This window comes from Streptomyces sp. NPDC002619, from assembly GCF_042889305.1.
Taxonomy (GTDB): Bacteria; Actinomycetota; Actinomycetes; order Streptomycetales; family Streptomycetaceae; genus Streptomyces.
Genome location: NZ_JBIAQV010000002.1, coordinates 1 through 113,538, shown reverse-complemented (window position 1 = coordinate 113,538; position 113,538 = coordinate 1). Strand labels below are relative to the sequence as shown.

The following is a 113,538-nucleotide window of genomic DNA, read 5'->3' as shown; positions in this document are numbered from 1 at the left end:
CGCCGACCTGCTGGCCGCCTGCATCGCGGCGGGGGCCGGTCCGGTGCTCGCCGCCCAGGCCGTCGGCGAGGCCCTCGGGGGCCCCGTGGGAGAGGCGCTGGCGCGGGGTGCCGCGGAGGTACGGCTCGGCGGCGAACCGGGTGACGCCTGGCGGCGGTTGGCCTCGATGCCGGGTGCCGGGGCCCTGGCGCGGCTCCTGCAACGCGCCGACGAGTCCGGGCTCCCCGCGGCCGGCCCGGTCGCCCGGCTCGCCGCGGACGCCCGTGCGCAGTGGGCGCGCGCCGCGACGGCACGGGCCCGCCGGGCGGCCGTCATGGTCACCGCGCCGGTCGGGCTGTGCTTCCTGCCCGCCTTCATCGCGGTCGGTGTTCTGCCCGTCGTGATCGGGCTGGCCGGCGGGGTCGTGGGAGGGGGTGGCCGATGAGCGGCGCGAAGAGGTGACGGATGTGATCGACAGGGTTGAGAACAGCTGAGAACAAACGGAGTTGGGATGTTCGAGAAGAAGATCCGGAAGGTGCGGGCGAGGTTGGGGGCACTGCGGTGCCGGGACGCGGGGATGGTGACGTCCGAGTACGCGATGGGGATCGTCGCCGCGGTGGGGTTCGCATTGCTCCTCTACGAGGTCGTGACGAGCGGGCAGGTCCGGGCGGAACTGCAGGCCATCGTGAAGCGAGCCCTCAGTGCGCGGATGTGAGCGGGGCGAGAGGCGCGATGCGGGGTTCGTGACGGCGGAGGCAGCCGTGGTGCTGCCCGTCCTGGTGGCGTTCACGATGGCACTGGTCTGGGGGCTGTTCGTGGTCGCGGCGCAGATCCAGTGCGTGGATGCGGCCAGGGCGGGCGCGCGGGCGGCCGCGCGGCAGGATCCTGCCGACGCGGTCGTGACGGTCACCCGGGAGGCGGCACCCGAGGGCGCCGACGTCACGGTCGCCCGGAAGGGGGACCAGGTACGGGTGACAGTTGTGGCGAAGCCGCCGCTGCTGAGCGGTCTTCCTCTGGAGGTGCGGGAGGAGGCCGTGGCGGCGGCGGAGGAGGCGGTGGGGACCGGGGAGGCGGGGCCGTGAGCCGGCGCTTTGTGAGCTGTTTCTCCGACCGGGGTTCCGCCACCGTATGGAGTATCGGCGCGATCGGGATCCTGTGCGTGGTGTTCGGCGTCGTGCTCGCCCTCGGGCAGGCCGTCGTGGTCCGGCACCGTGCGGCGGGCGGTGCGGATCTCGCGGCGCTCGCCGCGGCGGACCACTGGGCCGAGGGTGCGGAGGCGGCGTGCGCCCGCGCCGAGCGGGTGGCCTCGGCACAGGGGACGCGGTTGGCTCGGTGCGCCGTCGTGGGCGAGATCTCGGACGTGACGGCGACGGCGGGCAGCGGCCCCTTCGCGGCGGAGGTCAGGGCACGTGCGGGCCCGGCAGGACCGGTACCGCAGGACCCGCCACCAGACCCGTCAGGGGACCGGCTGGAGGCGCCCGAGCCGACCGGCGGTCCCCCAGCCCCATAGCCGGCCACCAGGCCCGCAGCCGGCCGATGCCGAGGTTCGCGGAAGCTGGCCGGGCCACGGGGCGGAAATCGGCCGGCCCATGGGCACCCGAGCCGGTTATCCCGCGGGAACCGCCTCGTCCGGCTTCTTCCCCGGCTTCTCCCCGGGCTTCTCCTCCGGCGCCCCCCGCAGCAGCGTCGTGAGGAGCCGGACCGCGCCCCTCTTGTGCAGTGGGTCGTTGCCGTTGCCGCACTTGGGGGACTGGACGCAGGACGGGCAGCCGGCCTCGCACTCGCAGGAGGCGATGGCCTCGCGGGTGGCGGTGAGCCAGTCGCGGGCGGTGTGGAAGGCGCGCTCCGCGAATCCCGCCCCGCCGGGGTGGCCGTCGTAGACGAAGACCGTGGGCAGGAGCGTGTCGGGGTGCAGCGGGACCGAGACGCCGCCGATGTCCCAGCGGTCGCAGGTGGCGAACAGGGGCAGCATGCCGATCGAGGCGTGCTCGGCGGCGTGCAGGGAGCCGCCGAGGATCTCCGGGTTGATCCGGGCCTCGTCCAGCTGGTCCTCGGTGACCGTCCACCACACGGCGCGTGTGCGCAGCGTACGAGGAGGGAGGTCGAGCTTCGACTCGCCCAGTACTTCACCGGTGATGAGCCGCCGACGCAGGAAGGAGACCACCTGGTTCGTGACCTCGACCGAGCCGTAGCACAGGCGCCCCGCGCCCCAGGGGACCTCGACGTCCGTCTCCAGGACGGAGATCGACGTCGTGTCGCGGGCGACCGTCGAATAGGGCGGGTCGGCCTGTTCGACCAGGGCGACCGAGTCCTCCAGGTCCAGGGAGCGCACCAGGTACGTACGGCCCTGGTGCAGGTGCACCGCTCCCTCGTGCACCGTCGAGTGCGCGGCGCTCGCGTCGACCGTGCCGAGCAGCCGCCCGGTGCCGGTCTCCACGACCTGCACCGGCCGTCCGCCCGCGCCGCGGATGTCGGTCAGGTCGGCGGCCCGCTCCCGGCGCGTCCAGTGCCAGGCCTTCGTCCGCCGGCGCAGCAGCTTCGCGGCCTCGAGCTGCGGCAGCAGTTCCGCGCAGGCGGGGCCGAAGAGGTCCAGGTCCTCGTCGGTCAGCGGGAGTTCCGCGGCGGCCGCGCACAGGTGCGGGGCGAGGACGTAGGGGTTGTCGGGGTCGAGGACCGTGGACTCGACGGGCTGGTCGAACAGGGCCTCGGGGTGGTGGACGAGGAAGGTGTCCAGCGGGTCGTCGCGGGCGACCAGCACCGCGAGGGCGCCCTGGCCCGAGCGGCCCGCCCTGCCCGCCTGCTGCCACAGGGACGCGCGCGTGCCCGGGTATCCGGCGATCACGACGGCGTCCAGGCCCGACACGTCCACGCCGAGCTCCAGGGCGGTCGTGGCGGCCAGGCCGAGGAGTTCGCCGGAGTGCAGGGCGCGTTCCAGGGCGCGGCGCTCCTCGGGGAGGTAGCCGCCGCGGTAGGCGGCGACACGCCCGGCCAGTGAGCGGTCGACCTCGGCGAGGCGCTCCTGGGCGATGACCGAGATCAGCTCGGCGCCGCGCCGGGAGCGTACGAAGGCGACCGAGCGCACGCCCTGCACGGCGAGGTCGGTCAGCAGGTCGGCCGTCTCGGCGGTGGCGGTACGCCGGACGGGGGCGCCCTTCTCGCCGTGCAGCTCGGTGAGCGGGGGCTCCCAGAGAGCGAACACCAGTTCCCCGCGTGGGGAGGCGTCGTCGGCGACCTCGACCACCGGCAGGCCGGTCAGCCGCCGGGCGGCCACGGCGGGCTCGGCGGCGGTCGCGGAGGCCAGCAGGAACACCGGCGACGCGCCGTAGCGCGCGCACAGCCGGCGCAGTCGGCGCAGCACCTGGGCCACGTGGGAGCCGAAGACACCCCGGTAGGTGTGGCACTCGTCGATCACGACGTACTTGAGCGACTTCAGGAAGGAGGACCAGCGGGGGTGGGACGGCAATATGCCCCGGTGCAGCATGTCGGGGTTGGTGAGGACGTAGTTGGCGTACTGGCGGATCCACTCCCGTTCCTCGAACGGAGTGTCGCCGTCGTACACGGCCGGGCGTACGGCATTGCCCAGAGGTTGTGAAAGTTCCTTCACCGAGCGGCACTGGTCCGCCGCGAGGGCCTTCGTGGGCGCCAGATACAGGGCGGTGGCGCCGCGGCCGTTCGGGGCCTCGGAGCCGTCCAGGAGCGCGGAGAGGACCGGGACGAGGTAAGCCAGGGACTTGCCGGACGCCGTGCCGGTGGCCACGATCACCGAGTCGCCGTCCAGGGCGTGCTCGGCGGCCCGTGCCTGGTGGGCCCACGGGTCGGTGATGCCCGCGGCCTGGACGGCGGCGATCACCTCCGCGCGAATCCGGTCAGGCCAGACGGCATGGCGGCCCTCGCGCGGGGGCAAGTGCTCCGTATGAGTGATGCGCGAAGCCCGGCTCGGGACCGAGACGAGCCGGTCCAGGACCACGCCCGGAGAGAAGCCGGGCGCGTCGTTCGCCGGATGCCGATCGGATCGGTGATTCTTGGCCATCGGCATCGAGTGTGTCACCGGAGTGACGGACAATGGGGCCAAGGCGTCGTGCACGCCTGCCGGTAAGTGATTGAATGCCATCGCGGCTGGCGTTGCGTCCCGGGGGCCGCAAGCCGAGGTGTCCCGAGGGGCGACCGCTCGATAGCAAGGTGCTGGAGGATCCGTGGACCTGTCCCTGTCGACCCGTACCGTCGGCGATCGTACGGTCGTCGAGGTCGGTGGCGAAATCGACGTATATACCGCGCCCAAGCTGCGCGAGCAGCTGGTCGAGCTGGTGAACGACGGGAATTTCCACCTCGTCGTCGACATGGAGGGCGTGGACTTCCTCGACTCCACCGGGCTCGGCGTGCTGGTCGGCGGCCTGAAGCGTGTGCGTGCCCATGAGGGCTCGCTGCGCCTGGTGTGCAACCAGGAGCGCATTCTGAAGATCTTCCGCATCACCGGTCTCACCAAGGTGTTCCCGATTCACACCTCGGTCGAGGAAGCGGTGGCGGCCACCGACTGACCCCGGGCCTGCCGACCGACCCCGGGCCGCCGATCGGTCCGAGTCGTGAGGCAGGCCCTGCTCCGGGCCAGGTCGCCCGGGGCGCATGAAGTTCATCCAGGGGGGTCAGGGCTTTCGGCGGCCCGGCCCCCCGAGCGCACGCCCGTTGTTCAGAGGGGGATGCATGGCCACCGTTGAACTCCGCTTCAGCGCGCTGCCCGAGCACGTCAGGACCGCCCGACTCGTGGCGGCAGCGGTTGCGCGCAGGGCCGGAGTGGACGAGGCCGTACTCGACGAGGTCCGGCTCGCCGTGGGCGAGGCCTGCTCCCGTGCCGTCGGACTGCACCAGAGCTCCGGCATCACCTCGCCGGTGAAGGTGGCGCTGATCGAGGAGGAGAAGCAGTTCTCCATCGAGGTCGGCGACGAGGCGCCGCGCTCGGCCCCGGGTGACCGGGCTCCGGGGAGCGCCACGGAGGAGACGGACGCGGAGGCCGAGGAGGACGAGATGGGCCTCGCGGTCATCAGCGGCCTCGTCGACGACGTGGAGGTCACCGCCGGGGAGCACGGCGGTCTGATCCGTATGACCTGGCCGACGACCCCGCCGGCCACCGTGCTTGCCTGACGCCGCACGGCGACGCGTTTATCCGTACCGAAGGGCCCCACCCGGTGGGGCCCTTCGGCATGTGCGGCTGCTGAGGCCCCCGCGTACAGTGATTCAGAGGATTTCGTGAATTGATTCACGATCAATCACGCGATAATGGATCAAGCGTCAATGCTTTTGGGGCATTACCTCTTTCGGGTTCCGTGACCGGCCGTCGATCATTTGCTGAGGAGCATGTGAAGGGCAACTTCATTTCCCGCGCTCTGTTTTGATCAGGTTCCGGTACCTACAATCCGTCCACATCTTGAGCTCAGCCCAAGCGTCAAGGAGGACGAATGGCGGGGCTTTCTACCCCTCATCAGTTGGGCCACCCCACAACCTTCGCGGCAGCGGTCCTGACGGACGACAACCGGATCCTGGTGGCGGTGATCGCGGTCGTCGCACTGGCGGCACTCGTGGTCGCCGGGATCCTGGTGCGCCAGGTGCTCGCCGCCGACGAAGGCACCGACAGCATGAAGAAGATCGCGGCGGCGGTCCAGGAAGGCGCAAACGCCTATCTGGCCCGGCAGCTGCGCACGCTCGGCGTATTCGCCGTGGTCGTGTTCTTCCTGCTCCTGCTACTGCCCGCGGACGACTGGAATCAGCGCGCCGGACGATCGGTCTTCTTCCTGATCGGTGCGGCGTTCTCGGCAGCCACCGGCTATATCGGCATGTGGCTCGCCGTGCGCAGCAATGTGCGCGTCGCCGCGGCGGCCCGGGAAGCCACCCCGGCCGAAGGCGAGCCGGAAAAGGATCTCACCGCCGTCTCGCACAAAGCCATGAAGATCGCATTCCGCACGGGCGGCGTCGTCGGCATGTTCACAGTGGGGCTAGGCCTGCTGGGCGCCTCCTGTGTGGTGCTCGTGTACGCGGCCGACGCGCCGAAGGTGCTCGAAGGCTTCGGCCTCGGAGCCGCCCTGATCGCGATGTTCATGCGAGTCGGCGGCGGCATCTTCACCAAGGCCGCCGACGTCGGCGCCGACCTGGTCGGCAAGGTCGAGCAGGGCATTCCGGAGGACGATCCGCGCAATGCCGCGACCATCGCCGACAATGTGGGCGACAACGTCGGCGACTGTGCCGGCATGGCGGCCGACCTGTTCGAGTCGTACGCCGTGACCCTGGTCGCCGCGCTGATTCTCGGCAAGGTGGCCTTCGGCGACTCCGGGCTCGCCTTCCCGTTGCTCGTGCCGGCGATCGGTGTGATCACCGCGATGATCGGCATCTTCGCGGTCGCCCCGCGCCGCAGCGACCGCAGCGGCATGACCGCGATCAACCGCGGCTTCTTCATCTCCGCGGTGATCTCGCTAGCGCTCGTCGCGATCGCGGTCTACGTCTATCTGCCCGGGAAGTACGCGGACCTCGACGGCATCACCGACGCGGCGATCCGGAGCAAGGACGGCGATCCGCGGATCCTCGCCCTGGTCGCCGTGGCCATCGGCATCCTGCTCGCCGCCGTGATCCAGCAGCTGACCGGCTACTTCACCGAGACCAACCGCCGTCCGGTACGGGACATCGGCAAGTCCTCGCTCACGGGTCCCGCCACCGTCGTCCTCGCCGGCGTCTCGTTGGGTCTCGAATCGGCCGTCTACACCGCGCTGCTGATCGGCCTCGGCGTCTACGGCGCGTTCCTGCTCGGCGGTACGTCGATCATGCTCGCGCTGTTCGCGGTGGCGCTGGCCGGAACCGGTCTGCTCACCACCGTCGGTGTGATCGTCGCCATGGACACCTTCGGTCCGGTCTCCGACAACGCGCAGGGCATCGCCGAGATGTCCGGCGACGTGCAAGGCGCGGGCGCGCAGGTACTCACCAACCTGGACGCGGTCGGCAACACGACCAAGGCCATCACCAAGGGCATCGCCATCGCCACGGCAGTGCTGGCGGCGTCGGCGCTCTTCGGGTCGTACCGCGACGCGATCACCACCAATGTGCAGGACGTGGGCGCGAAGCTGACCGGTCCGGGCGCGCCGCTGAGTCTGTCCATGGACATCTCGCAGCCCAACAACCTCGTCGGCCTGATCGCGGGCGCGGCGGTCGTCTTCCTCTTCTCCGGACTCGCCATCAGCGCCGTGTCGCGGTCGGCGGGTTCCGTGGTGTACGAGGTGCGGCGGCAGTTCCGCGAGCACCCCGGGATCATGGACTACAGCGAGCAGCCGGAGTACGGCAAGGTCGTCGACATCTGCACCAAGGACGCCCTGCGCGAGCTGGCCACGCCGGGACTGCTCGCCGTGATGGCGCCGATCTTCATCGGGTTCACGCTCGGTGTGGGCGCGCTCGGCTCCTACCTCGCCGGTGCGATCGGCGCGGGCACGCTGATGGCGGTGTTCCTCGCCAACTCCGGCGGCGCCTGGGACAACGCCAAGAAGCTCGTCGAGGACGGCCACCACGGCGGCAAGGGCAGCGAGGCCCACGCCGCCACGGTGATCGGTGACACGGTCGGCGACCCGTTCAAGGACACCGCCGGTCCCGCGATCAACCCGCTGCTGAAGGTGATGAACCTGGTGTCGCTGCTCATCGCGCCCGCGGTCATCAAGTTCAGCTACGGCGAGGACAAGAGCCTCGGCGTACGGATCCTGATCGCGGTCATCGCGCTCGTCGTCATCGTCGGCGCGGTGTACGTGTCCAAGCGGCGCGGTATCGCCATGGGGGACGAGGAGGCCAACGCCGATCGGTCCTCCAAGTCGGCTGATCCCGCGGTGGTTTCGTAGCGGTCCCACCAAGGAGCCGCACAACGTGCGGGCGGGAGGCGCGTGTTGACGTGCCGCCCGCCCGTTCGTGTGTGTGAGTGCCCTCATCGTGAGCCTTCTCTCGCCCGGCACAAAAATCACCAAAAGGTCTCATTACCGTCATTCAGTGAGCGGATGGTGTCCGTCCGGCGTGTAGGGTCCGGGGGCCGAGAGCATGGAAGGGACCGATCCGGTGAACAAGAAGCTCGCGGCCGCACTGTCCAGTGGTGCGGTACTGGCGCTGGCGCTGACGGGATGCAGCAGCGGAAGCGGCAACAACGACAAGCTGGACGCCTGGGCCAAGCAGGTCTGCGACGCGGTGCAGCCGCAGGCCAAGAAGATCGCGGACGCCAACACCGCGATCCAGAAGCAGACCTCGGACAACAGCGCGCCCTCGGACGTGCGGAAGACCGACGCGCAGGCCTTCCAGGACATGTCCGACGCCTACAAGGCGATCGGTACCGCCGTGAACTCGGCTGGCGCGCCGAACGTCGACAACGGCGCGAAGAAGCAGCAGGACGCCGTCAAGGAGCTCAACGGCATCTCGGCGCAGTACGCGGCCCTCAAGAAGCAGGTCGACGGGCTCGACACCAAGGACCAGGCCAAGTTCGCCGACGGCCTCAAGGACATCGCCACCCAGCTCGACAAGCTGAGCAGGACCGGCAACGACGCGCTGAAGACCCTCGAGGAGGGCGACGTCGGCGCGTCGATGGCCAAGCAGCAGAGCTGCAAGTCGGCGTCCTCTTCGGCGTCGGCCTCGTCGACGGCGGGCTGAACCCGGGCCGCTCGCGTGCGCGCGTTGTCGGTGCCGGCGGACACAATGGAGGACGTGAGTAACGCCATGCTGTCCTCCCTGCCGTCCACGGACCGCCCCGATGTCGCCGCCCGGCTGCGCGACGCGCTGCTCGGCGCCTCCTTCACCGCCGACGGGCTGCTCGAACTGCTCGGCGCTCCGGCGTACGCGGCGCTGGCCCGCAGCGAGACGGTCCCCGCGCTGCGGGCGACCCGCGGAGACACGCCGCTGGAGACGCTCGTCCGGCTGTTCCTGCTCCAGCAGCCCGTGCCGCACGCGCGCGTGGGGGACGTGCTGCCGGTCGAGGAGTGCCTGGAAGCCGGCTGGCTGGTGCGGACCGGCGGGGACGAGGTTGCGGCGACTGTCGACGTCCGGCCCTACGGCGGGCCCGGCGGCGAGGACTGGTTCATCGTGTCCGACCTCGGCTGCGCGGTCGGCGGCGCCGGTGGGATCGGCAGCCGGGACGAAGGGGTCGTCCTCGGCGTCGGCGGCGCCTCCACCACCCTCGCGGGCATCACCGTCCGCACGCCCGTGTCCTCGGCGCTCGACCTCGGCACCGGCTCCGGCATCCAGGCGCTGCACGCCGCCCAGCACGCCACGTGCGTGACGGCGACCGACGTCAACCCGCGCGCGCTGCACATCACCGCGCTGACGCTCGCCCTCTCCGGCGCCCCGGCGGCCGAGCTGCTTCAGGGGTCGCTGTTCGAGCCGGTCAAGGACGGGGAGACGTACGACCTGATCGTGTCGAACCCTCCGTTCGTGATCTCGCCGGGCGCCCGGCTGACGTACCGCGACGGCGGGATGGGCGGGGACGATCTGTGCCGCTCGCTCGTTCAGGAGTCGGGGGAGCGGTTGAACGAGGGCGGGTTCGCGCACTTCCTCGCCAACTGGCAGCACGTGGAAGGGGAGGACTGGCAGGACAGGATCAGATCGTGGGTGCCGCGCGGGTGCGATGCCTGGGTCGTGCAGCGCGAGGTTCAGGACGTCACGCAGTACGCCGAGCTGTGGCTCAGGGACGCCGGTGACCACCGCGGGGACCAGGCCGAGTACCAGGCGCGGTACGACGCGTGGCTCGACGAGTTCGAGGCGCGCAAGGTCAAGGCGGTGGGCTTCGGCTGGATCACCCTGCGCAGGACCGGGGCCGCCGTGCCCTCGATCACCGTGGAGGAGTGGCCGCACCCGATCGAGCAGCCGCTCGGCGACACGGTCCTGGCCCACTTCGCCCGTCTCGACTACCTCCGGGAGCACGACGACGCGGCCCTGCTCGACAGCCACTTCAGACTGGTCGCCGAGGTCGTCCAGGAGCAGGTGGGGCTGCCTGGCGCCGAGGACCCGGAGCACGTCGTGCTGCGCCAGAACCGAGGGATGCGCCGCGCCACCCGGGTCGACACGGTCGGCGCCGGCTTCGCGGGCGTGTGCGACGGCACGCTGAGCGCGGGCCGCATCCTCGACGCCATCGCCCAGCTCATGGGCGAGGACCCGGTGGTGCTCCGCGACCGCACACCGGCCCAGATCCGGCTGCTGGTGGAACAGGGGTTCCTCGAACCGGCACGGTGAGCCGGGACCGTCGGCCTCGGCACGCCCTCGGGCGACGGTTGAGCCGTCACCGGAGGCGCCCGGAGCCGTTCGCATCGCTCCCCGGAAGCCCCGGACCTTAAAACGGCCGGAAAAAAAATCTGTGTGCGACTTCGCACCGGGTTGCGCGAGGAGGTGTGCGTGGGGTTCCCGGCCCCGCGTTCACCCCGGGTTCTCCCGGCCGCCGTCCGCGCGTGCCAGCCTCCCCGCGCTGGGTAGTCGCGGACGGCGGAAATGAGGCACGGGGAGCCATGGAGAGCGGACCGGCGATCTTCGCGGGAGTGGTGTTCGCCCTGTTCGGAGCGGCACTGCTGGTGTGGACCGGCGTCCGCGTCCGACGCGGCGAACCCGTCGCCCAGGGTGTGAACCAGGTCGCATCGGCGACTCTCGCAGGCCTCGCCGCGGTGATCGCGCTCGGCCTCGGGTCGTACTGCTTCACCCGCATCTGACGACGGCAGACGTGATGATCTGCGCGTAATCGGAGCGCCACCCTCCGGACATGGGCGAACGGACTGCCTGGCAGTCCGGGCGGCAGGAATGCCGGTAGTCGGGTTACCGTTCGAGTGGCCGTTGCGGGCTTTTCCCGTTTGACACGGGAGCGGGATGTACCGTCACACTCCGCAGCGTCACCACCACCCGACCCCGGGACCAAGGCCTGGGGAGGCCAAGCGTCGACCCGAGAGAAGAGCGAAGTTGTCCCCGACCAGCGAGACCGCAGAGGGCGGCCGCCGACTCGTCATCGTCGAGTCGCCTGCCAAGGCGAAGACGATCAAGGGCTACCTCGGCCCCGGCTACGTAGTCGAAGCGAGCGTCGGGCACATCCGCGACCTTCCCAACGGCGCCGCGGAGGTGCCGGAGAAGTACACCGGCGAAGTCCGCCGCCTCGGTGTGGACGTCGAACACGACTTCCAGCCGATCTATGTGGTGAACGCCGACAAGCGGGCCCAGGTCAAGAAGCTCAAGGATCTGCTGCGCGACTCCGACGAGCTCTTCCTCGCCACCGATGAGGACCGCGAGGGCGAGGCCATCGCCTGGCACCTCCTCGAGGTGCTCAAGCCCAAGGTCCCGGTCAAGCGGATGGTGTTCCACGAGATCACCAAGGACGCGATCCGCGCGGCCGTAGCCAACCCGCGCGACCTGAACCAGCGCATGGTCGACGCCCAGGAGACCCGCCGCATCCTCGACCGTCTCTACGGCTACGAGGTCTCGCCGGTCCTGTGGAAGAAGGTCATGCCGCGTCTGTCGGCCGGCCGTGTCCAGTCGGTCGCCACCCGGCTCGTCGTGGAGCGGGAGCGCGAGCGCATCGCGTTTCGTTCTGCTGCGTACTGGGACCTGACGGGCACCTTCGGCACCGGCCGCGCCGGGGACTCGTCGGACCCGTCGACGCTGGTCGCCCGCCTCCAGACCGTCGACGGCAAGCGCGTCGCGCAGGGCCGCGACTTCGACTCCCTCGGACAACTCAGGAGCGCGAACACCCTTCACCTCGACGAGGCGAACGCCCGCGCCCTGGCCACCGCCCTGGAGAACACCAGCTTCTCGGTCCGTTCCGTCGAGTCGAAGCCGTACCGCCGCTCGCCGTACGCCCCGTTCCGTACGACGACGCTGCAGCAGGAGGCGAGCCGCAAGCTCGGCTTCGGCGCGAAGGCCACGATGCAGGTCGCGCAGAAGCTGTACGAGAACGGCTACATCACCTATATGCGTACGGACTCCACGACGCTGAGCGACACGGCGATCAGCGCTGCCCGCGCCCAGGTCACGCAGCTGTACGGCGCCGACTACCTGCCCTCGGCCCCGCGTACGTACGCCGGCAAGGTCAAGAACGCGCAGGAGGCGCACGAGGCGATCCGCCCGTCGGGCGACCGCTTCCGCACGCCCGCCGAGACCGGCCTGACCGGTGACCAGTTCAAGCTGTACGAGCTGATCTGGAAGCGGACCGTCGCCTCCCAGATGAAGGACGCGACCGGCAACAGCGTGACCGTGAAGATCGGTGGCACCGCCGCCGACGGCCGGGACGTCGAGTTCAGCGCGTCCGGCAAGACGATCACCTTCCACGGCTTCCTCAAGGCCTACGTCGAGGGCGCCGACGACCCGAACGCCGAGCTGGACGACCGCGAGCGCCGGCTGCCGCAGGTCGCCGAGGGTGACGCCCTGTCCGCCGAGGAGATGACGGTCGACGGGCATGCCACCAAGCCTCCGGCCCGCTACACCGAGGCCTCGCTGGTCAAGGAGCTGGAAGAGCGCGAGATCGGCCGCCCGTCGACGTACGCGTCGATCATCGGCACGATCCTCGACCGCGGCTACGTGTTCAAGAAGGGCACGGCCCTGGTGCCGTCCTTCCTGTCCTTCGCCGTGGTCAACCTCCTGGAGAAGCACTTCGGCCGGCTCGTCGACTACGACTTCACCGCCAAGATGGAGGACGACCTCGACCGCATCGCCCGCGGCGAGGCCCAGGCCGTGCCGTGGCTGAAGCGGTTCTACTTCGGCGAGGGCGACGCGGCCGGCGCGGCCGAGGCCGGCAACGGCGACGGCGACCACCTCGGCGGCCTCAAGGAGCTGGTGACCGACCTGGGCGCGATCGACGCCCGTGAGGTGTCGTCGTTCCCCGTGGGCAACGACATCGTGCTGCGCGTCGGCCGCTACGGCCCCTACATCGAGCGCGGCGAGAAGGACACCGAGCAGCACCAGCGCGCGGACATCCCCGACGACCTTGCGCCGGACGAGCTGTCCGTCGACCTGGCCGAGGAACTCCTCGCCGAGCCGAGCGGCGAGCGCCCGCTGGGCAACGACCCGGAGACGGGCCGTCCCGTCGTCGCCAAGAAGGGCCGCTACGGCCCGTACGTCACGGAGATCCTCCCCGAGGGCACCCCGAAGACGGGCAAGAACGCCGTCAAGCCGCGGACCGCCTCGCTGTTCAAGTCGATGACGCTGGACACGGTGACGCTCGAGGACGCCCTGCGGCTGATGTCGCTGCCTCGCGTCGTCGGCACGGACGCCGACGGCGTCGAGATCACCGCGCAGAACGGGCGCTACGGGCCGTACCTGAAGAAGGGCACGGACTCGCGCTCGCTGCAGTCCGAGGACCAGCTCTTCACGATCACGCTGGAGGAGGCGCAGGCGATCTACGCCCAGCCCAAGCAGCGTGGCCGCGCCGCCGCCAAGCCGCCGCTGAAGGAGCTGGGCGAGGACCCGGTCAGCGCGAAGCCCGTGGTTGTCAAGGACGGCCGCTTCGGGCCGTACGTCACCGACGGCGAGACCAACGCGACCCTGCGCTCCGGCGACAGCGTCGAGACGATCACCCCGGAGCGTGGCTTCGAGCTGCTCGCCGAGAAGCGCGCGAAGGCGCCCGCCAAGAAGACGGCGAAGAAGGCACCCGCGAAGAAGGCGGCCCCGGCCAAGAAGACCGCCGCCAAGAAGACGGCGGCGAAGAAGACGACCACGGCCGCGAAGAAGACGACGGCCAAGAAGACCACCGCGAAGAAGGCGACGGCGTCCAAGTCGGCTTCCGACGAGTAGCGAGCGAGCCTTCGCTACGAGTGGCGAGTGTTCGCAAAACGAACGCCCCGGCATCACTTTGGTGTCGGGGCGTTCGTACGTCACGACGGCTGCCGCGGGCTGTCGGTGGCTGCCGATAGGCTGAACGCATGACGCGAGCCGAGCAGCCAACGGCCCCCACCACGGATCCGGACGACGCCCTGGTGGCGGACTCCCGCGAGCGCGCCGTGCGCGCCCTGCTGCGCCATCCGCAGCTCAAGCGGTTGTGGAGCGCCCAGCTCGTGACCGGCATCGGGGACGCCCTCGCACTCCTGGTGCTGGTCGTCCTCGCCCTCCAGGCCGCGATCGCCGAGGGCTCCTTCGGCGGCGGCTACCGGGGCGTGGCGTTCGCGGTGGCGACGGTCTTCGGGGCGCGCATACTCGCGATGCTGCTCTTCGGCGCCGTGCTCCTCGGCCCGCTCACCTCGCTGACCTCCCAGGACGGCCCGCTGGACCGCCGCTGGACCATGGCCGTCGCCGACGGGCTGCGTGCCGCGCTGCTGATCGTGGCGCCCCTGTGGATCGACTGGACCTCGCAGAACGCGCTGGCCGTCCTCCTGGTCACCGCCTTCGTCACCGGGGTCGCCGAGCGCTTCTGGAGCGTGTGCCGGGAGAGCGCGGCCCCCGCGCTGCTGCCCGGCCCGCCCCCGGAGGGCGCGACGGTACGGCCGCTGCCGGACCACATGGACGCCCTGCGCCGGCTGTCGCTGCGTACGAGCTTCGTGGCGATCCCCCTCGCGGCCGCCGCCCTCGTTGTCGCCGCGCTGCTCAACAACCTGCTCGGCACCGGGATCGCATGGTTCGCCCAGCACCAGGCCGCCCTCGGTTCGTACGTGGCGGCCGGTCTGTTCGCCGCGTCCCTGTCCGTGCTGACCGCGCTGGAACTGCCCGACACCCGCACCCCGCGCGCGCGGTCCCCGCTCGAGGGCCTGCGCCGCCCGAGGACCGGCACCGGCCCGGACAAGGGGCGTACGGGGGCCGTTCCGCTGCTCGTGCCGGCCTGCGCCGCGGTCGCCGGCGCGATCGCCGCCGCCGTCGCCGTGTCCGTGCTGCAGGCCACCGACGTGGGTGGCGGCCCGGTGACGTACGGCCTGCTGGTGCTCGTTCTGACCGGCGGAGTCGTCGTCGGCATCCGTACGGCCCCTGCGGTGCTGCCCTCGCTCTCGCGTCGTCGGCTCCTCGCGCTGGCGATCGCCTTCACCGGGGTCGCGCTGCTCGCCGGAGGACTCGTCCCGGACGTCACGACCGTGCTGCTGATCCTCGCGCTGGCCGGGATCGGCGCGGGCGTGGCCGCGAACACCGGGCACACGCTGCTCGACCAGGAGTCCGAGGACTACCGCCGGGCGCGGACGACCGAGCATCTGCACGCGGTCGTGCGGGTCTTCGTGGCGCTCGGCGCGCTGATCGCGCCCGTCGTGGCCGCGCTGATCGGCCCGCACCGTCTCGAGAACGGCAAGTTCGTCTTCGCCCACGGCGGCGCCGCCTTCACGCTGATGCTGGTTGGCGCGCTGCTTCTGCCGGTGGCCGCGCTGGTGCTGGCCAAGGTCGACGACCGCTCCGGCGTGCCGCTGCGGCACGATCTGCGGGACGCGCTCCTCGGCGGTGACGACCCGGCGCAGGCGCCCGCGGCGAACGGTTTCTTCATCGCCCTGGAGGGCGGTGACGGCGCCGGCAAGTCCACCCAGGCCGAGGCTCTCGCCGAGTGGATCCGGGCCAAGGGCCACGAGGTGGTCCTCACACGCGAGCCGGGGGCCACTCCCGTGGGCAAGCGGCTGCGCTCGATCCTGCTGGACGTGTCGTCGGCGGGGCTGTCCCACCGCGCCGAGGCGCTGCTGTACGCCGCCGACCGCGCCGAGCACGTCGACACCGTCGTACGGCCCGCGCTGGAGCGGGGCGCGGTCGTGATCTCCGACCGTTACATCGACTCGTCCGTGGCCTACCAGGGGGCGGGCCGCGACCTGTCTCCGACCGAGATCGCCCGGATCAACCGCTGGGCGACCAACGGTCTCGTCCCGCATCTGACCGTCCTCCTGGACGTCGTCCCGGAGACCGCCCGCGAGCGGTTCACCGAGGCCCCGGATCGGCTGGAGTTGGAGCCCGCCGAGTTCCACGCACGCGTGCGGGCCGGTTTCCTCACGCTCGCCGCGTCCGACCCCGGCCGCTACCTGGTCGTGGACGCGGGCCAGGAGCCCGAGGCCGTCACGACCGTCATCCGGCACCGGCTCGACACCGTACTGCCGTTGTCCGAGGCCGAGGTGAAGGCCCAGGAGGATGCGCGCAAGGCGGCCGAGGAGGAGGCCCGCCGCAAGGCCGAGGAAGAGGCCGCCCGCAAGGCCGAGGAGGAGCGCCTGGAGCGCGAGCGCCAGGAGCAGCTCGCCAAGCTGCGCGCCGAGGAGGAGGAGCGCAAACGGCGCGAGCTGGAGGAGGCGCAGCGGCGCGAGGCCGAGCGGCAGGCGGAGGAGGCCCGGCAGCGGGCCGAGGAAGCACGCAGGCGTGCGGAGGAGGAGCGGGCCCGTCTCCTTGTGGAGGAAGAGGCCCGCGCCGCCGAGGAGGCGCAGCGCAGAGCCGAGGAGGACCGGCGGCGCAAGCAGGCCGAGGAGGAGGCCAGGCTGCGCGCCGAGGCCGAGGCGCGGCGCCTGGAGAAGCAGCGGAAGGCCGAGGAGGCGCTGCTGCGGGCCGAGGAGGCACGTCAGCAGGCAGCGCGTGCGGCGACCGCGGCCGACTCGGCGGCCCAGCGGCCGACGGCGCCTGCCGCGACGCCGGACGTGGAGACGACCGTGCCTACGCCGGTGGTGACGCCGGGGGGTTTCAGGTCCGGCGATGAGACGGCTGTGCTGCGGCCGGTGAGCGAGGAGCGGGACGGCGGTGGCCGTGGCGCCGCTTCGGAGTCCGCGTCCGATGCCACGGCGGAGCTGCCCCAGCCGCCGGCCCCGCAGGGCACCGCCGATGAGACGGCGGTGCTGCCGCCGGTGCCTTCCGGTGCCGGGGACGAGACCGCCGTGCTGCCTCCGGTCGCTGCGGGTGCGGCCGACGAGACGGCCGTACTGCCTCCCGTACGGGGTGACGATCCGGCGGACCGGATGCCGCAGGGCTTCTTCCGGGACGAGCGGGCGGCGGGCCCCGACGGCACCGAAGACCGCACACGCGAGCTGCCGCAGATCGGGGCCGACGGTACGGCCCGACGCCGGCCGCGCCCCGACTGGGCCGAGGAGACCCCGCTGGACGACCTGCCGACGCTGGCGGACGAACTGCTGGGCTCGTACGACGACGAGGACCCGGGCCGCCGGGGGCGTCGGGGCTGAAGCCGGCGTTCCGTCCGTGGCGTCGCACCGGTGACCCCCGTTGTCAGTGGGCACCCGCACAATGGGTTGCGGAACGTGACGTGTGACGGAAGGGCGGCGTGACCCATGACCGTGTGGGACGACCTCGTCGGACAGGAGCGGGTGAGCGAGCAGCTCGCCGCGGCTGCCCGTGACGCCGATGCCCTCGTCACCGCGGCAGCGGCCGACGCACCGCCGCCGGAGGCGTCGAAGATGACGCACGCGTGGCTGTTCACGGGCCCGCCCGGCGCCGGCCGGAACCAGACGGCGCGCGCTTTCGCCGCGGCCCTGCAGTGCGTGAGCCCCGACCGCGCCCTCGGCGGAGCCCCCGGCTGCGGCTTCTGCGACGGCTGCCACACGGCACTGATCGGCACCCACGCGGACGTCAACTCGATCGCCGCGGTCGGCGCCGTGATCCAGGTCGGTGACATGCGGGACACGGTGCGCAAGTCGTTCACGGCACCGGCGAACGGCCGCTGGCAGATCATCCTCGTCGAGGACGCCGAGCGGCTGAACGAGAGGTCCGCGAACGCCGTCCTCAAGGCCGTCGAGGAGCCCGCGCCCCGCACGGTCTGGCTCCTGTGCGCCCCCTCGCTGGAGGACGTGCTGCCCACCATCCGCTCCCGCTGCCGCCACCTCAGCCTGAGCACGCCGTCGGTCGCCGCCGTCACCGACATGCTCGTCCGTCGCGAGGGCATCGAACCGGACGTCGCGGCCGCCGTGGCCCGGGCCACCCAGGGCCACGTCGACCGGGCCCGTCGGCTGGCCACCGACCCGGCCGCCCGCGAGCGCCGCGCCTCCGTGCTGAAGCTGCCGCTGAGCCTCGACGACATCGGCGGCTGCCTCAGGGCCGCCCAGCAACTGGTCGACGCGGCCGCAGGGGACGCCAAACAACTCGGCGAGGAGATGGACGACAAGGAGACCGAGGAGCTGAAGGCGGCACTCGGCGCGGTCCAGGGCGGACGGCTGCCGCGCGGCACGGCGGGCGTGATGAACGACCTGGAGGCGATGCAGAAGCGGCGCAGAACGCGCACGCAGCGCGACAGCCTCGACGTGGCCCTCGGCGACCTCACCGGCTTCTACCGTGACGTCCTCGCCCTCCAGCTCGGCTCGCGCGTGGCGATCGCCAACGTCGACGCGGAGGACGCGCTGGAGCGGCTGGCACGCGGCACGTCCCCGGAGTCCACCCTGCGCCGCATAGAGGCGATCGCCGCCTGCCGCGAGGCCCTCGACCGCAACGTGGCGCCGCTGCTCGCGGTGGAGGCGATGACGATGGCACTGCGGGCGGGGTGACCGGCCGGGCGTGCGGACTCGCGGACCACGGGGTCAACGCTGGTTGACCAGGTCATCCATGCGAGCCATGGAACGCAACCAACGCATTCAGGTCATCGCGCAACGATACGCTCGATTGATGCACATCAGGCGAACCCCCCGCCGGCCCCGGACCACGGCCACCGCCCTCGCGGCCGCCGCCCTGCTCGTGTCGGCCTGCTCCTCCGGGCACTCGTCGACGACGGGCACCGGCACGGTCGAGGCGGCGCTGGCCGCGCTGCCTCGCTCGACCCCGTCCGCGCTCGCGCCGTACTACGACCAGAAGCTCACCTGGCGCGACTGCGGCGTCTCCGGCTTCCAGTGCGCCACGATGAAGGCTCCGCTGGACTACGCCGAGCCCGGCTCCGGCGACATCCGGCTCGCCGTCGCCCGCGTGAAGGCGACGGGCAAGGGCAAGCCGCTCGGTTCGCTCCTCGTGAACCCGGGCGGGCCGGGCGGTTCGGCGATCGCTTATGTCCAGCTGTACGCGGGCCTCGGCTACCCGGCGGAGGTCCGTGCCCGCTACGACATGGTCGCAATGGACCCGCGCGGTGTGGCCCGCAGCGAGCCGGTCGAGTGCCTCAACGGGCGGCAGATGGACGCATTCACGCAGACGGACGTCACCCCCGACGACCAGAAGGAGACGGACGCGCTCGTCGGGCAGTTCCGGAAGTTCGCGGAGGGCTGCGGCGCCCACTCGCCACGGCTGTTGCGCCATGTCTCCACCGTCGAGGCGGCCCGGGACATGGACATCCTGCGGGCGGTCCTGGGCGACAAGCAGCTGAACTACGTGGGGGCGTCGTACGGGTCGTTCCTCGGCGCGACGTACGCCGGCCTGTTCCCGGACCGCTCCGGCCGCCTCGTGCTGGACGGCGCGATGGACCCGTCCCTGCACGCCCGCGAGCTGAACCTGGAGCAGACGGCGGGCTTCGAGACGGCGTTCCAGGCCTTCGCGAAGGACTGTGTACGGCAGACCGACTGCCCCCTCGGCGGGAAAGGCACCACGCCGGCTCAGGTCGGCGACCACCTCAAGGCCTTCTTCACCAAGCTCGACGCGCACCCCGTCCCCGCCGGCGACGCCGACGGCCGCAAGCTCGGCGAGGCCCTCGCCACCACTGGGGTGATCGCCGCGATGTACGACCAGGCGGAGTGGCCGCAGCTGCGCGATGCCCTGAACTCGGCGATGAAGGAGAACGACGGTGCCGGCCTGCTCGCCCTCTCCGACAGCTACTACGAGCGCGGCGGCGACGGCCAGTACACCAACCTGATGTCCGCCAACGCCGCCGTGAACTGCCTGGACCTGCCGCCCGCCTTCAACACCCCGGACCAGGTCGAGAAGTCCCTGCCCGCGTTCGAGAAGGCGTCCCCGGTGTTCGGCAAGGGCCTCGTGTGGGCCTCCCTGAACTGCGCGTACTGGCCGGTGCGGCCCACGGGCGAACCGCACCGCATCGAGGCGAAGGGAGCGGCCCCGATCATCGTCGTCGGCACCACCCGCGACCCGGCGACGCCCTACCGCTGGGCCCAGTCCCTGTCCCGCCAGCTCTCCTCGGCCCGGCTCCTGACGTACGTCGGCGACGGCCACACGGCGTACGGTCGCGGCAGCACCTGCATCGACTCGACGATCGACACCTACCTCCTGAAAGGCACCCCACCGCCCGCCGGAAAACGCTGCTCCTAGCCCCCCGTCAGTCCTCCGGGGGTGTGGTCGGAGCACCCCCCGAAACTGTGTAGACTTACCGACGTTGCTGATCGCACCATAGTGCGGACAGCGCGCCGCCTTAGCTCAGATGGCCAGAGCAACGCACTCGTAATGCGTAGGTCTCGGGTTCGAATCCCGAAGGCGGCTCACCCTGAAACCCCAGGTTGGATTTGACTCCGACCTGGGGTTTTGTCGTTCAGGGGATGCGGCGGCGACGCCGGGAGCGGGCCCGTTCAGCCGGTCGAGTGACCAGCCAGGTTGAACGCCAAGCTCAGGCTTGGCCGTGCGCCTGCTGGGCGTGCTTGGGCAGAAGGCCCACCAGCAGCAGCGTCAGGAGGTTCAGGCCCGCGGTGATGCCGAAGACCAGTTCTGCGGCGGCTAGGTAGGAATGGACGGACGGGTGCCCGACCCGGGCGAAGAACACCGTGCCGAGGGCGGCGACGCCGATGGCGCCGGCGAACTGTTGGACGGCGTCGAGCAGGCCGGCGCCGGTGCCGACTTCTTCGGTGGTGGCATCGCCGATGATGAAATCGACCAGCGGGACGAACACCAGCCCGGAGCCGAAGCCGGTGAACAGCAGCGCGGGCGCCAGCTTCCAGACGGTGATGCCGGCGCCCCAGTGGGCGATGGACCACCACAGGGCCAACAGGCCGATGACGGCGATGGACAGCCCCAGGTGCAGGCTGGCGCGTCCCAACTTCTCGGCGAGCACGGCGCCTGCGAGCAGGACGGCGACGGCGGTGCCGAGGGCCCAGGGGATCAGTGCGAGGCCTGTGTGCAGCGGCGTCCAGTGCATGCCCTGCTGCAGCAGCAGGTTGACGACGAGGACGAACGCGCTGAGTGATGCGTAGAACCCGGCCACGATCACCAGGCCGACGACGAAGCTGCGCTTGCGGAACAGCGACGCTGTGACGACCGGGTGCTTGCTGTGCCGTTGGGAGAGGACGAACAGTGCGAGCAGGACGACTGCGGCGGCCACCATGACGTAGGTCCAGGCGGGCCAGCCGAGGTCGCGTCCCTGGATGAGCGGGATGATGAGCAGGGCCGAGGCCGCGGTGAGCAGGCCGACGCCGGTGAGGTCGAGGCGGGCGGCCGGGTCCTCCCCGCCGCGGCGGGGCAGGACACGCCGGCCGAGCACGGCGGCGATGATGCCGAACGGCACGTTGATCAGGAAGATGGAGCGCCACTGGCTGCCGAACAGGTCCAGGTGGAGCAGCCAGCCGGCCAGGATGGGCCCGGCCACCGTGGTCAGGCCCATCAGCGGGCCGACCGGGGTCAGTGCCTTGCGCAGGTGCTGGGGCGGGAACACGAAGCGCTGACGATGCGGCGCGTAGCCAGTGCGCTGGAGACGGGACCGTCGTCGCTCTACGCCCACGTGGTCAACAAAGAGGACCTGGACGAGTTGCTCATCGGCCGTCTGTGCGCCAAGATCAACCTGCCCGAGCCGGACCCCGCTGTCTGGCGGCAGCAGATCATCAGCGTCTGTACCCAGCTGCGCGACCAGTATCTGCGTTACCCGGGTATCTCCCACGCGGCCTTCGCCGCCGCTCCGTCCAATCTGGACACGCTGCGCGTCAGCGAGGGAATGCTCGCCATCCTGCTCGCCGGGGGCATCGCCCCGCAGGCTGCCGCCTGGGCGATCGACTCACTGTCGCTCTACGTCAACGCCTACAGTCTCGAGGTCTCCCTGGCGAACAGACGGCTCAGCCGCAGTGATGACAACTGGGTCGTCAGCCGCGACGAACTACTGCGCCGATTCGCCGCACTGCCCGATACCTTCCCCCACACCAAGCGCTACGCCGCCGAGCTCACCGCCGGAACCGTCCACGACCGCTTCGACTTCACCATCGGCCTGATGATTGACGGGCTTCCGGGTTCACGGCGAGATCCGTGAACAGGCCGGACTCCGCGCTTGCCGCACCGGCCGCCAAGCCGCCCCCTGAAGCCCCCAGGGCCGACTGAACGACAGCACCGAGAGTTCCGGTGGACGAGTGCTCAGCCTCGGTCTTCCGTGTGTCCGGTCACCGCTCGTTGTGCGAGCGGTGGGAAAATACTGCCCAAAACTGGAGTAAAAGGGCGGCAAAGTGAATCCGCGTCTGGGCGATCGGCGGATCTGAGGCAACATCTTGGTGAACGGTGGGCACCGCGTGCTCGGGGCGCGGGCGCCGCCGTCGGCCGGATGGGGTGAGGGACGTGGTGGAGCCGAGGATCGCCGTCGCCGTGGTGACCATGGGGAACCGGCCCGCCGAGGTCGACGCCCTGCTGGAGTCCGTGGCCAAGCAGGATCTCGCCCCCGACCGGATCGTGATCGTCGGCAACGGGTGCCGGCTGCCCGAGTTCGCGCGGCGGCTCTCCCTGCCCGGTGCGGTCACGACCGTCGACGTCGACGAGAACCTCGGCTGCCCCGGCGGCCGTAACGTCGCCCTCGCCCGGCTGCGGGAGTACGGCGACGTCGATGTCGTCGTCGAGCTGGACGACGACGGGCTGCTCGTCGACCCCGATGTGCTGCGGCGCGTACGGGACCTGTACGCCGCCGACCCGGGCCTCGGCATCGTCGGTTTCCGTATCGCCGACGAGAACGGCGAGACCCAGCAGCGGCACATCCCCCGCATCGGCAACTCCGATCCGCTGCGCGGCGGTTACGTCACCGCCTTTCTCGGCGGCGGACACGCCCTGAGCATGGCCATGCTCGCGCAGACCGGGGACTGGCCCGCCGAGTTCTTCTTCGCGCACGAGGAGACGGATCTGGCGTGGCGGGCCGCGGACGCCGGGTGGAAGATCCGCTACGCGCCCGAACTGCTGCTCCAGCACCCCAAGACCTCGCCCGCCCGGCACGCCATCTACTACCGGGTGACCGCCCGCAACCGCGTCTGGCTGGTCCGCCGCCGGCTGCCGCTCGCGCTGATCCCGGCCCACCTCGGAGTGTGGACGCTCCTTACCCTCGTACGCACCCGGTCGCTGGGCGGCCTGCGTGCCTGGTTCGGCGGGTTCGTGGAAGGCATGCGCCAGTCCGCCGGTGAGCGGCGGCCCATGCGCTGGCGCACGGTGTGGCGGCTGACCCGGCTCGGGCGCCCGCCGGTCATCTGAGGCACGGGTCGGCCCGAGGCCCCGGACGGAAGGGACGAGGATCCCGGTCGTTCACCTCCGCCGAACGGGATCCTCTCCTGTCCCCGGATCCGGCCTGCGGCGTCACTCCCCCGAGTTGCGCGGCGTGCGCGCGCGCCGTGGGGCCGGATCCGATGTATGGATCACATCAGGGCCCGCCAACGGATCGCTAACATGTGGTCAACGTGATCCCCGAGGTCGCGGACCAGTTGGCGTGAAGTCGACGGGAGGGGACCCGAGCAGGCCGGAACTGCAGCGGATTGCGGCCCCTGTCGGTAGTCGGCTGATGGCGGGAATCCGTTGTGGACAGGGCGGAAATCCGCCACAGGACGGCGGGCGCCCGCCCGCCGTGGAGCGTGGTCGCGGGCGGCGGCGCGGGAAGGCAGTGGGTTGTGTGATGCGGTGGTGCGGTCTGCGGTTCGGGCTGCTCGGACCGCCCGTTCTGTACGACCGGCCGCCGTACGGGATTTCGTACGACACCTCCAGTGATCCCAGCTTGGACCACGCCTCCCGCGACCCCAGTTCGTACGACGCCTCCCTCGACCCCAGTCCGCTCGCGTTCCGGACGATCGGGAGTCCCAAGGTGCGGGCGCTGTTCGCCGCCCTGCTTCTCGAGGCCGGCCGGGTCGTCCCGGTCGAGTCGCTCAAGGACGCGCTGTGGGGCGGGGGGCCGCCGGCGTCCGCGCAGGCCTCGCTGCACAACCACGTCACGCGGCTGCGCCGGCTCCTCGACGACCCGGAGCGGCTCAGGGCCGTGGCCCCCGGGTATCTGCTGCGGGTCGACGACGGCGAGCTCGACGTGCACGTGTTCGATTCCCAGGTCGCCGAGGCGCGCGCCGCGCACGCCCGCGGCGACTGGGCCGGCGTTCTGCGTGCCTGTGCGGCGGCGCACGCGCTGTGGCGCGGCACCCCGCTGAGCGGGCTCCCCGCCGACTTCGGCGGATACGCCTTCGTGCAGCGCCTGGAGGAGGCGCGGCTGCTTCTGTTCGAGTGGCGGTACGACGCCGAGCTGGCCCTCGGCGGGACACGGCTCGCCGGTCTCGTACCGGAGCTGGCGGCCCTGGTCGCCGCGTATCCGCTGCGCGAGGCGTACCACCGCCAGCTGATGCTCGCCCTCCACCGCACCGGCCGCCAGGCCGAGGCCCTGGCCGTCCACCGCGACCTGCGCTCCCGCCTGATCGACGAACTCGGCATCGAGCCGGGCCCCGCGGTGAGCGAGGCCCACCTCGAGGTGCTGCGAGGAGCGGACAGCCGTGCCGCAACGACCCCGGGCGACGGGGGAGCGGCGCCGCACGAGCCGGCCCCGGGCGCACGACCCGCAGCCGCCGACGGCGAGAACGCCCCACCTGAGCCACCCGCGACCACCCCCGCCCAACTCCCCCCATCTCCCGCTTACTTCACCGGCCGAGCCGCCGAACTCCGTGACCTGCAGCGGACCCTCGTCGCCCTGCGGAGCCCCACCGTCGCGGTCATCACCGGCATGGCGGGCGTGGGCAAGAGTGCCCTCGCTCTGCACGCGGCACATGAACTGCGGGAACGTTTCCCCGACGGTCAGCTCTACGTCAACCTGCACGGCGCCACCCCCGGCATGTCCCCCCTCGTCCCCGCCCAGGCGCTCGCCGCCCTGCTTCGCGACCTGGGCGCCGACCCGCGCGGCATCCCCGAACACCCCGACGCGGCAGCCGCGTTGCTGCGCTCCCTGCTCGCGCCGACCCGCACGCTGATGGTGCTGGACGACGCCGCGCACGCCGCCCAGGTACGGCCGCTGCTGCCGGCCGGCGCCGGATGCGCCGTGATCGTCACCAGCCGTTCGCCGCTGACCGCGCTCGACGGGGCCCGCCGCTTTCCGCTCGGCCCCCTGACCGGTGAGGACAGCGCGGCACTGCTGCGCGCGGTGAGCGGGCGCGCTGGGCTCGACGCCGGGCACCCGCTCGTCGAACTCACCGGTCGGCTGCCGCTCGCCCTGCGAGTGGTCGCCGCCCGGCTCGCGGCCCGCCGCGCCCTCACCCCGGACGTGCTGGCCGGTCAACTGGCTGCCACCGGTGGCAGGTTGCGGCACTTGGAGTACGACGACCTCAGCGTCCGCCGCTCCCTGGCCGTCGCCCATGACGCGCTCGCCGCCGCCGACTGCGAGGCCGACCGGGACGCGGCCCTGGCCCTGCGCGGCATCGGCGCGCTCGACCTCCCCACCTACGGCGCGCCCCTGATGGCCCGGCTCACCGGCACCGACGTGCGCCGCGCCGAGACCGCCCTCGACCGGTTGGTCGACGTGGCCCTCCTGGAGGAGACGACATACGGCCGCTACGCCCCCCACGACCTGGTCCGCGACTTCGCCCGCGAACTGGCCGACGCCGACCCCGCAAACGGCATCACCGGGCCCGCCCGCACCGAAGCCGCCGCAAGCCCCGCGCCCCACGGCACCGAAGCCGACATCGCCCCCGTGCCCCACGGCTCCGCGAGCGACCCCACCGGCTCCAACGCCAGCCCCGTGCCTCACGGCTCCGCGACCGACCCCACCGGCTCCAACGCCAGCCCCGTGCCCCATGGCTCCGCGACCGACCCCACCGGCTCCAACGCCGACCCCGCGCCCCACCGCACCAGAGCCACCTCCACCCCGGCCGCCGCCCCCACCCCCGACCTAACCGCCCTCCGCTGGTACGCCGCCGTATCCGAGCGCGCCCTCACCGCCATGGTCGAACCGGGCCTGGACCAGGACGACCGCCGCCAACCGACCGCCGCCCAGCCACCGGAACGCGAGACCGACGTAGCCGAACTCCCCTCCTTCCGCTGCCCCGAGCAAGCCTTCGCCTGGGGGGACGCGGAGTTGGAGAACATCCTCGCGCTGGTGGAGCGCAACGCCGACGCGCCCGACGATAGGCGGGTCGCCTACGTCTCCACCCTCGTCCGCCTCCTCTTCCCGTACCTCCAGCGCAGCGGCCGGGTGGCCGAGATGGAGGTGCTCGGCCGGGCCGCCCTCGGCGCGGCGCGGCGGCTGGGTGACGAGGCGGCCGAGGCGTACGCGCTGGGCGATCTCGCCCGGATGCACTTCCTCGGCGGCCGTCAGAGCGACGCCCTCGCCCTCAACGACCAGGCGCTGGCCCTCTGGCGGCGGCTCGGCGTCGTCTCCTGGATCCGGCGCTGCCTCAACAACCGGGGGCTGCTGCTCGAAGGACTCGGCCGGTACGCCGAGTCCGAGGCGGCGCTGCGCCAAAGCCTGGAGTACTCACGGCAGTTGAACGACCTCTACGGCGAGGCCGTCACCCACAGCCATCTGGGCAACCTGTACGAGCACACCGACGCCCGGGCCGCGATCGAGCAGCACCGGCGCTCGCTCGCCATCGGGGACGAGATCGGCGCCGTGATCGTGCGGCACTCGGCGCACTGCAACATCGGCTACGCCCATCTCACCCTCGGCGAACCGGGCGCCGCCGCACAGCACTTCGAGGAGAGCCTGAACATCCTGGGCGCCCACGGCGACTGGCACGGCGAGTCCCAGACCCGGCTCGGGCTCGTCCGCGCGCTGCGGCAGTTGGGGCACACCGAACGCGCCGGCCGTGAGTGCGCGGAACTGCTGAGCCGTGCGGATGTCCGCGCCGACCGTTACATGGGCGGTCTCGCCCGCCACCAGCACGGTCTCCTGCTGCGCGAGCGCGGTCGTGAGGCGGAGGCGTACGACGTCTGGCGCACGGCACTCACGGCACTCGACGGCACGGACGAGACCGAGGTCGTCGCCGAACTGACGGAGCTCCTCTCCACGGCCCGCTCGTCCGTCACCGGCTGAACGACCGCCGGTCGCGGCTCACTTCGCGTCGGCATAGCACTCCACCACCGCTGTCGTGAACGGGAAACGCACCGGCGTCTGACCGAACGTCAGCCGACCCGCCAGGTCGGCCGCCTCCCGGATCGCGGCCACGATCGTGTCGGCCTCCTCCTTCGGACAGTGGACGATCACCTCGTCGTGCTGGAAGAAGACCAGCTCGGCCGCCGTCTCCGCGCAGGTCCGCCGCAGTGCCGCGAGCATCAGCAGGGCCCAGTCCGCGGCGCTGCCCTGGACGACGAAGTTGCGGGCGAAGCGGCCGCGGGCACGGGCGTTGGTGGAGGCGTATCCCGGCACCCAGCCGTCGACCGACGACGGCTCGCCCCCGTCGTCCTGCGGAAGGCCCGCCTCCTCCGCCGCGTCGTCGCCCGCCCCGGCCGCAGGCGGACACGTCCGCCCCAGCCAGGTTCGCACCAGCCGCCCCTCCTCACCGGCCCGCGCCGCCTCGTCGACGTACGCCACCGCCTTGGGGAAGCGGCGTCTGAGCGCAGCGAGGTTCTTCAGGCCGTCGCCGGAGGTCTGCCCGTAGACCGCGCCGAGCACGGCGAGCTTGGCCTGCGCGCGGTCGCCGGAGAAGGCGTGGTCGGAGACGGACTGGTACAGGTCGCTCTCGCGGCCGGCCACCTCCATCAGACCCGGGTCGCGGGAGATCGCCGCCAGGACGCGCGGCTCCATCTGGTCGGCGTCGGCCACCACCAGCCGCCAGCCGGGGTCGGCGACCACGGCTCGCCGGATCACCTTGGGTATCTGCAGCGCGCCCCCGCCATTGGTCACCCAGCGCCCGGTGACCGTCCCGCCCGCGAGGAACTCCGGCCGGAACCGCCCTTCCCGCACCCAGTCCTGCAGCCAGGACCAGCCGTGGGCCACCCAGATCCGGTACAGCTTCTTGTACTCGAGCAGCGGCTTCACCGCCGGGTGGTCGATGGACTCGATCTCCCAGCGGCGGGTGGACTTCACCTTGATCCCGGCCTGCGCGAAGGCCTTGACCACGTCGGCCGGCAGATCGGGCCGCACCCGCCGCCCGAACGCGGCCGACACCTCGTCCGCCAGCTCGGCGAGGCGACGCGGCTCGCCGCCGCCCGCATACCGCTCGCCCAGCAGTTCGCGCAGCACCTCGCGGTGCACGTCCGCGCTCCAGGGCAGTCCCGCGTGGTTCATCTCGGCGGCCACCAGCATCCCGGCCGACTCGGCGGCCGTCAGCAGCCGCATCCGGTCCGGGTGCGCGGTCCGGTCGTGTCGCCGCAACTGCTCGGCGTAGACCGCGATCAGGTCGTCCAGCGGCAGCCGGGCGGTCTGCGGCTCGAACAGCGGGGACTGCGCGCCCGGTTCGGCGGCACGCAGCGGTGGATCGGGTGGTACGGGACCACCACGCAGCCGGGCCAGGGCGGCGGCGGCCGAGCGTGGTTCGCCGTACCGCCCCTCGTGGCCCAGCAGGAGTGTCTCGGCGTCCTCGACGTCGTAGCACCGCTCCACTCGCACCCCCGTGGCGAGCAGACGGGGATAGATCTCGGGGGTCGACCGCCACACCCATCGCGTCACCTCCGGACGGTCCCGCACCGCTGCGGCGAGATCGGGCTCCCGCCGCACCGGCGCGACGGGCAGCCCGTCCGGGCCGAGGGGGGCGACGTCCACGCCACCGTCCTCGGCTGGAGCGAGCGCCCACCGGTCGGTCATGCTCGCGAGTCTGGCACGCGGGTCTGACAACGAGCTCTGACGCGTAAATACGAACCGGCGTGGGCAAAACCGCAGGTAGCTGACCTCGCCTCCTACGTTGCCACCCCGCGGCGCGGTGTTGATCAAGGGCTACGGGGCGTTCGTCGTGCCCATTTACCCGCCCCACGGCGGGCGGCGAAGCCGCCCTGGGTCGCTGACCTGCGCTTTCACTCCTCCGACAGGCCCGGGTGACCTGGCAGGCCCGGCTCACCCAACTGCCGCCGCTGCTCGACCAGGTCCTTCAGGGTCTGTGCGACGTACCGCTCGGTCTCGGTCTTGCCGATGCCGAGGCCGCTCAGCACGCCCTCGCCGTTCTCGTGCTCCAGCAGGGCCAGCAGGATGTGCTCGGTGCCGATGTAGTTGTGGCCGAGGCGGAGCGCCTCGCGGAAGGTGAGTTCCAGGACCTTCTTGGCGTCCGGGCCGTACGGCACGAGCTCGGGCGCGTCCTCGGCGGCCGGCGGAAGTGCGGCGGTCGCGGCCGCCTCGACGGCCTCCGGGGAGACGCCCTGTGCGGTGATCGCCTTCGCGGCGAGGCCCTCCGGTTCCGCGAGCAGGCCGAGGACGAGGTGCTCGGGCAGGCCCTCGGTGGCGCGAGCGGCCCTCGCCCGGCTGTGCGCGGCCACGACCACGCTGCGGGCGCGGTCGGTGTAGCGGCTGAAGCCCTGGTTCGGGTCGAGGTCGACCGACTCCTTCGGCACGAAGCGCTTCTGCGCCGCCTGCCGGGTGACGCCCATGCTCTTGCCGATCTCGGTCCAGGACGCGCCCGAGCGCCGCGCCTGGTCGACGAAGTGGCCGATGAGGTGGTCGGCCACGTCGCCCAGGTGGTCGGCGGCGATCACCGCGTCCTGGAGTTGGTCGAGGGGTTCCGGGTGGACCTTCTTGATGGCCGCGATGAGGTCGTCGAGACGGATGGACACCGGGCCGCCGGGTTGTGTCGTCATGTGTCAACCGTAGGTTGACAGCCCCGACGCGTCAACCAGAAGTTGACAGTTGGTCCGCCCTACCTCGACGCCGCCGCCAGCTGTACCGCCGGCCCCGCGAACACCGTCCCGCTGAAGTAGTCGAGCCCCCGCGCCACCCGGCGGCTGCGCCGCAGCAGCGCGGCGAGCCTGCCGGAGAGCAGCCCGAGACGTTGAAGAGGATCACCTCGGGGTTGAGCAGATTCGCGACCGCTCCCCGCCAGAAGGCCCGCCGCATCCGCGTCGACCGCCGGCCCGTCACCGCTGCGGAACGCCTTGTATTCCAGGTACAGCAGATAGGCCGCGCTCGCCCAGCGCAGCACGTGGTAGAGCGTCGGCAGCGTCAGGAACAGCGCGGACAGCCCGAGTGCCGCGGCGACCGGGTGCGCGAGCCGGGAAGCTTTTCCACAGGGTGTGGACGGGCGCGGCCGCCTGTCGGTGGCGCATGGCACGATCGACGGGTGAGCAGCAGTACGACCAGCGCCGTGGAGCGAGCCTTTCAGGCCGCCCTGTACGACGACACGGATTCCGGCCTCGACACGGGCGCGTCCCTCCTCGCGGCCGACCCAGGCGCGGACGCGGAACTAGCGCGCCGGGGTGCGGAGTTCGTGGCGGCGGCCTGGCGGCGCGGCTGGCAGCCCGCCGACGTCGTACGGCTCGTGCGGCGCGAGCTGGACGACGTACATGTGCGCCTGGCGGCGGAGCTGATCCGCGCGCAGGCGCCGGACGACCGTCCCCGTGGCCGCCGCTGGACCGATCAGCTCGACGCCCTGCCGGCCGCTCCCGCGCGCGCGGCCGACCGCTTCACGCACGCGGGTGCCGTCCTGGAGCTGTACCGGCTGCTGCTGCGCCTGCCCTCCCTCGAACCCCTCGACGAACCCCGGCGGGAGCACCGGCCCGCCGCCTCCCGCATGCTCACCCGCATCCGCGCCCTGCTCGCCAAGGCGGAGGCGACCGGATTTCCGGAGGAGGCGGAGGCGCTGAGCGCCAAGGCGCAGGAGCTGATGGCCCGGCACAGCATCGACGAGGCGCTGCTCGCTGCCGAGGCGCCCGCGCCGGACGCGCCCGGCGCCTGCCGGATCGGGGTCGAGCCGCCGTACGAGCAGGCCAAGGCGGTGCTCCTGGACGCGGTCGCCACGGCGAACCACTGTCGTGCGGTGTGGAACGAGGCGCTCGCCTTCTCCACGGTCGTCGGTTTCGAGGCCGACCTGGAGGCGGTCGAGCTCCTCTACACCTCGCTCCTCGTGCAGGCCACGCACGCGATGACGAAGGCGGAGGCGGCCCAGAGAGCGGGCGGGCGCAAGCGGACCAAGACCTTCCGGCAGTCCTTCCTCGCGGCTTACGCCCACCGCGTCGGCGACCGGCTCGCGGCCGCCGCCGAGACCCAGGTGACCCAGGACCTGCTCCCGGTCCTGGCCACCCGCGAAATAGCCGTCACCGGCCGCATGGAGCGGATGTTCCCGCAGACCACCACGACCCGTCTGCGCGGGGTGAGCGACGAAGCGGGCTGGACGGAGGGCGCCCGCGCGGCGGACCGGGCCCAGGTCAGAGCCCGCCCACGGCTCGAGTGAGACCGGGACTCAGTCGCCGGCCTGCTGGTAGGCGCTGACGGAGGCATTCGGGGAGTCGGCGCCGCCCTTGACCGCGAGTGGGCCGTACGACCACGGGAAGCTCTGCGTGGCGCCACCGCCCAGGGCGACCTCGACGGTCTTGGCCTCGATGCTCGACCCGCCGCCCGCCTCGCCACGCACATAGCTGATGGTGAAGGACGCCGAGTCGCCCTTGGTGAGCTTCAGCTTCTGTGCCTTCGCGCCCTCCAGCGCCGGTACGGAGACCGTGGTGCCGTCCGCCTTCAAGCGCACGGCGGCGAAGCCGGACAGCGTGCAGGGCGCGCTCTGGTTGGTGATGCTGACGGGCACCTCGCCCGTGTCGCCGGCGGCCGGGGCCACACTCGCGGACCCGATCTGTACGGACACGTCGCCCACCTTGCAGGCCGAGCTGTCCTTGCCCTTGGCGCTGTTGCCGCCGTCGTTGCAGGCGGTCAGGAGGAGGGCGGCGGCGACGGCGGTGACGGTGAGCGGAATGGCGCGCATGTGTGGGTCCCTGTCGAGGTCGTGACGGTGTCCCAGCATCATCACGCCTCACCCCGACGCCCGCTCGCGCGCCCCTCCGGTTACGACCCGACGCGCACCCGGGTTACGACCCGAGGCAGACCCCGGTCACGACCCGAGGCTCGCCGTGGGCAGCCCCGACGGCAGTTGCCCGCCCTCGGCCTTGGTGTAGGTCTCCGTGCCGAGCTTGCCGGACCAGGTCACCTTCATCGTGGTCCTGTCGATGGAGTCGACCATCCCGGTGGCCCGGTCCTTGCTGCCGTCGGTGCAGGTCAGATGGATCATTTGCATGCCGGCCTCCTTGCCCGCGGCCCCGTTGCACACGGACCCGCCGGTCGCGAAGAGCCCGGCCTGCTTGTCGGTGATCACCAGCGCCACGGCCTTGCCGTCGGTCGTGGCGAGCCAGCTGCCCTGCAGCGCGTCGGACGTGGCGGTCGTGCCGCCCGTGCCCGCGGTCGAGGCCGCCGAGCCGCTCGGAGCGGGCGAGGAGTCGTCCTTGGAGTCACCGCCGCCGCTGCACGCGGTCAGCGCGACCACGCCCGCAAGTCCCGCGGCCACGGCCGCGATCCGCGTCCTCGTCACCCTCGTACTCGCCGAAGTCACTGGAAGCCCCCAAGCTCTAGCCGGTCGGCCGCCCGTCTGCCGGAACGACCGCAGCAAGCTACCAGGGACCCACCAGCAGGACGTGTGTACGCCGGGCAGGGATCCGGTGTGTGCCTTGACCGGGCTTCACAGTTAGGAGATTCCCCAAGTTTGACGCGTAGGGAATCTCCTACCTATTCTCGTCCCCATGACCATCACTCACGCCTCCTTCGTCACACTCCCCGTCACCGACCAGGACCGCGCCCTGCGCTTCTACACGGACGTGCTCGGCTTCGAGGTCACCGCCGACCTGGACCTGCCCCAGGGGCGGTGGCTCCAGGTCGCACCCAAGGGTGCGCAGACCGTGTTCACGCTCTCCGGCCCGGGCATGGGTGATTTCGAGCCGGGCTCGACCCGGGGGATCATGTTGGTGACGACCGATGTCGACGCCGACTGTGCGCGCCTCGCCGAGGCGGGTACCGCCGTGCAGGGCCCGGACGAGCTCCCGTGGGGCCGGATGGCCTCCTTCCGGGACCCGGACGGCAACGGTCTGATGCTGCTCACGGAGGCGCAGCGGTAGGCGACAGGAAGCAGGGGCGCATGACCACGACCGGGGCCCGCGCGGCCGAGGAGGACCTCGTCTTCGCCGCGCTCGCCAACGCCATCCGGCGCGAGGTGCTGCGGCTGCTGCGCGAGGAGGGGCCGCAGCCCGTCCAGGCCCTGGCCGACCACTTCGACATACGCCGCCCCAGCCTCTCGGAACACCTCAAGGTGCTCCGGGAGGCCGGCCTCGTCTCCGAGCAGCGCTCCGGCCGACAGCGCATCTACCGCCTGGAGGCGGCCCCGTTCGCCGACCTGCAGGACTGGCTCCATCCGTACGAGCGATTCTGGCGCGACCGCCTGAAGGGCCTCGGCGCGCTGCTCGACCGCATGCCCGACGATGGCCGCACATGAACGACGAGCCCCAACTCCCCGTGGAACCCGACGCCGACGACCTCACCACCGTCCGCGTCGACCAGTACCTCCCCCACCCGCCCGCCAAGGTCTGGCGCGCCCTCACCGAGCCCGATCTGCTCGTGCAGTGGCAGATGCAGGGCTCGGAGGACTTCCGCCTCGAAGTCGGGCACCGGTACCGGATGACCTCCCTCCCGCGTCCCAATTCCCGCTTCTCCGGCGCCGTCGACGTGCAGGTTCTCGCCTACGACGTGCAGCGGATGCTGTCCGTCCGGTGGTCGGATGCGGATCCGGACAATCCCGCGGACTGGACCATCACGTGGACACTGGAACAGGAAGGGCGCGGTACGCGTCTGTTCCTAGTACACGAGGGGTTCGATCCGGACGACCCCGCACAGATGATGGCGCGGAAGATCATGGACGGGGGCTGGCGCTCGCATGTCCTGCGAGCTCTGGGGCACACGCTGGAGCGGCTTCGGTAAAAGAGTCGCCAAAGCTGTAACCGGAGGACCACCCCGCGTGCACGTGCATCTGCCCATGCATCTGCACGTGAACAAGGTTATGATCCGGATCAGTTGACTACAGCATCCATGGCCACATCAGCCAGTGCACCACCGGGGAGCGACCTGTGGACCGCGACGTTGACGGCGTGTACGTGTACAACGGCATGGCTGCCACGCAGCTGGACGGAGTGGCCTGGCAGAAGAGCAGGCACAGCAATTCACAGGGATCCTGCGTCGAGTTCGCCCGCCTCCCGGGCGGCGACGTGGCCGTGCGCAACTCGCGCTTCCCGGACGGTCCCGCACTCGTCTACACGCGCGCGGAGATCGAGGCGATGCTCCTCGGCGTCAAGGACGGCGAGTTCGACCACCTCATAGCGGGCTGACCGCGCACCGAGCCGATCACGAACCAAAGGGAACGCGCGTAGACACGCGGCATCGAAAGATGCCGCGTGTCGTCAGTCCACCGACTCGAGCCGGAACAACGCCCAGACCACCTTGCCGCCCAGAGTGCCCGCGAGCGGATGCCACCCCCAGCTGTCGCTGAACGAGTCCACGAGGAACAGCCCGCGCCCCGACTCCGCCGAGTAGTCCTCGGAGTCGCGGGGCACCGGCGTCTCGTGGCTCGGGTCGCGCACCGCGCACACCAGCCGCTCGGTCCAGCGCATCAGGTGCAGCCGCACGGCCGGGGACTGGTCCGCCGTAGTGCCGGCGTCGCCCGGGAGCGCGTGCCGCAGGGCGTTGGTGACCAGTTCGGAGACGACCAGGCAGATGTCGTCGAAGCGGTCGCCGACGTCCCACTGGTCCAGCGTTCTGCGGGTGAACAGCCGGGCCTCGCGCACCGCTTCGTAGCGGGCGGGGAGGGCACAGGAGGCGGCGTTGGACACGGCCGCGGGATCCAGCGGCGGAAGGCCCTGCCGTAACGGCTCGAGCATGGTCGATCCATTCGTCCCCATGCGAGGCACTCCCGGGAATTCGCGGTCGTTGCGATGCAGCGGTGGCGCGGGACCATGGTTTCGGATGCGCACAGCAGATGCAAGGGCAGATGCACGTGCACGAGACCGAATTGAGCCCTCCCGTACCACTTGTTGGCCATTTTTTCCGCCAACCTCTTGCACTTGGCTCACCTAGGTCTTGCTTCTTCCTGCGCGTAAACTTTGGCGTCTTTCCGTTTCCGTAACCGGACGAGTACTGCTCGAAGTGTTTTAGTGGCAGACTGCGGGCCCTGAAGACGGTTGGGGAGGCTGGCGAACGTGAGCGCGGGAGAGCCTGGATCGGTGGTGCGACGCATGCTGCTCGGCTCGCAACTCAGGCGGCTGCGTGAGTCGCGCGGCATCACGCGCGAGTCTGCGGGGTACTCGATCCGTGCCTCGGAGTCGAAGATCAGCCGCATGGAGTTGGGCCGGGTGAGCTTCAAGACACGGGACGTAGAAGACCTGTTGACGCTGTACGGAATCATGGACGACATGGAGCGTGAGTCGCTGCTGTCACTGGCCCGGGAGGCCAACGTGACCGGCTGGTGGCACAGCTATTCCGACGTGCTGCCCAGCTGGTTCCCCACCTATGTGGGCCTGGAGGGCGCCGCCTCGCTGATCCGGGCGTACGAGGTGCAGTTCGTGCACGGCCTGCTCCAGACGGAGGAGTACGCCCGCGCGGTCGTCCGGCGCGGGATGAAGGGCGCGAGTGTGGCCGACGTCGAGCGGCGTGTGGCCCTGCGCCTGGAGCGGCAGAAGTACGTGGTCTCCGAGAACGCCCCCGACGTCCACATCGTCCTGGACGAGGCCGCGCTGCGCCGGCCGTACGGCGACCGCGAGGTGATGCGCGGCCAGTACCAGCATCTGATCGAGTTCTCCGAGCGGCCCAATGTACGGCTGCAGATCATGCCGTTCAGCCTCGGCGGCCACTCCGGCGAGAGCGGCGCCTTCACCATCCTCAGCTTCCCGGAGTCCGATCTGTCCGACGTCGTGTATCTGGAGCAGCTCACCAGTGCGCTGTATCTGGACAAACACGAGGACGTCGCCCAGTACGAACAGGCCCTCAAGGAGCTCCAGCAGGACAGCCCCGGTCCGGACGAGAGCCGTGACCTGCTGCGCGGGCTGTTGCAGCTGTCGTAGGGAATACCCTCGATCCCCGCCCGATCCCCGTCGCGATGACCCAACTCACATGATCCGCACGTAGGATGACGCGTGATCAGCGAGTGGATAGTTGAGAAGAAGTGATCGGAAGTTGATCGCACTCCGACTGCTTCGACCGCATCGGCAGCAGGGGATCGAGGGATCACATGTCGTCCTACTTCACCGACCTGGCCAAGCAGTACATCGACGGTGAGTGGCGCCCGGGCACCGGCTCCTGGGACATCATCAACTTCAATCCGTACGACGGCGAGAAGCTGGCCTCGATCACCATAGCCGCGGTCGACGAGGTGGATCAGGCCTACCAGGCGGCCGCCCGTGCCCAGAAGGAATGGGCCGCGACCAACTCCTACGCCCGCCGCGTCGTTTTCGAGAAGGCGCTGCGCCTCGTCGAGGAGCGCGAGAAGGAGATCACCGAGGTCATCATCGCGGAGCTCGGCGGCACTCACCTCAAGGCCGGCTTCGAACTGCACCTCGCCAAGGAGTTCCTGCGCGAGTCGATCCATCTGGCGCTGCGCCCCGAGGGCAGGATCATCCCCTCGCCGATCGACGGCAAGGAGAACCGCCTCTACCGCGTCCCGGTCGGCGTCGTCGGCGTGATCAGCCCTTTCAACTTCCCCTTCCTGCTCTCGCTGAAGTCCGTCGCCCCGGCGCTCGCCCTCGGCAACGGCGTGGTCCTCAAGCCGCACCAGAACACCCCGATCACCGGTGGCACGCTGATCGCGAAGATCTTCGAGGACGCGGGGCTGCCCAAGGGTCTCCTCAACGTCGTCGTCACGGACATCGCCGAGATCGGCGACGCCTTCATCGAGCACCCGGTGCCCAAGGTCATCTCCTTCACCGGCTCCGACAAGGTCGGCCGGCACGTCGCCACGGTCTGCGCCGCGCAGTTCAAGCGCTCGGTCCTCGAACTGGGCGGCAACAGCGCGATCGTGGTCCTCGACGACGCCGACCTCGACTACGCGGTCGACGCGGCCGTCTTCAGCCGGTACGTCCATCAGGGCCAGGTCTGCATGGCCGCGAACCGGGTGCTCGTCGACCGCTCGATCGCGGACGAGTTCACGGAGAAGTTCGTCGCCAAGGTGAGTTCGCTCAAGGTCGGCGACCCGAGCGACCCGCAGACCGTCATCGGCCCGGTGATCAACACGGCCCAGGCGAACGCCGTTTCCGGCGTCGTCGAGCAGGCCATCGCCGAGGGTGCCACGGCGCTGCTGCACGGCAGCACCACGGACAACCTGGTCGAGCCGTCGGTCCTCACGGACGTCCCCGCCGACTCCGCCCTGCTCCGCCAGGAGGTCTTCGGTCCTGTCGCCTTCCTTATCCCGTTCGACGGCGAACAGGATGCCCTGCGGATCGTCAACGACACCCCGTACGGCCTGAGCGGCGCCGTGCACACGGGCGACATCGAGCGGGGCGTGGCCTTCGCCAAGCAGGTCGACACCGGCATGTTCCACGTGAACGACGGCACCGTCCACGACGAGCCGCTCGTCCCCTTCGGCGGCGAGAAGAACTCCGGGATCGGCCGCCTGAACGGCGAGACGACCCTGGAGGCCTTCACCACCCAGAAGTGGATCTCGGTGCAGCACGGGCGGAGCCAGTTCCCCTTCTAGAAGTTTCCGGGCCGACTCGCGGGCCCTTGCGGACCGAACCTGACCGCAAGGGCCCGTAGCTTCGTCGGTGTCGAGGGAAAGCCCCCGACTCCGACGAAAGGCGGCGGTCATGGTCACTCACGTGCGAGCAGAGGCGCAGGGCGACGAGCGCGGGGCGCTGATCTCCTTCCTCGCCGAACAGCGCGGCGGCATCCGCCGGGCGCTGCTGGGGCTGACGGAGGAGCAGGCCGCGAGCCGTCCCAGCGCCAGCGAGTTGTCCCTGGGCGGGCTGGTCAAGCACGTCGCCGAGGTCGAGCAGGGCTGGGTGGCCCGCGCCAAGCAGGAGCCGCCGGCGGTCAAGCGGGACGAGTCGAACTGGCACGAGTGCTTCGCCCTGGCCGACGGCGAGACCGCGGCCGGGCAACTGGCGTACTGGGAGAAGGTGGCGGCGGAAACGGAGGAGTTCATCCGCGCCGTCCCCAGCCTGGACGACTCCTTCCCGCTCCCCAACGACCCGTGGTTCCCGCCGGACGAGGCCGTCTCCATGCGCTGGCTGATGCTCCACCTCATCCGCGAGACGGCCCGCCACGCCGGCCACGCCGACATCATCCGCGAGTCCCTGGACGGCAGGACGGCCTTCGAGCTGGTGGCGGAGGAGCAGGGGACGTCCTGGGGCTGATGCCCCTCGCATACACCGAAGAAGGCACGCACCGAAGAAGACCTCTCTCAGTGATGGAACCCGGTCGCCGCCTGCTTGTCCCGGGTCAACGGGTGCGGCTGGCGGTGCAGTTCGGGGATCAGGCGGCTCACGTCCTCGATGAACAGTTCCGCCAGGTCGGCGGAGAAGCCGTTGCGGCACACCACCCGCAGCACCGACAGGTCCTCCCGGTTGGGCGGGAAGGTGTACGCCGGAACCAGCCAACCGCTCTCGCGCAGGCGGCGGGAGAGGTCGAAGACGTCGTACGACGTCACGTCCGGGGCGGTGGTGAAGGCGAACACCGGCAGCTGGTCGCCCCGGGTCAGGAGCCGGAAGTCGCCGAGCGCCTCGATCCGCCCGGCGAGATGGCCCGCCACGTCCCGTGTGGACTGCTGCACAGCCCGGTAGCCCTCGCGTCCGAGCCGTAGGAACGTGTAGTACTGCGCGACGACCTGGGCCCCTGGCCGGGAGAAGTTGAGCGCGAAGGTCGGCATGTCGCCGCCGAGATAGTTGACGCGGAAGACCAGTTCCTCGGGCAGTGCTTCCTTGTCCCGCCACAGCGCCCAGCCGACGCCCGGGTAGACGAGGCCGTACTTGTGGCCGGAGGTGTTGATCGAGGCCACACGCGGCAGCCGGAAGTCCCACACCAGGTCCTCGTCGAGGAAGGGCGCGATCATGCCGCCGGACGCGGCGTCCACGTGCACCGGGATGTCCAGGCCGGTGCGCTCCTGGAGGTCGTCCAGGGCCGCGCACAGTTCGGCGATCGGCTCGTACGACCCGTCGAAGGTGGAGCCGAGGATGCCGACGACGCCGATGGTGTTCTCGTCGCACAGCTCGGCCGCCGCCTGTGGGTCGATGTGGTACCGGTCGCCCTCCATGGGGACCTGGCGGGCCTCGATCTCCCAGAAGTTGCAGAACTTGTCCCAGCAGACCTGGACGTTGACGCCCATGACGAGGTTGGGGCGGATGCCGCTCGACGGGTAGCGGTCGGCGTTGCGCTGCATCCAGCGCCGCTTGAGCGCCATCCCGGCGAGCATGCACGCCTCGCTGGAGCCGGACGTCGAACAGCCCACGGCGGTCGACGGGTCCGGCGCGTTCCACAGGTCGGCGAGCATCGCCACGCAGCGTCGCTCCAGCTCGGCCGTGCGCGGGTACTCGTCCTTGTCGATCATGTTCTTGTCCTGGCACTCGGACATCAGCACGCCGGCCTGCGGCTCCATCCAGGTGGTGACGAACGTGGCCAGGTTGAGCCGGGAGTTGCCGTCCAGCATCAGTTCGTCGTGCACGACCTGGTACGCCGTCGTGGGCGTCATAGGGCTGTCCTGGAGCCGGTGCTTGGGCGGTGCCTCGGTCATGCCGCCGACCGGATTCGCCTCCCCGTAGAACGGGTTGACGGACACGGGGCGTTCGTCGTGTTTCTCGGGACCTTTGTGAAGTGGCATGACATGCTTCCTGCTAGGGGGTTGAGGGCAGCGGGACGGGTCAGCGGACCGCCGACCCGTCCGCCCGAAGCTGCATCTGCGGCCGCCCCGTCACCAGCAGCCAGGCCGGCAGCGAGGCGATGCACAACAAGGCCAGCATCGTCGGCGAGGCGACGAGTATGGCGGCGGTGAACAGGCTCAGCCAGCCCTGCCGGGTGATCGCCAGGAGCATGCCCAGCACACCCGCGGACACGCCCACCGCCGGATGCACGCCAGGCACCAGGGCGTGGGCGCAAAGACCGAGGGCGGAGCCGATGAACACCGCTGGGAAGATCCGCCCGCCCCGGAAGCCGCAGGACGCCGCGACGATGAGCGCGGCCAGCTTCACCACCGCCATCACGGCGAACTGACCGGCCGACCAGCCGTCGGGATCGCGCGCCAGGTCCGCCACCTCGGTCAGTCCTTTGAAGAGCGTCAGATGGCCACCCAGCGTGCCCAGCGCACCCAGCACGACGCCGCCCGCCGGAAGCATCAGCATCGGGTGCCGTAGCCGCTGGAAGAGGCCGTGCACGTGCGGGAAGGCGTGCACGCCGAGCATCCCGAGCAGCGTACCGGCCACCGCGACGACGACCGCCGCCACCAGGGCGCGCCAGTCCGGGTGGCCCGGCGGGGGCAGGTCGAGGTCGAAGGTCGGATGGGCCACCAGGTTGGTCGTCATCGCACCCGCGGCACCGGCGGCCAGGGGCGCGAAGACGTTGTCCCACAGATGGCCCTTGAGCGGCCGCCCGGCCAGCGCCTCGGACATCACCAGCGCCGCCGCCACCGGCGTCCCGAACAGGGCGCCGATAGTGGCCGCCTCCGCCAGCACCGGCCACAGCCCGTCCGGAGTGCCGGGGACGAACCGGGTGCCCAGCCACACCGCAAGACCGACGTTCACGGAGATGATCGGGTTCTCCGGACCGAGGCTCGGGCCGCCCGCGAGCATCAGCGCGGCCGCAAGCAGCAGGCCCGGCAGGACCAGGGGCGGCAGCGTGGGCGCGTTCAGTCCCGTCGTCGCCGGGTCGGGACCCGCGTGTCCGGGCGCCAGCCACACCACGAGTCCTACCGCTACGCCGGTCGCGGTGAGCATGACGAACATCCACAGCACCGAGTAGTCGCCGATGCCGAGCGCGCCGGGCAGGGTGTTCCACAGGACGTTCTGGAGCTTCTCGGCGGCCGTGCTCACCCCGAGGTAGAGCAGGGCGGCCACCACGCCCACGGCCAGGGCGGGCAGGATCAGCGGCAGCAGAGCGCGGGCCGGTGTCGCCGGGGCGGTGGGCGCCTGCTGCGCGGTCTCCTGGGACACGCGCTCACGATAAACGGACGTAACAGACACAACATCCCGAGGAAAGGCCCGAGGGAAACGGCCTTGCACCTCACGTGGCGTGAGGGCCCACCGTGGAGCCGTACCGAGAGAAGGAGCGGAAGTGAGCTACTCCGTGGGACAGGTCTCCGCGTTCGCCGGAGTGACGGTGCGCACCCTGCACCACTACGACGAGATCGGCCTGCTCGTCCCGGGCGGCCGCAGCCACGCGGGCCACCGGCGCTACGACGACGCCGACCTCGACCGGCTGCAGCAGATCCTGTTCTACCGGGAGCTCGGCTTCCCGCTCGACGAGGTCGCGGCCCTGCTCGACGACCCGGAGGCGGACCCCCGCGCGCACCTGCGCCGGCAGCACGAACTGCTGACCGCCCGGATCGAGAAGCTGCAGAAGATGGCCGCGGCCGTGGAACACGCCATGGAGGCACGGAAGATGGGCATCAACCTCACGCCCGAGGAGCGGTTCGAGGTCTTCGGCGACAAGGACCCCGAGCAGTACGCCGAGGAGGCGGAACAGCGCTGGGGCGGCACCGACGCGTACGCCGAGTCGCAGCGCCGCGCCGCCCGCTACACCAAGGACGACTGGAAACGCCTGCAGGCCGAGGTCGATGCCTGGAGCGAGCGCTACGCCGCCCTGGTGAGCGCGGGCGAGCCGCCGACCGGCGAGACGGCCATGGACCTGGCCGAGGAACACCGGCGGCACATCAGCAAATGGTTCTACGAGTGCCCGTACGACATGCACCGGTGCCTGGGTGAGATGTATGTCTCGGACGAGCGCTTCAAGGCGTTCTACGACTCCATGGGCCCGGGCGTGGCCGAGCACCTCAAGGAGACGATCACGGCGAACGCGATCCGCCACACCTCGTGATCACCTGGCCCGGGCGCTACTCCCGGGCCAGGACCACGGCCGTCCCGTACGCGCACACCTCCGTGCCCACGTCCGCCGCCTCCGTCACGTCGAAGCGGAACATCAGCACACCGTTGGCCCCACGCGCGCGTGCCTGCTCGACGAGCCGGTCCATGGCCTGGTTGCGGGTCTGCACGAGCGTCTTGGTGAGCCCCTTGAGCTCACCGCCGATCATCGACTTCAGGCCCGCGCCGATCTGGCTGCCCAGGTGCCTGGAGCGAACGGTCAGCCCGAAGACCTCGCCGAGGACCTGCTCCACCCGGTAACCGGGAACGTCGTTCGTCGTCACGACCAGCACGTCCGGCTGCGGACCCTGCCCGCCGCCGTATTCATCGATGCCCATGACCCACAGCTTTGCCGCGGTCCGCGCACAGTGCATCCTGAAGACACCAGTGGAACCTGGGGCCGACACACAACGTTGATAGCTTTGTGCGGCCGCGCATGGACGCCGCACCTACCTTCACCCTCAGGAGCCCGGAACCGTGACGACGCTCGCCCTCGGCCCGAGCTGGCTGGATCCCAACACCCTGCTCGACACCTACGGCATCTGGGGTCTGCTGCTCATCGTCTTCGCCGAGTCCGGCCTGCTCATCGGCTTTTTTCTGCCGGGGGACTCGCTGCTGTTCACCTGTGGTCTGCTGATCACCTCCCATCAGCTGGACTTCCCGCTGTGGGGGGCGATCGCCCTGATCTGCCTAGCCGCCGTCCTCGGCGACCAGGCGGGCTACATGTTCGGCAAGAAGGTCGGCCCGAGCCTGTTCAACCGCCCGGACTCCCGCCTCTTCAAGCAGGAGAACGTCACCAAGGCGCACGAGTTCTTCGAGAAGTACGGCCCCAAGTCCCTGATCCTGGCCCGCTTCGTGCCCGTCGTGCGCACGTTCACGCCGATCATCGCCGGCGTCAGCGGCATGAAGTACCGCTCGTTCCTGGTCTTCAACCTCATCGGCGGCGTCCTGTGGGGTGCGGGCGTCACCCTGCTCGGCTCCTGGCTCGGCAACATCGATTTCGTCAAGAAGAACATCGAGGCGATCCTCATCCTGATCGTCCTCGTCTCGGTGATCCCGATCGCCATCGAGTTCCTGCGGGCCCGCGCCAAGAACAAGAAGAACCCGTCGGCCGAAACCCCGGCGGCCCCCCAGCCCCCGCAGACGGACGACGCGACGACTCAACTCCGCCGCATAGAGCCGACGTACGAGCAGTACGAGCAGCAGCCGTACAACCAGCAGCCGTACAGCGGCGACCAGAACTACGGCAACGAGAACCATGACCAGTACTACGGCCAGCAGCAGCAGTACCCGCAGCAGCAGTACCCCCAGCAGTACCAGCAGCAGCCGTACGGCGGCGAACAGCAGTACCCGTACGACTACAACCAGGACAACCACCGCGCCCCGTAAGGGCGCGGGCGCTCAGAACCCGCGCGTCCTCTTGGCGGCCCGCCGCTTCCCCGCGGAGCCGACCCGAAGCGTCAGCCGGGAGATCTCCGACCCCAGATTGACCCCGATCGCGATGGCCATGGCGAGGGACGCCGCCTTGGCCAGCGACACCAGCCCCTTGTCGACGTTGTTCTGCGCGATGGACAGCAGCCCGAAATAGGTCGCCGAACCCGGCAGCAGGGGCCCGATCGCCGCGGTCGTGTACGGCAGCGCCGACGCGAACCGGAACCGCGACAGCAACTGCCCGAACAGCCCCACCAGCCCCGCCGCGACGGCCGTGGAGGCCACCGGTGAGATCCCGCCGGCGTAGTGCATTGCGCCGTACACGGACCATGCGACGCCCCCGTTGAGCGTCACCGCCAGCACGGTGGACCGCTCCTGCTGGAGCAGTACGGCGAAGGTCAGCGACAGGAGCATCGACGCCGCGATCTGCAGCAGCGGTCGCTCGGCGATGTTCAGCGCGGCGTCCGGATTGAGCGTGGTGCCCACCTTCACACCGAAGTACAGGACGACCAGCACGCCGATCACGATGCCGACGAAGAAGTACATGACCTCGAGCAGCCGCGCGGCCGCGGTGATGTAGAAGCCGGTCAGCCCGTCCTGCACGCCCGCCACCAGCGCCCGCCCGGGCAGCAGCGCGAACAGCCCACCGGTGATCACGGCGGACGCCTTCACGTCCACGTTCGCCAGCACGAGTGCCACACCGATCGCGGCGGGCGGCATCGCGGCCACCGTGAACTGGTAGAACTCCGGCAGCCCGCGCCCCGCGCACAGCCAGGCCAGCCGGTCGCCGAGCATCGCGCCCAGCGCGGCCGCCACGAACACGATCGAATCACCGCCGACCAGGATCGAGGCCGCACCGGCCAGCAGCCCGCTCGCCAGCGTGAGCGCCCAGCCGGGGTACGGGTGCCGGTTGCGGCGGATCTCCGCGAGCCGCCGGTAGGCCTCCTCCAGGGAGACATGCGTCTCGGGGTCGGTCAGATCGTCCACGAGCCGGAAGACGGCCGCGAGACGCGTGTAGTCGGTGCCGCGCCGGCGCACCGTCCGGGACGCCGTCACCGGGTCGTCGACCAAGGAGGGCTGGTGCGAGATCGACAGCAGCGTGAACGTGACGGTCGGCTCGCAGCGGTCGAGCCCGTAGGACCGGCAGACCGCGAACATCGCGGCCTCCACGTCCTCCGCGCCCTCGCCACCCGCCAGCAGCAACTCGCCGATACGCAGGGTCAGGTCGAGCACCCTGGGGATGGCCGGACCGCCCTCCTCCGCCTTCTGCACCGGCTCCGGCGCGGGCCGCTCGGTCACCGGCATGCGCAGCATCGTGCGCATCCGGTCCTGCCAGGGCGCGTCCTTGATCAGGCTGACCACAGGCAGGCCGGTGGCCGGCGTGAACGCGGTCGGGGCGTCGTCGGCGCTGTAGGTGCTCGGCAGGGTGAACGCCGACCCCTCCGGCTCCGCCCCCGGCGGCCGCGGCGCGTGCAGACCCTCCGGCACGGCGAACTCGGACGTCGTCTCGGGCTCCCCGCCGGTCCGTGGTGCCGCGAACCCCTCAGGAATCGCGAACTCGGACGTGAGCTCGGGGTCGTACGTGCTCCTCGCCTCGTCCGACCGAGGCTTGCGGTCCTCCGCCTCCGTCACTCCGCAACGCTCCCTGAACGACACCTTCCGTCAGCCTCAGTATGCGCGTGACCACGCGGCGGTCACGCAAACGGGCCGCACGCGTGCGCGTACGGCCCGTCGGGGAAGCGGGAGATCAGTGACCGCCCTGCTCCTTGAAGCGCTTGTAGGACCGCTCGATCTCCGCCTCGGCGTCCGTGCGGCCGACCCAGTTGGCGCCCTCGACCGACTTGCCCGGCTCCAGGTCCTTGTAGACCTCGAAGAAGTGCTGGATCTCCAAGCGGTCGAACTCCGACACGTGGTGGATGTCGCGCAGGTGCTCCACGCGCGGGTCGGTGGCCGGAACACACAGCAGCTTGTCGTCGCCGCCCGCCTCGTCCGTCATACGGAACATGCCGATCGCGCGGCACTTGATGAGGCAGCCCGGGAAGGTCGGCTCGTCCAGGATGACCAACGCGTCCAGCGGGTCGCCGTCCTCGCCGAGGGTGTTCTCGACGAAGCCGTAGTCGGTCGGGTAGGCGGTCGAGGTGAAGAGACGACGGTCCAGGCGGATCCGACCGGTCTCGTGGTCCACCTCGTACTTGTTCCGCGAACCCTTCGGGATCTCGATCGTGACGTCGAACTCCACCGGTGGCTCCTCCATGATCAGCACATAGTTCTGGTGATTAAGTGTCCCTCACGCAGGTGTGTGATCGCGAAAGGGGCTGGTGGTCGTGCCAGAACTGAGGCCTTGGCGAGCCGCGAGACCGCACGTGGTGCGGTTCGCGAACGCCGTACGACCACGTCTGGCGCGGGCCGCTACGCCCGTGAAGCCGCGGGTCGCACGGCTCACGCGGGCCGTGAAACCGCAGCTCGCGCGGGTTCCCGGGACCACGGCCGCCCGGACCTGGCAGTACACCGCGGGCGCCGCCACCGCCGGGCTGGCTCTGGCCGCCGGTGTGGTGACCGCCGCCGGACCGTGGGACGCCAATGGTCAGCGTACGGCCGAGCGGGATCGCGCGGTCGCCCTGGAGCGGCCGGGTGGCGCAGATCACGACCGTAAACCCGTGGCGGCGGCCGACGAGCCCCGGCCCGCGCCCAGCGCCGCGTCCGTGCTGGCGGGCCTCGGCGGCGGGGCCGTCACCGTCAAGTCGGAACCCGGAGGAAAGCCCGGGAAGGCCCTCACGGACGTCCTGGGCCCGCTCCTGGGCAGCCCGGCGCTCGGCGGCTCCCACACCGCCGCCGTCGTCGACGTGACGACCGGGAAGCGGCTGTACGGCACCGGCGAGACCACCGCCCTCACCCCGGCGTCCACCACGAAGATCGCCACCGCCGTCGCCGCCCTGTCCGCGCTCGGCCCCGACCACCGCCTCACCAGCCGGACCGCCCTTGAACCCGACACCAGGGAACTCGTCCTGGTCGGCGGCGGCGACCCCACCCTCACGGCCCACCCGAAGCCCGACGGCTGGGCCAGCCTGCGCACGCTGGCCACCGCGACGGCCAGGTCCCTGAAGGGACGCGGCATCCGCGAGGTCACCCTCTCGTACGACACCACCCTCTACAGCGGTCCCGAACTCCACCCCATCGGCGTCAACGACAACCTCGCCCCCGTGAGCGCCCTGATGGCCGACGAGGGCCGCACCGACGACTCGGCGAGCGGGCCCGCGACCCGTGTGTCCGACCCCGCGGCGGACGCGGCCCGCAAGTTCGCCGGATTCCTCCAGGCCGCCGGCATCAAGGCGACGGCCCCCGGACCCTCCAAGGCGACCGGCCGTGCCACCACCCTCGCCACCGTCTCCTCGCCCCCGCTGTCCGACCTGGTCGAGCGCATGCTGACCAACAGCGACAACGACATCGCCGAGGCCCTCCTGCGCCAGACCGCCGCCGCGACCGGCGGGCGTGCGAGCTTCGACGGCGGCGCGCAGGCCGTCGCCGCCCAGTTGAAGCGGCTCGGCCTGCCGATGTCCGGCGCCGTGTTCCACGACGGCAGCGGCCTCAACCGCGACGACCGGCTCACCGCCGACCTCCTCACCGCCCTGTTGGTCAAGGCCGGTTCCGCGTCCCGTCCCGACCTGCGCCCCGTCCTCACCGGCCTGCCGGTCGCCGGCTTCACCGGAACCCTGACCACCCGCTACACCGACGGCGCGGCCGGGATCGTACGGGCCAAGACCGGCACCCTGACCGGCGTCAACGCCCTTGCGGGCACCGTCGTCGACCAGGACGGCCGACTGCTCGCGTTCGCCTTCCTGGCCTCCGGCACGACCAGTCCCCTGGACGCCCAGGCGGCCCTGGATCAGGCGGCGACGGCGCTCGCCGGCTGCGGCTGCGGATGAGTCCGGCCACCCGCCGAAATCGTCACGGCCTGCCCGAAGTGGTAACGCTCACGTACCGTTGACGCATGACGAGCATCGGTGGTGCCGCTTCTTCTGGGATGGTCGACTGGAACCTCGCGGTGGCGACCGCGACCCGGCTCGTACGGCCGGGCCCCGAGGTCAGCCGCGACGAGGCGCGGGCCGTCGTGGCGGAACTGCGTCGGCACGCCAAGGCCTCGGAGCAACACGTCCGGGGCTTCACCCGTATGGGCACGGAGGACACCCACGACACCCCCGTCCTCGTCGTCGACCGCCCCGGCTGGGTGCGGGCCAACGTCGCCGGGTTCCGGGAGATCCTCAAACCCCTGCTCGACAAGATGCAGGAGCGGCGCGGCAACACCCCCGGCGGCGCGGTCCTCGGCGCCGTCGGCGGCAAGGTCACCGGCGTCGAACTCGGCATGCTGCTCTCGTTCCTGTCCTCCCGCGTCCTCGGCCAGTACGAGACCTTCGCCCCCGCCTCCCGCGACCTCCCCGCGGGCGAGAACGGCGGCGGGCGGCTGCTGCTCGTCGCGCCGAACATCGTCCACGTGGAACGCGAACTCGACGTGGAGCCCCACGACTTCCGCCTCTGGGTGTGCCTGCACGAGGAGACCCACCGCACGCAGTTCACCGCGGTGCCCTGGCTGCGCGACCACCTCGAGGGCGAGATCCAGTCGTTCCTGGCGGAGACCGACGTCGACCCCATGACCGTCCTGGAGCGCATCCGCGAGGCCGCCCAGTCGCTCGCCGGCGGACGCCCCGAGGCCGAGGAGGACGACGGCGGACGCTCCTTCGTCGAACTCGTGCAGACCCCGGCCCAGCGCGAGATCCTCGGGCGCCTCACCGCCGTGATGTCCCTCCTGGAGGGACACGCCGACTTCGTCATGGACGGGGTCGGTCCGGATGTCGTACCGACCGTCTCGGAGATCCGCGAGAAGTTCCAGCAGCGCCGTGCCAAGGGCGCCTCCCGCCTGGACATCGCCCTGCGCAAGCTGCTGGGGCTGGATGCCAAACTCAGGCAATACCGGGACGGCGAGCGCTTCGTACGGGCTGTTGTCGGCGAGGTCGGCATGGACGGTTTCAACCGTGTGTGGACGTCCCCGAACACGCTGCCGACCAAGGCGGAGATCGCCAAACCGGCGGACTGGGTCGCGCGGGTGCACAGCAAGCCCGAGTCGTGAACAGGGCGGTGAGGGCGTGAACGGAATCCGGCCGACGGCAGGCGGACGCCCCTTCAATCACCCGTCCGAGGGACCGTGGGGCATGGGCAGGCGTGCAATGCTCGGGGAACCGCCCGTTTCTGTCACCATTGACACACTCTGAGTGACCGAACCTCGGGCTCACCCCCCGAAAACTTCATGAAGGGAACCGGACATGGGTCCCCATCCTGCGGTCGCGGCGATACGCCTGGCGGTCCGCCGCGTCCTCCATGACCTACTCATCGAAATCAGCCCGGAGTCCCCGGACACCGAGACCCGGCGCGAACTCCGGCGCGAACCAGGGCGCACGACCTCCCCGGGCGCCGCGCACGAGCGCCCGACGTCCCCTCTCGTGCTCGTGGCCTGCTCCGGCGGCGCCGACTCCATGGCCCTCGCCTCCGCCCTCGCCTTCGAAGCCCCCAAGCTCGGCATCCGTGCCGGTGGCATCACCGTCGACCACGGCCTGCAGCCCGGTTCCGACCTGCGCGCCGAGGAAGTCGTCCAGCGGATGCGCGAACTCGGCCTGGAGCCCGCCGAGTCCACCACCGTCATGGTCGGCCGCGAAGGCGGACCCGAGGCCGCAGCCCGTGACGCGCGCTACGCCGCCCTCGACGCCGCCGCCGACCGCCACGGCGCCACCGCGATCCTGCTCGGCCACACCCGCGACGACCAGGCAGAAACCGTCCTGCTCGGCCTCGCCCGCGGCTCCGGCATCCGCTCCCTGTCCGGAATGGCCGCGGTCTCGGGGGCCGACGGCCGTTACCGCCGCCCCTTCCTGCAGCTCGACCGGCAGACCGCCCGCAAAGCCTGCATGGCCCAGTCCCTGCCCGTCTGGGACGACCCCCACAACACGGATCCGGCCTACACGCGCTCCCGGCTCCGCCACGAAGGCCTGCCCGCCCTGGAGAAGGCCCTCGGCAAAGGCGTCGTCGAGGCCCTTGCCCGTACGGCCCAGCTCTCGCGCGACGACGCCGACGCCCTCGACCACTGGGCCAGCCAGGCCGAGGCCAAGGTCCGCGACGCCGCGGGCCTCCTGGAGTGCGCCAAGCTCTACGCCCTGCCGCCCGCCGTGCGCCGCCGGATCCTGCGCCGCGCCGCCATCCGGGCCGGCGCCCCGGCAGGTTCGCTGTTCGCCCGCCACATCGAGGAAGTCGACCGGCTGATCACTGGCTGGCGCGGCCAGGGAGCCATCAATCTCCCGGGCAAAGTCGTCGCCCAGCGCCAGGGTGGCAGACTGGTGATTCGGCAAGGCTGAATCCCGACCCCTCGGAGCGACCCTCCGACGGCCCGGGGCGCCGGATGAAGCGGGACGACCGACCGAAAGTGATGCGGGTGGACGCGAAAGACATGGGTGCCGACCTCAAGCAGGTGCTCATCACCAAGGAAGAGATCGACGCGAAGCTCGTCGAGCTGGCGGCGAAGATCGACGCGGAGTACGCGGACAAGGACCTGCTGATCGTCGGCGTCCTCAAGGGCGCCGTCATGGTCATGGCGGACCTCGCCCGGGCGCTGTCCACCCCCGTCACCATGGACTGGATGGCCGTGTCCTCGTACGGCGCGGGCACCCAGTCCTCCGGTGTCGTACGGATCCTCAAGGACCTCGACACCGACATCAAGGGCAAGCACGTCCTGATCGTCGAGGACATCATCGACTCCGGCCTGACCCTGTCCTGGCTGCTGTCCAACCTCGGCTCCCGCGAACCCGAGTCGCTCAAGGTGTGCACGCTGCTGCGTAAGCCGGACGCCGCCAAGGTCGCCATCGACGTCGAGTGGGTCGGCTTCGACATCCCCAACGAGTTCGTCGTCGGTTACGGCCTCGACTACGCCGAGAAGTACCGCAACCTTCCGTTCGTCGGTACGCTCGCGCCTCACGTCTACGGCGGCTGAACCAGTTCCGTAGGACGATCGGGAACCCCAGCGGGTTCCGCGCCGTTGGAGCATGCATAGACGGGATTGCCAGCAGTCCGTGCGGCTTCGGGCAACAATGCTGGGGTACCGTCAGAAGAACTGTCTTATCAAACTCACTATGGCAGGAGGGACGGGGCGACACCGCTCCGTATGGATGGACGTGAAGCGATACTTCCGTGGGCCGGTCATGTGGATCGTGCTGGCCGTCCTTGCCGTGGTCGTGTTGATGCAGGTCGTCGGCTCGTCCGGCGGCTACAAGACGGTTGACACCGGCCAGGTCGTGGCGGCGATCAACGACAACCGGGTGCAGTCGGCCAAACTCACCACCGGTGACGAGCAGACCGTCAAGGTCACCCTCAAGGACGGGCAGAAGGTCGACGGCAGCTCGAAGATCCAGGCGAGCTACATCGGCGACCAGGGCGTGACCCTTGCGGGCACGCTGCAGACCAAGTACCAGGACAAGCAGATCCCCGACGGCTACACCGTGGCGCCGTCCAAGCAGAACCCCTTCGTGGGCGTCCTGCTCTCCCTGCTGCCCTTCGTCCTGATCGTGGTCGTCTTCCTGTTCCTGATGAACCAGATGCAGGGCGGCGGCTCCCGGGTCATGAACTTCGGGAAGTCCAAGGCCAAGCTCATCACCAAGGACACCCCCAAGACGACGTTCTCCGACGTCGCCGGCGCGGACGAGGCCGTCGAGGAGCTCCACGAGATCAAGGAGTTCCTCCAGGAGCCGGCCAAGTTCCAGGCCGTCGGCGCCAAGATCCCCAAGGGCGTGCTGCTCTACGGCCCGCCCGGCACCGGCAAGACGCTCCTCGCGCGTGCCGTCGCCGGCGAGGCCGGGGTCCCCTTCTACTCGATCTCCGGTTCCGACTTCGTCGAGATGTTCGTCGGTGTCGGTGCCTCCCGAGTGCGTGACCTCTTCGAGCAGGCCAAGGCGAACGCCCCGGCCATCGTCTTCGTCGACGAGATCGACGCGGTCGGCCGACACCGTGGCGCCGGCCTCGGCGGCGGTCACGACGAGCGCGAGCAGACCCTGAACCAGTTGCTCGTCGAGATGGACGGCTTCGACGTGAAGGGCGGCGTGATCCTCATCGCCGCCACCAACCGGCCGGACATCCTCGACCCGGCTCTTCTGCGCCCCGGCCGCTTCGACCGCCAGATCGCGGTCGACCGCCCGGACATGCAGGGCCGTCTGGAGATCCTCAAGGTCCACCAGAAGGGCAAGCCGGTCGCCCCCGACGTCGACCTGTCCGCGGTCGCCCGCCGCACCCCGGGCTTCACCGGCGCCGACCTGAGCAACGTCCTCAACGAGGCCGCGCTGCTCACGGCCCGCTCGGACAGGAAGCTCATCGACAACCAGATGCTGGACGAGGCGATCGACCGTGTGGTCGCGGGCCCGCAGAAGCGGACCCGGATCATGTCGGACAAGGAGAAGAAGATCACCGCGTACCACGAGGGCGGTCACGCCCTGGTCGCGGCGGCCTCCCCCAACTCCGACCCGGTCCACAAGATCACGATCCTGTCCCGCGGCCGCGCCCTCGGCTACACGATGGTGCTCCCGGACGAGGACAAGTACTCGACCACGCGCAACGAGATGCTGGACCAGCTGGCCTACATGCTGGGCGGCCGCGCGGCCGAGGAGCTGGTCTTCCACGACCCGACCACGGGCGCCGCGAACGACATCGAGAAGGCCACCACCACCGCCCGCGCGATGGTCACCCAGTACGGCATGACCGAGCGCCTGGGCGCCATCAAGTTCGGCGGCGACAACACCGAGCCGTTCCTCGGACGTGAGATGGGTCACCAGCGCGACTACTCGGAAGAGGTCGCCGCGCTGGTGGACGAGGAAGTCAAGAAGCTCATCGAGAACGCGCACAACGAAGCCTGGGAAATCCTGGTGGAGAACCGCGACGTCCTCGACAACCTCGTCCTGGCCCTCCTCGAGAAGGAGACGCTCGGCAAGGAGGAGATCGCCGAGATCTTCGCCCCGATCGTCAAGCGCCCGCCCCGGCCCGCCTGGACCGGCTCCTCCCGCCGTACGCCGTCCACCCGTCCGCCGGTGCTCTCCCCGAAGGAGCTGGCACTGACCAACGGGGCGAACGGTTCGACGCCGGCGATCAGCACGGTCAAGTCCACGGCGGCGGAGAGCGCCCAGCTGACGGAGCAGACCCCGGAGGACCGCTCCGAGAGCTGACCCCTCGGGCCCGGTGACCCCGCCGGCCCCGGAATGTATGCCGCGCCCCCCGGGTTTTAGCCTGGGGGGCGCGGCATTACGCATGTCCGCACGTGAGAGACACAGGAACGAGGCACCAGATGACCGACCCCGTGATGCTGGACGGCGAGGGCACCATCGGCGAGTTCGACGAGAAGCGCGCCGAGAACGCCGTACGCGAACTCCTGATCGCGGTCGGCGAGGACCCGGACCGCGAGGGCCTGAGGGAGACGCCGGCGCGGGTGGCACGGGCGTACCGGGAGCTCCTGGCGGGGCTTACGCAGGAGCCCGAGGACGTCCTGACGACCACGTTCGATCTCGGGCACGACGAGATGGTTCTGGTGAAGGACATCGAGATCGTGTCGCTCTGCGAGCACCACATGCTCCCGTTCCACGGCGTGGCCCACGTCGGCTACATCCCGGCGGAGACCGGCAAGATCACGGGCCTGTCCAAGCTCGCGCGACTGGTCGAGGTGTTCGCTCGCCGTCTGCAGGTGCAGGAACGACTCACCACGCAGATCGCCGATTCCCTCGTGCGGATCCTCGAGGCCCGGGGTGTGATCGTCGTCATCGAGGCCGAGCACATGTGCATGTCGGTGCGCGGCATCCGGAAGCCCGGAGCCAAGACCACGACATCGGCGGTGCGTGGCCAGCTTCGGGACGCCACGACCCGTGCCGAGGCGATGAGCCTGATACTGGCGCGCTGACCCGGCCCTTGCCGGCGGGCGGTCAGGCCACCGGTTCCGCGCCCGAGTTGTTGTGGTCGTCGTCCTCCGGGAGTTTGCAGACGCGTTCCAGGAAGATCGCCGACGCTATGACGCCGATGCCCGCCAGGACCGAGAAGCCCGCGTAGAAGGCCTGGTCGCGGCGGGCCGGGATGTCCAGTTGTTCCAGCAGGAAGACGCCCGTGCCGCCGTACATCCCGGCGACCAGGGCGGCCACCAGGGCGCTGGCCTGGCCGAAGACGACCGCGCGGGCGGCCATCAGGGGGTCGACGCCCTTGGCGCCGGGACGGCGTTCGCGCTGGGCCTTGAGACGGGCGCGCAGGGAGAGCGCCGTGGACAGCAGGACCACCGCGATGAGCGCGAGGACGATGGGGGCGGCCAGCGGCACGCCGGGGAGCGTCCCCACCGAGTTCCACAGGCGGGTGCCCGCCCAGGACAGCACCCCGGCCACGACGAACACGCCGACCAGCATCCTGATGCGCAGCTGTTTCACTGTGTTCCTTCAGCTCCCCCGCACTGTGGTCGTCGGCGGCCCACGTCAGTGTGCCCGTCCCGCGGTCGTCTCGACCTTAACGACTACTCGGGCAGTCGGAGTTCCAGGTCCGCACGCGCTTCCACGCCGTCGCGGGTGACGGAGTGGAGAAGGTCGGCCACCGTGCCCCGGCCGGGCAGGTGGGCGTCGGGATCGAGATCGTTCCAGGGAGCCAGCACGAAGGCGCGCTCGTGGGCGCGCGGGTGGGGGAGGGTGAGCTGCGGGTCGTCGGAGACGACCTCGGCGTACGCGACGATGTCGACGTCGAGGGTGCGTGGGCCCCAGCGCTCGTCCCGTACGCGGTTGAAGGCCTCCTCGACCGCGTGCGCCCGCTCCAGGAGGGAGGACGGGGGGAGCGTGGTCTTCAGGACCACGACCGCGTTGTAGTACGACGGCTGGCTGCCGGGCGCGACGCCCCACGGCTCCGTCTCGTACACCGGCGAGACCCCCTTGATGCGGACGCCCGGGGTGTCCTCCAGGGCGTCGATGGCGCCCTGAAGGGTCTCCAGGCGGTTGCCGAGGTTGGAGCCGAGGGAGATCACGGCTCGCTTCGGGTTCTGGAGGGTGGTGTCGGCGGCGTCGACCTTCTCGACCACGGAAGCGGGGACCGGCTGGACGGTCGGGTCGGTGGGGCCGTGCGTGAAGGATGTGGTCATACTCGGCTCCGGGTGATGGTGACGGTCACGTCGTCGAAGGGGACGGTGATCGGCGCGTCCGGTTTGTGGACGCAGACCTCGACCTCCTGGACCCCTTCGTGCTTCAGGCAGGTCTGGGCGATGCGCCCGGCGAGCGTCTCGATCAGGTTCACCGGCTCGCCCTCGACGACGGCCACGACCTCTTCGGCCACGATGCCGTAGTGCACGGTCCTCGCCAGGTCGTCGTCGGCCGCGGCCGGCCGCGTGTCCAGGCCCAGGACGAGGTCCACGATGAAGGTCTGGCCCTCCTCGCGCTCCTTGGGGAACACACCGTGGTGCCCGCGGGCCTTGAGGCCGCGCAGCGCGACACGATCCACGCGAATCACTCCTGCAATCGTCGGTAACGGCCGGCTAGTACCGCGTGCGGGCGGCACACCGGCCTCAGACGAATCTACCTGCGGGCACTGACAGAGCCGGGCCACGGGGCCGTGGGCGCGGTCCGGGGCCAGGAGGGTTCATCGTTCGTTTCCCCTGGGGAACCCGGCGGCTCAATGGGCTGGAAGCCGCACCTACCCCGGGGTAGGTGATTCCAACCACTTCTGGGTCTGCGCGCGGTCGGGTACCTGTTCAGGACGGTGTGTCGTCGGCCTCTTCCTCGTCGGTCTCGGTGAGTACGGGGGAGGCGTGGTGCGACCAGAGCTTCCAGCCGTCGGGCGTGCGGTGGAACAGATTCGTGGCGACGACGAGCTGGCCCACGAGGGGGCCGAGCTCCGCGCCGCTCTCCGGGGCGGGGCCGCCACTGAGGATGTTCTCGGTGCAGGTCACCACGGCGGTGTCACCGGTGACGGAGACGTGCACGTCGGTGAGGAAGAACTGGATGTAGTCGGTGTTCGCCATGATCAGCGCGTACGACCGGAGAACCTCGCGGCGTCCCGTGAGTACCGGCCACCCCGGGTGGACGCAGGAGACCACGCCGACGTCCGCCGGATCGTGGTAATCCTCGTCGACTCCCAGGTCGGACGGGGCCAGCCAGAGCCTGGAAACCTCTTCGAAGTCACCGCGCTCCATCGCCTCGTAGAAGGCGGTGTTGGCGAGTCCGACCTGTTCGACGTCGGTGTGGGGGGCGCTCACCGCGCTCCTTCAGCACCGAGCGCATTGCCCGCGCACGGCGCGCTGCCAGCCGCACGCGCCCCCTCCACCGCCCGTGCGACCCGTACCGCATCTGCGGTGGCGCGGACCTCGTGGACGCGTACCGCCCACGCGCCGGCGTGCGCGGCGAGTGCGGAGACGGCGGCCGTGGCGGCGTCGCGCTCGCGGGCCGGTGGGGGCGCCCCCACCGGCCCGGCGAGGACCCGGCCGAGGAACCGTTTGCGGGAGGCGGCCACGAGCAGGGGGTGGCCCAGGGCGTGCAGGCGGTCGAGGTGCGCGAGGAGGGTGAGGTCGTGGTCGGCCTGCTTGGAGAAGCCGAGGCCGGGGTCGACGACGATGCGGTCGGGGGCGATGCCGCCCTCGAGGACGGCGGCCACGCGCGCGTGCAGTTCGTCGACGACTTCGGTGACGACGTCGTCGTAGCTGCCCTTGACGTTGCCGCCCTCCAGGAAGCCGCGCCAGTGCATGACGACGAAGGGGGCGCCGGTGGCCGCGACGACGGGGATCATCGCGGGGTCGGCGAGGCCGCCGCTGACGTCGTTGACGAGGGCGGCGCCGGCCGCGAGGGACTGTTCGGCGACGGAGGCGCGCATGGTGTCGACGGAGACGGTGACGCCTTCGGAGGCGAGGCCGCGGACGACGGGGATGACGCGCCGCAGTTCCTCGGCCTCGTCGACGCGGGTGGCGCCGGGGCGGGTGGACTCGCCGCCGACGTCGATCAGGTCGGCGCCCTCGGCGACGAGGTCGAGGCCGTGCTTGACGGCGGCGGTCGTGTCGAAGAAGCGGCCGCCGTCGGAGAAGGAGTCGGGGGTCACGTTCACGACCCCCATGACCGCGCAGCGGTCCCATGTCGGAAGGCCCGCGACTCGGCCACGCCCGCTGCTCTGGTTGCTCATATGTTCAGCGTAGGCCCCGGGCTGGGCCGTCAGGGTGTGCGGCTCGGGCGGAAGCCCCGGGCTGGAGGGGGAGGGCTTCCGCCCGGGCCTGTCCGGGCCCGGCCCTGTCACGCCGCCCGCACGTCCCGTTCGGCCAGGCCGTGGGCACACGGGCGCGCGACGGCCGAGCGGCGGCGCAGGAAGCGCGGCAGCGGCAGGGCGAGGTTGACGAAGCCCTCCGCCTGCATGGCTGCCAGGCCGATGCGCGGCAGGTCGCCGGAGGCGCGGTAGACGACGAAGCGCGGCTCCCAGCGGGGCTGGAACTTCGCGTTGAACTTGTACAGCGACTCGATCTGGAACCAGCGCGACAGGAACACCAGCAGTCCGCGCCAGGCCCGCAGCACCGGGCCCGCGCCGATCTTCTCGCCGCGCGCCAGCGCCGAGCGGAACATCGCGAAGTTGAGCGACACGCGCCTGATGCCGAGCTTCGGCGCCGCCTGGAGCGCAGCGACGATCAGCAGCTCGTTCATGCCGGGGTCGGCCGAGCGGTCGCGGCGCATCAGGTCCAGCGACACCCCGTCGGTGCCCCAGGGCACGAAGTGCAGGATCGCCTTCAGATCGCCGTACTGACCGGGCTGGTCGTCCGCCTCGTGCGCGGTGGCGATCAGACAGTCGCCGTCGGTCGGGTCGCCGATGCGGCCGAGCGCCATGGAGAAGCCGCGCTCGGTGTCGGTGCCGCGCCAGTCCTCCGCGGCCCGCCGGATGCGGTCGAGTTCGGCCTCGCCGACGTCACGGATGCGCCGTACCCGGGTTTCGTAGCCGGCTCGCTCGATGCGCTTGACCATCTGTCGCACATTGCGCATCGCGCGTCCGGCGAGCGAGAAATCCGCGACGTGGACCACCGCCTCGTCGCCCAGTTCGAGGGCGTCCAGGCCGGTTTCGCGGGTCCACACCTCGCCGCCCGTCTCGGAGCAGCCCATGACGGCGGGCGTCCACGAGTGGGCCTTGGCCTCGTCCATGAACCGCTCGATGGCGCCGGGCCAGGCCTCGACGTCGCCGATGGGGTCGCCGCTGGCGAGCATCACGCCCGACACGACCCGGTAGGTCACCGCCGCCTTGCCGCTGGGCGAGAACACGACGGCCTTGTCGCGGCGCAGAGCGAAGTGGCCGAGGGAGTCGCGGCCGCCGTGCTTCTCCAGGAGCGCGCGGAGCAGGGTCTCGTCCTCCTCGGTGAGGCGGGCGGCCGGGTGTTCGGGGCGGAGGGCCAGGTAGATGGTGGTGACCGTGGTGAGCAGGCCAAGGGCGCCGAGGGAGAAGGCGACGGTCCAGGAGGTGTTGCCCTGGTAGTTCACCGGGCCCTCGAAGCCGAACAGGCCGTACAGGACGTGGGTCAGACGGTCAGCCACGCTCGGGTCGCCGATCGTCCGCTTGGGGTGGACGCTGACGACGACCAGCCCGAGGACGAGGGAACCGGCGCCCATGAGGACGAAGTTGGCGAGTGCGCGCCACCGGCTCCGGGGGTCGGGCAGCGCCGCGAACTCGCTGCGGTGGCGCAGCAGGGGCACGAGCAGCGCCAGCGAGATGAGGACTCCTATGACGGAGTGCCGGTACACGAACTGCGCCACAGCACCGGCCGGCAGGAGCGCGACTGCGGCACGCCACGCCCGGCGCTTGCGCCGTTTGAGCCCGTGTGCGAGCAGCAGCAACAGCACGCCTGTGCTGAGTGAGAGCGCTGCGGCGAACGGGCCGAGCGCGCCGGGCAGTACCTCGGCCATGGCGTGCATACGGCTGTGACGGAAGCGCGGAAAGACGCCCGCGGCGATGTCCAGGACGCCCACGAGGGCGCACGCCCTGCCGACCAGGGCGGGGACGGCCTCGGGGCGCGGGCCGCGCAGTATGCGCCGCGCCGCGCTTGATCGGCTCGGAACCTCGCCTGACATTTCCCCATCTATCCTGACAGACATCGCATCCCGTAGTTCTGCGAGAGACCTTGGATCCGGTGCCGATTCGGGCATCCGGCGACATTGCGCCCTCTAGGACGGTGTCTTGGGGAGAGAGGTTCACTCCCCTCCGGAAAGCCGTTTCAAAGGCCAAGGAAAGTCCGGGGAAAGCCCTCGCTGCGAAAGCGTCGGCGGACCGCGGGCGGAAAGCGCAGGCGGTAACAGCCCATGGGTCTCACGAGCAACAAAGCGCTGGTGCTGGCGATCGTCCTCGCCGTCCTGCTGTTCGTCGGCACGGTGTGGCTGTGGCCACGGCTGGCCCGGCGCGGCTGGCGGTCCGTCAGCGGACGCGTCGGCCTGCTCCTGGCCACCCAGTTGGCGTTGTTCGCCTCCCTGGGGATCGCCGCAAACCAGGCGTTCGGCTTCTACGCGAGCTGGGCCGACCTGTTCGGCAGGGAGACCGACCAGGGCGTCGTCGTCGACCACACCGCCGGCCGCGGCGCGGGCGGCCCGCTCGAAGTGCTCGCCACCGCGCGCGTGCAGGGGGCGAACGGCTCGCGGCCGCGGACGACGGGACAGATCCAGAAGGTCGACATCGTGGGGCGTACGACGCGCATCGCCACGCCCGCGTACGTGTATCTCCCGCCGGAGTACTTCCAGCCGCGCTACCGCACGCGCACGTTCCCCGCGGCCGTCGTCCTCACCGGTTACCCGGGCACCGCGCAGGCCCTGGTGAACAAACTGCACTACCCGCGTACGGCGCACGAGCTGGCCAAGGACGGGCGCATGCAGCCGATGATCCTGGTGATGCTGCGGCCGACGGTGGCGCCGCCGCGCGACACGGAATGCGTGGACATCCCCGGCGGGCCGCAGACGGAGACGTTCTTCGCCAAGGATCTGCCCGACGCCGTACTCGCCCACTACAGGGTCGGCAGAAAACCGGGCAGCTGGGGGATCATCGGCGATTCCACGGGCGGTTATTGCGCGCTGAAGCTCGCCGTGCACCATCCCGATGCGTACGCGGCGGGCGCCGGACTCTCGCCGTACTACAAGGCGCCGATCGACCCCACCACGGGTGATCTCTTCCACGGCGACAAGGAGCTGCAGAACCGTGCCGACCTGTGGTGGTACCTCAAGCACCAGCCCGCGCCGGACACTTCACTTCTTGTCAGCAGCAGCAGGATCGGCGAGTCGAACTACAAGAACACGCTCCGGTTCATCGAACGTGTGCAGGCCACGCACCTGACCCGGATCTCGTCGATCATCCTCGACAGCGGGGGCCACAACTTCAACACCTGGCGGCGCGAGATTCCGGCGACCCTGCAGTGGATCAGCGGGCGGCTGAGCGACAGATGAAATCGATCTTGCGGAATTCGGAGCGGCTCCGATCGCTCGTGTCGTTCCTGTTACCGAGTGAACGCATCGGTATGGCTGTGTTTTTACGGGGCGGGCCACCACGATTCGCCTACGCGCGGTAAGTTTCTGGCCATGCCACGTGGACGTCACCGCCATTCCCCGCCTTTGCACAGGCTGTTGCCGCCTTCGACGATCGCAGGGGTCTCCCTGGTCTGCGCTCTGGGTCCCTGGGTGTTCACGGAGACCATGGTGCTCCGTTCCCTCGCCGCGGTCGCCGCGGCCACCGCGGTCGGCGGCGCGTTCGTCATGCGCCGCTGGGACGCCCAGGCCGGCAAACAGGTAGCCGACCTCGAACGCGCGCGTGCCAGCGACGACTGGCGGCACGAAGAGCGGGTCGCCGAGCTGGAGACCGACCTCGAGGAGTCGCGCGAGCTGCGCACCAAGCTCGAGCAGCGGCTGCGGGCGAAGCGTGCGGAGTTGGCGGGGCTGCGCAACGAGCACGCCGCCCTGCTGCGACGGTACGCCACGGCGGAGACCGAGCGTGCCAGCGCCCTGGAGGGCCGCCGCCTGCTGGAGATAGAGGCGACCACGCCCGCGCGCGCGTTGCCGCCCGCGCCCGCCGCGCCGGTGGAGGCCGAGGCTGTGGCTGCCCCGGCCGACACCGAGGCGGCCGAGGCGCCCGTCATCGTCGGGCCGCCCCGGACGCCGGATGCGTCCGAGACCACCGAGGCGTCCGAGACCGCCGAGGAGAAGCCCACGGCTCCGGCCGTGTTCTCCCCGGAGGGCTCCCAGCTGTTCCTGCGGGCCGAGGCGGCACTGTCCCGGTTCGACAACGGTGACGACGAGACGGCCCCGGACGCGTCCTCCCCCAAAGGAGAAGGCGCCGAGGACGGCGTGACGGAAGCCGCTGCCGGGACCGGGGCGAAGGGCACGCGGCAGGAGACTGCCGAGGAGCTCGCCCAGGAGGACGACGCACAGGGGCAGCCCGCGGCGGTCGACGGGCATGAGCACGCGGCCGCCACCACCACGCCGGCCCGGGTCCTGCCCGCCAAGCCGGCGCAGCAGCCCTCGGGACACTTCACCGTGCCGACCGCCGTCGCCGTCGTACCGGCCGCGCCCGTACGGCGTCCTGCCGTCGAGGGCGGGTTCGACTTCTTCGGCATGCAGAAGGGCACGCCGTCGGGCGCCCTGGACACCGTGCACAACGAGGACCTCGCCGACGTGGTCGGCCAGGAGGCGCTCGCCCTCCACAAGGCCGAGTCCGAGGCGGAGTTCAAGCCCGCCCACGCGGCGGCGCGCGGCGTCGGCCAGGTCATCGACCTGACGGCCCACGACGAGACGGAACAGATCGACATGCAGGGGCTGCGCAGCGCGGCTTCCTGAGCGGCGGGACGCACCCGGCATCAGGCATTCAGGTCATCCATCGGTCCGGCAGTGCGTCCCTCCGCCCCGTCCGGGACCTCTCCGCCTGCCCGCGGAGCAGCTCCGCGGCCTCCTCGGCGCCCCGCAGGCGGGCCGTGACGCTCTTGTCGGCCCCGGTGTCCACGTGGACGTCGGCGAGCCGCCACAGACGCTCCCAGGGGCCTTGGGTGAGCCGAACGCTCTGGACCTTGGCGTGCGGCACCAGGGACAGACTCCGGCGCAACAGACCGTGGCGGGCGGCGAACACGGTGTCGGTGACCGCGACGCCGTAACCGCGCCACCACAGCGGCACGCACCGGCCGGCCCGTCGCGGCGGGCGTTCCGGCGAGCGCGGCACGCTCACTCCAGGCAGCACGCGCGCGACGACGGCCTCGGCGACCGCGCGCGGGGCGACCGGCACCAGCACGGAGTTCGAGGACCCGGCCACGTCGAGCTCCACCCGCACCCAGCCGAGCCGCCGCCACAGCAGCGGCTCCACGATCCGCACGGTCTGCACACGCCCCGGCGGCACCGTCTCGTGGGTGCGGTCCAGCAGCCCGTGGTCGATGCGCAGCCCGTCAGGGGATTCGGCCACCGTCCAGTCGTACTCGGCGACGAACCGCCCCACACTGCTCGCGCCCGCTGCGCCCAGCAGCGGCAGTCCGGTGGCGAGAACCGTCCACACGCTCTGGGTGGCCAGCCACAGTACCGGCGGTACGACGAGCGCGGCGGCCAGAGAGCCCCAGGTGGCGCCCGTCAGCACCAGGGAGAGTGCGAGCTCGCGCGGGGGCAGGCGCAGCAGCTCGCGCGCCGGCGCCTCGCCGACTTCGTGCGCCGTCTCGGGCGCGAAACCGGCGGCGCGCGCGAGCAGCTCCGCGCGCAGGGCGCGCGCCTCGTGCTCACCGAGGAAGGCCAGCTCGTCCTTCTTCTCGGCCCCCACGACGTCGATCCTCAGCTTGGCGACACCCGCCACGCGCGCGAGGAGCGGACGCGAGACGTCCACGGCCTGGATCCGCTCCAGCCGGATGTGCGCGGAGCGCCGGAACAACAGGCCCGTACGTATGCGCAGTTCGCTGTCGGTCACCGCGAAGTACGTGAACCACCAGGACAGGAACCCGTAGAGGGCGGCAGCCGGGACCAGGACGGCGAGCCCGGCCAGAAGCATCGTCGTGGTCAGCCTCGTCAGCTGCTCCTGCGCCTGGTTCGGGTCGTGCGCGGCCCACCCGACGAGTACGGCGACCGGCGCCCACGCCCGCCGGAACGGCGTCACGGGATGCAGTCGCCGCTCCGTCACAGGCCGTTCCTGGCGTACGTCGCCGACGGCGCCCGGGGTCGTCACAGGCCCGCCGATCGGGCCTCGCCGAGTTCGGTGAGCCGGTCGCGCAGCCGTTCCGCCTCGGCCGGGTCGAGGCCCGGGATGGTCGCGTCGGTCGCGGCGGCCGCGGTGTGCAGCTGGACGCTGGCGAGTCCGAAGTGCCGCTCCACGGGCCCGGAGGTGACCTCCACGAGCTGCATGCGCCCGTAGGGCACCACGGTCTCCTCGCGCCACAGGACGCCGCGGGTGATCAGCAGGTCGTCGGCCCGCTCGGCGTACTTCCAGGAGCGCCAGTTGCGGCCGAGGAGCACCCAGCCCCACGCCATCAGCGCCAGCGGCAGCAGCGCGAACGCGGCCCAGGCGGGCCCGGCGAACAGACCCGGCAGCAGCCCCGCGGCGAGTGCAGCCAGCCCCAGCCACACCACCAGCAACAGCCGCCGCATCCGCAGCAGGCCCGGCGGAAGCCCGGTCCACACCGGCTCGGCGCCGGCCGCCCCGGTCGTACCGGCGCCTCCTGAGGTCCCCGCGTTCTGTGAGCTCCCCGTCTCCATACGGTCAGCGTACGTAGGGGAGACTGTGTTCATGACTCCTACGACGGAGACCACGGTCGGGATCGGCGGTGCCGCGGAGAGCACCGACATGGTGCTCAACATCGGCCCGCAGCACCCCTCCACGCACGGGGTGCTGCGGCTGCGGCTCGTGCTGGACGGCGAGCGCATCGTGCACGCGGAACCGGTGATCGGCTACATGCACCGGGGCGCGGAGAAGCTCTTCGAGGCGCGCGACTACCGGCAGATCATCATGCTCGCCAACCGCCACGACTGGCTGTCGGCCTTCTCCAACGAGCTCGGCGTGGTCCTCGCCGTGGAGCGGATGCTCGGCATGGAGGTCCCCGAGCGCGCGGTGTGGACACGCACGCTGCTCGCCGAGCTGAACCGGGTGCTGAACCACCTGATGTTCCTCGGGTCGTATCCGCTGGAGCTGGGCGGCATCACCCCGGTCTTCTACGCGTTCCGGGAGCGCGAGGTGCTCCAGAACGTCATGGAGGAGGTCTCCGGCGGACGCATGCACTACATGTTCAACCGCGTCGGCGGCCTCAAGGAGGACCTGCCCGCCGGCTGGGCCTCACGCGCGCGTGGCGCCGTCGCCGCCGTGCGCTCGCGCCTGGACGTCTACGACGACCTGGTCCTCGGCAACGAGATCTTCCGGGGGCGCACGCGGGGCGTGGGGTCGCTCGCGCCGGAGGCCGTGCACGCGTACGGCGTGAGCGGGCCCGTAGCGCGCGCCTCGGGCGTCGACTTCGACCTCCGCCGCGACGAGCCCTATCTGGCCTACGGGGAACTGCAGGACACCCTGCGGGTGATCACGCGCGAGGAAGGTGACTGTCTCGCCCGTTTCGAGTGCCTCCTGGCGCAGACACACAACGCCCTGGAACTGGCCGACGCCTGCCTCGACCGGCTCGCCGAACTGCCGCCCGGACCCATCAACCAGCGGCTCCCGAAGGTCCTGAAGGCACCCGAGGGACACACGTACGCGTGGACCGAGAATCCCCTCGGCATCAACGGCTACTACCTCGTCAGCAAGGGCGAGAAGACGCCGTACCGGCTGAAGCTGCGCTCGGCCTCGTACAACAACATCCAGGTCCTGACCGAGCTGCTGCCCGGGACGCTGGTCGCGGACATGGTGGCGATCCTGGGGTCGATGTTCTTCGTGGTCGGCGACATCGACAAGTAGCCGCCGGGCAGGTCAGGCGGGGCCGGTCGCGTCGAGTGGGTCCGGGATTCCAACCCGCTGCACCAGCCAGCCGAAGTCTCCGAGCCCGCCCGGTGCGGTGAGCTCGGCGGCCTCGCCGGCGCGCGCGAGGGCGCGCACGTACTCCGAGGGATTTGTGGAGGCGAGCGCGAGCGGGGGGCGCACGCCTGCGATGCCCAGGGCGCGCAGAACGTCGCGCTGCACCAGCAACCGCGCGCGAGGCAACGAGCGCGCCGCCCCGCGCGCCGCACGCGCGCCCGGACCGGCGCCCGACCCCGACCCCAACACCGCGCCCCCGTCCCGCACCGGACCCGTGCCCCGCCCGGCGTGCGCGTCTTGCCGCGCGCCTCTGTCCCGCGCCGTGCTCGCCTCCGGCACGGCGCTCGCCTCCGGCCGCGCGCCGGTATCGCGCGCCGAGCCCGAGCCCGAGCCCGAGTCCAGCCCGGCGCGTGCGTCTTGCGCCGCGCCCCCGTCCCGCGCCGCGCATGCCTCCCGACCGGTGCCTTCCTCCTGCCCCGCGCCCCCTCCGAGCGCACCGCTTCCTCCCAGTGCCGCGCACGCGTCCAGTGCCACATGTGCCGTGATGTCGCATGACCCGTCCGGGACGGGAGTCGTCTCGTGGCCCTCCACGAAACCGGTGAGCGTGCCGAACGGGGGGCGGGTGTCGGACGTGTGGGCGTAGTCGACCGCCACTGCCGCTCCTCGCGCGACGCGTGCGACCGCGGATGCCCATGCCTGGTCCCTGGGCAGGCCGATCTCCGCGCGCAGGCCCTCCTCGGGTGGCAGTGGCCACCAGCGTGCGAGCCACTCCGCCTCCGGACCCGACACCGGTGCGCCGAGACGCTCGGCCCCGCCGTCCCGTACGAGCACCAGCCGGGGCACGCCCGTGGAGTCCACCTCGGCAACCTCCACCGGTACGTCGTCGAGCCACTCGTTGGCGAACAGGAGGCCGGTGATCTGCTGAGGGGGCTCGCTCAGCCAGGTGATCCGGTCGTCGAGGCCGACGGGGCGCTCGGCGAGGTCCACGGCGTATGCACGCGCGCGCGTGGCCACGTCGGCGGGAAGCGCGGCGAGGACGCCGGTGACCAGTTCGCCCCGCCCGGCGCCCATGTCGACGAAGTCCAGCCGCTCCGGCCGCCCCAACGCCTCGTCGACCCGGCACAGCAGCCGTGCGACGGCGTCGGCGAAGAGCGGTGAGGCGTGGACGGACGTACGGAAGTGGCCGGCAGGGCCCTCGGGGCGGCGGTAGAAGCCGCCGGGACCGTAGAGGGCCGCCTCGGTGGCCGCCCGCCAGCCGCGCCACACGCGCGTGGCCCCGCCCTCCGTGTCCCGCGCATCGCGGCCGGCCCCGTCCGCTGTCTCGTCCGTCACCGCAACAGACTAGGCGCACAGGTGATCACGGCCTCCACCTTGCGGAGTATGCGCGTCGGGTGCGGATCGGCCCTCCGGTTGACCCCTGCACACATCGCGTATCCCTACTCTGGGTTACGTGCAGCGTCTCTATGACTTCCTCCGCAGGCACCCGACATGGGTCGACACCTTCTGGGCCGTCGTCCTGCTCGGAATCGCCGGTGTGAGCGTCTCCAGCGTCAACGGGGCGCCGGACCGTCACGGAAGCCTGGGGGCGGCGATCGCCGTCTCGGCCGTGATGTGCCTGGTCATCGCGCTGCGCCGGCGTATGCCGGAGAAGATGCTGCTGCTGGCCGCCGCGACAGGACTGGTACAGCTGGTTCTGGACGTCGAGACGACGGTCGCAGACTTCGCGATGCTGGTGATCGTCTACACGGTGGCGGCGCTCGGCGCGCACTGGGCCTCACGCTTCGCCCTGATCGCCGGACTGTGTGCCGCGCCCCTGGCGCAGATCCGCTGGCCGCAGGGGCACTCGAGCGTCCTGGGCAACATCGCGATAGCCGTATTCCAGACGGTGCCGTTCGCCCTCGCCTGGGTGCTCGGCGACTCCGTGCGCACGCGCCGCGCCTACTTCGAGCAGTTGGAGGAGCGCGCCGCCCGGCTGGAGAAGGAGCGTGAGGCACAGGCCAAGGTCGCGGTCGCCGCCGAGCGCGCCCGGATCGCGCGCGAGCTGCACGATGTGGTCGCGCACAACGTGTCGGTGATGGTCGTGCAGGCCGACGGCGCCGCCTATGTCCTCGACTCCGCGCCCGACCAGGCCAAGAAGGCCCTGGAGACGATCTCCTCCACCGGCCGCCAGGCCCTCGCCGAGATGCGCCGCCTGCTGGGCGTCCTGCGCACCGGCGAACACAAGGAGGTCGGCGAATACGTCCCGCAGCCGGACGTCGAGCAGATCGACGAGCTGGTGGAGCAGTGCCGCAGCTCCGGCCTGCCCGTCGACTTCAAGGTCGAGGGCACCCCGCGCCCGCTGCCCAGCGGCGTCGAGCTGACCGCGTACCGCATCGTGCAGGAGGCACTGACCAACACGCGCAAGCACGGCGGGCCCAACGCCGGGGCCAGCGTGCGCCTCGTCTACTTCGACGACGGGCTCGGTCTGCTCGTCGAGGACGACGGCAAGGGCGCCCCGCACGAGATGTACGAGGAGGGCGGCGTCGACGGTCAGGGCCACGGCCTCATCGGCATGCGCGAGCGGGTCGGCATGGTCGGCGGCACCCTCGACGCCGGCCCCCGCCCGGGCGGAGGATTCCGCATCAGCGTCCTGCTTCCGCTCAAACCGGCGCACTGACGCCGTCGTACGCCCCTGTTGGCACCTGTCACGCTCCCACCAACGGCAACAACCACGGAAGAGGCCCCGATGACGATCCGCGTGATGCTCGTCGACGACCAGGTGCTGCTGCGCACCGGGTTCCGGATGGTGCTCGCCGCCCAGCCGGACATGGAGGTCGTCGCGGAAGCGGGCGACGGCGTCGAGGCGCTGCAGGTGCTGCGCGAGACGGCCGTCGACGTCGTCCTCATGGACGTCCGCATGCCGAAGCTGGACGGCGTCGAGACCACCCGCCGCATCTGCGCGGAGCCCGACCCGCCGAAGGTGCTGATCCTGACCACGTTCGACCTCGACGAGTACGCGTTCTCCGGGCTGAAGGCGGGCGCCTCCGGCTTCATGCTCAAGGACGTGCCGCCAGGTGAGCTGCTGGCCGCCATCCGCTCCGTGCACAGCGGCGACGCCGTTGTCGCCCCCTCCACCACCCGGCGCCTTCTCGACCGCTTCGCGCCGATGCTGCCTGCCACCGGCAAGGAGCCCCGGCACAAGGAACTGGAGCGGCTGACCGACCGCGAGCGCGAGGTCATGATCCTGGTCGCCCAGGGCCTGTCGAACGGTGAGATCGCGGCCCGACTGGTGCTGTCCGAGGCGACGGTGAAGACCCACGTCGGCCGCATCCTGACCAAGCTGGGCCTGCGGGACCGGGTGCAGGTCGTGGTCCTGGCCTACGAGACGGGTCTGGTGCGGGCCGGCGGACACGGCTGACCGGTGAACCGGCATGCCTGCTGACCGGACCGGCTATCGGAGGATGCCCTCCAGGAAGTCGCTGCCCAGCCGGGCGACGACCGTGACGTCCAACTGGTGCAGCACATATCGGCCGCGGCGGCGGGTGGAGACCAGGCCCGCCTTCTTCAGCACGCCGAGGTGCCGGGACACCTCGGGTGCGGTCAGGCCGTGGACCTGTGCCAACTCGCCGGTGGTGTAGGCGCTGCGCGCCAGATGGCGGCATATCCGCATCCGGACCGGGTGGGACAGGGCCGCCATCCGCAGCGTGAGCTGCTCGACCGACGGCGGCGAGGCCAGCTCAGGGGAGCCCACGGGGTAGTGCAGGACCGGCTGCCAGCCGTACCGGTACAGCACGTTGAGATGCGGCCAGCCCAGGCTCGTCGGGACCAGGAGGAGGCTGCCGCCGGTGGTGACGGCGCGGCCCTCGCTCAGCTTGTCCACGGTGATCAGCCCGGCCGCCTCGTCGAGTGCCACGGCGGGCGAGACCGCGGCGAGTGCCTCGGCCAGCCCCTTGTGCCGCAGCAGCTCGGTCTTGTGCCGGGCGTCCGCGGCGAGCTGATGGCGCAGCCGCGGCCAGGTGTCGGCGAAGACCGCCTCGTCGCAGTCCTCCAGAAACCGTCGTACCCACGCGCGGACGCTCGGCGGGTCGGCGATCAGCCGCCGGGTGAACCGCACCTGGCGCGGGCCGCGCGCGGCGGCCACCTCCAGGACCCGGCGCCGGGTGGTGGCGTCGGACAGGATGTCCGGGACCTTCGAGTCATAGGCGGGCGCGCACGTGAACTCCAGCGCCGCGTCCACGAACTGTTCGTCCGTCAGCTTGTCCAGCAGGTCCAGTTCCTCGGCGAGCGTGGCTGCGGGAAGGGCGCCGGGGATGCCCGCGTACGGCAGGAAGAGGTCCGAGTACGTCGTCCGCCACAGGAAGTCCGCCTCGCACATGCGGTCGGCCAGGTGCGAGTCCAGGCGGGCGGTCACGCCGGTCACCCAGCCCTGCAGGCCCGGGTGGTGTCCTGGCTCCGACAGCGCGTGCAGCGCCATGCCGAGCTCGGCCAGGGGCGAGGGCACGACGGCGACCCTCTCCGGCCGCAGCCCCGCGATGTCGATGCGCACGCTCATGCCCCCATGGTGCACGCCGCCACTGACAACGCCGTCGCCGATTGACGGCGGCCGTCAATCGACGCGACTTCGTCGTTGTGGCGGCGCAGGCTGGGGCCACCGGGGCAGCCGCGGAGCCCGATCATCCACATCCCGAGTACGTCGCGAGTGCGTCGCGCGTACGTCCCGAGAAGGCGATCCGCCATGAACGTCACCCAGCAGTACCTCCTGGACACCTATCGCGCCGGCCAGCACGGCGAGCCCGCCCCGCCCGCGCCCGGCACCGGGGACGCACGCCTGGTGCGCGAGCTGCGCGAGTACCGCCGGTTCCGCGCCGTCCTGGCGGGACTCCCGGCTCACGGCCGCCTATGGCTCGCCCTGAGCCGCCGGCTGCCCCCCGCGCGCATCGTAAGAAGCCTCTCCGAGGCACCCCGGCGCCCGGTCAGTCCCGCTGAGGCAGTCGCGCCACGAACTCGGCGACGGCCTCCTTCACGTCGTCCGCCGTCCACTCCAGACCGGCCTCGACGACGGTGACCTCGGTGAGCGAGATGCCGGGGCCGGTCGACTGCCAGCCGGCCGCGAAGAGAAGCACCGAGGTCTCCTCGGCCTGGCGCACGGCCGTCTCCGCCAGTACGTCCGCGTCGTACGGCAGCCAGACCTGGAACTGGTGCGTGTGCGGCTCCTCGGGGTGGACGCGCGCCCATGGCACCCCGGCCTCGGCGAACCCCTCGCGCAGCGCGGCGGCCACCACGCGCGCGTGACGCACGTACCCCGGCAGCCGGGGCAGCTCCCGCTCCAGCCCGACGAGGGCCGACAGCACGGTCGGGAACTGCTGGAACATCATGCCGCCGTACCGGTGCCGCCAGGTCTTCGCGTCCTCCACCAGGGTCCGCGGGCCGGCCAGCGCGGCGCCGCCGAAGCCGTCCAAAGACTTGTAGAACGACACGTAGACGCTGTCCGCCAGATCCGCGATCGCGTCGAGGCGGCGGTCGAAGTGCACCGTGGACTCCCACAGGCGCGCGCCGTCCAAGTGGACTACCGCGTCGCGCTCCCGTGCGGCGGCGACGGTCTCGCACAGCTCCTTCCAGGTGGGCAGCACGAAACCGGCGTCCCTGAGGGGCAGTTCGAGCATCAGCGTCCCGAAGGGCTCCGTGAGGTCGCGCACCTCGTCGGCCGTGGGAAGCCGGGGCTCATTGGTCACACGGACCGGGCGCAGGCCGCTGACCTGGCTGAGCGCGTTCCGTTCGTGCACCTCGGGGTGGGCCAGCGGGTGCAGGGCGACCGTGGGGTTCCCGGTGCGGGCCGCCCAGCAGCGCAGGGCGACCTGCTGGGCCATCGTGCCGGTAGGGAAGAACGCGGCGGCCTCCGTGCCGAGCAGCATGGCGACGCGCTCCTCCAGGGCGGCCACGATCCGGTCGCCGTACATGTCCGCGGGCTCGTCCAGGTCGTACACCTGGGGGCCCGCCTCCTGGAGCAGCGCGAGCCGTTCCCGGATTGTGTTGCGGAAGCCCGAGCGCGACAGGACGCGCCGGGCCTGCCGGTGGGCGGCCGCCCGGCGCTCCCGCATCCGCTCCGGTGCCGTCCGCTCTTCTGCCGACCGCTCTTCGCCGTGCTCAGCCTCGTCGCTCATGCACCGGATCATGCCGTGCCCGGTCGCCCTTGGGCATCCCAGATTCCACAGGCGCGGTACGACGGTACGACCGGAAGTCACAGCCTGTGGACAACCGACCGGCCCCCGACCCGATCGCGTTAACATGACGAGAAATCGTCCGGTACCCAGAGCGGACTGGAACGGGAAGGCCTCCGTCGCGTGAGTACAGACCAGCAGCCAGAACTCAAGGACCGCCCCGCGCGGCTCGCCGTCGGCGTCGTCGGCGCCGGCCGCGTGGGCCCCGCGCTGGCCGCGTCCCTCCAGCTCGCCGGGCACCGTCCGGTGGCCGTCTCCGGGGTCTCCGACGCCTCCCGGCGGCGCGCCGCGCTCCTGCTGCCCGACGTGCCCCTCGTCGCGCCCGCCGAGGTTCTCCGGCGCGCCGACCTGGTGCTGCTCACCGTCCCCGACGACACCCTGCCCGGCCTGGTGACGGGCCTCGCCGAGACCGGCGCTGTACGGCCGGGACAGCTGCTCGTGCACACCTCCGGGCGGTACGGCGCGAAGGTACTGGACCCGGCTCTGCGCGCGGGCGCGCTGCCGCTGGCCCTGCACCCGGCGATGACCTTCACCGGCACCCCGGTGGACGTCCAGCGGCTCGCCGGCTGCTCGTTCGGCGTCACCGCGCCCGACGAACTGAGGCTGGCCGCCGAGGCGCTCGTCATCGAGATGGGCGGCGAGCCGGAGTGGATCGCCGAGGAGAACCGCCCGCTCTACCACGCGGCCCTCGCCCTCGGCTCCAACCACCTGGTGACTTTGGTGGCCCAGTCCATGGAGCTGCTGCGCGCAGCCGGTGTCGAGGCCCCCGACCGGATGCTCGGCCCGCTGCTCGGCGCGGCCCTGGACAACGCCCTGCGCTCCGGTGACGCGGCGCTGACCGGGCCCGTCGCGCGCGGGGACGCCGGTACGGTCGCCGCGCACGTGCGCGAGCTGCGCGAGCACTCCCCGCAGACCCTCGCAGGCTATCTGGCGATGGCCCGCGCGACCGCGGACCGGGCCCTCGCCCACGGACTTCTGAAGCCGGAGCTGGCCGAGGACCTCCTCGGAGTGCTCGCGGGCGGCGGCGACGGAGACCCCCTCGCGGGCGGCATCGACGGAGACGACCGATGAACGGGGCAGGACACGCGATGACGCGGGCCGGACTCCGGGCCGCGAGGGAGGGCCACGCAACCACGCGTGTGCCCGAAGGGGGCCGGCGCATGGTGCGCGTGCCGGAGGGCGGTTGCAGGACCACCTGCGGGCTGGAGAACGGCCGCCGGACCACGCGTGTGCCCGAAGGGGGCCGGCGCATGGTGCGCGTGCCCGAGGAAGGTCGCAGAACCACGTGCGTGCCCGCGATGGGCCACCGATCGACGTGCGTGCCCGAGAGGGGCCGCCGCACGGTGCGCATGCCCGAGAACGGCCGCCGGACCACGTGCCTGCCCGAAGCGGCCCGCCGCACGGTGAGCGTGCCCCAGAAGGGCCGCCCCGCGACGCGTGTGCCCCAGAACGGAGACGACCGATGACCACCGCCCTGCTGAGCACCGCCGACGAACTGCACGCGCGTGTGCGCCGTGGCCGCCGGGCCGTCGTGATGACCATGGGGGCCCTGCACGAGGGCCACGCCACGCTGATCCGTACCGCGCGCGAGATCGCGGGGCCCGACGGCGAGGTCGTCGTGACCGTCTTCGTGAACCCTTTGCAGTTCGGCGCGGGCGAGGACCTCGACCGCTATCCGCGCACCCTCGAAGCGGACCTGAAGATCGCCGAACAGTCCGGCGCGGACGCCGTGTTCGCGCCCTCCGTGGACGAGGTCTACCCCGGCGGTCAGCCTCAGGTGCGGATCTCCGCCGGGCCCATGGGTGAGCGCCTGGAGGGTGCGTCGCGCCCCGGGCACTTTGACGGCGTGCTCACCGTCGTCGCCAAGCTGCTCCACCTCACCCGCCCCGACGCGGCTCTGTTCGGCCAGAAGGACGCCCAACAGCTGGCCCTGATCCGACGCATGGTGCGGGACCTGAACTTCGGCGTCGAGATCGTCGCCGTACCGACGGTGCGCGAGGCCGACGGCGTGGCCCTGTCCAGTCGCAACCGCTATCTGTCGGTCGACGAGCGGCGTACCGCCATCACCCTGTCCCGGGCCCTGTTCGCGGGCCGCGACCGGCACGCCGCGCAGGAGGCGCTGCGCGCGCGTGCCCGCGAGGTGCCCGCCACGCGTGCGCGTGCCGAGGCGCTCAGCGCCATAGGGGAGTCCCGCGCGGCCGCCGACGCCCACGCGGTGGCGAAGGCCGCGCCCGGCGGTCCGGCGGCCGTCCGCGCCGCGGCCCGGCTCGTCCTGGACGAGGGTGCCCGGTTCGACCCGCCGCTGGAACTGGACTACCTGGCCCTGGTCGACCCGTCCGACTTCACCGAGATCGAGGACGGTTTCACCGGCGAGGCCGTGCTCGCCGTCGCCGCGCGGGTCGGGACGACTCGGCTGATCGACAACATCCCCCTCACCTTCGGATCCTTCGGAGCCGCCTCGTGACCAGCACAGGCATACGACTGCACGCACCCGCGCCGGGGTGGTCCATCGCCGCTGACGTGGTCGTCGTCGGCTCCGGTGTCGCCGGCCTCACCGCGGCCCTGCGCTGCGAGGCCGCGGGCCTGAGGACGGTCGTGGTCACCAAGGCCCGCCTCGACGACGGCTCCACGCGGTGGGCACAGGGCGGCGTCGCCGCGGCCCTCGGCGAGGGCGACACCCCCGAGCAGCACCTCGACGACACCCTGGTGGCGGGCGCGGGCCTGTGCGACGAGGAGGCCGTAAGGATCCTCGTCACCGAGGGACCCGACGCCGTACGGCGGCTCATCGAGACCGGTGCGCACTTCGACGAGTCCACCGAGGGCGAACTGGAGCTCACGCGCGAGGGCGGCCACCATCGCCGCCGTATCGTGCACGCCGGCGGCGACGCGACCGGTGCCGAGATCTCTCGCGCCCTCGTCGAGGCCGCACGCGCGCGTGGCGTGCGCATGATCGAGAACGCGCTCGTGCTGGACCTGCTGACGGACGCCGACGGCCGTACCGCGGGCGTGAGCCTGCACGTCATGGGCGAGGGCCAGCACGACGGCGTGGGCGCCGTGCACGCCCCCGCGGTCGTGCTCGCGACCGGCGGCATGGGGCAGGTGTTCTCCGCGACCACCAACCCGTCGGTGTCCACCGGCGACGGCGTGGCGCTCGCCCTGCGCGCGGGCGCGGAGGTCTCCGACCTGGAGTTCGTGCAGTTCCACCCGACCGTGCTGTTCCTCGGCCCGGACGCGGAGGGCCAGCAGCCGCTGGTCTCCGAGGCCGTGCGCGGCGAGGGCGCCCACCTGGTCGACGCCGACGGCGTGCGCTTCATGGTGGGGCAGCACGAACTGGCCGAGCTGGCGCCCCGGGACATCGTCGCCAAGGCCATCATGCGCCGCATGCAGGAGCAGGACGCCGAGCACATGTTCCTCGACGCCCGGCACTTCGGCGCCGAGATGTGGGAGCACCGTTTCCCGACCATCCTGGCGGCCTGCCGCGCCCACGGCATCGACCCCGTCACCGAGCCCATCCCGATCGCCCCGGCCGCCCACTACGCCTCCGGCGGCGTCCGTACCGACGCCCAGGGCCGTACGACCGTTCCGGGCCTGTACGCGTGCGGCGAGGTCGCCTGCACCGGCGTGCACGGCGCCAACCGGCTCGCCTCCAACTCCCTCCTCGAGGGCTTGGTCTACGCCGAGCGCATCGCCGCCGACATCGCCGCGCGCCACGCGGAGGACCGCCTCCACGCGCGCGTTCCCGAGCCGGTGGCCCACCCCGAGAAGCCCGCGCACCCACTGCTCGCCCCCGAGGCCCGGTTCGCGATCCAGCGGATCATGACCGAGGGCGCCGGTGTGCTCCGCTCGGACGAGTCCCTGGCCAAGGCCGCGGACCAGCTCCAGCGGCTGCACACCGAGGCACGCGACGCTCTCGACGAGAACGGCAAGACCGCCGAACCCGGCGTCGACACCTGGGAGGCCACCAACCTCCTGTGCGTCGCGCGCGTCCTGGTCGCCGCGGCCCGGCAGCGCGAGGAGACCCGAGGCTGCCACTGGCGCGAGGACCACGCCGAGCGCGACGACACGCACTGGCGGCGCCACATCGTCGTACGGCTGAATCCGGACCGGACGCTGGCCGTACACACCACCGACACCGCAGACTTCCCCCCGACCCGGCCCAACCGCAAGCCCCAGCGTCCCCAGGAGCAGTGACCAAAGTGAGCACCCCCGACCTTCCCCTCGCCTCCTCCGGCGGCTGCGGCGACGGCTGTGCCTGCGGCGCCGACGGCGACGCGGAGTACCTGGAGTGCGGGCTCGACCCCGCGCTCGCCGAGCTCCTGGCCGACGCCGGACTCGACCCCGTGGAGGTCGAGGACATCGCGAACGTCGCGATCCAGGAGGACCTCGCCCACGGCGTGGACGTGACGACCGTCGCGACCATCCCCGAGGACGCCGTGGCCACCGCCGACTTCACCGCGCGTGAGGCGGGCGTGGCCGCCGGGCTCAGGGTCGCGGAGGCCGTGATCTCGGTCGTCGCCTCGGACGAGTTCGAGGTCGAACGGCATGTCGAGGACGGCGACCGCGTGGAGGCAGGGCAGAAGCTCCTGTCGGTCACCACGCGCACGCGTGACCTGCTGACCGCCGAGCGCAGCGCGCTGAACCTGCTGTGCCGCCTGTCGGGCATCGCGACGGCCACGCGCGCGTGGGCGGACACCCTGGAGGGCACGAAGGCACGCGTGCGGGACACCCGGAAGACGACGCCGGGACTCAGGTCGCTGGAGAAGTACGCGGTGCGCTGCGGCGGCGGCGTGAACCACCGCATGTCGCTGTCGGACGCGGCACTCGTCAAGGACAACCACGTGGTCGCCGCGGGCGGCGTCGCGCAGGCCTTCGAGGCCGTACGGGCGGCCTTCCCGGACGTACCGATCGAGGTCGAGGTCGACACGCTGCACCAGTTGCGCGAGGTCGTCGACGCCGGCGCTGACCTGATCCTGCTGGACAACTTCACGCCCGGGGAGTGCGAGGAGGCGGTGGCCATCGTGCACGGGCGCGCGCTACTGGAGGCCTCGGGCCGGCTGACGCTGGAGAACGCGAAGGCGTACGCCGACACCGGCGTGGACTACCTGGCCGTCGGCGCCCTCACCCACTCCTCGCCGATCCTGGACATCGGCCTGGACCTGCGTGAGGCGGAGTAACGAACATGCTCCTCACGATCGACGTGGGCAACACGCACACCGTCCTGGGCCTGTTCGACGGTGAGGACATCATCGAGCACTGGCGGATCTCCACGGACGCCCGCCGCACGGCCGACGAGCTGGCGGTGCTGCTGCAGGGCCTGATGGGCATGCACCCGCTCCTCGGCGAGGAGCTGGGCGACGGCATCGACGGGATCGCGATCTGTGCGACCGTGCCGTCCGTACTGCACGAGCTGCGCGAGGTGACACGGCGGTACTACGGCGACGTGCCCGCGGTGCTCGTGGAGCCCGGGGTGAAGACCGGCGTGCCGATCCTCACCGACAACCCCAAGGAGGTCGGCGCGGACCGCATCATCAACGCGGTCGCCGCCGTCGATCTGTACGGGGGTCCGGCGATCGTCGTGGACTTCGGCACGGCGACGACGTTCGACGCGGTGTCCGCGCGCGGGGAGTACGTCGGCGGGGTCATCGCGCCGGGCATCGAGATCTCGGTCGACGCGCTCGGGGTCAAGGGCGCGCAGCTGCGCAAGATCGAGGTCGCCCGGCCGCGCAGCGTGATCGGCAAGAACACGGTCGAGGCGATGCAGGCGGGCATCGTGTACGGGTTCGCCGGACAGGTCGACGGGGTGGTGACCCGGATGACCCGGGAGCTGGCCGACGACCCCGACGACGTGACGGTGATCGCCACAGGGGGTCTCGCGCCGATGGTCCTTGGGGAGTCGTCGGTCATCGACGAGCACGAGCCGTGGCTGACGCTGATCGGCCTCCGGCTGGTGTACGAGCGCAACGTGTCCCGTATGTGAGCACCGCGTGGTCATCGGTGAACACTGAGCCATCACCGTCCAGGTGGGTGGGTCCCGAGCGCCACGCGCGGCGCCTTATGCCCGGTTTGTCTGATTAGTGCGTATCTTCTGTCCATGCCCACGCCATACGGATCCCGCGGCGGCATGGCGTTCGGCGTGGAGGAGCTGCATGTGCTCCGCCGCGCCCTCGCCCTTGCCCTCCACCCCCGTCCCGCCTCGGCGGAGGACGTCCAGGACTGTCTGAGGCTGGCCGAGTCGCTCGACGCGGCCGAGCGCGAGGGCGCCCGGCTGCGCGCTTTCCTGGTGGACGACCTCGCCCGGTACCGCGCCGCCCTGCCCGGCAGCGTGGTCGGCTACCTCGCGCTCCTGGACGACGCCCTGAGTGCCGGACACCGTCCCACGACCGACGACCTCGCCGCCCTGAAGGCCCTGCGCGGGAACCCCGCCGCCGCGGCCCTGCTGGAACGCTGCGGGGGCGGCCGGGGCGCCGACGTCCCCAGCGTGCCCGCCTCCGTCGGGCGCGTCCGGCTGACGGCCCTTCCCGGGGCAGAGGCCGCCGCGGAAGCCGACGACGAGCAGCGCAAGAAGCCCGCCGAGAAGCCCGCCGAGAAGCCCGCGCCCCAACCCGAGGCACCGAAGCCGTCCCGGCCCGTCCCCACCCCTGGCGAGGTCTTCCCGCGCCGCAAGCCGTCCGCGCCGCCCGTCACACCCACCCCGCCGCAGCGGCGCCTCGCGGTGGGCTGAGACCGCCCGCAAGGCGCCGCGCAGCCCCCGTCCCGGCCGTCCGTGCCCCCGTGGCTACTCTGGGGGCATGGACTATGTCTCCGCACTCGTGCCCCCGGTCGTCATGGCCGTGTTCTTCATCGGTCTGGTCAGGGTGATCGTGAAGACCCAGGGCGGGGCCGCCAAGAGCAAGGAGGACGCCGCCGTCGACGCGGCCCTCGCGCGCATGGAGGCCACGCGGAAGACCTCCACCGGCTCCGACGCCTGACGCGGTCCGACGCCCCTCGCCGGACCACGGCGTACGACTCGTACCCCTCGTGCTTTCGAGTCGTACGTCCTTTTTGTTGCCGTCCGCAGTGGAAAGCGCACGTTCCGGACGTCATTGCCTGGATCTACCACTATGGTTCTGAGCTGTGCCTCGCCCATTGGGAGAACTCGAAGACGCGGTCATGACGCGGGTGTGGAAGTGGAACCGCCCGGTGACCGTTCGGGAAGTCCTGGAAGACCTTCAGCAGGAACGGTCGATCGCGTACACCACGGTGATGACCGTTTTGGACAATCTCCATCAGAAGGGCTGGGTACGCCGCGAAGCCGAAGGCCGGGCCTATCGATATGAGGCCGTCTCCACACGCGCCGCGTACGCCGCCGCCCTGATGAACGACGCCTGGTCCCAGAGTGACAACCCGGCAGCTGCTCTCGTCGCCTTCTTCGGGATGATGAGCGAGGAACAGCGTCAGGCCCTGCGCGACGCCATGCGCATCGTCCAGGGCCCGGAAACCCCGGAAGACGAGAACCCCGGCTCCGCTGAGGACGACGGCGGGCGATAGCGTCCGCTCATGTCAGCAGAGCGCCCCGAAGTCACCGCAAATGCCATCACGGTCCGGCGCGCCCGGACCGGCGATGTCCCCGCCGTGCGCCGACTCCTTGACGCGTACGTGCGCGAGCGCATCCTGCTCGACAAAGCGACGGTGACGCTTTACGAGGACATCCAGGAGTTCTGGGTCGCGGAACGCGGCGCCGGAGCAAACGCGGAGGTGGTGGGCTGCGGCGCGCTCCACGTGATGTGGGAAGACCTCGCGGAAGTCCGCACTCTCGCGGTGAAGCACGGGCTGAAGGGTGCCGGTGTCGGGCACCGGTTGCTGGAGAAGTTGCTGGAGACGGCGCGCTGGCTCGGTGTTCGTCGCGTTTTCTGTCTGACCTTCGAAGTGGACTTCTTCGAGAAGCACGGCTTCGTGGAGATCGGGGAGACGCCGGTTGACACGGATGTGTACGCGGAGCTGTTGCGTTCCTATGACGAGGGCGTCGCAGAGTTCCTCGGTCTCGAACGAGTGAAACCGAACACCTTGGGCAACAGCCGGATGCTTCTGCATCTGTGATCGCCAGGGGATCGCCAAGCATCGCCAAGGGCCGCCCGGTATTCCGGCGATCCGACGCTGCCCAGGTTCCCTATGTCCGAAACGCGCCGCTTTCCGGGCGGGAGTGATCCTCCGGGTCTCTCCCAGGGGTTTGTGTTTTTCACGCAAAAGCGGTTTGCTTTCCGAGGTACTGCAGTACTGCATATAACAGGGGGCGGCGAAACGGCGGACGCCGCAGACCCCGGACCTCAAGTTATCGATGAAAGGAAATCCGGTGGCACAGAAGGTTCAGGTCCTTCTTGTCGACGACCTCGACGGCGGCGAGGCGGACGAGACCGTGACGTTCGCGCTGGACGGCAAGACGTACGAGATCGATCTCACGACGGCCAATGCGGACAAGTTGCGCGGACTTCTCGAGGCGTATGTCAAGGGTGGTCGTCGTACTGGGGGCCGTGCCGCGGGCGGGCGCGCGAAGACCCGTGTCGCTTCCGGCGGCAGCCAGGACACCGCGCAGATCCGCGCGTGGGCGAAGGAGAACGGTTACGAGGTCAACGACCGCGGCCGTGTCCCCGCGACCATTCGCGAGGCCTACGAGAAGGCCAACGGCTGAGCAGCCGACGGCCCGGCGCAGGCGCGCCGCAGCCGGATCCGGTGGCAGTGCGTCGCCACCGTGTCCACGAGTCGTACGAGATCGGGGGCGCCCCCAACGCCCCCCACGGCCGACAGCGTCGGCAGCGAGGCCTCGACCTCGCACCCCGGCTCGGGGGGCCGCAACCATACGGCGGCCCCCTGCACGGGACGATCAAAGCGGCCGGGCGCGAGAACCGGTCGGGTTCCCGCACAGCCCCGCTCGGGGGCCGGTGGCGCGTCCATGTGGCCGTTCGGGCCCAGTGCCGTCAGATCGAGCGGCAGCGTGCCCCACTCCAGCCAGTCCAGCAGCCCCGGAAGTTCCTCCGCGCTGCCCGCGGCCACCAGCAGCCGCATCCGGCCGCCCTGTAGGGCCACCGGAGAGCCGGGACCCAGGCGCCGCAGCGCCGCCGCTCCCGCCTCGGCCGGGACGTCCAGGACGTCGAAACGCAGGCCCGTGACGAGCCGCAGCGGCTCTCCGGGCCCTCCGGGCACTGTCGCCCAGCCCAGATCGTCCTCGTACCAGTCCCGCGTCCGGTCGACCGGATCGAGCGGGCGACGGGGGACGGGGATCGAGGGGACGCTGCCGGCCATGCCAGGTGCAACCACTAAGAGAGCCCCAGAGTTACGCTGGGTTGCTGTGCCATTGCATACGGTGCGCGAAAAGGGGGCGCGTGGGGGTCCGGAGAGGCGCAAGGTTGTTCGCCCATAGCTGAGGGAACCGGTGCGCGCGGCATGGAGTGTCAGTGCGTGCGGGTAAGACATCCCTAGTGGGAGGGGGCGACACGCAGATCAGGCCGTCTCACGTTCGCCATCGGCGTAGTGATGCTGAGGGTAACTGCCTGGCCTGCGGGAACATCGTCTCGCACCATCGGGTTGGAGCAGATGTCGGCGTTCGGGGTCAGGAGGCCATCGACGGTGTCGGCAGTTGGAATGAGCGGTCCCCGCTTGCGGGACTAAGCTGCGGAAGGACAGGGAGGGGAAGTTCCCCCCACTGCCTGACCGCTCTGAGGAGCGATTAACGATGTTCGAGAGGTTCACCGACCGCGCGCGGCGGGTTGTCGTCCTGGCTCAGGAAGAAGCCCGGATGCTCAACCACAACTACATCGGCACCGAGCACATCCTCCTGGGCCTGATCCACGAGGGTGAGGGTGTCGCCGCCAAGGCCCTTGAGAGCCTCGGGATTTCGCTCGAGGCGGTCCGCCAGCAGGTGGAGGAGATCATCGGCCAGGGCCAGCAGGCCCCGTCCGGGCACATTCCCTTCACCCCCCGTGCCAAGAAGGTCCTGGAGCTGTCGCTCCGTGAGGCTCTTCAGCTGGGCCACAACTACATCGGCACGGAGCACATCCTGCTCGGCCTGATCCGTGAGGGCGAGGGCGTCGCCGCCCAGGTCCTGGTCAAGCTGGGCGCTGATCTGAACCGAGTGCGGCAGCAGGTGATCCAGCTGCTCTCCGGTTACCAGGGCAAGGAGACCGCCACCGCCGGCGGCCCTGCGGAGGGCACCCCCTCGACGTCCCTGGTCCTCGACCAGTTCGGCCGGAACCTCACCCAGGCCGCTCGTGAGTCCAAGCTCGACCCGGTCATCGGGCGCGAGAAGGAGATCGAGCGGGTCATGCAGGTGCTGTCCCGCCGTACGAAGAACAACCCGGTCCTGATCGGTGAGCCCGGCGTCGGCAAGACCGCCGTCGTCGAGGGCCTCGCCCAGGCCATCGTCAAGGGCGAGGTGCCCGAGACCCTCAAGGACAAGCACCTCTACACCCTGGACCTCGGCGCTCTGGTCGCCGGCTCCCGCTACCGCGGTGACTTCGAGGAGCGCCTGAAGAAGGTGCTCAAGGAGATCCGCACCCGCGGTGACATCATCCTGTTCATCGACGAGCTGCACACGCTGGTCGGTGCGGGTGCCGCCGAGGGCGCCATCGACGCGGCTTCGATCCTGAAGCCGATGCTGGCCCGCGGTGAGCTGCAGACCATCGGCGCGACCACGCTGGACGAGTACCGCAAGCACCTGGAGAAGGACGCGGCCCTCGAGCGCCGCTTCCAGCCCATCCAGGTCGCGGAACCGTCGCTGCCGCACACCATCGAGATCCTCAAGGGCCTGCGCGACCGGTACGAGGCGCACCACCGCGTCTCCATCACGGACGAGGCCCTGGTCCAGGCCGCCACCCTGGCCGACCGCTACATCTCGGACCGCTTCCTGCCGGACAAGGCGATCGACCTGATCGACGAGGCCGGCTCCCGGATGCGCATCCGCCGGATGACCGCTCCGCCGGACCTGCGCGAGTTCGACGAGAAGATCGCCGCCGTCCGCCGGGACAAGGAGTCCGCGATCGACTCGCAGGACTTCGAGAAGGCCGCGTCTCTCCGTGACAAGGAGAAGCAGCTCCTGGCCGGCAAGGCCAAGCGGGAGAAGGAGTGGAAGGCCGGCGACATGGACGTCGTCGCCGAGGTCGACGGCGAGCTGATCGCCGAGGTCCTCGCCACGGCCACCGGCATCCCGGTCTTCAAGCTGACCGAGGAGGAGTCCAGCCGACTGCTCCGCATGGAGGACGAGCTCCACAAGCGGGTCATCGGCCAGGTCGACGCCGTCAAGGCGCTGTCGAAGGCGATCCGTCGTACGCGTGCGGGCCTCAAGGACCCGAAGCGTCCCGGTGGTTCGTTCATCTTCGCCGGCCCGTCCGGTGTCGGTAAGACCGAGCTGTCCAAGGCGCTCGCCGAGTTCCTCTTCGGCGACGAGGACGCGCTGATCTCCCTCGACATGTCGGAGTTCAGCGAGAAGCACACGGTGTCGCGTCTCTTCGGTTCCCCGCCCGGATACGTGGGTTACGAAGAGGGCGGTCAGCTGACCGAGAAGGTCCGCCGCAAGCCGTTCTCCGTCGTCCTCTTCGACGAGGTCGAGAAGGCCCACCCGGACATCTTCAACTCGCTGCTGCAGATCCTGGAGGACGGTCGCCTGACCGACTCCCAGGGCCGGGTCGTGGACTTCAAGAACACGGTCATCATCATGACGACCAACCTCGGCACCCGGGACATCTCCAAGGGCTTCAACCTGGGCTTCGCGGCCACGGGTGACACGAAGTCGAACTACGAGCGCATGAAGAACAAGGTCCAGGACGAGCTCAAGCAGCACTTCCGCCCCGAGTTCCTCAACCGCGTCGACGACGTGGTCGTCTTCCCGCAGCTGACGCAGGAGGACATCCTGCGGATCGTCGACCTGATGATCGGCAAGGTGGACGAGCGCCTGAAGGACCGGGACATGGGCATCGAGCTCTCCCAGTCCGCCAAGGAGCTGCTGTCCAAGAAGGGTTACGACCCCGTGCTGGGCGCCCGGCCGCTGCGCCGCACGATCCAGCGCGAGATCGAGGACTCGCTCTCCGAGAAGATCCTCTTCGGCGAGCTGCGCCCCGGTCACATCGTGGTCGTGGACACCGAGGGCGAGGGTGAGAACAAGACCTTCACCTTCCGCGGCGAGGAGAAGTCGGCGCTGCCCGACGTCCCGCCGATCGAGCAGGCGGCCGGCGGTGCCGGGCCGAACCTGAGCAAGGACGCCTGACCCTCCGGGGTTTGAGCCGAAGAAAGGGGCCGGTGCTCACCAGAGCACCGGCCCCTTTCGCATGCGCTGCGGGGGTTACGACAACTGCCCGTTGTAGTCCGGCAGCTTGAACGTCTTCTCGGCGTGGCCGCCCGAGAGGTCGGTGGCGCTGTTGCCGATGTTCGCGATGATTGTGTAGCCCTTGTTCTCGATGTCGACGCGCTGGGCGGTCTTGTAGGCGGCGACATCCTTGAACAGGTCGAACAGACCGCGGTCGTAGAGACCGGCGACCTCGTAGCCGTCGTACTCGAGGTTGAACTCGGTGGGCGCGGCGATGATGCCCGGGCGGGCGGTGACGAAGAACAGCGAGACGCCGTGCTCCTGGGCGTACTTGGCGACGTTCAGGACCGGCTTGTTGGCCGGCTGCGGGAAGCTGAAGCCGAAGTCCGTCTCCAGTGTGGTGTTGTCGATGTCGAAGACGATCGCCTGCTTCTCGCCCGGCTTGACGGCGGCGATGCGGTCCTTCAGGTACGGCAGGGCCTGGTTCATGACGCCCTGGCAGTCCTGCTGCCAGGTGGCGTAGTCGACCTTGGCGGCGGTGATGCTGCTCGCGGTCGTCGTGGCGGCGTGGGCCGGCGCGGCCATCGCGGCCAGCGCCGCCACGGAGACGGCGGTTGCGGAGATGCGGCACGCCCAGGGGCCTCTGGTCATCGGGGGGTCCTCTCACGTCCGTGCGCTGCCTGTGTCAGGGGCATGATCTTTGGTGAGGATGGCGTGAGGGGAACCGTAAGGTTACTGAACGGTAGGTGACCAGAGATGTGCGTCACATAGGTTGGTGAAACACCGACAGTTCTGTCGGCGTCCAACTGCGTCCACTTGATGATGAGTTGACGGAGAGTCAGTCCCGGGTGGCCGAGGCGGCGCTCCGCCTGCACGTCGTTCTCGTCCGCCGGGGGCGGGCGCCAGCCCGGGCGAGTCCACGGCCGGACCGACCGGTCGTACGGAGAGTCGCTCGGGCCCGTCGATCAGCCCGGCACCCGGGCCCTCGGCCGCGAACAGCACCCCCGTATGCGTGCTGGTCAGAGTAGCGCCGGTCACATTCGGGCGTTGTTGGATCTTGTGGTCCCGTGACATGCCTTACAGGCGAAATGTCCGGTACTAGCGGAGATAGTGGCATTTCACATCTGGGCAAATCCGGACATTTCGGCCGGAACGGTGTGTGCAGATACGGCGTTGTCAGGGCCGTTGCCCGGCCGCCGCGGCCTCTGTCAAGGGTAGGGCGGTTTTCCCGTCAAATACTAGTTTGGGTCGTAGATGGGTGGTTTGAGGGCAAGTGCGTCGTCGCGTTACCAATGTGTTGCCCCACCGGCCGTCGGTTGTGTGCCAGGTGGTCCTCTGTCCCCGAACTCACGAGGTCTAGATGTTCCAGCGCGTCACGTCCCGCAAGTCCCTCACGTCCCTGCTCCGCTCCCGTGCCGCCGTCGCGGCCGCCGGTCTGGGCGCCGTCTCGGTCGTACTGGGAGCCGGGGTCGCCGGCGCCGCCACCCCGCACACCGCCGCACCGGCCACCGCGGTCAAGACCACCACCGTCGCCGCCGCCAAGTCCTCCGCGGCCTGGGTCGACCCGGTCGCGAAGTACACGCTCTCCGCGGGCTTCGACCAGGCCGGCAGCCACTGGATGCACAAGCACAGCGGTCAGGACTTCGCGGTGCCGATCGGCACCAACGTCGTCGCCGCGCACGGCGGCACCGTCGTCAAGGCCGGCGGCAACGGCGCCGGTGACGGTCCGGCGTACGGCAACGCCATCGTCGTCAAGCACGCCAACGGGACGTACTCCCAGTACGCCCACCTCTCGAAGATCGACGTGCGAATAGGCCAGATCGTCAAGACCGGCCAGCACATCGCGCTCTCCGGCAACACCGGCAACTCCACCGGTCCGCACCTGCACTTCGAGATCCGTACGACCCCGAACTACGGCTCGGCGGTCGACCCGGTCTCCTTCCTGCGCGCCAAGGGCGTGCACGTCTAAGAATCTGAGCGATGGGCGCCCTCGTGCGCCTGCGTCACCAGATCCACGGCGACCTCGAGAACAGCCTCGCGCCTCTTCTCGGGGTCGCCTTCCAGGTCCTGCAGGAGGAACATCCCGGCGTGCAGCGTGAACAGGGCGCTGACGCAGCGGACCTGGTCGACCAGTTCGGCGTCGGGATCGATGATGATGTCGCGCAGGCCGCGCATACGGTCCTTGAAGGTGTCGCCGATGCGCAGTTCCCGCACGGTCGCCTGGTTCTCCTGCATGAAGCGGAACAGCGGTGACGCGTCAGCCAGCGACTGGCTGTAGCGCCGTACGATCTCCTGCTTGGTCTCCAGGGTGTGCGGCTGCTGTTCGCCCCACTCGACCAGTTCCTGGATCGGCTGCGTCAGGTCCTCGAAGAGGCTGACGATGATCTCTTCCTTGGTCTTGAAGTGGTAGTAGAGCGCCGCCTTGGTGACATCGAGGCGCTCGGCGATCTCGCGCAGTGAGGTCTTCTCGTAGCCCTGCTCGGCGAAGAGTTCGAGCGCGACGTCCTGGATGCGCTGGCGGGTGTTGCCGCGGCGCTGCTGCTTGGTGCCGTCCATGGTGACGCCCATCCTCGTACTCCTCGCGCTCCTGCGGAAACCTGACCGTCGCCCAGCCGGCCCCCGATCAACTTACTTGACGACCGGCTAGTGGCAGGTCTACCTTTCCCAGTGTAATCAACTAGCTGGGCGGCAAGTAAGTAGCAATTGCCGGGGGAGTGGGAGCGATGGCGGACACAGAGACGGCCGTGACCGGCCGGCAGAAACCGGACCAGCCGGAGAAGCAGCCGAGGAGCGTGCGGGTCGTCCTGTTCGCGCTCATGATCGCGATGATGCTCGCGATGCTGGACAACATGATCGTGGGCACCGCGATGCCGACGATCGTGGGTGAGCTCGGCGGCCTGGAACATCTGTCCTGGGTGGTGACCGGGTACACGCTGGCCACCGCGGCCTCGACCCCGATCTGGGGCAAGCTCGGCGACATGTTCGGGCGCAAGGGCGCCTTCATGACCTCGATCGTGATCTTCCTGATCGGCTCCGCGCTCAGCGGCATGGCCCAGAACATGGGCGAGCTGATCGGGTTCCGCGCCGTGCAGGGCCTCGGCGCCGGCGGTTTGATGGTCGGCGTCATGGCGATCATCGGTGACCTCATCCCGCCGCGCGAGCGCGGCAAGTACCAGGGGATGATGGCCGCGATCATGGCGCTCGCCATGATCGGCGGTCCGCTCGTCGGCGGCACCATCACCGACAACTGGGGCTGGCGCTGGTCCTTCTACATCAACCTGCCGCTCGGCGCGGTCGCGCTGCTGCTGGTCAGTGCCGTGCTGCACCTGCCGAGGAAGCGGACCAACGCGGGCATCGACTACCTCGGTGTCGTGCTGCTGACCGTCGGCATCACCTCGATCGTGCTCGTGACCACCTGGGGTGGCACGGAGTACGCCTGGACGTCCGCGCGGATCATGGAGCTGATCGCGATCGGCGTCGTCGCGCTGATCGGGTTCGTGTACTGGCAGACCAAGGCCGCCGAGCCAGTCCTGCCGCTGCACATCTTCCGCAGCCGCAACTTCACGCTGATGTCGATCATCGGCTTCGTCACCGGCTTCGTGATGTTCGGCGCGACCCTCTTCCTGCCGCTGTACCAGCAGTCGGTGCAGGGCGCCTCCGCGACCAACTCCGGGCTGCTGCTCCTGCCGATGCTCGGCGCGATGCTGGTGACCTCGATGATCGCCGGGCGGGTGACCACCAACACCGGGCGCTACAAGATCTTCCCGATCGCCGGCGGCGTGCTGATGATCACGGGTCTGTATCTGCTGTCGCTGATGGACACCGGCACCTCCCGGTTCACCTCCGGTGTCTACATGGCCGTCCTGGGCCTCGGCATGGGCTGCCTGATGCAGATCACCATGCTGGTCGCGCAGAACAGCGTGCAGATGAAGGACATGGGCGTCGCCTCCTCGTCGACCACCCTGTTCCGTACGCTCGGCTCCTCCTTCGGCGTCGCGATCATGGGCGCGCTGTTCAACCACCGCGTCCAGGCCGTGATGGCCGAGCGGGCCGGTGCGCTGGGAAAGGGCATCACCGAGAAGTCCGCGCAGCTGGACGCGGCCAGCCTCGCCAAGCTGCCCGCCGCGGCGCGGGAGGCGTACCAGCACGCGGTGTCCGCCGGTACGCACTCGGCGTTCCTGCTGGGGTCGGTGATCGCAGTGATCGCGCTGCTGGCGGCCCTGTTCGTCAAGGAAGTGCCGCTCAAGAGCGGGCCTCAGAAGGCCCCGGAAGGTACGGCCGACGCGCCTTCGGCGCAGGTGGCCGAGGCCGTCTGAGCAGTTGGAACAGCCGTCAGTGAACGGAAGGCCCCCGGTCGGTGTCCGCGCCGGGGGCCTTCTCCATGCCCGCCGCCGGACGGGGTCGTTGTCAGTGCCGCGTGTCACCATCGGCTCCATGGACAAGATGCGCCGGTTGCGCCTGGCCAAGGACGCCATGGACCGCGACTGGGCCGAACCCGGGCTGGACCTGGACACCCTGGCCGCGCACGCGGGCTACTCGCGCTACCACTTCATCCGGGCCTTCAAGGAGGCGTACGGCGAGACGCCCGGCCAGTATCTGACCCATCGCCGGATCGAGCGGGCCGAGGACCTGCTGCGCACCGCCAACCTCACGGTCACCGAGATCTGCAACCTGGTCGGCTTCAGCAGCCTCGGCACCTTCTCCGCCCGGTTCAAGACCTGGACAGGGCTGACCCCCAGTGAGTACCGGGCGAAACACGTGGGACGCGGGGCCGCCCTCATACCGGGGTGCTACGCCATGCTCTGGGCGGGCGGATTCCGACAGGGTCCCGGCGTCGCGTACGGCAATGACGCACACGGCGATGACGTACACCGCAATTCCGAAGAAGCGCCATGAGACCGTGGCTGCCTACGGTGACGGGGCAGGAGACAACCGCCGCGTACAGGAGCGCACCATGATCAAGGGACTGAGGATCTCCACCGTCTGGGTTCTCGACCAGGACCGGGCCAAGGAGTTCTACACGGAAAAGCTGGGCCTCGAGGTCCGTACGGACATGACGATGGGCGAGGGCGGTATGCGCTGGCTGACAGTCGGCTCCCCGGACCAGCCAGGCGTCGAGCTGACCCTGATGGTGCCGGGCCCGCCCGCCATGGACCCCGAGTCCGCGGAGATGGTCAAGAAGCTCCTCGGCAAGGGCGTACTCGGCGCCGGAGTGCTTGCCACCGACGACATCCACGGCGACTACAAGACGCTCAAGGACCGCGGGGTGGAGTTCCTCCAGGAGCCGCAGGAGCGCCCCTACGGTACCGAGGCGCTGTTCCGCGACGACTCCGGGAACTGGTTCTCCTTCACCCAGGCCCGCGAGGGCGACCTGGACCTGTCGAAGGACTGGGCGAGCTGATCACGGGGCCCTAGGGCATCATCGGGTGACTGCCCGTGTTCGTGGGCGCGTGTTCCGGCAGCCACAGCACCGCCACCGCGCCCTCCGAGGGAACGTGCGCCGGCGCGCCCACGGGCCGTACGTTGCGAAACGTCAGCCGGGCACCCAGCACCCGCGCCTGCCCGGCCGCGATGGTCAGCCCGAGGCCGTGCCCCTGCCCGGCGCGGTCCTTGCTGCCGGTGCGGAAACGGCTCGGCCCCTCGGCGAGCAGTTCCTCGGGGAAGCCGGGCCCGTGGTCGCGGACCCGGATGACCCGGCCCTCGACGGTGACCTCGACCGGCGGCCTGCCGTGCCGGGCGGCGTTGGCGAGCAGGTTGAACAGCACCCGCTCCAGGCGCCGCGGATCGGTGGTGACCTCCGATTCGTGCACCACGTGTACGGCGATCAACGGATCCTTGGCCGCCACACGCCGGGCGACGAACTCGCCCAGCATGATGTCCTGGAGCTCGGCCCGCTCGGACGCGCTGTCCAGGCGGGCCACCTCCAGGACGTCCTCGACGAGGGTGCGCATCGCCTTGGCCCGGTCCAGGACCAGCTCGGTCGGCCGGCCCGGCGGCAGCAGTTCGGCGGCGGTCAGCAGTCCGGTCACGGGGGTGCGCAGCTCGTGGGCGATGTCCGCGGTGACCCGGCGTTCGGCCTCCAGCCGCTGCTGGAGCGCGTCCGCCATGGCGTCCACCGCCCGTGCGAGGTCGTCGGTCTCGTCCCGTACGACACCGCCGATGGCCTCCCGCACGCGTACGTCCGTCTCGCCCTTGGCGACCTGGCCCGCAGCAGCCGCCGCCTTGCGCAGCCGACGCGACAGCTGCCCGCCGATCAGCACGCCGAGCGCGCTGCCGCCGAGGACGACCGCGATGGAACCGATGACGAGGGCCTGGTTCAGGTCCTTCATCACGTCCGTGCTGCGGTCCGGGAAGTGGGTGTGCAGCGACAGGACGTGACCGTCCTTGACGGGGACGGCTGCCCAGATGTCCGGCACGCTGCCGCCGTGGTCGGTGACATAGGTGGCCCGGCGGCCCTCGTCGACCTTCTCCCGCAGCGCGGGCGGCAGGTCGGGGTCGTCGATCTTGACGCTGGGGAAGTTCGGGCGCCCGGACAACTCGTAGTTGCGTTGGGCGATCTGCACGCGCTCGACCGCGAGGTCGCGCGCGTTGTCCAGCATCGAGACGCGGGCCGCGTTGTGCACGACGAGACTGAGCGCGACGGCCACCAGCGCGCCGACCAGCGCGATGGCCGCGCTGAGCTTCCATCTGAGGCCTGTTCTGAGGCCTGTCCTGAGACTTCGGTTGATCCCCCGCATGCCCCTGCCCCGCTCAGGCCTTGAGCTTGTAGCCGAAGCCACGGACCGTCTCGATCCGGTCCTGGCCGATCTTGGTGCGCAGTCGCTGCACATGGACATCGACGACCCGGGTGTCCCCGCCCCAGCCGTAGTCCCACACCCGCTCCAGAAGCTTGTCGCGCGAGAGCACCGTGCCCGGCGCCGAGGAGAACTCCAGGAGCAGCCGCATCTCGGTCGGCGTGAGCGCCACCGGCTGCCCGGCCCGGCGCACCTCCATGCCCTCGGTGTCGATCTCCAGGTCGCCGAAGGCCAGCGTGCCGCCGGTCACCGACGCGTCGGCCTCCTCGGCCTGCGTGGCGCCGCCCGCGTGTCCGAACCGGCGCAGCACCGCGCGGATGCGGGCGACCAGCACGGCACCGTCGAACGGCTTGGTCACATAGTCGTCGGCGCCCGCCTCCAGGCCCAGGACGACATCGATCGAGTCGGCCCGCGCCGACAGCATGATCACCGGCACCGTCGACTCGTCACGGATGCGCCGGCACAGGCTCACCCCATCCAGACCCGGGACCATGACGTCCAGGAGCGCGATGTCGGGGCGGTCCGCCCGGAACGCCTCCAGGCCCGACAGCCCGTCGGGCATCGCGGTGACCGCGAAGCCGTCCCGCTCCAGGGCGAGCTGGGTGGCCTCGCGGATGACGTCGTCGTCCTCGACGAACAGAACGTGGGTCTGGTCTGCCATCCCGGTGCTCTCAGTCCTCGTGTCGATTCTCGTGCCGGTGGTTCTCGTACCGGCGGAACTGGTGTCGGTGGGTTCTCGTACGGATGATTCCGGCGTCGTCACTCAAGTGACGTAGGACCCCGCCCGCCGGGTTGACCGCGTCCCGCTCCCGTCCCGCGCCCGTCGCGGTCAGGAGTCCGGGACCGGTGATGCCGAGCCGCCGACCGCGTTGCCATAGTCGGTGTGGTGGTACGACTCCTGGACGAAGCGGCCCGTGGTCCAGCTGTACGTGATCACGTTCTCGCCGGACGGGCTGGAGACCGGGTCGCCCTTCTCGTACACCTGCTTGGTCACCATCAGGTCGCCCCGGTCTATCTCGGCGTACACCGGGGACTCCTCGGCGCGGAACACGTTCTCGTAGCGCCCGCCGCTCTCGCGGTACACATACGAACCGACGCCCACCGCGTCACCACAGGTCAGCACGTTGACCACGACGTCCTTGGCGGCCGAGCCGGTCAGATCGCCGTACGACACGTCGACCGGGTACTCGTCGCCGGCGCACGGCTTGAGGTCCCGCTTGACGGCCGCCGAGACCTTCGGGTCCTCCTTGACCAGGCGGACCGCGTCCACGCTCCGGTAGCTGTCGGAGGGGCTGGGCTCGGGGTCGGGGGAGACCGCCACGCCCGCCACCGAGTCGGCGTGCGCGGGGCCCTCGTCACGGGCTCCGGTGCCGCCGGTGGCGCAGGAGGCGACGAAAAGGCCGAGGGCGGCGAACACGGCCAGTGCCGTGATCGCCGCCTGCAGGCTCGCCCGGGCCCGGCTGGGCCCGGCGCCGGTCAGGCCGCGCAACGCTCCTGCTCCTCACGCTCCAGCGCGCGTGCGTCCAGATCGCGCGCCTCCAGCTCCTCGCGGAGCCGGGCGAGCGCCCGGTGCAGCGTGCTCTTGACCGTTCCGGCCGACATGCCGAGGGCGGCGGCCGTCTCCTCCGTGGACATCTGCTCCCAGTGTCGCAGCACGACGACACTGCGCTGCTTCGGAGCGAGCACCTTCAGGATGTCCATCAGGAGCGCGCGGTCGGCGTGCTGTTCGGTGGAGTCCTCCACGCGCGCGTCCGGCAGCTGCTCGGTCGGGACCTCCTCCAGCTTGCGCGCCCGCCACCACTCGGTCCGGGTGTTGATCATCACCCGGCGCAGGTAGGCGTCGGCGAGGCGCTTGTCCGCGATGCCGTCCCAGCGGCCGTACGTCCTGACCAGCGCCGTCTGAAGCAGGTCCTGGGCGTCGACAGGGTCCGGAACCAGCCGACGGGCGCTGCGCAGCAGCGCGTCCTGCCGGGTGCGGACGTACTCCTCGAACTCGAGCACCTCACCCTGCGCCATACCAACCGCCTCCGATCCCCGTATTTCTCGGCCCGTGCCTGTCGTTCCTGTGGCCCGGTGGTCGAGTCGGGCACAGAAATGAAGCTACGGAGCGGTTGTCACGGGGCTGTGCGTAGCAGCCTGCGGCTAGCACTCGGCTGTCCGTCGGTTGTGTAACGGAAGTAGGCAACGGGTGAGCAGGCGTGGTCAATTGGCCTGATATGGGCGATATGTCAGACCAGGGGAAGTCGATACAGGCCGCCCGCCAGCGGCTCCACCAACCCGTCCGAGACGAGCCCGTCCAGCGCCCGGGCCCGCTGCACCGGCTCGTGCCACACCCGGTCGAGCGACGTCTGCGGCACGGGCGCATGCGCCTCGCGCAGTACGGCGAGCAGCTTGCCGCGCACCTGGCGGTCCGTCCCGGCGTACGTCTGACCACGGCGCGGCGGCCCCTCGTGCTCCGGCTTGCCCGCGAGCCGCCAGGCGCACCGGTCGGCGATCGGGCAGCGCGTGCACGTCTCGTTCTTCGCCGTGCACACCAGCGCGCCCAGCTCCATGGAGGCGGCTGCCCAGCGCGCGGCCGTTTTCTCGTCCTCTGGCAGCAGCTCGCGGGCCAGCTTGCGCTCCGCGGCCGTGGTGGCGTTCGGCGGGTACTGCACGCCGGTGACCGCCCGCGCGAAGACCCGGCGGACATTGGTGTCGAGTACGGCGTGCCGCTGGCCGTAGGCGAAGGAGGCCACCGCGGCGGCCGTGTACTCACCGATGCCGGGCAGCGCGAGCAACTGCGCGTGGTCCGTCGGTACGTCGCCTCCATGCCGTTCCGTTATGGCGACCGCGGCGCCGTGCAGACGCAGGGCGCGGCGCGGATAGCCGAGCCGGCCCCAGGCGCGGACGGCCTCGCCGGGCGGCTCCTCGGCGAGGTCCGCGGGGCGCGGCCAGCGGGCCAGCCACTGCTCGTAGACCGGCAGCACTCGGTTGACGGGCGTCTGCTGGAGCATGAACTCGCTGACCATCACGCCCCACGGGCCCGCCTCCTGGCGGCGCCAGGGGAGGTCGCGGGCATGGATGTCGAACCAGGCGATCACGGGGGCGTGCAGCTTCTCAGTCATGGCCCTCCCGATCCTGCCACGGGTGAGGCGGACACGGTCCGTGGCGGCGCCGGGGTGGGCGAAGCATGGGTGCGTTGGCGGCAGTTGCCGTGATGATGATCCGGAAAAGTTGGACCGGGGCGGCGGGTGACGCAAGCAAGCGCGCCGATCTCTCGTACAGTTTGCGCCGTGGGATCTCTGCGCAATCCGGTCGGGCCGCTTCCCTCGTCCATCTACTGGCGACGGAGGGCCGTCATGCTGTCGGTGGTCGCCCTCCTGGCGCTGCTGGTCGCGTGGATCGTCACGTCCGGCGGCGGGGGCGGCAAGAACATCGCCGACGGGTCCAACGGCAAAAACCCCGTGTCCACGATCACGCCGGGACCGTCCGGGTCCGAGCCCGCGATCAGCCAACACCCGGGCGGGCGGGACGAGTCGGGCAGCGGGGGTTCCGACAGCGGGGGTTCCGGCGGCGGGGGCGCCGGCGGGGCCGGGTCAGGTGGGTCCACAGGGTCCGGGGACGGTGGAGACTCCGGGTCGGGCGGCGGGAGTGGTTCCGCGGGGGCTGGTGGCGGTGCGGGTGACGGCTCCGGTGATGGGTCTGCCGGCGGGGTCAGTTCGGGCGACCAGGTGCCGGCGTCCTCCGTGCTTCCCAACTGCACTGCGGGGTCGGTGAAGTTGAGCCTGCGCAGTCTGCGCAACTCCTACTCGCCGGACGAGACGCCCGCGTTCGAGATCACCGCGAAGAACACGTCCGGGAGCGACTGCAAGATCGATCTCGGGCCCAAGCAGGCGGTGTTGACGGTCACTCAGGCCGACAGCAGTGACGACTACTGGTCTTCGGCCGACTGTCCCAAGGTCTCCGGCAGCCAGATGTACCGGGTGCCGGCGGGCAGCAGCATCACGTACACCGTGAAGTGGGACCGGAAGCCCAGTGCTCCCGAGTGCGCTACGCCTCCGGCGGGGGCGGCGGGGGCGGGGACGTATCTGTTGGAGGCTGCGGCTCCGGGGTTCCAGAAGGCGCAGACGTCGTTTGTGCTGGCGGCTGACTAGGCTGCCGGCCGGGGGTGGGTTTCGCTTGCCCGCGCTTGCGGGGTGCCGCTGCGCCCAACCTCCCCCACTCTCGGCTTCGCTCGAGCGGGGGCCCCATCGCCCCAGCGGCACGACTGCCCGCAGCTGCGGCGGGTACGGCGACTGCCGCTGCTGGGCGGGCGCCGCGCGAGATGCAGGACTTGCCCACAGCCGGGCAGACAGGCTTCGACCCGTCGGAGACTAGACGTAGCGCTCGAGGATCGAGCTCTCCGCCAGTCTCGACAAGCCCTCCCGTACGCTGCGCGCACGCGCTTCGCCCACGCCGTCCACCGTCTGGAGGTCGTCGACGCTGGCTGCCAGGAGTTTCTGGAGGCTGCCGAAGTGTTCCACCAGGCGGTCGATGATCGCGCCCGGGAGGCGGGGGACCTTGGCCAGCAGGCGGAAGCCGCGGGGGGAGACCGCGGAGTCGAGGGCCTCGGGGGAGCCGGTGTAGCCCAGGGCCCGGGCCACCGTGGGGAGTTCGAGGAGTTCGCCGTGGGCGTGAGCGTCCAGCTCGGACAGGGCCTCCTCGACCGTACGGGAGCGTTTTGCCGTGGGCTCGGGGACGTAGTCCCGCACGACCAGTTCGCGCTCCGGCTCGACGCCCGCGATCAACTCGTCCAGCTGGAGGGCGAGGAGGCGGCCGTCCGTACCCAGCTCCACCACGTACTCGGCGATCTCCGTCGCGATGCGGCGCACCATCTCCAGGCGCTGCGCCACCGCGGAGACGTCACGGACCGTGACCAGGTCCTCGATCTCCAGCGCCGACAACGTCCCCGCGACCTCGTCGAGGCGGAGCTTGTAGCGCTCCAGGGTGGCCAGGGCCTGGTTGGCGCGGGAGAGGATCGCGGCCGAGTCCTCCAGGACGCGGCGGTGCCCGTCGACGTACAGGGCGATCAGCCGCATGGACTGGGAGACGGAGACCACCGGGAAGCCGACCTGCCGGGAGACACGGTCCGCGGTGCGGTGCCGTGTGCCCGTCTCCTCCGTGGGGATCGTCGGGTCCGGCACCAGCTGCACGCCGGCCCGCAGGATCTTGGACAGGTCGGAGGAGAGCACGATGCCGCCGTCCAGCTTGCACAGCTCGCGCAGCCGGGTCGCGGTGAACTCCACGTCCAGCACGAAGCCGCCGGTACACAGCGCCTCGACCGTCTTGTCGCACCCGAGCACGATGAGTCCGCCGGTGTTGCCGCGCAGTACCCGCTCCAGGCCGTCGCGCATGGCCGTACCAGGTGCCACGGCGCTCAGCGAGGCGCGCATCATGCCATCGGAACCGGCACTCCCACCGAGTTTTCCGGGAGCTGCTGCCCGGTCGTTGGCTGCCACTGCACTCCTCCGGTCGCAGGTTCTGGGGCGCTCCCGGCGCGTACTCGGTTCGTACGGACGGGCGAGACCAGGGCAAAGTCTACCGGCGGTCCTCGTCGTCCCGTGGGGCCTCTCTGCGACGTGAGCGCGGAAGCACTCTGAGTGCGTCCCCTATGTCCGCCACTTCCAGGACCTTCATACCGGCAGGGACCTTGCCCGGGTCGCCCGGCACGAGCGCGTGCGTGAAGCCCAGGCGGTGCGCCTCCGCGAGCCTGCGCTGCACGCCCGTGACCCGTCTGACCTCGCCCGCGAGGCCGACCTCACCGATGGCGACGAGGTTCTTCGGCAGCGGGGTGTCACTGGCGGCCGACGCGAGCGCGAGGGCGATGGCGAGGTCGGCGGCGGGCTCCGAGAGCTTCACGCCGCCGACCGTCGCCGAGTAGATGTCCCGCTTGCCGAGCGCGCTGATCCGGCCGCGCTGCTCCAGGACCGCCAGCATCATCGAGACCCGGGACGTCTCCAGTCCGGACGTCGTACGGCGCGGGGAGGGGATCTGCGAGTCGACGGTCAGCGCCTGCACCTCGGCGACCAGCGGACGGCGGCCCTCCAGGGTGACCGTGAGACAGGTCCCGGGAACCGGTTCGGCGCGTTGTGTCAGGAAAAGTCCGCTCGGGTCGGCGAGGCCCGTGATGCCCTCGTCGTGCAGTTCGAAGCAGCCGACCTCGTCCGTCGCGCCGTACCGGTTCTTGACCCCGCGGACAAGGCGCAGGCGCGCGTGCCGGTCGCCCTCGAATTGGAGGACGACGTCCACGAGGTGCTCCAGGAGGCGCGGGCCCGCGATCGCGCCGTCCTTGGTGACGTGGCCCACAAGGAGGGTGGACATGCCGCGCTCCTTGGATGCCCGGATGAGCGCCCCGGCCACCTCGCGCACCTGGGCCATGCCGCCAGGGGCGCCGTCGATCTCCGGAGAGGCGACCGTCTGCACGGAGTCGAGGATCAGCAGGGACGGCTTCACCGCGTCCAAGTGGCCGAGAACGGCGGCCAGATCGGTCTCGGCCGCGAGATACAGATGGTCGGCCAGGGCGTGGATGCGGTCGGCGCGCAGCCGGACCTGGCTCGTCGACTCCTCGCCGGTGACATAGAGGGTGGGATGTTCGTCACTGGCCGACTTGGCCGCCACGTCGAGCAGGAGTGTGGACTTGCCGACGCCGGGCTCGCCCGCGAGGAGCACCACCGCGCCGGGCACCAGGCCGCCGCCGAGCACCCGGTCCAGCTCGGGCACGCCGGTCGTGCGGGCGGTGGCCTGCCTCCCGTCGACCTGGCCGATGGGCAGCGCGGACGTGGTGACGCGGCCGGGCGCCGTCGTCCGCACCGCGGGCGCGCCGTACTCCTCCACCGTCCCCCAGGCCTGGCACTCGGCGCAGCGGCCGAGCCACTTGGCCGTCTGCCAGCCGCACTCGGTGCAGCGGAAGGACGGGCGGTCCTTGGTGGTCTTGGTACGGGCAGCCATGGACGAAACCGTAGCCGCCGGCACTGACAACGCGGATCCGGGTCGTCCCACGCGTGGGGGAGCGGGGCGCACGCCGTGGCGGTCGAGGCGGGTGTGAGTGGGCCGCAACCGGCCACCACGCATCACGATCGATCCATGCGGTGAAGGGCTCGTGTCCTCTTATGAGGGATCGTTTCACCCGTACGGATTAAAAGTGCTCAAGGCGCAGGAAGCGCCCGTCGGGAGCCGCCTACGGTCGCACAGGTGATGAGCAGCAGTCCGGAAATCTCGACCCGCACCACCGGCGCACACCGGGCGCACAAGGAGGCGCGCGACCGCGCAGCGGCGCGCGCGCTGGCGCAGCGACCTCCAGCGCGCTACGAGCCGTACCTGGACGGTCTGTTCACCTACTGCCTGTCGGTGTTGTGCGACCACGACACGGCGACCAAGGCTCTGTGTGACGTCCTGGTGCTCGCCGAGCGGCGCGATCAGCGCGGCCCGGAGGCGGCCGGCGACCGCAGGGCCTGGCTCTACGCGCTGGCCCGCTGGGCGTGCCTGCGCAAGCTGGCCGAGACCAAGCAGAAACGTCATGCCACCCACGCGTCCGGCCGGGACGGCACCTCGCACCGACGCGTCGCACAGCCCGCCGGACCGTCCGTCTCCGAGGAGGTCCAGGAGCGGCGGCGACGCGAACTCGCTCTGCTCGCCTGGCCGGAGGCCGCCGGAACCACCCCGGAGCAGCGCGAGGCGCTCGAACTCGCCGTCCGTCACCACCTCGCCGCCCATGAGGTCGCCGCCGTCCTCGGCATGAACCAAGCCGCCGCCCGCGACCTGCTCGCCTCGGCCGCCTGCGAGGTCGAGCGCACCCGCGCCGCGCTCGCGGTCGTCGAGACCGGCACCTGCCCGGGGGTGGCCCGCCTCACCGGCGACCACCAGCTCGTCCTCAGCGCGGCCGTACGGCGCGAACTCGTCCGGCACGTCGACGACTGCCCCCGCTGCCGCCGCACCGCCGAGCGCGCGATCCCGGGGGGCTGGCCCGGCGCGGCCGTCACCCCCGCCGAACTGCCCGTCCTCGAGGCGCCCCGCGCGGCCCTGCACTTCGCCCTGGCGCACCACCCGCGCGCGCGGGGCACCGACATGCCGCGCTTCGACCGGCGCGGCTTCCCCATGGACCCCAAGGACCGCGCCGCCCGCCGCGACCGGCTACGCGCGCGTGCCGTCACGACGACCGTCGTCGCCACCGTCGTCGCCGCTCCCGTGCTCGCCCTGTGGGCCGCCTACCGTGGCTCGTCGACCGGCGAGGGGCCCGACGGCCCCGCCGCCACCGCGCGCGAGGCCGACGACCCCGCCAGCCTCGGCGGCGACGCGGTTGGCGGCTACGAGAACGCGGGGAACGCCAGCACCACACCCGGCGACCACATCGGCACGGACGGCAGGCCCGACGTCTCCGTGGAGGTCGTCAGCGTCTCCGGCGCCGGGAAGAAGGGCCCGGGCCGGCTCGCGGTGTCCGCCGGCAAGAGCGGCGACACCACGCTCGTCACGCTCACCGCGTCCGGCTCCGCACCGGTGCGCTGGTCCGCGTCCACCTCGGCCGCGTGGCTCTACTTCAGTCAGTCCTCGGGAACCCTGCGGCCCGGCGAGTCGTTGACGATCAAGGTGTACGTCGACCCCCTGCGTGAACCGTCCGGCCACTGGAGCGCGCGGGTGGCGGTGTCACCAGCGGGCGCCGTCGTCTCGATCCAGGGCCACGGCACCGCGCCCACCGGCCCCTCCGGCCCGGGAACCCCGCCGCCGCCCTCGACCGAGTCCCCGGCCCCCACGACCTCGGCCCCGACCGACCCGCCGACCAGCGCCTCGCCGACCCCGACCGATCCGACCCCGACACCGACGAGCCCGTCCCCGACGGATTCCGGAACGCCGTCCCCGTCGGAGAGCGGCAGCATGGAACCCGGCCCGAGCGGGAGCTAGGGCGGTCCCTTGCGGGAGGAGCAGGTATGAAACGCGCGGGTCGGCGTGCCAGAGCGGTCCGTGGGTCAGCCCAGCGGATCCGCAGGATGCGGCGCCAGCAGCGGTAGCCGGGACGCCAGACGCTCCTCGCACAGCTCGACCAGGCGGTCGTAGCCGGCCTTGCCCATCAGCTCGGTCAGCTCCGCCCGGTAGGAGACGTACACCGGATCGCCCGCGCCGTGCGCCGACGTCGCCGACGTGCACCACCAGTGCAGGTCGTGGCCGCCCGGACCCCAGCCCCGGCGGTCGTACTCACCGATGGAGACCTGGAGGACGCGCGTGTCGTCGGGCCGGTCGATCCAGTCGTACGTCCGCCGGATCGGCAGCTGCCAGCACACGTCCGGCTTGGTCTCCAGCGGCTCGCGGCCCTCCCGCAGGGCCAGGATGTGCAGCGAGCAGCCCGCGCCGCCGGCGAAACCGGGCCGGTTCTGGAAGATGCACGACCCCTGGAACGGGCGCGTCTGCCGGGCACCGTCCTCGTCCTCCGCGACCCAGCCGTGCTCCATGCCCTCGTCGTGGTGCTGCCAGACCTCCGGCGTGAGTCGCGCCACGTGCTCGGCGACCCGCTTCTCGTCGTCCTCGTCGGAGAAGTGCGCACCCAGCGTGCAGCACCCGTCGTCCGCGCGGCCCGCCTGGATGCCCTGGCAGCCGCTGCCGAAGATGCAGTTCCACCGGGAGGTCAGCCAGGTCAGATCGCACCGGAAGACCTGTTCGTCGTCCGCCGGATCGGGGAACTCCACCCACGCGCGCGCGAAATCGAGCCCCTTCTCGTCGGCTGCGCGGATCTCCTCGGCCTTCTTCGATTTCTTCGATGGCTTCGCCTGCGAAGAACCGCTGGAGGATTTGGCTGGCTTGTGATCCTTCGCCTTTTTCGTCTTTGGCACGCGTCCAGAGTAAGACGCCGAGGACCGCTCCGGGGACGGCTGACGCCGCAGGTGGCAGTAGCGTTCCGTACATGAGACTCGGTGTCCTCGACGTTGGATCGAACACGGTGCATCTGCTGGTGGTGGATGCACACCCCGGCGCACGCCCGCTGCCCGCGCACTCCCACAAGGCGGAGCTGCGGCTGGCCCAGCTTCTCGACGGGGACGGGGCGGTCGGCCCCGACGGCATCGAGAAACTGGTCGGAGTCGTCCGCGAGGCGCTCCAGGCCGCCGAGGACAAGGGCGTCGAGGACCTGCTGCCGTTCGCCACCTCCGCCGTGCGCGAGGCCACCAACGCCGACGACGTCCTCGCGCGCGTGCACGCCGAGACCGGCGTCGAGCTCCAGGTCCTCACCGGCGCCGAGGAGGCCCGTCTCACCTTCCTGGCCGCCCGCCGCTGGTTCGGCTGGTCCGCCGGAAAACTGCTGGTCCTGGACATCGGCGGCGGCTCCCTGGAGATCGCCTACGGCATCGACGAGGAACCGGACACGGCCGCGTCGCTGCCGCTCGGTGCCGGCCGCCTGACCGCGGGCTGGCTGCCCGGCGACCCGCCCGCCCCCGAGGCGATAAGGGCCCTGCGCAGGCACGTCCGCGCCCAGATCGCCCGTACGGTCGGCGAGTTCAGCCGCTCCGGCGCCCCCGACCACGTGGTCGCCACGTCCAAGACCTTCAAGCAGCTGGCCCGCATCGCCGGCGCGGCCCGCTCGGCGGACGGCCTCTACGTCCAGCGAGAACTGAAGCGCCAGTCCCTGGAGGCCTGGGTCCCCCGCCTGGCAGGCATGACCACCGACCAGCGCTCGGAACTCCCCGGAGTCTCCGAAGGCCGCTCGAGCCAGCTGCTGGCGGGCGCCCTGGTGGCCGAGGCCGCGATGGACCTGTTCGGCGTGGAGAACCTGGAGATCTGTCCGTGGGCGCTGAGGGAGGGCGTGATTCTGCGCCGACTGGACCATATGGGCACGGCGTAGCCGTTGCCCAGGGGCGCGGGGCTGTATCGATATGCGGCTCCGCCGCGTGGGCGCGAGCAGCCAAGGGCAACCCGCACGCGCCCAGGAAGCAGACCCCACACGGCGAACAGGCAACCAACACCCGAACCAATGACACCCCGTACCCTGTCCAACGTGGCTGAACCAAGGGACGTCCCCGTCCGAATCCCGGATGCGAAGGTCGCCCTGTCCACTGCCTCCGTCTACCCGGAGTCCACGGCGACGGCCTTCGAGATCGCCGCGCGCCTCGGTTACGACGGCGTCGAGGTCATGGTGTGGACCGACCCGGTCAGCCAGGACGTCGACGCCCTGCGCAGGCTGTCCGACTACCACCGCATCCCGATCCTCGCCGTGCACGCCCCCTGCCTGCTGATCACCCAGCGCGTGTGGTCCACCGACCCCTGGGTCAAACTCCAGCGAGCCCGCGCGGCCGCCGAGAGGCTGGGCGCGAGCACCGTGGTCGTCCACCCGCCGTTCCGCTGGCAGCGCCAGTACGCCCGTGACTTCGTCGCCGGGATCTGGCGCATGGCGAACGAGACGGACGTACGGTTCGCCGTCGAGAACATGTATCCCTGGCGCTACCGGGACCGCGAGATGCTCGCGTACGCCCCCGACTGGGACGTCACCAAGGACGACTACCGCCACTTCACGATCGACCTGAGCCACGCGGCGACCTCCCGCACCGACGCCCTGCACATGGTCGACCGCATGGGCGACCGCCTCGGCCACGTCCACCTCGCGGACGGCAAGGGTTCGGCGAAGGACGAGCACCTGGTCCCCGGCCGCGGCGGCCAGCCCTGCGCCGAACTGCTGGAACGTCTCGCGCTGACCGGTTTCGACGGGCACGTCGTCATCGAGGTCAACACGCGGCGCGCCATGTCCAGCGCCGAACGCGAGGCCGATCTGGCGGAGGCCCTGGCCTTCACCCGCCTCCACCTGGCCTCCGCAGTGAAGGTCCCCCGACGATGACCGACACCAGGCCCGGCCGGGCCGACGCGACAGACGGCCGTACCGGCGGGACAGACGGCCGTAGCGACGCGACCACCGCCCGGAGCGGCCCGCCCGCCGGCCGGAGCGAGGCCACATCCGGCCGGAGCAAGGCGACGTCCGGCCGGAGCGACCCATCCGGCCGCCGGGCCGAAGCGACCGCCGGCCGCACCGACGCGACGGACAGCCGTACCGACGCGACCGCCCGCCGCCGTGGCCGCCCCCCGCGCACGGAGTCCGCAGACACCCGCGACCGCATCCTGACGGCGGCCCGCGAGGAGTTCTCCGAGCGCGGCTACGAGAAGACGTCCGTACGCGGCATCGCCAAGTCCGCCGGCGTCGACTCGGCGCTGGTCCACCACTACTTCGGCACCAAGGACCAGATCTTCGAAGCGGCCATCGAGGTCGCCTTCGCGCCCGCGCTGAACGCGCCGATGGCGGTGGCCGAGGGCCCGATGGACGGCGTCGGCGAGCGGCTCACGCGCTTCATCTTCGGCATCTGGGAGAACCCCACCACCCGTACACCCCTGCTGGCGATCGTCCGCTCCGCCGTCAACAACGACAACGCCGCCGCCGTCTTCCGCCGCCTGATCGCCGCCCAACTGCTGCGCCGCATCGCCGGCCAGCTGAATCTGCCGGACGCCGAGCTGCGCGCCGAGCTGGCGGCGGCGCAGCTGGTGGGCTGTGCGATGCTGCGGTACGTGATGAAGGTGGAGCCGCTGGCGTCGGCGGACCTGGAGCAGATCGTGGCGCGGGTGGCGCCGGTGGTGCAGGGGCATCTGACGGGACCCTGATCGTCGGGCCGGCGCAAGACAGGCGTCCCGCATTCCGGACACCGCGTCCCGACCCCTGGATGACCGGCGTACGCTCGTGAGCAATCAGAAGTCTCTCTGATCGCAGTCTCTATCGCAGCCTGTAGAGCAGTCCCTGAAGGAGCGAGCGACGATGCCCGAGCTGAGGTCCCGCACAGTCACCCACGGCCGCAACATGGCGGGCGCCCGCGCCCTTATGCGCGCCTCCGGTGTACCCGGTGCGGACATCGGCCGAAAGCCCATCATCGCGGTCGCCAACAGCTTCACGGAATTCGTGCCGGGCCACACCCACCTCCAGCCGGTCGGCAGGATCGTCAGCGAGGCGATCAAGGAGGCGGGCGGCATCCCGCGCGAGTTCAACACGATCGCGGTGGACGACGGCATCGCGATGGGCCACGGCGGCATGCTCTACAGCCTCCCCTCCCGCGACCTGATCGCGGACTCGGTCGAGTACATGGTCGAGGCCCACTGCGCCGACGCCCTGGTCTGCATCTCCAACTGCGACAAGATCACCCCGGGCATGCTGATGGCGGCGCTGCGCCTGAACATCCCGACGGTGTTCGTCTCCGGCGGTCCGATGGAGGCCGGCCGCGCCACCCTGGTGGACGGCACGGTCCGTACGCTCGACCTGATCGACGCGATGGTCGAGGCCGCCAACGACAAGGTCTCGGACGCGGACGTCCTCAACATCGAGGAGAACGCCTGCCCGACCTGCGGCTCCTGTTCCGGCATGTTCACGGCCAACTCGATGAACTGCCTGACCGAGGCCATCGGCCTCTCCCTCCCCGGCAACGGCTCGGTCCTGGCCACGCACACGGCCCGCAAGCAGCTGTACGTCGACGCCGCCCACACGGTCATGGACCTCACCCGGCGCTACTACGAGCAGGACGACGAGACGGTCCTCCCGCTCAGCATCGCCACCTTCGCGGCCTTCGAGAACGCCATGGCGCTCGACATCGCGATGGGCGGCTCCACGAACACGATCCTGCACCTGCTCGCGGCCGCCCAGGAGGCGGGCGTCCCCTTCGGCCTGGAGCAGATCGACGCGGTCTCCCGCCGGGTTCCCTGCCTGGCGAAGGTCGCCCCCAACCTCGCGAAGAACCGCACGTACTACATGGAGGACGTGCACCGCGCCGGCGGCATCCCCGCCCTGCTCGGTGAACTGCACAGGGGGGGCCTGCTCAACGAGGACGTGCACGCGGTCCACAGCCCGTCCCTGGCGGACTGGCTGAAGACCTGGGACGTGCGCGGCGGCTCCCCGTCGGCCGAGGCGATCGAACTCTGGCACGCGGCCCCCGGCTGCGTCCGCTCGGCGGAGGCCTTCTCCCAGTCGGAGCGCTGGGACGCCCTGGACGACGACGCCGAGGGCGGCTGCATCCGGAGCGTGGAGCACGCGTACTCGAAGGACGGCGGCCTGGCGGTCCTGAAGGGCAATCTGGCGGTCGACGGCTGCGTGGTGAAGACGGCCGGCGTCGACGAGTCCATCTGGACCTTCGAGGGCCCGGCGGTCGTCTGCGAATCGCAGGAAGAGGCCGTCGAGAAGATCCTCGCCAAGCAGGTCACGGACGGTGACGTGGTCGTCATCCGCTACGAGGGCCCGAAGGGCGGCCCCGGCATGCAGGAGATGCTCTACCCGACGTCGTTCCTCAAGGGCCGTGGCCTGGGCAAGAGCTGCGCACTGATCACCGACGGCCGCTTCTCCGGCGGCACGTCCGGCCTCTCGATCGGCCACGCGTCCCCCGAAGCGGCGTCCGGCGGCACGATCGCCCTCGTCGAGAACGGCGACCGCATCCGCATCGACATCCCGGGCCGGTCGATCGAGCTCCTGGTCGACGAGACGGAACTGTCCCGCCGCGAGCAGGCCCTCGGCGGGACGTACGCCCCGAAGAACCGCGACCGCAAGGTCTCGGCGGCCCTGCGGGCCTACGCGGCGATGGCGACGAGCGCGGACAAGGGCGCGGTGCGGGATGTGAGCCGACTCGGCTGACGGGTTTTTCCGGCTGGGGCCGCCTTCGTGTGGGGGCGGCCCTTTGCCATGTCACCAGGCCGAGGGATCGTGTGCGTCCACGGCGAAGACGGTGCCGTCGGGGGCGGTGGCGTAGATGTGGCCGTTGGCGATCAGGGGTGTCGGGAGAGCGGCGGTGACGTCACCGGAGTTCCTGCCGAGCCGCGGCGGGGTCTGCCCGACGAGGCTTCCGTCACGGGCGTCGACGGCGAGCAGACGTCCGTCGGCGGCGGTGAGGTACACGTGGTCGCCGTCGCTGATCGGTGCCGAGCCACGGCTGACCGATGTCTGCGTGTGCCAGACCCGCTTGCCCTGAGCCACATCGACGGCCTCCAGCGAGCCGCCGGTGGCCAGAAGGTAGACGACGTCGCCGCGGACGGAGGCCTGGGCGGAGAGGCGCGGAGCCGACAGTGGCACCCTGCGCGACGACTTCGAGGCTGGTGTGTAGCGGAGCACCGCGTTCGTCTCACTCGCGGTGCTGTCGAGGGACAGCAGGAACAGGGATCCGCCCTGGCTGCCGACGAGCTTCAGTGCGCCCCTCAGCTGTGCCGTCCACCGCTCGGTACCCGTGGCCGGATCCACCGCGGTGACCCGCGTGTGTGTCCCGTCCTCGGAGGCGGTGGTCACGTACGCCAGCAGGTCGCCGCCGAAGCAGGCCAGGGACGGTGTGCCTCCAGAGACCGGCCGACTCCACTTGGTGTCGCCCGAAGCGGTGTCCACGCCGGTGAGTGACGCGCCGGCGCCCGTGACGAGGGCCATGCCGCCGGCGTACCGCACAGCACCCTGCGCGGGCAGTTCCCACTTCCAACGCGTTGCACCGGAAGCCGGGTCGAGCGCTTCCAGCTGCCGGCCCTTCCCTGTGATCAACTGCACGAGTCCGCCTGACAGGGCCGGCGGTTCTTTCGTACGTCCATTGGCGACCTTGTGCCGCCACAGCAACGTGCCGTTCGACGCGTCGAGGGCGAAAGCCAGCCCGGGACGGGAACAGAACAACTTCCCTGCTCCATAGGAGCATTGAGACGTCGCCGAGCCTTCGCCGACCGGCTCCGCATGCCAGTTGCCGAATTCGGGCGACGTGCTCTGGGCGCCGGCCTCCTTCGGCGTCGGACCGCCGTCGTCCCCTAGCCACGGCACCGAGGAAAGCGCTCCCGCCACGACGAGGCCGAGGGCCCCGAAGGAGAGGGCGGCCCGCTTGGAGAGGCGACGCCGGCGCCGGACGGCATGCGGCACGACGGATTCCGGCTTCGGCCTGTTGTCGCCCGTCCGCTGCGCCGGCATGAACGCCTGTGTGTCGTACGAGGCGGCCACCGAACGCAGTTCTTGCATCAGTTCGTCGGGCGTCGGACGGTCCTCGGGCTCCTTGGCGAGGCATCGCAGCACCAGCGGAGCGAGGCTTTCCGGTACGCCATCGAGGTCCGGCGCGTCATGGACGACTGAGTAGGCGACGACGTACGGACTGTCGGAGTCGAACGGCCCACGCCCGGTCGCCGCATGCACCAGCACCGACCCCAACGCGAAGACGTCCGCGGCGGGCCCCACTTCACGCGGTCGCCGGAACTGCTCCGGCGCCATGAAGGGCGGCGTACCGATCAACTTCCCGGTCTCGGTGCGCAGTTCGCTGTCCTGCGGCCGGGAGATGCCGAAGTCGATGACCTTGGGCCCATCCTCGGCGAGCAGCACGTTGCTCGGCTTCAGATCGCGATGCACGACCCCGACCCGATGGATGTCCCGCAGGGCCTCGGCGAGCCCGGCCATCAGCCGACGCAACTGGGCGGCAGGCATCGGCCCATTCCGCTCGACGTACTCGGAAAGGGTCGGCCCGGGAATGAACAGGGTGGCCATCCAGGGCCGTCCGGCCTCCGGATCGGCATCGACGACGGGCGCGGTGAAGGCACCGCTGACCCTCCTGGCGGCGGCCACCTCCTGCCGGAAACGGCCTCGGAACTCGCGGTCCTTGGCGAGTTCGGCGTGTACGACCTTCACCGCCAGCTTGAGCCCCGAGGTGCTCCTGGCCAGATGTACGACACCCATGCCACCCGAGCCCAGGCAGGACTCCAGGCGGTAGTGACCGGCGTACTCGGGAAGTTCCGCTTCCGCGCCCGCTCCGGTGTTCCACTGTGGCGCCATGGGACCACCCCCGTGCTGTTCGTCCGCGCGCGCGACGCACGGAGCCTAGTCGATGACTCGTACGAGACGGAGGCGGCTTGCTAGCCTCCGAGTGCGAGTTGCGCACGCGTGTTTCAGGGCGTGTTTGATGGGAATCAACGAGATCCCATGTCAGTCATGGGGTCCAACGGGGGAGGTTTTTCATGTCTGTTGACCGTGCCGAAGAGGTCGAAAACGGGGCAGAGCCCCAAGCCGTCACGGCGGAGGTGATCTTTCGGACCTATCCGGTCGCCCCGGGCGTCCGTCTGAACGTCCGTAATGGCCCTGGTACCACCTACGGCGTCGTGCGTGTCCTGCCCGAGGGAGCGCGCGTCCCGATCTACTGCCAGACGCCGGGTTCGACGGTGACGGGTCCGTACGGCACGTCGAAGATCTGGGACAACATCGACAACGGCGAGTACGTGTCCGACGCCTATGTACGGACGGGCAGCGACGGCTACGTGGCCGACCGCTGCGCCTGACTCATTTCTGAAGGGACAGAGATGACATCTCGCAGACGCGGAACCGTCTTGCTCGCGGGCGCCGCAGGCGCCTTTCTCATGGTGCTGGGAACCTCTGCTGTTGCCGACGCGGCCACAATCCGCACCTACCCGGTCGCCCCGGATATCCGTCTGAACGTCCGCAGCGGTCCCGGCACTACCTACGGCATCGTGCGCGTCCTGCCCGTAAACACACGCGTACCGATCTTCTGCCAGACACCGGGGACGACGGTGACCGGCTACTACGGCACTTCGAACATCTGGGACAACATCGACATCGGTGAGTACGTGTCCGACACCTACGTCCAGACGGGCAGCGACGGCTACGTAGCTGACCGTTGCGGATAACCCCCCGACCCGAGCCCGCACCCCCCGGCGCCATAATCGTCCCGTGAGCGACGAACCCGGCACCCCGGACACCCCCGCGGGCTCCACCGGAGGCGAGCCGAACGGCCCCCGCCCCGAGCCCCTCCGTTTCTTCGGTACGTCCTGGGTGAACCACGACGACGGCTACGCGGCCCGCCGCGCCGGTGTGGCCGTCGGCTCGCTCGCGGCGGCCGTCGTCGCCTGCCTGGTCCTGCGTTTCGCCTACCAGGGCCTGCAGATCGCGGACACCGGTGCCTTCGTGACCGTGCTGGTCGTCGCGATGTTCGCGATCTGCAGCGCGCTGGCCTTCCGCAACACCTGGGACGGCTTCGGCAGGCGCCCCGACGCCGACCGCCAGGCCTCCCTCCGCGGCCTCCTGGCCATCGGCTTCGTCGGCTCGCTCCTCGCCTACTTCTTCCGCTCCCTCACCGAGGCCCCGGGCGAGAAGCTGCACCGCGTGGAGTACGAGACGGCCCGCAGCCAGTACGAGAGCCGCTGGGCCCGCCGCACCGGCAACCCCTCGAAGAAGCGCCGCAAGAAATAGCCCGCGCCGCCTTTGTCGTCCGCGCTCACCGCAGGGCCCAGGTCAACCCCGCCCCTACCTCCCCACCCCACCCCCCTGTCCTCTCCCACCCCACCCCCACCACCATGTCCTCATGACCGCGAAGCCGCCCACCTCCACCCCCGCCCCGGACAACTCCCCCTCCACCCGAGCCCGCTCCTTCGACGCCGCCGCGGCCCAGTACGCCGCGAACCGCCCCTCCTACCCGCCCGCCCTCTTCGACGCCGTCGAAGAACTCGCCGCCCGTCCCCTCGCCGGCGCCCGGGTCGTGGACGTCGGTGCGGGGACGGGTATCGCGACCGCACTGCTGCACGCCCGCGGCGCAGACGTGGTCGCGGTGGAACCCGGTGACGGGATGGCAGCCGAGTTCCACCGCAACCTCCCCGGCGTTCCGATCGTGCGCGGCAACGGCAACGCCCTGCCTCTCGCCGACGCCTCCGCCGACTTCGTCACCTATGCGCAGGCCTGGCACTGGACCGATCCGGCCCGCTCCGTGCCGGAGGCTCTGCGTGTTCTGCGGCCCGGCGGCGCGCTCGCGTTGTGGTGGAACACCGATGCCCTCGACGTCGAGTGGATCGCCGAGGCCGCCGAACGCGCCGTCCGCTTCCACGGCATCGACATCACCGTCGAGCAGCGCAAGGCGGCCGAACGGGTCGACCGGGCCGACCCCAGCGGACGCCTCCGCTTCACCCGGCGGGCCGTCCGCTGGAGCCGCCGCGTCCCGGTCGACACCCATCTCGCCAACCTCGGCAGCCACTCGCTCTTCCTCGTCACCCCGCAGGAGCGCACCGCCGCTTTTCTCGACGAGGAGCGCACCCACCTGCTGAAGGTCTTCCCGGACGGCAACGTCGAGGAGACGTACGACGTAGTCCTGCTCGTCGCCACCACCGAAGCCGAAGCCGACACCGACTGATCCTCACCCACAGCACCCGGCCCGCGCCGCAGCCCTCCTCGCTCCTCACCCTCACCCGCCGGAGGCAGCCGCGCGGGCCCTTTTCGTACCCCGCCCGGCACTTGACGGCTCCTCGCGCCCCGAGCATTATTCATCACATGATGAATTACTCGCCCGGTGCTTCGGAGACCCCGGCGGTCAGGGCCGCGGCCCTCACTGTCGTACGCGGCCCCCGCACCGTCCTGCGCGGCCTCGACTTCTCCGTCCCACGCGGTCAGATCACGGGGCTGCTCGGACCGTCGGGCTGCGGCAAGTCCACGCTGATGCGCTCCATCGTCGGCACCCAGGCCAAGGTCACCGGCACCCTCGAGGTCCTCGGCCGCCCGGCCGGCCACCCCGCCCTCCGCACCCGTATCGGCTACGTCACCCAGGCCCCCTCCGTCTACGACGACCTGACAGTCCGCCAGAACCTCGACTACTTCGCCGCGATCCTCGACCCCGGCCGTGCTGCCGCCGAACGCCGCCGGGCCGACGTCACCCGAGCCATCGACGACGTCGCCCTCACCAGCCACGCCGACGCCCTCGCCGGCAACCTCTCCGGCGGCCAGCGCAGCCGCGTCTCCCTCGCCGTGGCCCTCCTCGGCGCACCCGAACTCCTGGTCCTCGACGAACCCACCGTCGGCCTCGACCCGGTCCTGCGCCGCGACCTGTGGAACCTCTTCCACGACATCGCCGCCTCCCGCGGCGCGACCCTCCTCATCTCCTCCCATGTCATGGACGAGGCCGAGCGCTGCCACCGGCTCCTCCTCATGCGCGAGGGCGAGATCCTCGCCGACGACACCCCGGAAGCCCTCCGCACCCGTACCGGCTCGGAGACCGTCGAGGCGGCGTTCCTGCACCTGGTCGACGAGGCGGTCGCAGCGAGCCGCACCAAGGAGACGACGCGATGAGTACGACGACGCCCACCACCCCCGCCACCCCCGCGCGCCTCGCCCCCATCAGCGCCCTGAACGCCTCCCGGACCGCCGCCACCGCGACCCGGGTCCTGCGCCAACTGCGCCACGACCCGCGCACGATCGCGCTGATGATCCTGATCCCCTGCGTGATGCTGTTGCTGCTCCGCTATGTCTTCGACGGCAGCCCGAGCACCTTCGACGGCATCGGCGCCTCCCTGCTGGGGATCTTTCCGCTGATCACGATGTTCCTGGTCACGTCCATCGCCACCCTGCGCGAACGCACCTCCGGCACCCTCGAACGCCTCCTCGCCATGTCCCTCGGCAAGGCCGACCTCATCGCCGGCTACGCCCTCGCGTTCGGCACCCTCGCGATCATCCAGTCGGCGCTCGCCACGGGTCTGGCCGTCTGGTTCCTCGGCCTGGACGTCACCGGCTCCCCGTGGCTCCTGCTCCTGGTGGCACTCCTGGACGCCCTGCTCGGTACGGCCCTCGGTCTCTTCGTCTCGGCCTTCGCGGCCTCGGAATACCAGGCAGTCCAGTTCATGCCCGCGGTGATCTTCCCCCAACTCCTCCTGTGCGGCCTCTTCACCCCGCGCTCCAACATGCACCCCGTCCTCGAGGGCATCTCCAACGTCCTCCCCATGTCCTACGCGGTCGACGGCATGAACGAGGTTCTCGACCACACCGACATGACAGCCACTTTCATCCGGGACGCCCTGATCGTGGCGGGCTGCGCGCTGCTGGTGCTGGCCCTGGGCGCGGCAACCCTGCGCCGCCGCACACCGTGACCGACCGGCCGGCACCCCCCGGCGCCGGGCCGGGCCGACGGGAAGTCCCCCACGGTCGCCCACCGTCCGCCCACCGGACAGTCGCCCCCCTCTCCACACCCCCAGTGCGACGATGTACCCCGGACGACGAACCCCCGGAGGCATCCCCCGCCATGGTCCAGAAAGTCGCAGTCCTCGGCACCGGCAAGATCGGTGAAGCCCTGCTCAGCGGAATGATCCGAGCCGGCTGGGCTCCCGCCGACCTCCTGGTGACCGCCCGCCGTCGTGAACGGGCCGAGGAACTCCGCGCCCGGCACGGCGTCACCCCGGTGACCAACCCCGAGGCCGCGAAGACCGCCGACACCCTGATCCTCACGGTCAAACCGCAGGACATGGGCGCCCTCCTCGATGAACTCGCCCCGCACATCCCCGCCGACCGCCTGGTCATCAGCGGAGCCGCTGGCATCCCCACCTCCTTCATCGAGGAGCGCCTCGCCGCGGGCACCCCGGTCGTCCGCGTCATGACGAACACCCCCGCCCTCGTCGACGAGGCCATGTCCGTCATCTCCGCCGGCACCCACGCCACCGAGGACCACCTCGCCCACGCCGAGGAAATCTTCGGCGCCGTCGGCAAGACGCTCCGAGTCCCCGAGTCCCAGCAGGACGCCTGCACGGCCCTCTCCGGCTCCGGCCCGGCGTACTTCTTCTACCTGGTCGAAGCCATGACTGACGCCGGCATCCTCCTCGGCCTGCCCCGCGACAAGGCCCACGACCTCATCGTCCAGTCCGCGATCGGCGCCGCCACCATGCTCCGCGACAGCGGCGAACACCCCGTCAAACTCCGGGAGAACGTCACCTCCCCCGCCGGCACCACCATCAACGCCATCCGCGAACTCGAGAACCACGGCGTACGAGCCGCCCTCATCGCCGCCCTCGAAGCCGCCCGCGACCGCAGCCGCGAACTGGCCTCCGGCAAGAAGGACTGACCTCAGCGGGACCGAGCTCGGTGGCGTGGCCACTCACGACAGCGGCCACCGGCACGACACCGCTGCGCCGGCTCCTCGACCAGCGCATCGCCGCCGCCCAGGAACTCCTCGAACGCACCGACCTCTCCATGCCCGAGGCCGCCCGCCGCGCCGGCTTCGGCAGCGAGGTCACGATGCGCCAGCACTTCGCATCGCGCCTCGCCACCAGCCCGCGCGCCTACCGCGCCGCGTTCAGCACCCGCTCCGGCTCGGGCTCCGACAAGGGCTCCAGCAGCCCGATCGCCCGATAGGCCGCATCGACGGTCGGCCGCGCCATCGCCCGCGCCTTCTCCGCACCATCCCGAAGCACCCCCTCCACATACACAGGATCCGCGCACAACTCCTTGTGCCTGGCCTGTACGGGCTTGAGGACCTCGACCACGGCCTCCGCGGTGTCCTTCTTCAAGGCGCCGTACGACTCATATACACCGCCCAAGGCCTCGGGGTTCCCACCCGTGCACGCCGCCAGGATCTCCAACAGATTCGCCACCCCCGGCCGCACCTCCCGGTCGTACACGACCTCCCGCCCGCTGTCCGTCACGGCCCGCATCATCTTCTTGCGCACCACGTCCGGCTCGTCGAGCAGATAGACGACGCCCGGCCCCGAGTCGTCCGACTTCCCCATCTTCGACAGCGGGTCCTGCAGGTTCATCACCCGCGCGGCAACCCTTGGAACCGTCGCCTTCGGCACCACGAACGTATGCCCGTACCGCTGGTTGAATCGCACCGCCAGATCCCGCGTCAGCTCCACGTGCTGCGCCTGGTCGTCCCCCACGGGCACCTCGTCCGTCCCATAGGCCAGGATGTCCGCCGCCATCAGCACCGGGTACGTCAGCAGCGACAGCCGCACACTCCCGCCCCCCGCGCGCTCACGCGCGGACTTCTCCTTGTACTGGATCATCCGCCGCATCTCGCCGTCCGTCGCCACGCACTCCAGCACGTACGACAGCCGCGCATGCTCGTCGACATGGCTCTGCACGAACAGGGTGCACAGCTGCGGATCGAGCCCGGCCGCCAGCAACAGCGTCGCCGCCTGCCGACTGAGTCTGCGCACCCGCGCCGGGTCGTGGTCCACGGTCAGCGCGTGCAGATCGACGACGCAGAACAACGCGTCCGACTGGTGCTGGTCCACGGCGGCCCACTGCCGGATGGCCCCCAGGTAGTTCCCCAACGTCAGATGTCCGGTCGGCTTGACGCCGCTGAAGACCCGTGTCATCTCTACTCCGTCTCCTGGTCGAGACCGCCGCCCTGGGCGGCCGGCCCTCAGGAGTCCTGGAGGGGGATACGAAAACGGCCGCCGAGGCGGCGGCCGTTGAGTGCATACGTGCGCACGGCCGCCGTCAGGCGGCCCGCCACTGTTCGTTGCACGTACGCGTCATCACATGGTCCACCGTACGCCCCCGGAGGGACGTCCGGGGGCGAGTTGACACACCCCAACCGGATACGTAGTGTTCTCCGAGTTGTCCGACGTGAGCGCCGACTGCGGTCGGTCCCCGGACAGCCATTCTGCAGGTACCAACCCAGCAATCGACGATCCGTCGTCGTGCGTTTCGGCGTGCGTATTTGCGAAATGAGGAATCCGCGTTCGAAAGGACGCAGGCCCCGATTAGCTCGGGCGCCGGGAATCCGCTAAAGTCTCACTCGTCGGAACGGCCCAACGGCCACGAAGACAAGCCCCGCCGACCGGGAATCAGTGCCGAAAGGATCTGATAGAGTCGGAACCGCCGGAAAGGGAAACGCGAGAGCGGGAACCTGGAAAGCACCGAGGAAATCGGATCGAGAAAAGATCTGATAGAGTCTGGAAACACCGAAGGGAAGCGCCCGGAGGAAAGCCCGAGAGGGTGAGTACGAAGGAAGCGTCCGTTCCTTGAGAACTCAACAGCGTGCCAAAAGTCAACGCCAGATATGTTGATACCCCGTCCGCCGGATATTTTCCGGTGGTCGAGGTTCCTTTGAAACAACACAGCGAGGACGCTGTGAACGGTCGGGCTTATTCCGCTCGACGGTTCCGCTCTCGTGGTGTTCATCCCGATTACGGGAAAACATTCACGGAG

At 70.8% G+C, this 113,538-nt stretch carries 101 protein-coding genes, 1 tRNA gene and 4 pseudogenes (1 of these 106 only partly in view); 69 read left to right on the top strand and 37 right to left on the bottom strand.

The features are described 5' to 3' along the window. The 4 genes from ACFYXB_RS04620 to ACFYXB_RS04605 form a co-directional block, all read left to right on the top strand. Nucleotides 1-424, top strand: partial view of a type II secretion system F family protein gene (locus tag ACFYXB_RS04620; RefSeq protein ID WP_389577653.1) — the 3' portion only. It extends 362 nt beyond the left edge of the window; only the last 424 of its 786 coding nucleotides appear in the window; its start codon lies beyond the left edge, outside the window; it ends in the stop codon at nucleotides 422-424. A gap of 66 nt (nucleotides 425-490) precedes the next feature. Further along, complete coding sequence (locus tag ACFYXB_RS04615; RefSeq protein ID WP_389577651.1) at nucleotides 491-694, top strand: DUF4244 domain-containing protein; 204 nt, start codon at nucleotides 491-493, stop codon at nucleotides 692-694. Between the two features lie 28 nt (nucleotides 695-722). Continuing rightward, nucleotides 723-1,061: a TadE family type IV pilus minor pilin gene (locus ACFYXB_RS04610; RefSeq protein WP_389577649.1), complete on the top strand. Its 339-nt coding sequence runs from the start codon at nucleotides 723-725 to the stop codon at nucleotides 1,059-1,061. Further along, nucleotides 1,058-1,489, top strand: coding sequence for an Rv3654c family TadE-like protein (locus ACFYXB_RS04605; RefSeq protein WP_389577646.1), 432 nt, complete (start codon nucleotides 1,058-1,060; stop codon nucleotides 1,487-1,489). Before ACFYXB_RS04610 ends, ACFYXB_RS04605 begins: the two co-directional genes overlap by 4 nt. Nucleotides 1,490-1,585: 96 nt before the next feature. Here ACFYXB_RS04605 and ACFYXB_RS04600 read toward each other — a convergent pair whose 3' ends face one another. Then, on the bottom strand, nucleotides 1,586-4,090 hold the full coding sequence (locus ACFYXB_RS04600) for a DEAD/DEAH box helicase (protein WP_389577643.1): 2,505 nt from the start codon (nucleotides 4,088-4,090) through the stop codon (nucleotides 1,586-1,588). An 82-nt stretch (nucleotides 4,091-4,172) separates the two neighbouring features. Between ACFYXB_RS04600 and bldG the strand changes: the two genes are divergently transcribed. From bldG to ACFYXB_RS04545, 11 genes are all read left to right on the top strand, one after another. Beyond that, on the top strand, nucleotides 4,173-4,514 hold the full coding sequence (bldG, locus tag ACFYXB_RS04595; protein ID WP_010986038.1) for an anti-sigma factor antagonist BldG: 342 nt from the start codon (nucleotides 4,173-4,175) through the stop codon (nucleotides 4,512-4,514). Between the two features lie 163 nt (nucleotides 4,515-4,677). Next, nucleotides 4,678-5,115, top strand: a complete 438-nt coding sequence (locus ACFYXB_RS04590; protein ID WP_389577640.1) for an ATP-binding protein — start codon at nucleotides 4,678-4,680, stop codon at nucleotides 5,113-5,115. A gap of 314 nt (nucleotides 5,116-5,429) precedes the next feature. Further along, a complete protein-coding gene (locus ACFYXB_RS04585) occupies nucleotides 5,430-7,838 on the top strand; it encodes a sodium-translocating pyrophosphatase (protein ID WP_389577638.1) in 2,409 nt (802 codons plus the stop codon). Between the two features lie 193 nt (nucleotides 7,839-8,031). Beyond that, on the top strand, nucleotides 8,032-8,631 hold the full coding sequence (locus tag ACFYXB_RS04580; protein WP_389577635.1) for a small secreted protein: 600 nt from the start codon (nucleotides 8,032-8,034) through the stop codon (nucleotides 8,629-8,631). Nucleotides 8,632-8,676: 45 nt separating this feature from the next. Continuing rightward, the gene (locus tag ACFYXB_RS04575) at nucleotides 8,677-10,206 is read left to right on the top strand and encodes a methyltransferase (protein ID WP_389577633.1); all 1,530 of its coding nucleotides are present in this window, start codon (nucleotides 8,677-8,679) and stop codon (nucleotides 10,204-10,206) included. Nucleotides 10,207-10,475: 269 nt separating this feature from the next. Then, entirely contained in the window at nucleotides 10,476-10,673 is a 198-nt protein-coding gene (locus tag ACFYXB_RS04570; protein ID WP_351355154.1) for a hypothetical protein, read from the top strand. 244 nt (nucleotides 10,674-10,917) lie between these two features. Continuing rightward, a complete protein-coding gene (gene topA, locus ACFYXB_RS04565) occupies nucleotides 10,918-13,737 on the top strand; it encodes a type I DNA topoisomerase (RefSeq protein ID WP_389577630.1) in 2,820 nt (939 codons plus the stop codon). Between the two features lie 128 nt (nucleotides 13,738-13,865). Beyond that, the gene (gene tmk / locus ACFYXB_RS04560) at nucleotides 13,866-17,057 is read left to right on the top strand and encodes a dTMP kinase (protein ID WP_389577628.1); all 3,192 of its coding nucleotides are present in this window, start codon (nucleotides 13,866-13,868) and stop codon (nucleotides 17,055-17,057) included. 105 nt (nucleotides 17,058-17,162) lie between these two features. Then, on the top strand, nucleotides 17,163-18,368 hold the full coding sequence (locus ACFYXB_RS04555; protein WP_351355145.1) for a DNA polymerase III subunit delta': 1,206 nt from the start codon (nucleotides 17,163-17,165) through the stop codon (nucleotides 18,366-18,368). A gap of 118 nt (nucleotides 18,369-18,486) precedes the next feature. Then, complete coding sequence (locus ACFYXB_RS04550; RefSeq protein WP_389577625.1) at nucleotides 18,487-20,064, top strand: alpha/beta hydrolase; 1,578 nt, start codon at nucleotides 18,487-18,489, stop codon at nucleotides 20,062-20,064. Between the two features lie 94 nt (nucleotides 20,065-20,158). After that, nucleotides 20,159-20,232 (top strand) — tRNA-Thr (locus ACFYXB_RS04545). 124 nt (nucleotides 20,233-20,356) lie between these two features. Here the strand turns inward: ACFYXB_RS04545 and ACFYXB_RS04540 are convergent. After that, nucleotides 20,357-21,394, bottom strand: coding sequence for an MFS transporter (locus tag ACFYXB_RS04540; RefSeq protein ID WP_389577622.1), 1,038 nt, complete (start codon nucleotides 21,392-21,394; stop codon nucleotides 20,357-20,359). 12 nt (nucleotides 21,395-21,406) lie between these two features. Between ACFYXB_RS04540 and ACFYXB_RS04535 the strand changes: the two genes are divergently transcribed. The 3 genes from ACFYXB_RS04535 to ACFYXB_RS04525 all read left to right on the top strand — a co-directional run bounded on the left by ACFYXB_RS04535 (nucleotide 21,407) and on the right by ACFYXB_RS04525 (nucleotide 26,971). Continuing rightward, nucleotides 21,407-21,979: a TetR/AcrR family transcriptional regulator C-terminal domain-containing protein gene (locus tag ACFYXB_RS04535; RefSeq protein ID WP_389577619.1), complete on the top strand. Its 573-nt coding sequence runs from the start codon at nucleotides 21,407-21,409 to the stop codon at nucleotides 21,977-21,979. 299 nt (nucleotides 21,980-22,278) lie between these two features. Then, nucleotides 22,279-23,172: a glycosyltransferase family 2 protein gene (locus ACFYXB_RS04530; RefSeq protein WP_389577616.1), complete on the top strand. Its 894-nt coding sequence runs from the start codon at nucleotides 22,279-22,281 to the stop codon at nucleotides 23,170-23,172. Nucleotides 23,173-23,587: 415 nt separating this feature from the next. Next, complete coding sequence (locus tag ACFYXB_RS04525) at nucleotides 23,588-26,971, top strand: BTAD domain-containing putative transcriptional regulator (RefSeq protein ID WP_389577614.1); 3,384 nt, start codon at nucleotides 23,588-23,590, stop codon at nucleotides 26,969-26,971. An 18-nt stretch (nucleotides 26,972-26,989) separates the two neighbouring features. Here the strand turns inward: ACFYXB_RS04525 and ACFYXB_RS04520 are convergent, their stop codons facing one another. The 3 genes and pseudogenes from ACFYXB_RS04520 to ACFYXB_RS04510 form a co-directional block, all read right to left on the bottom strand. Next, on the bottom strand, nucleotides 26,990-28,681 hold the full coding sequence (locus ACFYXB_RS04520) for a bifunctional 3'-5' exonuclease/DNA polymerase (protein ID WP_389577611.1): 1,692 nt from the start codon (nucleotides 28,679-28,681) through the stop codon (nucleotides 26,990-26,992). A 206-nt stretch (nucleotides 28,682-28,887) separates the two neighbouring features. Beyond that, nucleotides 28,888-29,661, bottom strand: a complete 774-nt coding sequence (locus ACFYXB_RS04515) for a Clp protease N-terminal domain-containing protein (protein WP_351349987.1) — start codon at nucleotides 29,659-29,661, stop codon at nucleotides 28,888-28,890. Nucleotides 29,662-29,720: 59 nt separating this feature from the next. Further along, nucleotides 29,721-30,071 (bottom strand): annotated as a pseudogene (locus tag ACFYXB_RS04510) (LysE family translocator); the annotation flags it as partial. Between the two features lie 69 nt (nucleotides 30,072-30,140). Here ACFYXB_RS04510 and ACFYXB_RS04505 point away from each other — a divergent pair. After that, nucleotides 30,141-31,250 (top strand): DUF2786 domain-containing protein, encoded by a 1,110-nt coding sequence (locus ACFYXB_RS04505; protein ID WP_389577607.1) that lies wholly within the window; start codon nucleotides 30,141-30,143, stop codon nucleotides 31,248-31,250. A 9-nt stretch (nucleotides 31,251-31,259) separates the two neighbouring features. Here the strand turns inward: ACFYXB_RS04505 and ACFYXB_RS04500 are convergent, their stop codons facing one another. Together ACFYXB_RS04500 and ACFYXB_RS04495 are read right to left on the bottom strand one after the other, a co-directional pair. After that, nucleotides 31,260-31,772, bottom strand: a complete 513-nt coding sequence (locus ACFYXB_RS04500) for a DUF4232 domain-containing protein (protein WP_389577604.1) — start codon at nucleotides 31,770-31,772, stop codon at nucleotides 31,260-31,262. Nucleotides 31,773-31,898: 126 nt separating this feature from the next. Next, entirely contained in the window at nucleotides 31,899-32,348 is a 450-nt protein-coding gene (locus tag ACFYXB_RS04495) for a hypothetical protein (RefSeq protein WP_389577602.1), read from the bottom strand. 232 nt (nucleotides 32,349-32,580) lie between these two features. On the opposite strand from ACFYXB_RS04495, the gene ACFYXB_RS04490 reads away from it, so the two are divergent. From ACFYXB_RS04490 to ACFYXB_RS04475, 4 genes are all read left to right on the top strand, one after another. Beyond that, the gene (locus ACFYXB_RS04490; protein WP_351349995.1) at nucleotides 32,581-32,952 is read left to right on the top strand and encodes a VOC family protein; all 372 of its coding nucleotides are present in this window, start codon (nucleotides 32,581-32,583) and stop codon (nucleotides 32,950-32,952) included. A gap of 20 nt (nucleotides 32,953-32,972) precedes the next feature. Then, on the top strand, nucleotides 32,973-33,326 hold the full coding sequence (locus ACFYXB_RS04485; RefSeq protein ID WP_389577599.1) for an ArsR/SmtB family transcription factor: 354 nt from the start codon (nucleotides 32,973-32,975) through the stop codon (nucleotides 33,324-33,326). Then, nucleotides 33,323-33,808 (top strand): SRPBCC domain-containing protein, encoded by a 486-nt coding sequence (locus ACFYXB_RS04480; protein ID WP_389577597.1) that lies wholly within the window; start codon nucleotides 33,323-33,325, stop codon nucleotides 33,806-33,808. Before ACFYXB_RS04485 ends, ACFYXB_RS04480 begins: the two co-directional genes overlap by 4 nt. 146 nt (nucleotides 33,809-33,954) lie before the next feature. After that, nucleotides 33,955-34,212 (top strand): DUF397 domain-containing protein, encoded by a 258-nt coding sequence (locus ACFYXB_RS04475; protein WP_351350001.1) that lies wholly within the window; start codon nucleotides 33,955-33,957, stop codon nucleotides 34,210-34,212. A 72-nt stretch (nucleotides 34,213-34,284) separates the two neighbouring features. On the opposite strand, the gene ACFYXB_RS04470 is transcribed toward ACFYXB_RS04475, so the two are convergent. Beyond that, complete coding sequence (locus ACFYXB_RS04470) at nucleotides 34,285-34,761, bottom strand: ATP-binding protein (RefSeq protein WP_389577594.1); 477 nt, start codon at nucleotides 34,759-34,761, stop codon at nucleotides 34,285-34,287. A 354-nt stretch (nucleotides 34,762-35,115) separates the two neighbouring features. On the opposite strand from ACFYXB_RS04470, the gene ACFYXB_RS04465 reads away from it, so the two are divergent. From ACFYXB_RS04465 to ACFYXB_RS04455, 3 genes are all read left to right on the top strand, one after another. Next, complete coding sequence (locus ACFYXB_RS04465; RefSeq protein WP_389578629.1) at nucleotides 35,116-35,940, top strand: helix-turn-helix domain-containing protein; 825 nt, start codon at nucleotides 35,116-35,118, stop codon at nucleotides 35,938-35,940. Between the two features lie 167 nt (nucleotides 35,941-36,107). Then, nucleotides 36,108-37,568: an aldehyde dehydrogenase family protein gene (locus ACFYXB_RS04460; protein ID WP_389577592.1), complete on the top strand. Its 1,461-nt coding sequence runs from the start codon at nucleotides 36,108-36,110 to the stop codon at nucleotides 37,566-37,568. Nucleotides 37,569-37,677: 109 nt separating this feature from the next. Continuing rightward, nucleotides 37,678-38,226, top strand: a complete 549-nt coding sequence (locus ACFYXB_RS04455) for a DinB family protein (protein WP_351350007.1) — start codon at nucleotides 37,678-37,680, stop codon at nucleotides 38,224-38,226. A gap of 47 nt (nucleotides 38,227-38,273) precedes the next feature. Here the strand turns inward: ACFYXB_RS04455 and ACFYXB_RS04450 are convergent, their stop codons facing one another. Then, nucleotides 38,274-39,686 (bottom strand): glutamate decarboxylase, encoded by a 1,413-nt coding sequence (locus tag ACFYXB_RS04450; RefSeq protein WP_351350009.1) that lies wholly within the window; start codon nucleotides 39,684-39,686, stop codon nucleotides 38,274-38,276. 40 nt (nucleotides 39,687-39,726) lie between these two features. Then, the gene (locus tag ACFYXB_RS04445; protein ID WP_389577588.1) at nucleotides 39,727-41,010 is read right to left on the bottom strand and encodes an ion channel protein; all 1,284 of its coding nucleotides are present in this window, start codon (nucleotides 41,008-41,010) and stop codon (nucleotides 39,727-39,729) included. 121 nt (nucleotides 41,011-41,131) lie between these two features. On the opposite strand from ACFYXB_RS04445, the gene ACFYXB_RS04440 reads away from it, so the two are divergent. Further along, nucleotides 41,132-41,893, top strand: a complete 762-nt coding sequence (locus tag ACFYXB_RS04440; protein WP_389577585.1) for a MerR family transcriptional regulator — start codon at nucleotides 41,132-41,134, stop codon at nucleotides 41,891-41,893. Between the two features lie 16 nt (nucleotides 41,894-41,909). On the opposite strand, the gene ACFYXB_RS04435 is transcribed toward ACFYXB_RS04440, so the two are convergent. Further along, complete coding sequence (locus tag ACFYXB_RS04435; protein ID WP_351350015.1) at nucleotides 41,910-42,275, bottom strand: YbjQ family protein; 366 nt, start codon at nucleotides 42,273-42,275, stop codon at nucleotides 41,910-41,912. A 139-nt stretch (nucleotides 42,276-42,414) separates the two neighbouring features. Between ACFYXB_RS04435 and ACFYXB_RS04430 the strand changes: the two genes are divergently transcribed. Further along, nucleotides 42,415-43,326: a DedA family protein gene (locus tag ACFYXB_RS04430; RefSeq protein WP_389577582.1), complete on the top strand. Its 912-nt coding sequence runs from the start codon at nucleotides 42,415-42,417 to the stop codon at nucleotides 43,324-43,326. A 12-nt stretch (nucleotides 43,327-43,338) separates the two neighbouring features. Here the strand turns inward: ACFYXB_RS04430 and ACFYXB_RS04425 are convergent, their stop codons facing one another. Together ACFYXB_RS04425 and ACFYXB_RS04420 are read right to left on the bottom strand one after the other, a co-directional pair. After that, nucleotides 43,339-45,000, bottom strand: a complete 1,662-nt coding sequence (locus ACFYXB_RS04425) for a threonine/serine exporter ThrE family protein (RefSeq protein ID WP_389577579.1) — start codon at nucleotides 44,998-45,000, stop codon at nucleotides 43,339-43,341. A gap of 115 nt (nucleotides 45,001-45,115) precedes the next feature. Further along, complete coding sequence (locus ACFYXB_RS04420) at nucleotides 45,116-45,607, bottom strand: inorganic diphosphatase (RefSeq protein ID WP_031115900.1); 492 nt, start codon at nucleotides 45,605-45,607, stop codon at nucleotides 45,116-45,118. Between the two features lie 79 nt (nucleotides 45,608-45,686). Between ACFYXB_RS04420 and dacB the strand changes: the two genes are divergently transcribed. The 6 genes from dacB to folE all read left to right on the top strand — a co-directional run bounded on the left by dacB (nucleotide 45,687) and on the right by folE (nucleotide 53,335). Beyond that, nucleotides 45,687-47,291 carry a D-alanyl-D-alanine carboxypeptidase/D-alanyl-D-alanine-endopeptidase gene (gene dacB / locus ACFYXB_RS04415; RefSeq protein WP_389577576.1) on the top strand — a complete coding sequence of 535 codons (1,605 nt, stop codon included), beginning with the start codon at nucleotides 45,687-45,689 and terminating at the stop codon, nucleotides 47,289-47,291. 65 nt (nucleotides 47,292-47,356) lie between these two features. Further along, nucleotides 47,357-48,490: a zinc-dependent metalloprotease gene (locus ACFYXB_RS04410; RefSeq protein ID WP_389577573.1), complete on the top strand. Its 1,134-nt coding sequence runs from the start codon at nucleotides 47,357-47,359 to the stop codon at nucleotides 48,488-48,490. Nucleotides 48,491-48,683: 193 nt separating this feature from the next. Continuing rightward, nucleotides 48,684-49,763 carry a tRNA lysidine(34) synthetase TilS gene (gene tilS, locus ACFYXB_RS04405; protein WP_389577570.1) on the top strand — a complete coding sequence of 360 codons (1,080 nt, stop codon included), beginning with the start codon at nucleotides 48,684-48,686 and terminating at the stop codon, nucleotides 49,761-49,763. A gap of 71 nt (nucleotides 49,764-49,834) precedes the next feature. Beyond that, nucleotides 49,835-50,395 (top strand): hypoxanthine phosphoribosyltransferase, encoded by a 561-nt coding sequence (hpt, locus tag ACFYXB_RS04400; RefSeq protein ID WP_351350135.1) that lies wholly within the window; start codon nucleotides 49,835-49,837, stop codon nucleotides 50,393-50,395. Between the two features lie 175 nt (nucleotides 50,396-50,570). Then, nucleotides 50,571-52,610 (top strand): ATP-dependent zinc metalloprotease FtsH, encoded by a 2,040-nt coding sequence (gene ftsH, locus ACFYXB_RS04395; protein WP_389577567.1) that lies wholly within the window; start codon nucleotides 50,571-50,573, stop codon nucleotides 52,608-52,610. A gap of 119 nt (nucleotides 52,611-52,729) precedes the next feature. After that, nucleotides 52,730-53,335: a GTP cyclohydrolase I FolE gene (gene folE, locus ACFYXB_RS04390; RefSeq protein WP_389577564.1), complete on the top strand. Its 606-nt coding sequence runs from the start codon at nucleotides 52,730-52,732 to the stop codon at nucleotides 53,333-53,335. Between the two features lie 22 nt (nucleotides 53,336-53,357). Here the strand turns inward: folE and ACFYXB_RS04385 are convergent, their stop codons facing one another. From ACFYXB_RS04385 to ACFYXB_RS04360, 6 genes are all read right to left on the bottom strand, one after another. After that, nucleotides 53,358-53,846, bottom strand: a complete 489-nt coding sequence (locus ACFYXB_RS04385; RefSeq protein ID WP_389577561.1) for a DUF3180 domain-containing protein — start codon at nucleotides 53,844-53,846, stop codon at nucleotides 53,358-53,360. An 83-nt stretch (nucleotides 53,847-53,929) separates the two neighbouring features. Continuing rightward, entirely contained in the window at nucleotides 53,930-54,541 is a 612-nt protein-coding gene (gene folK / locus ACFYXB_RS04380) for a 2-amino-4-hydroxy-6-hydroxymethyldihydropteridine diphosphokinase (protein WP_389577558.1), read from the bottom strand. Beyond that, nucleotides 54,538-54,897 carry a dihydroneopterin aldolase gene (folB, locus tag ACFYXB_RS04375; protein WP_388499769.1) on the bottom strand — a complete coding sequence of 120 codons (360 nt, stop codon included), beginning with the start codon at nucleotides 54,895-54,897 and terminating at the stop codon, nucleotides 54,538-54,540. The genes folK and folB overlap by 4 nt, the downstream gene beginning before the upstream one ends. Nucleotides 54,898-55,147: 250 nt before the next feature. Continuing rightward, the gene (locus tag ACFYXB_RS04370; RefSeq protein ID WP_389577555.1) at nucleotides 55,148-55,651 is read right to left on the bottom strand and encodes a nuclear transport factor 2 family protein; all 504 of its coding nucleotides are present in this window, start codon (nucleotides 55,649-55,651) and stop codon (nucleotides 55,148-55,150) included. Continuing rightward, nucleotides 55,648-56,565, bottom strand: coding sequence for a dihydropteroate synthase (folP, locus tag ACFYXB_RS04365; RefSeq protein ID WP_389577552.1), 918 nt, complete (start codon nucleotides 56,563-56,565; stop codon nucleotides 55,648-55,650). The genes ACFYXB_RS04370 and folP overlap by 4 nt, the downstream gene beginning before the upstream one ends. Before the next feature lie 107 nt (nucleotides 56,566-56,672). Continuing rightward, nucleotides 56,673-58,484: a phosphatidylglycerol lysyltransferase domain-containing protein gene (locus ACFYXB_RS04360; RefSeq protein ID WP_389577549.1), complete on the bottom strand. Its 1,812-nt coding sequence runs from the start codon at nucleotides 58,482-58,484 to the stop codon at nucleotides 56,673-56,675. 228 nt (nucleotides 58,485-58,712) lie between these two features. Here ACFYXB_RS04360 and ACFYXB_RS04355 point away from each other — a divergent pair, with 228 nt between their 5' ends. Further along, nucleotides 58,713-59,840 carry an alpha/beta hydrolase-fold protein gene (locus ACFYXB_RS04355; RefSeq protein WP_351350043.1) on the top strand — a complete coding sequence of 376 codons (1,128 nt, stop codon included), beginning with the start codon at nucleotides 58,713-58,715 and terminating at the stop codon, nucleotides 59,838-59,840. Nucleotides 59,841-59,972: 132 nt separating this feature from the next. Then, nucleotides 59,973-61,223, top strand: coding sequence for a hypothetical protein (locus tag ACFYXB_RS04350; RefSeq protein ID WP_389577547.1), 1,251 nt, complete (start codon nucleotides 59,973-59,975; stop codon nucleotides 61,221-61,223). Nucleotides 61,224-61,251: 28 nt separating this feature from the next. On the opposite strand, the gene ACFYXB_RS04345 is transcribed toward ACFYXB_RS04350, so the two are convergent. Together ACFYXB_RS04345 and ACFYXB_RS04340 are read right to left on the bottom strand one after the other, a co-directional pair. Further along, nucleotides 61,252-62,580, bottom strand: a complete 1,329-nt coding sequence (locus ACFYXB_RS04345) for a PH domain-containing protein (RefSeq protein WP_389577545.1) — start codon at nucleotides 62,578-62,580, stop codon at nucleotides 61,252-61,254. Further along, entirely contained in the window at nucleotides 62,577-63,107 is a 531-nt protein-coding gene (locus ACFYXB_RS04340; RefSeq protein ID WP_351350049.1) for a PH domain-containing protein, read from the bottom strand. Before ACFYXB_RS04340 ends, ACFYXB_RS04345 begins: the two co-directional genes overlap by 4 nt. 31 nt (nucleotides 63,108-63,138) lie before the next feature. Between ACFYXB_RS04340 and ACFYXB_RS04335 the strand changes: the two genes are divergently transcribed. Next, nucleotides 63,139-64,290, top strand: a complete 1,152-nt coding sequence (locus tag ACFYXB_RS04335; protein ID WP_389577542.1) for an NADH-quinone oxidoreductase subunit D — start codon at nucleotides 63,139-63,141, stop codon at nucleotides 64,288-64,290. Nucleotides 64,291-64,302: 12 nt separating this feature from the next. Here the strand turns inward: ACFYXB_RS04335 and ACFYXB_RS04330 are convergent, their stop codons facing one another. Next, nucleotides 64,303-65,679 carry an SAM-dependent methyltransferase gene (locus ACFYXB_RS04330; protein WP_389577539.1) on the bottom strand — a complete coding sequence of 459 codons (1,377 nt, stop codon included), beginning with the start codon at nucleotides 65,677-65,679 and terminating at the stop codon, nucleotides 64,303-64,305. Between the two features lie 118 nt (nucleotides 65,680-65,797). On the opposite strand from ACFYXB_RS04330, the gene ACFYXB_RS04325 reads away from it, so the two are divergent. Continuing rightward, nucleotides 65,798-67,003, top strand: coding sequence for a sensor histidine kinase (locus ACFYXB_RS04325; RefSeq protein WP_388499792.1), 1,206 nt, complete (start codon nucleotides 65,798-65,800; stop codon nucleotides 67,001-67,003). Between the two features lie 69 nt (nucleotides 67,004-67,072). Beyond that, entirely contained in the window at nucleotides 67,073-67,744 is a 672-nt protein-coding gene (locus ACFYXB_RS04320; protein ID WP_351350055.1) for a response regulator transcription factor, read from the top strand. 33 nt (nucleotides 67,745-67,777) lie between these two features. On the opposite strand, the gene ACFYXB_RS04315 is transcribed toward ACFYXB_RS04320, so the two are convergent. Then, a complete protein-coding gene (locus ACFYXB_RS04315) occupies nucleotides 67,778-68,878 on the bottom strand; it encodes a DUF5937 family protein (protein WP_389577535.1) in 1,101 nt (366 codons plus the stop codon). A gap of 183 nt (nucleotides 68,879-69,061) precedes the next feature. Between ACFYXB_RS04315 and ACFYXB_RS04310 the strand changes: the two are divergent. Next, a pseudogene (locus ACFYXB_RS04310) lies at nucleotides 69,062-69,250 on the top strand (hypothetical protein); the annotation flags it as partial. Nucleotides 69,251-69,299: 49 nt separating this feature from the next. Here the strand turns inward: ACFYXB_RS04310 and ACFYXB_RS04305 are convergent. After that, a complete protein-coding gene (locus tag ACFYXB_RS04305) occupies nucleotides 69,300-70,487 on the bottom strand; it encodes a threonine aldolase family protein (protein ID WP_389577533.1) in 1,188 nt (395 codons plus the stop codon). A 180-nt stretch (nucleotides 70,488-70,667) separates the two neighbouring features. On the opposite strand from ACFYXB_RS04305, the gene ACFYXB_RS04300 reads away from it, so the two are divergent. From ACFYXB_RS04300 to ACFYXB_RS04255, 10 genes are all read left to right on the top strand, one after another. After that, the gene (locus tag ACFYXB_RS04300) at nucleotides 70,668-71,615 is read left to right on the top strand and encodes a Rossmann-like and DUF2520 domain-containing protein (RefSeq protein WP_389577531.1); all 948 of its coding nucleotides are present in this window, start codon (nucleotides 70,668-70,670) and stop codon (nucleotides 71,613-71,615) included. 391 nt (nucleotides 71,616-72,006) lie between these two features. Beyond that, nucleotides 72,007-73,008, top strand: a complete 1,002-nt coding sequence (gene panC / locus ACFYXB_RS04295; RefSeq protein WP_389577528.1) for a pantoate--beta-alanine ligase — start codon at nucleotides 72,007-72,009, stop codon at nucleotides 73,006-73,008. Further along, nucleotides 73,005-74,735, top strand: a complete 1,731-nt coding sequence (locus ACFYXB_RS04290) for an L-aspartate oxidase (protein ID WP_389577526.1) — start codon at nucleotides 73,005-73,007, stop codon at nucleotides 74,733-74,735. Before panC ends, ACFYXB_RS04290 begins: the two co-directional genes overlap by 4 nt. Nucleotides 74,736-74,740: 5 nt before the next feature. Further along, on the top strand, nucleotides 74,741-75,718 hold the full coding sequence (gene nadC, locus ACFYXB_RS04285) for a carboxylating nicotinate-nucleotide diphosphorylase (protein WP_351350067.1): 978 nt from the start codon (nucleotides 74,741-74,743) through the stop codon (nucleotides 75,716-75,718). Nucleotides 75,719-75,723: 5 nt separating this feature from the next. Beyond that, the gene (locus ACFYXB_RS04280) at nucleotides 75,724-76,521 is read left to right on the top strand and encodes a type III pantothenate kinase (protein WP_351350069.1); all 798 of its coding nucleotides are present in this window, start codon (nucleotides 75,724-75,726) and stop codon (nucleotides 76,519-76,521) included. 114 nt (nucleotides 76,522-76,635) lie between these two features. Then, entirely contained in the window at nucleotides 76,636-77,265 is a 630-nt protein-coding gene (locus ACFYXB_RS04275) for a hypothetical protein (RefSeq protein ID WP_389577523.1), read from the top strand. 67 nt (nucleotides 77,266-77,332) lie between these two features. Beyond that, on the top strand, nucleotides 77,333-77,512 hold the full coding sequence (locus ACFYXB_RS04270) for a hypothetical protein (RefSeq protein WP_351350073.1): 180 nt from the start codon (nucleotides 77,333-77,335) through the stop codon (nucleotides 77,510-77,512). A gap of 157 nt (nucleotides 77,513-77,669) precedes the next feature. Continuing rightward, complete coding sequence (locus tag ACFYXB_RS04265) at nucleotides 77,670-78,071, top strand: BlaI/MecI/CopY family transcriptional regulator (protein WP_351350075.1); 402 nt, start codon at nucleotides 77,670-77,672, stop codon at nucleotides 78,069-78,071. Nucleotides 78,072-78,080: 9 nt separating this feature from the next. Next, nucleotides 78,081-78,620: an amino-acid N-acetyltransferase gene (locus ACFYXB_RS04260; RefSeq protein ID WP_351350077.1), complete on the top strand. Its 540-nt coding sequence runs from the start codon at nucleotides 78,081-78,083 to the stop codon at nucleotides 78,618-78,620. 253 nt (nucleotides 78,621-78,873) lie between these two features. Next, nucleotides 78,874-79,209 (top strand): Lsr2 family protein, encoded by a 336-nt coding sequence (locus ACFYXB_RS04255; protein ID WP_351350079.1) that lies wholly within the window; start codon nucleotides 78,874-78,876, stop codon nucleotides 79,207-79,209. Here the strand turns inward: ACFYXB_RS04255 and ACFYXB_RS04250 are convergent. Then, nucleotides 79,188-79,820, bottom strand: coding sequence for an SCO3374 family protein (locus ACFYXB_RS04250; RefSeq protein WP_389577519.1), 633 nt, complete (start codon nucleotides 79,818-79,820; stop codon nucleotides 79,188-79,190). The genes ACFYXB_RS04255 and ACFYXB_RS04250 overlap by 22 nt on opposite strands. Before the next feature lie 430 nt (nucleotides 79,821-80,250). Here ACFYXB_RS04250 and ACFYXB_RS04245 point away from each other — a divergent pair, with 430 nt between their 5' ends. Next, complete coding sequence (locus tag ACFYXB_RS04245; protein WP_351350081.1) at nucleotides 80,251-82,776, top strand: ATP-dependent Clp protease ATP-binding subunit; 2,526 nt, start codon at nucleotides 80,251-80,253, stop codon at nucleotides 82,774-82,776. Nucleotides 82,777-82,851: 75 nt separating this feature from the next. On the opposite strand, the gene ACFYXB_RS04240 is transcribed toward ACFYXB_RS04245, so the two are convergent. Further along, nucleotides 82,852-83,466 carry an HAD family acid phosphatase gene (locus tag ACFYXB_RS04240; protein WP_389577516.1) on the bottom strand — a complete coding sequence of 205 codons (615 nt, stop codon included), beginning with the start codon at nucleotides 83,464-83,466 and terminating at the stop codon, nucleotides 82,852-82,854. Nucleotides 83,467-84,175: 709 nt separating this feature from the next. Between ACFYXB_RS04240 and ACFYXB_RS04235 the strand changes: the two genes are divergently transcribed. After that, nucleotides 84,176-84,784 carry a M23 family metallopeptidase gene (locus tag ACFYXB_RS04235; protein ID WP_351350085.1) on the top strand — a complete coding sequence of 203 codons (609 nt, stop codon included), beginning with the start codon at nucleotides 84,176-84,178 and terminating at the stop codon, nucleotides 84,782-84,784. Here the strand turns inward: ACFYXB_RS04235 and ACFYXB_RS04230 are convergent. Continuing rightward, nucleotides 84,781-85,383, bottom strand: a complete 603-nt coding sequence (locus ACFYXB_RS04230; protein WP_389577514.1) for a TetR/AcrR family transcriptional regulator — start codon at nucleotides 85,381-85,383, stop codon at nucleotides 84,781-84,783. The genes ACFYXB_RS04235 and ACFYXB_RS04230 overlap by 4 nt on opposite strands. A gap of 155 nt (nucleotides 85,384-85,538) precedes the next feature. On the opposite strand from ACFYXB_RS04230, the gene ACFYXB_RS04225 reads away from it, so the two are divergent. The 3 genes from ACFYXB_RS04225 (at nucleotide 85,539) to ACFYXB_RS04215 (ending at nucleotide 88,216) form a co-directional block, all read left to right on the top strand. After that, nucleotides 85,539-87,131 carry an MDR family MFS transporter gene (locus ACFYXB_RS04225; protein ID WP_389577512.1) on the top strand — a complete coding sequence of 531 codons (1,593 nt, stop codon included), beginning with the start codon at nucleotides 85,539-85,541 and terminating at the stop codon, nucleotides 87,129-87,131. A gap of 127 nt (nucleotides 87,132-87,258) precedes the next feature. Further along, on the top strand, nucleotides 87,259-87,711 hold the full coding sequence (locus ACFYXB_RS04220) for a helix-turn-helix transcriptional regulator (protein WP_389578627.1): 453 nt from the start codon (nucleotides 87,259-87,261) through the stop codon (nucleotides 87,709-87,711). Nucleotides 87,712-87,769: 58 nt separating this feature from the next. Beyond that, nucleotides 87,770-88,216, top strand: a complete 447-nt coding sequence (locus tag ACFYXB_RS04215; protein WP_351350093.1) for a VOC family protein — start codon at nucleotides 87,770-87,772, stop codon at nucleotides 88,214-88,216. 10 nt (nucleotides 88,217-88,226) lie between these two features. Here the strand turns inward: ACFYXB_RS04215 and cseC are convergent, their stop codons facing one another. The 5 genes from cseC to ACFYXB_RS04190 all read right to left on the bottom strand — a co-directional run bounded on the left by cseC (nucleotide 88,227) and on the right by ACFYXB_RS04190 (nucleotide 92,713). Further along, nucleotides 88,227-89,552, bottom strand: a complete 1,326-nt coding sequence (cseC, locus tag ACFYXB_RS04210) for a two-component system sensor histidine kinase CseC (protein ID WP_389577510.1) — start codon at nucleotides 89,550-89,552, stop codon at nucleotides 88,227-88,229. A gap of 13 nt (nucleotides 89,553-89,565) precedes the next feature. Further along, nucleotides 89,566-90,270 carry a two-component system response regulator CseB gene (gene cseB / locus ACFYXB_RS04205; protein ID WP_351350097.1) on the bottom strand — a complete coding sequence of 235 codons (705 nt, stop codon included), beginning with the start codon at nucleotides 90,268-90,270 and terminating at the stop codon, nucleotides 89,566-89,568. Between the two features lie 168 nt (nucleotides 90,271-90,438). Then, complete coding sequence (locus ACFYXB_RS04200) at nucleotides 90,439-91,098, bottom strand: hypothetical protein (RefSeq protein WP_389577507.1); 660 nt, start codon at nucleotides 91,096-91,098, stop codon at nucleotides 90,439-90,441. After that, a complete protein-coding gene (locus tag ACFYXB_RS04195; RefSeq protein WP_389577505.1) occupies nucleotides 91,086-91,625 on the bottom strand; it encodes a SigE family RNA polymerase sigma factor in 540 nt (179 codons plus the stop codon). Before ACFYXB_RS04195 ends, ACFYXB_RS04200 begins: the two co-directional genes overlap by 13 nt. Before the next feature lie 212 nt (nucleotides 91,626-91,837). Then, the gene (locus ACFYXB_RS04190; protein ID WP_389577503.1) at nucleotides 91,838-92,713 is read right to left on the bottom strand and encodes an A/G-specific adenine glycosylase; all 876 of its coding nucleotides are present in this window, start codon (nucleotides 92,711-92,713) and stop codon (nucleotides 91,838-91,840) included. A 168-nt stretch (nucleotides 92,714-92,881) separates the two neighbouring features. Here ACFYXB_RS04190 and ACFYXB_RS04185 point away from each other — a divergent pair, with 168 nt between their 5' ends. Further along, nucleotides 92,882-93,742 (top strand): hypothetical protein, encoded by an 861-nt coding sequence (locus ACFYXB_RS04185; protein WP_389577501.1) that lies wholly within the window; start codon nucleotides 92,882-92,884, stop codon nucleotides 93,740-93,742. 219 nt (nucleotides 93,743-93,961) lie between these two features. On the opposite strand, the gene disA is transcribed toward ACFYXB_RS04185, so the two are convergent. Beyond that, nucleotides 93,962-95,086, bottom strand: coding sequence for a DNA integrity scanning diadenylate cyclase DisA (gene disA / locus ACFYXB_RS04180; RefSeq protein WP_351350106.1), 1,125 nt, complete (start codon nucleotides 95,084-95,086; stop codon nucleotides 93,962-93,964). A 79-nt stretch (nucleotides 95,087-95,165) separates the two neighbouring features. Then, complete coding sequence (radA, locus tag ACFYXB_RS04175; RefSeq protein ID WP_389577498.1) at nucleotides 95,166-96,575, bottom strand: DNA repair protein RadA; 1,410 nt, start codon at nucleotides 96,573-96,575, stop codon at nucleotides 95,166-95,168. Nucleotides 96,576-96,818: 243 nt separating this feature from the next. On the opposite strand from radA, the gene ACFYXB_RS04170 reads away from it, so the two are divergent. Further along, the gene (locus ACFYXB_RS04170) at nucleotides 96,819-98,522 is read left to right on the top strand and encodes a hypothetical protein (protein ID WP_389577496.1); all 1,704 of its coding nucleotides are present in this window, start codon (nucleotides 96,819-96,821) and stop codon (nucleotides 98,520-98,522) included. 65 nt (nucleotides 98,523-98,587) lie between these two features. Here the strand turns inward: ACFYXB_RS04170 and ACFYXB_RS04165 are convergent, their stop codons facing one another. Then, nucleotides 98,588-99,445, bottom strand: a complete 858-nt coding sequence (locus tag ACFYXB_RS04165) for a hypothetical protein (protein ID WP_389577494.1) — start codon at nucleotides 99,443-99,445, stop codon at nucleotides 98,588-98,590. A 71-nt stretch (nucleotides 99,446-99,516) separates the two neighbouring features. Here ACFYXB_RS04165 and ACFYXB_RS04160 point away from each other — a divergent pair, with 71 nt between their 5' ends. The 4 genes and pseudogenes from ACFYXB_RS04160 (at nucleotide 99,517) to ilvD (ending at nucleotide 104,253) form a co-directional block, all read left to right on the top strand. Beyond that, a complete protein-coding gene (locus ACFYXB_RS04160; RefSeq protein ID WP_389577492.1) occupies nucleotides 99,517-100,449 on the top strand; it encodes a Ppx/GppA family phosphatase in 933 nt (310 codons plus the stop codon). Between the two features lie 129 nt (nucleotides 100,450-100,578). Next, a complete protein-coding gene (locus ACFYXB_RS04155) occupies nucleotides 100,579-101,436 on the top strand; it encodes a sugar phosphate isomerase/epimerase (protein WP_351350116.1) in 858 nt (285 codons plus the stop codon). Nucleotides 101,437-101,645: 209 nt separating this feature from the next. Then, nucleotides 101,646-102,248 (top strand): annotated as a pseudogene (locus ACFYXB_RS04150) (TetR family transcriptional regulator); the annotation flags it as partial. A 151-nt stretch (nucleotides 102,249-102,399) separates the two neighbouring features. Then, nucleotides 102,400-104,253, top strand: a complete 1,854-nt coding sequence (ilvD, locus tag ACFYXB_RS04145) for a dihydroxy-acid dehydratase (protein WP_389577490.1) — start codon at nucleotides 102,400-102,402, stop codon at nucleotides 104,251-104,253. A gap of 51 nt (nucleotides 104,254-104,304) precedes the next feature. Here the strand turns inward: ilvD and ACFYXB_RS04140 are convergent, their stop codons facing one another. Continuing rightward, nucleotides 104,305-106,398, bottom strand: a complete 2,094-nt coding sequence (locus ACFYXB_RS04140; protein WP_389577488.1) for a serine/threonine-protein kinase — start codon at nucleotides 106,396-106,398, stop codon at nucleotides 104,305-104,307. 182 nt (nucleotides 106,399-106,580) lie between these two features. Between ACFYXB_RS04140 and ACFYXB_RS04135 the strand changes: the two genes are divergently transcribed. The 8 genes and pseudogenes from ACFYXB_RS04135 to ACFYXB_RS04100 all read left to right on the top strand — a co-directional run. Further along, on the top strand, nucleotides 106,581-106,898 hold the full coding sequence (locus ACFYXB_RS04135; protein ID WP_351350121.1) for an SH3 domain-containing protein: 318 nt from the start codon (nucleotides 106,581-106,583) through the stop codon (nucleotides 106,896-106,898). A 21-nt stretch (nucleotides 106,899-106,919) separates the two neighbouring features. Next, the gene (locus ACFYXB_RS04130) at nucleotides 106,920-107,264 is read left to right on the top strand and encodes an SH3 domain-containing protein (RefSeq protein WP_389577486.1); all 345 of its coding nucleotides are present in this window, start codon (nucleotides 106,920-106,922) and stop codon (nucleotides 107,262-107,264) included. A gap of 43 nt (nucleotides 107,265-107,307) precedes the next feature. Continuing rightward, a complete protein-coding gene (locus ACFYXB_RS04125) occupies nucleotides 107,308-107,826 on the top strand; it encodes an EamA/RhaT family transporter (RefSeq protein ID WP_389577484.1) in 519 nt (172 codons plus the stop codon). 112 nt (nucleotides 107,827-107,938) lie between these two features. Then, entirely contained in the window at nucleotides 107,939-108,757 is an 819-nt protein-coding gene (locus tag ACFYXB_RS04120) for a class I SAM-dependent methyltransferase (protein ID WP_389577482.1), read from the top strand. A 137-nt stretch (nucleotides 108,758-108,894) separates the two neighbouring features. Continuing rightward, nucleotides 108,895-109,686, top strand: coding sequence for an ABC transporter ATP-binding protein (locus ACFYXB_RS04115; protein WP_351350127.1), 792 nt, complete (start codon nucleotides 108,895-108,897; stop codon nucleotides 109,684-109,686). Next, on the top strand, nucleotides 109,683-110,480 hold the full coding sequence (locus ACFYXB_RS04110; protein WP_389577479.1) for an ABC transporter permease: 798 nt from the start codon (nucleotides 109,683-109,685) through the stop codon (nucleotides 110,478-110,480). The genes ACFYXB_RS04115 and ACFYXB_RS04110 overlap by 4 nt, the downstream gene beginning before the upstream one ends. 152 nt (nucleotides 110,481-110,632) lie before the next feature. Further along, complete coding sequence (gene proC, locus ACFYXB_RS04105) at nucleotides 110,633-111,445, top strand: pyrroline-5-carboxylate reductase (protein ID WP_351350141.1); 813 nt, start codon at nucleotides 110,633-110,635, stop codon at nucleotides 111,443-111,445. Nucleotides 111,446-111,483: 38 nt separating this feature from the next. Then, a pseudogene (locus ACFYXB_RS04100) lies at nucleotides 111,484-111,735 on the top strand (helix-turn-helix domain-containing protein); the annotation flags it as partial. Here the strand turns inward: ACFYXB_RS04100 and trpS are convergent. Further along, on the bottom strand, nucleotides 111,663-112,700 hold the full coding sequence (trpS, locus tag ACFYXB_RS04095) for a tryptophan--tRNA ligase (protein WP_389577477.1): 1,038 nt from the start codon (nucleotides 112,698-112,700) through the stop codon (nucleotides 111,663-111,665). The pseudogene ACFYXB_RS04100 and the gene trpS overlap by 73 nt on opposite strands. Nucleotides 112,701-113,538: the final 838 nt, after the last annotated feature.

Coding starts and splice junctions, on each gene's coding strand:
- ACFYXB_RS04615 (WP_389577651.1), top strand. CDS start 491: ATGTTCGAGAAGAAGATCCGGAAGGTGCGGGCGAGGTTGGGGGCACTG.
- ACFYXB_RS04600 (WP_389577643.1), bottom strand. CDS start 4,090: ATGGCATTCAATCACTTACCGGCAGGCGTGCACGACGCCTTGGCCCCA.
- ACFYXB_RS04590 (WP_389577640.1), top strand. CDS start 4,678: ATGGCCACCGTTGAACTCCGCTTCAGCGCGCTGCCCGAGCACGTCAGG.
- ACFYXB_RS04585 (WP_389577638.1), top strand. CDS start 5,430: ATGGCGGGGCTTTCTACCCCTCATCAGTTGGGCCACCCCACAACCTTC.
- ACFYXB_RS04580 (WP_389577635.1), top strand. CDS start 8,032: ATGGAAGGGACCGATCCGGTGAACAAGAAGCTCGCGGCCGCACTGTCC.
- ACFYXB_RS04575 (WP_389577633.1), top strand. CDS start 8,677: ATGGAGGACGTGAGTAACGCCATGCTGTCCTCCCTGCCGTCCACGGAC.
- ACFYXB_RS04570 (WP_351355154.1), top strand. CDS start 10,476: ATGGAGAGCGGACCGGCGATCTTCGCGGGAGTGGTGTTCGCCCTGTTC.
- tmk (WP_389577628.1), top strand. CDS start 13,866: ATGACGCGAGCCGAGCAGCCAACGGCCCCCACCACGGATCCGGACGAC.
- ACFYXB_RS04555 (WP_351355145.1), top strand. CDS start 17,163: ATGACCGTGTGGGACGACCTCGTCGGACAGGAGCGGGTGAGCGAGCAG.
- ACFYXB_RS04550 (WP_389577625.1), top strand. CDS start 18,487: ATGCACATCAGGCGAACCCCCCGCCGGCCCCGGACCACGGCCACCGCC.
- ACFYXB_RS04535 (WP_389577619.1), top strand. CDS start 21,407: ATGCGGCGCGTAGCCAGTGCGCTGGAGACGGGACCGTCGTCGCTCTAC.
- ACFYXB_RS04525 (WP_389577614.1), top strand. CDS start 23,588: ATGCGGTGGTGCGGTCTGCGGTTCGGGCTGCTCGGACCGCCCGTTCTG.
- ACFYXB_RS04520 (WP_389577611.1), bottom strand. CDS start 28,681: ATGACCGACCGGTGGGCGCTCGCTCCAGCCGAGGACGGTGGCGTGGAC.
- ACFYXB_RS04515 (WP_351349987.1), bottom strand. CDS start 29,661: ATGACGACACAACCCGGCGGCCCGGTGTCCATCCGTCTCGACGACCTC.
- ACFYXB_RS04500 (WP_389577604.1), bottom strand. CDS start 31,772: ATGCGCGCCATTCCGCTCACCGTCACCGCCGTCGCCGCCGCCCTCCTC.
- ACFYXB_RS04490 (WP_351349995.1), top strand. CDS start 32,581: ATGACCATCACTCACGCCTCCTTCGTCACACTCCCCGTCACCGACCAG.
- ACFYXB_RS04485 (WP_389577599.1), top strand. CDS start 32,973: ATGACCACGACCGGGGCCCGCGCGGCCGAGGAGGACCTCGTCTTCGCC.
- ACFYXB_RS04480 (WP_389577597.1), top strand. CDS start 33,323: ATGAACGACGAGCCCCAACTCCCCGTGGAACCCGACGCCGACGACCTC.
- ACFYXB_RS04470 (WP_389577594.1), bottom strand. CDS start 34,761: ATGCTCGAGCCGTTACGGCAGGGCCTTCCGCCGCTGGATCCCGCGGCC.
- ACFYXB_RS04465 (WP_389578629.1), top strand. CDS start 35,116: ATGCTGCTCGGCTCGCAACTCAGGCGGCTGCGTGAGTCGCGCGGCATC.
- ACFYXB_RS04460 (WP_389577592.1), top strand. CDS start 36,108: ATGTCGTCCTACTTCACCGACCTGGCCAAGCAGTACATCGACGGTGAG.
- ACFYXB_RS04455 (WP_351350007.1), top strand. CDS start 37,678: ATGGTCACTCACGTGCGAGCAGAGGCGCAGGGCGACGAGCGCGGGGCG.
- ACFYXB_RS04450 (WP_351350009.1), bottom strand. CDS start 39,686: ATGCCACTTCACAAAGGTCCCGAGAAACACGACGAACGCCCCGTGTCC.
- ACFYXB_RS04435 (WP_351350015.1), bottom strand. CDS start 42,275: ATGGGCATCGATGAATACGGCGGCGGGCAGGGTCCGCAGCCGGACGTG.
- ACFYXB_RS04410 (WP_389577573.1), top strand. CDS start 47,357: ATGACGAGCATCGGTGGTGCCGCTTCTTCTGGGATGGTCGACTGGAAC.
- tilS (WP_389577570.1), top strand. CDS start 48,684: ATGGGTCCCCATCCTGCGGTCGCGGCGATACGCCTGGCGGTCCGCCGC.
- hpt (WP_351350135.1), top strand. CDS start 49,835: ATGCGGGTGGACGCGAAAGACATGGGTGCCGACCTCAAGCAGGTGCTC.
- ftsH (WP_389577567.1), top strand. CDS start 50,571: ATGGACGTGAAGCGATACTTCCGTGGGCCGGTCATGTGGATCGTGCTG.
- folE (WP_389577564.1), top strand. CDS start 52,730: ATGACCGACCCCGTGATGCTGGACGGCGAGGGCACCATCGGCGAGTTC.
- folK (WP_389577558.1), bottom strand. CDS start 54,541: ATGACCACATCCTTCACGCACGGCCCCACCGACCCGACCGTCCAGCCG.
- folP (WP_389577552.1), bottom strand. CDS start 56,565: ATGAGCAACCAGAGCAGCGGGCGTGGCCGAGTCGCGGGCCTTCCGACA.
- ACFYXB_RS04360 (WP_389577549.1), bottom strand. CDS start 58,484: ATGTCAGGCGAGGTTCCGAGCCGATCAAGCGCGGCGCGGCGCATACTG.
- ACFYXB_RS04355 (WP_351350043.1), top strand. CDS start 58,713: ATGGGTCTCACGAGCAACAAAGCGCTGGTGCTGGCGATCGTCCTCGCC.
- ACFYXB_RS04350 (WP_389577547.1), top strand. CDS start 59,973: ATGCCACGTGGACGTCACCGCCATTCCCCGCCTTTGCACAGGCTGTTG.
- ACFYXB_RS04340 (WP_351350049.1), bottom strand. CDS start 63,107: ATGGAGACGGGGAGCTCACAGAACGCGGGGACCTCAGGAGGCGCCGGT.
- ACFYXB_RS04335 (WP_389577542.1), top strand. CDS start 63,139: ATGACTCCTACGACGGAGACCACGGTCGGGATCGGCGGTGCCGCGGAG.
- ACFYXB_RS04320 (WP_351350055.1), top strand. CDS start 67,073: ATGACGATCCGCGTGATGCTCGTCGACGACCAGGTGCTGCTGCGCACC.
- ACFYXB_RS04315 (WP_389577535.1), bottom strand. CDS start 68,878: ATGAGCGTGCGCATCGACATCGCGGGGCTGCGGCCGGAGAGGGTCGCC.
- ACFYXB_RS04305 (WP_389577533.1), bottom strand. CDS start 70,487: ATGAGCGACGAGGCTGAGCACGGCGAAGAGCGGTCGGCAGAAGAGCGG.
- panC (WP_389577528.1), top strand. CDS start 72,007: ATGACCACCGCCCTGCTGAGCACCGCCGACGAACTGCACGCGCGTGTG.
- ACFYXB_RS04280 (WP_351350069.1), top strand. CDS start 75,724: ATGCTCCTCACGATCGACGTGGGCAACACGCACACCGTCCTGGGCCTG.
- ACFYXB_RS04275 (WP_389577523.1), top strand. CDS start 76,636: ATGCCCACGCCATACGGATCCCGCGGCGGCATGGCGTTCGGCGTGGAG.
- ACFYXB_RS04270 (WP_351350073.1), top strand. CDS start 77,333: ATGGACTATGTCTCCGCACTCGTGCCCCCGGTCGTCATGGCCGTGTTC.
- ACFYXB_RS04260 (WP_351350077.1), top strand. CDS start 78,081: ATGTCAGCAGAGCGCCCCGAAGTCACCGCAAATGCCATCACGGTCCGG.
- ACFYXB_RS04250 (WP_389577519.1), bottom strand. CDS start 79,820: ATGGCCGGCAGCGTCCCCTCGATCCCCGTCCCCCGTCGCCCGCTCGAT.
- ACFYXB_RS04245 (WP_351350081.1), top strand. CDS start 80,251: ATGTTCGAGAGGTTCACCGACCGCGCGCGGCGGGTTGTCGTCCTGGCT.
- ACFYXB_RS04240 (WP_389577516.1), bottom strand. CDS start 83,466: ATGACCAGAGGCCCCTGGGCGTGCCGCATCTCCGCAACCGCCGTCTCC.
- ACFYXB_RS04235 (WP_351350085.1), top strand. CDS start 84,176: ATGTTCCAGCGCGTCACGTCCCGCAAGTCCCTCACGTCCCTGCTCCGC.
- ACFYXB_RS04230 (WP_389577514.1), bottom strand. CDS start 85,383: ATGGGCGTCACCATGGACGGCACCAAGCAGCAGCGCCGCGGCAACACC.
- ACFYXB_RS04225 (WP_389577512.1), top strand. CDS start 85,539: ATGGCGGACACAGAGACGGCCGTGACCGGCCGGCAGAAACCGGACCAG.
- ACFYXB_RS04220 (WP_389578627.1), top strand. CDS start 87,259: ATGCGCCGGTTGCGCCTGGCCAAGGACGCCATGGACCGCGACTGGGCC.
- ACFYXB_RS04215 (WP_351350093.1), top strand. CDS start 87,770: ATGATCAAGGGACTGAGGATCTCCACCGTCTGGGTTCTCGACCAGGAC.
- cseC (WP_389577510.1), bottom strand. CDS start 89,552: ATGCGGGGGATCAACCGAAGTCTCAGGACAGGCCTCAGAACAGGCCTC.
- cseB (WP_351350097.1), bottom strand. CDS start 90,270: ATGGCAGACCAGACCCACGTTCTGTTCGTCGAGGACGACGACGTCATC.
- ACFYXB_RS04195 (WP_389577505.1), bottom strand. CDS start 91,625: ATGGCGCAGGGTGAGGTGCTCGAGTTCGAGGAGTACGTCCGCACCCGG.
- ACFYXB_RS04190 (WP_389577503.1), bottom strand. CDS start 92,713: ATGACTGAGAAGCTGCACGCCCCCGTGATCGCCTGGTTCGACATCCAT.
- radA (WP_389577498.1), bottom strand. CDS start 96,575: ATGGCTGCCCGTACCAAGACCACCAAGGACCGCCCGTCCTTCCGCTGC.
- ACFYXB_RS04160 (WP_389577492.1), top strand. CDS start 99,517: ATGAGACTCGGTGTCCTCGACGTTGGATCGAACACGGTGCATCTGCTG.
- ACFYXB_RS04155 (WP_351350116.1), top strand. CDS start 100,579: ATGACACCCCGTACCCTGTCCAACGTGGCTGAACCAAGGGACGTCCCC.
- ilvD (WP_389577490.1), top strand. CDS start 102,400: ATGCCCGAGCTGAGGTCCCGCACAGTCACCCACGGCCGCAACATGGCG.
- ACFYXB_RS04140 (WP_389577488.1), bottom strand. CDS start 106,398: ATGGCGCCACAGTGGAACACCGGAGCGGGCGCGGAAGCGGAACTTCCC.
- ACFYXB_RS04135 (WP_351350121.1), top strand. CDS start 106,581: ATGTCTGTTGACCGTGCCGAAGAGGTCGAAAACGGGGCAGAGCCCCAA.
- ACFYXB_RS04130 (WP_389577486.1), top strand. CDS start 106,920: ATGACATCTCGCAGACGCGGAACCGTCTTGCTCGCGGGCGCCGCAGGC.
- ACFYXB_RS04120 (WP_389577482.1), top strand. CDS start 107,939: ATGACCGCGAAGCCGCCCACCTCCACCCCCGCCCCGGACAACTCCCCC.
- ACFYXB_RS04115 (WP_351350127.1), top strand. CDS start 108,895: ATGATGAATTACTCGCCCGGTGCTTCGGAGACCCCGGCGGTCAGGGCC.
- ACFYXB_RS04110 (WP_389577479.1), top strand. CDS start 109,683: ATGAGTACGACGACGCCCACCACCCCCGCCACCCCCGCGCGCCTCGCC.
- proC (WP_351350141.1), top strand. CDS start 110,633: ATGGTCCAGAAAGTCGCAGTCCTCGGCACCGGCAAGATCGGTGAAGCC.
- trpS (WP_389577477.1), bottom strand. CDS start 112,700: ATGACACGGGTCTTCAGCGGCGTCAAGCCGACCGGACATCTGACGTTG.